Origin of the sequence: Buchnera aphidicola (Artemisaphis artemisicola) (assembly GCF_005082365.1) — a bacterium.
In the GTDB taxonomy this organism is placed as follows: domain Bacteria; phylum Pseudomonadota; class Gammaproteobacteria; order Enterobacterales; family Enterobacteriaceae; genus Buchnera; species Buchnera aphidicola_AR.
On sequence record NZ_CP034900.1, the window covers coordinates 461,371 to 576,713 of the forward strand.

A 115,343-nucleotide genomic window follows, 5' to 3' on the forward strand; every position below is an offset into this window, starting at 1 on the left:
TCCTAAATGGCAATAATTAGAAATAATTTTTTTAACAACTCCAACTGTAATATGAATTTCATTATCAATTTCAGCTTGAGATGAAGAAATAGAATATAATCTTGGAGTTAACGGACGTAGAAAACTAATTAATTGTCCAGAAGATATTTTTGATGGAAAATTATTAATCATATTAATTAAAGGAGTTTTAGTAGCATAATTTTGTAAATTTATATCATTATTTATAATGTCATTTAAAAATTTATTTTTTGCAAAATTAGCATAATTTTTTACAATACTTTTAGTATTAGTAGTTAATTCAAAATTATTTATTAAAGCATTGATAATAGTTGTAGTTTTATTTTTAATTTTAATAATATCAGAGGTGTTAATAGAAAGTGATTTAAGTATATTTTTAACTAAGTTAATATCATTTTTATACCAAACTCCAAGTGCATCTCCAGGTTTATAATTAATATTTAAATTACTAATATCAATCTCAATATGATGTACATCTTTTTTAGAATATCGACCAGTTATTTTTTGATTTGTTAAAATAGTAGCTTTAGCAGGATTTATTTTCGTATAATTAGATTTTACAATTGTAGATGATTCTTCTTTATTAGATATTGAAGATTTAGAAGTTAAATTTTTATTATTAATAGAAATTAATAATTCTTCAGACCATTTATTGTACATTTCTTCATATTCAATATCAGCATCACGTCGATCTAATAAAGAATGAGCACCTAATTCTTCGAATCTTTTATCAAAAATTTTTCCTGCATGACAAAATAAATTATAAGATGTATCTCCCAATCCAAAAATACTATAATATAAATTATTTAATTTTGGAGCTTTATTAGACATTATAAATTTATGAAAAGATAATGCCTCTTCTGGAGGTTCTCCTTCTCCTTGAGTAGAAATAATTAAAATTAATATTTTTTCATCTTTTATTTTTTTAAATTTATAATCACAAGCATTAATTAAACGAACGATTTTATTATTTTTTTTTAAATATTCATAAAGACGTTGAGATAATAACTTAGCATTTCCAGTTTGAGAAGCAGAAATAATAGTTATAATTTGATCTTGATTATCAATTAAATTATTTTTATTAGATAACAAATCAGAATCATGATTAGCAATGTTCCAAAAATAACCTGATAACCAAGCAAATTGAATATTAGAGCAAGTTTTTTCGAGTTTTTTTAAATAATTTAACTGTTCTGAATTTAAAGGAAGTACCAAATCAAGCATATTCTTATTTTTCATTATACTAGAAATCCAAATTTTATTATATTAAATACTAAATATTTTTAATTACATATAATTTATTTTTTTAAAAAAACTTTTCAACATACTAGAAAATTATATTTTTTCTAGATCTATTAATTTTTCTTTTGCATTTTTTATAATAATGTTAGGCAATCCAGATAATGCAGCAACTGATATACCATAACTTTTTTTTGAAATACCAGGTTTAATTTTATATAAAAAAGCTATTTGAGAATCTTTTTCAACTGCAGTAAAATGAAAATTTTTTACAAATTTTTCCATAAATTCTAATTTTGTTAACTCAAGAAAATGAGTAGATAGTAACGTCATTGATTTATTTTGATTAATTAAATATTGTGAACATGACCAAGCTAAAGCAAGTCCTTCATTAGAAGAAGTGCCTCTTCCTAATTCATCAACTAAAACTAAACTATTAGATGTTGCATTATGAAGAATATTAGATATTTCAGTCATTTCCATCATAAATGTTGAATATCCATTACTCAAATCATCTGAAGCACCAATTCTCGTAAAAATTTTATCAATTAAACCAATAGATGCATTTTTTGCAGGCACAAAACTTCCTATCCATGCCATTATGGTGATAAGAGCAACTTGACGCATATAAGTGCTTTTTCCACCCATATTTGGACCTGTTATGATAATCATTCTCTGATTTTTTGATAGATTTATAGAATTAGTTATAAAAGGTGTTTTTAAACATTGTTCTATAACTGGATGACGAGCATCTAATAAAGAAATTTCACATTTTTTAGTCATCATAGGCTGTGTATAGTTTAAAGATACGGCGCGTTCAGATAAATTTACTAATACATCTAATTCTGATAATGCTGAAGCACTATTTTGTAATTTTCCTAAAAAAGGCTCAACAATATTAAAAATTTCTTCATATAATTTTTTTTCTAAGAATAAAGACTGAATTTCTGATTTAAATACTTTTTCTTGGTATTCTTTTAACCAAGATATAGTATAACGTACTGTATTTTTTAAAGTTTGTACTTTAATATAATTTTTTGGAATTAAATGAACATGACGTTTACTTACTTGAATATAATAACCAAGAATTTTATTAAATTTAATTTTAAACGATTCAATCATTAACTTTTTCTTTTCTTGTTGTTCAAAATTATTAATATATTCTTGAGAATTAATTTTAATTAAACGCAATTCATCAAGCTGAGTATTATAATTTGATGCTATTACACCTCCATCTCGAATACATGCAGATGGATTTGAAGAGATAGATTTATTTAACAACAATAGAATTTCTTTAAAATAACCAATAGATAATCGTATTTTTTTAATATGTAGAAAGTTTATTTTTTTTAAAATTACATGTAAATCAGGTAAAATTTTTAGTGTAGAACGCATTCGTATTAAATCATGAGGAGAAGCAGTACGTAAAGCAATTCGAGAATAAATTCTTTCTAAATCATTAACTTGACGAAGAATAGGTTGTAATTTTTTATAAAAAAGCTGAAGATATCTAACGCTTTCATGACGATTTTTAACTATATTAAAATCTTTTAATGGAGAATGCAGCCATCGATTCAACAATCTATAACCCATCGATGTAACTGTTTTGTTTAATATTGAAGATAGAGTATTTTTTTTTTCTCCTATAATATTCTTAGTAATTTCAAGAGTTTTACGTGTACTAGGATTCATTGAAATATTATCTTCTATATAATTATATTTTAATTTTCGAATATTAAGTAATAAAGTCATATGCATTAACTTAACATATTGAAGTAAACAACCAGCTGGACGTATGACAAAATTATCTTTTTCTATACCAAATCCATTTAAACTATGAGTTTTAAATTGTGAAATAAGTAACTTGTAAGATGTTTCTAAATCAAAATCTAATAATGGACGTTTATGAAGACATTTTCTTTTTTCAATTAAAGATATATCAAAAAAATTTTCTGGATAAAGTATTTCTTTCGGATTAATACGCTCAATTTCTGATAATAAAGAACTAGAATTGCAATGTTTAGAAACTCCAAAAAAACCTAATGAAAGATCTAAAATAGCAATTCCAAACTCATTTTTTTCTTTCCAAATAGAACATATAAAACTATCTTCATTATCTTCAAGAAACGCTTCATCTATAACAGTTCCAGGAGTTATTACACGTACTACTTTACGAGAAATTAATTTATTTTTAGAACACGTTTCAGTCATTTGATTACAGATTGCAATAGATTCTCCTAATTTTACAAGTTTTGATAAATAATATTCTGCTCGATGACATGGTACACCAGCCATTGGCACTATCTTATTATTTGAAAATCCTTTTTTTGTTAAAGTAATCTTTAATAGTTCGGAAACATATTCAGCATCTTGATAAAACAATTCATAAAAATCACCTATTTGATAAAATAGTAACGTATTAGGATATTTTAATTTTAAAGATAAATATTGCTTTATTATTGGAGTATGATTGTTCAAATTATTAGTAATATTTATTTTTTTTTGCATAATATCAAATCTATTTGTCTCTTTTAATTAAAATAATTGTTTTTAAGATGTAAAAAATATTGATATAGTATTTTATATATATATATTATAATGTTTAAATATTAATTTTAGTGTTTTTTAATAACTTATCATATATGAAACTAGACGATTAAAATGAATAAAATATTAATTATATTATGCAGTATTTTTTTTTCTTATAATATACTTGCCAATGAATCTAATAATCAAGAATATCTTATAAAAGATAAAAGTATACATAATGTTCCAAAGGTTATGGATTTTTTTTCGTTTTTTTGTCCTTATTGTTATGAATTTAAAAAAAATTATAATATTAAAAATTTAATAAAAAATAATATTAATAAAAATATCAATATTCAAACATATCATGTTGATTTTTTAGGAGGGAAATTAAGTAAAATTTTAACAAAATCTTGGATAATAGCAGAGCAAATCGGAATTGAAGAAAAAATTATTATTCCTATTTTTAAAGGAATTCAAGAAACTCATACCATTAATAATATAAATAATATAAAAAAAATATTTAAACAAGAAGGAAAGGTAAATAAAAAAACATTTAATCGTTTTTGGAATAGTTTAACAATAAAAGTATTAGTTCAAAAAAAAAATAAAGATGTTAAAAAATCTCATTTAAATCATGTTCCAACTATGATTATTAATGGAAAATATATTATTAATTACTCAACAATAGAAAATTCTTTTAAAGATCATTTTGCTGAAAAATGTGTTAAATTAATTAGATTTTTAATTCATAAAAAATAACATAATGACAATTTAAAAAAATATAAATTAATATATTTTATTTTTTATAAGATATAATTGATACTATTTTGGCACGCCTAAAAATTTTAATTTAGATTTAATTAATTTATTGAAAAATTACCAGTATAATAAAGAAAATCATGTATCATATAAAAAATCCTATTATAATAATTGACGGAAGTTTATACTTATATTCATCTTATTATGGTTTTAGCAATGTTAAAAATTTTTTAGGTGAACCATCTGGCGCAATATATGGTATATTGAATATTATCAATAACATTCTAATTAAATATAAAGATTTAAAAAAAATTATTATAATATTTGATTCTTCTAAAAAAACATTTAGAACAAAATTATTTAAAGAATATAAAAAAAATAGACCATCAATGCCTCTTGAATTGTTTGTGCAAATTAAGCCGCTTTTTGAAATACTTAAAAAAATTGGTATTCAAGTATTTAAAATACCTGGAATCGAGGCAGATGATATTATTGGAAGTTTAGCATTTCAATTAGAAAAAAAAGGAGAAACAGTACTAATTATTAGTCATGATAAAGATATGCAACAACTTGTAACAAAAAATATTAACATATTAAATAAAAAAAATAATACTATTATTACTCCTGAAATAATAAAAAAAAAATATGGAATAAAACCTATAGAATTTATTGATTTTTTAGCTTTGATAGGAGATATTTCTGATAATATTCCTGGTGTTCCTAAAGTCGGTATAAAAACTGCATTATCTTTATTAAATAGCTTTTCTAATCTTAACAATATTTATGATAATATTGAAAAAATACCATTTTTACCTATACGCAATGCTAAAAATATTACAATTCAACTTAAAAAAAACAAGGAAATAGCTTTTCTTTCATATCAATTAGCAACTATAAAATTAGATATTCCGATTAATATAACATCAAATCAAATTTTTTCAAAAAAAGATTGCATAAAAAATTTATTAAACTTTTTAAAAAATTATTTTTTAAGAAATTAATACAATTTTAGAAAAAATTTCTTTCATAAAATTTTTTTTTATTATTCTTTTCATCATCAACTATTGTTATTGTTTATTTTTTATAATAGATAAAATTAATTATTTAAAATAGTATATTGATTATACCAATTATTTAATTGAAATTTTAATTTTTTAATGCCAATCTTTTTAAAAGATGAAAACAATTCTATTTCAAAAGAATTTAATAAAAATTGTAATTCCTTAAATGCTTTATTAAATTGTATTTTTTGTTGATATTTTTTCAATTTATCACATTTATTTAACAAAACTAATATAGAAGTATTTCTCTTTTTAGCTATATCAATGATTATATAATCAAGTTTTTTAAAAGGATATCTAATATCCATTAAAAATACAAAACCTTTAATTTGATTTCTTTTTTTTAAATAATCATATGTATTTTTTTGCCATTTTTCTCTTATTAATAAAGGTGCATTTGCATAACCGTATCCTGGAAGATCAACTATTCTAAAATTTGGAACTATTTCAAAAAAATTAATTAGTTGCGTTCGACCAGGAGTTTTACTAGAACGTGATATTTTTTTTTGTTTCGTCAACGTATTAATAACAGTAGATTTACCTGAATTAGAATAACCAATAAATGCAATTTCAATGCCATATTGAATGTCTATATCACTGATATTTACATAACTTTTTAAAAAACTTGTTTTTTTATAATCTAATAATTTCAATGTTTAATCCTGGCTACTAAAATTTCAAAAAATTTATTTTTTTATAAAAAATTTCTAATATAAATTTATTTATCTAAATTTTATAAATTTAAAATTATATTTATATAGTTAAATAAAATAATTTTTGTAAAGTTTTTTATATCTTACTGTAAGATATTATAATCCTCAATAATTAATCTTATCTTGTAATTCTATCTTAAACCAGTCTAAAGTACATCTTTTTGTTCGTGAATATTATTTGAAAAGGAAAAAAAATGCATCATAATATAAGAAATATTGCTATTATAGCGCATGTTGATCATGGAAAAACTACATTACTTGATAAACTATTACAACAATCAGGAACTTTTGAAGAACATGAAGAAAAAACTGAAAGAATTATGGATTCTAACGATTTAGAAAAAGAACGAGGTATTACAATTTTATCTAAAAATACTTCTATAAATTGGAATCAATACAAAATAAACATAGTAGATACTCCTGGACATGCTGATTTTGGTGGTGAAGTAGAACGAGTAATGTCTATGGTAGATTCTGTGTTATTAGTAGTAGATGCATTGGATGGACCAATGCCACAAACACGATTTGTAACTAAAAAAGCATTCAAATATGGTTTGAATCCAATTGTTGTTATTAATAAAATTGATAGAATCAATTCTCGTCCTGATTGGGTAGTAGATCAGATATTTGATCTTTTTGTTAATCTTGATGCAAACGATCAACAACTAGATTTTCCTATTATTTATACTTCCGCTGTTCTTGGAACTTCAGGAATAGATTATCGTAAAATGAAAAATAATATGATTCCATTATATGAATCTATTATTAAATATGTTCCTGCTCCTCATGTAGATCCAAATCAAAAATTTCAAATGCAAATTTCACAACTAGATTATAATAATTATTTAGGAGTAATAGGTATAGGTCGTATTAAACAAGGATCTATAAAAACAAATGATACAGTAACTATCATTAATAGTTCAGGAAATACTCGAAATGGAAAAGTTAATAAAATTTTAAGTTACTCTGGAATAAAAAGAATAGAAATTCATCATGGAAAAGCAGGAGATATTATTGCTATTACAGGTCTTAATAAGTTAAATATTTCTGATACAATTTGTCATCCAGACAATTTAAAACCTCTTCCAATATTAAAAATAGACGAACCTACAGTAAGCATGTTTTTTTCAGTTAATACTTCTCCTTTCTCAGGAAAAGAAGGGAAATTTATAACATCTCGTCAAATATGGGAAAGATTAAAAAAAGAAATTATTCACAATGTTGCATTACAAATAAAAGAAACACAAGATATCAATGTTTTTTCTGTATCCGGACGTGGTGAATTGCATCTATCTATATTGATTGAAAATATGCGTCGTGAAGGTTTTGAATTAGAAGTATCTCGTCCTAAAATAATTTTTCGTGAAAATACAAAAGGAGTACAACAAGAACCTTTTGAAAATGTAATTTTAGATATCGAAGAAAAGCATCAAGGAAATATTATGCAATTTATAGGAATCAGAAAGGGTGAATTACAAAACTTAATTATAGATTCCAAAGGAAGAGTGCGTTTAGAATATATCATATCTAGTAGAGCGTTAATTGGTTTTCGTACTGAGTTTATGAGTCTTACTTCTGGAACAGGACTTTTTTACTCATCTTTCAGTCATTATGATACTGTTCAAAATAGTAATATCGGACAAAGAAAAAATGGAGTTTTAATATCTAATAGTACAGGTATGGCAGTTGGTTTTTCTTTATTTAATTTACAAGAAAGAGGAAAATTATTTATAGGACACAGTGCTCAAGTATATGAAGGACAAATAATAGGCGTACATAATCGTACAAATGACTTAACAGTTAATTGTCTAACAGGAAAAAAACTAACTAATATGAGAGCATCTGGAACTGATGAGGCAATAGTTTTAACGACTCCTATTAATTTGACACTAGAAGAAGCACTAGGATTCATTAACGATGATGAACTTGTAGAAGTGACTCCTAACTCAATACGTTTAAGAAAACGTTATTTAAAAGAAAATGAAAGAAAAAGAGCCAATCGCAATAAATTATAAAAAAATTAAATTAAAAATAAATTTTTAATGTTTAATTTGATTAATTATATAATTCTATTTATGCAATAGAATTATATAAAAAAAAATTTTTAAAAAAATTAACGTTTTAATAAATTAGAAATTAATGTGTTATATTTGTTTCTTTGTTGCAATAAACATAAATGTTCTGCATTAATAATCGTTTTTAAATCATTAACTGCTTGTTTAAAATTGTCATTAATAACAATATAATCATATTCTGAATAATGTTCCATTTCATCTACTGCTTTTTCCATTCTTTTAGCAATAACTATATCACTATCTTGACCTCTTTCTCTTAATCTTTTATAAAGTATATCTTTAGATGGAGGAAGTAAAAAAATACTTTTTGATTCTGGCATTTTATATCTTATTTGCTGAGCTCCCTGCCAATCAATATCAAGAAATACATCAGTTCCAGAAACTAGCATATCTTCAATATACTGACGCGAAGTTCCATAATAATTACTAAAAACTTTTGCGTATTCTAAAAAAGATTCCTGTTTAATCATAATTTGAAATTCTTTTTTTGATATAAAATAATAATGTTTTCCATGTAATTCACCAGGTCTTATGATTCTCGTAGTATGAGAAATAGATACTTGAATGTTATACAAAGTAGTTTTAGATTTTAACAATCCTTGAATTAAACTCGATTTTCCTGTTCCACTTGGAGCAGAAATAATAAAAAGAATACCTTGAGACATGATGTTTTAAAAAAAGTTTTAAATAAAATTTTATAAAAAATATTTTTTTTAAATAAATAGGTTTATTACTAATAAAATTTTATTTTATAAAATTATCTATTTTTTATCAAAAAAATATTTTGAAATCCCTGTATTCTAAATAAATTGTTTGCATTTACAGGTTTATATAACACTGCTTGTATATAAGTATCTCTATTTTTAATATGGACAAAAGATAGTACAATTCCAATTATACACCATTTATTTTCTATTTGAATTTCAATAAAAGAACCTATTTCAAGAAATAAGATACCTTTTCCAATTAAAGAACACAAAAACCGCTTATTTAAATTTTTAAAAAATATTTGTGCTATCATTTCTTGTCCATAATAGCAACCTTTATCAAAACTAATACCTTTAAGCTTATCTAAATTAATTGCTTGTGGAGTAAATTTTTGAGCAGATTCTTTATCAATAATAGGAAAGCCAGATTCTATCTCTAATGACAACCACTGTTTACTTTTATTAAAAAAAATATTTTTATTAATTTCTTTTTTTAAAAATAAAAATTCTGATAATGTTAAAATCAATAAAAACCGTTCTTTTGGTTCTGAATACCATAGTATGGTTTTATTTTTTTCATAAACTATCGAACAATTTTTATTTGGTATTTTAATAAAAAATTTTAATAAAAAATTTCTAGCATCTAATCCTGCTAATCCTATCAAAACAATATCATTTAGTTCAGTAATTCGTACGTTTTCAAAAATAGAATACTTTTTTAATTCTGTTATTTGAATTTTAGAAATGCTTTTTCTCTGAATATAAGCATAACCTTTCTGATATTGAAATAAACGCATTGTACTCCAAACTTTTCCATTTAAATTACAATGTGCGCATAATGCATGATGTTTTTTAGATAATAAATTTATATTAATAGTTAATTGATTTTGAAGATATTTTTTACTATCAGAACCTCTAACATAAACCAAAGACCATTGATCAAGCAATATCATTGTTAATGATAATTCACTTGAAGGATAAATTATATTTTGTAAAGATATAAATGATGACATTTCTTGTTTCCTAAAATACATGTAAAATAACTATATCAAATTAAAAAAATACACCTGTATAATTTAGAATATATAAAATTTTTTTATATTTAAATATAAACATGTTTTAAAATTTATATTTTACTAATAATTTACTTTTTACTAAATAGAAGAATTTAAAAACTATGCTAGAAATAAATACAATTACTAAAAATATTGAAAATTTTAATAAGCGCATAAAAGACCTTAAGAGGTATCTTTGACTATAATCAAAAAAAAATTCGACTCCAAGAAATTAATTTAGAATTATTATCACTTGTAGCATGGAAAAAAAAAACATCTATAAAGAAATTGAATCAAGAAAAATATTTGATCAATTCAATAATTAAGAACATTAACTATATAGAAAAAAAAATCAAGGAAGTGATTATTTTTTTAGAATTAGCAATAGAAACAAAAGATCATATAGTTTTAAAAGATACTTTTATAGAATCTCAAAAAATAGAAAAAAAAATAAAAAAACTTGAATTTTATCGTATGTTTTCAAAAAAAAATGATATCTGTAATTGTTATCTTGATATACAATCTGGATCAGGAGGAACAGAAGCTCAAGATTGGTCTAAAATACTACTTAGAATGTATTTAAAATGGGCTGATAAAAAAAAATTTCAAACAGAAATAATTCATGAATCTATTGGAGAAATAGTTGGAATTAAATCATCTACTGTTAAAATATCTGGACAATATGCTTTTGGATGGTTGAGAACAGAAACAGGTGTACATCGTTTAATTCGAAAAAGTCCTTTTGATTCCGGGAAACGACGTCATACTTCATTTAGTTCTGTTTTTATATATCCAGACATAGATGATAAAATTTACATTAATATAAATTCTTCTGATCTAAGAATTGATGTTTATAGATCCTCAGGAGCTGGAGGTCAACATGTCAATCGAACTGAGTCAGCTGTTCGTATTACTCATTTGCCAACAAGTACTGTTACTCAATGCCAAAGTAATCGTTCTCAACATAAAAACAAAGAACAAGCAATGAAACAAATGAAATCAAAACTATATGAAATACAAAATAGAAAAAAACAAAAAGAAAAACAAAAATTAGAAAAAAATAAATCTAATATTACTTGGGGCAATCAAATACGTTCATATATATTAGATAATTCAAAAATAAAAGATCTTCGTACTGGTATTGAAAAAAATCATATTCAATCAGTTTTAGATGGTGATTTAGACGATTTTATTGAACAAAGTTTAATAATGGGATTATAAGGAATTATAATGTTAGAAATAATAAAAAAAAATAATAATCTTGTTAATAATGAAACTAAAAGAAGAGAAAAAAAACTTTGCAATATGAAAGCAACAGGATTTTCTTTTCCGAATACTTTTAAAAAAACTACTACTACAAAAAAAATTTACAATACATATAAAATGAAAAATAGAGATGAACTTCTTTCTTTAAATATTGAAATTTCTATTGCTGGTAGAATGATACAAAGACGAATTATGGGTAAAGCTTCTTTTTTTACACTTCAAGACATAGAAGGAATGATACAAATATATATACAAGAAAAAAAAATAACATCTGAACTTTATCATAATAATTTTAAAAAATGGGATCTTGGAGACATTATCGGTGTTATAGGAATATTGTTTAAAACTAAAACAGGCGAATTATCTATCTATTGTAATAAGATAGAAATACTAAATAAATCATTAAAACCCTTACCAGATAAATTTCATGGACTTTCTAACCAAGAAATACGTTATCGAAAACGCTATCTAGACTTGATAAGTAACAATAAATTATATGAAATATTTAAAACTCGTTCTAATATTATTATGGCAATTCGAAATTTTATGGTGAAACATAATTTCTTAGAAGTAGAAACACCGATGTTACAAAATACTCCTGGAGGAGCAAGCGCCCGTCCTTTTATTACATATCATAATGAAATTAAATCGCAAATGTATTTAAGAATAGCACCAGAATTATATTTAAAAAAATTAATTGTTGGTGGTTTTGAACGTATTTTTGAACTTAATAGAAATTTTCGTAATGAAGGCATTTCTACTCGTCATAATCCAGAATTTACTATGATGGAAGCATATATTGCATATGCTGACTATAAAGACATGATGAATTTGATAGAAAATATTTTTAAAAACATTACAGTATTTCTTTTCAAAAACAGCCAAATTAAATATCAAAAATATAATTTTGACTTTAGTAAAAAATTTAAAAGATTAACTATGAAAAATGCCATTCTTCAATTCAATTCAACCATTCAACTATCTGATTTAGATAATCTTGATAAAATAAAAAATTTTGCTAATTCTATAGGCATAGAAATAAAAAAACATTGGGGACATGGAAAAATAGAAACTGAAATTTTTGAAAAAACAGTAGAAAAAAATTTAATTCAACCCACATTTATAACTCAATATCCAGTAGAAGTATCTCCTCTAGCAAAACGCAATGATATCAATTCAAAAATCACTGATAGATTTGAATTATTTATTGCTGGATATGAAATAGCAAATGGATTTTCAGAATTAAATGACGTTGAAGATCAAAAAATTAGATTTTTAAATCAAATAAAAATGGAAAAAAAATCAGATAATAAAAACATATTTTATAATCAAGATTATATAGAAGCATTAAAATATGGTTTACCACCAACTGCAGGACTAGGAATAGGAATTGATCGTTTAATTATGATATTAACAAATCAAATTAGCATTCGTGATGTAATTTTATTTCCAACACTCCGACCATGTAATAAACAACTATAATAAAAAATTAAACTTTCTCTTTAAAAATATTCTTCTAAAAAATAACAGGAAAAAAAATGCCACAAGATTTAAATGATCTTAAAAATAATTTTAATATAAATAATATTAAAAAATTAATTAAAAAATATTCTTCTCCTTTTTGGATTTATGATGCTGATACCATTTATAAAAAAATAAAATTATTAAAACAATTTGATGTGATTAGATTCGCTCAGAAATCTTGTTCTAATATTAATATATTGCGTTTAATGAAAAATAAAAATATAAAAATAGATGCAGTTTCATTAGGTGAAATAGAAAGAGCTTTATTATCTGGATTTCAACCAAATACAAATGAAATAATTTTTACTGCAGATATTTTAGATCAAGAAACTTTATTTAAAGTAGTAGATTATAAAATACCAGTTAATGCTGGATCATTAGATATGTTAAAACAATTAGGAAAGATATCTCCAGGTCATCATGTCTGGATAAGAATCAATCCAGGATTTGGATATGGACATAGCAAAAAAACAAATACTGGAGGAGAAAATAGTAAACATGGAATTTGGGATCCTGAACTAGCTATACCAATTATAAAAAAATACAAATTAAAACTAGTAGGTCTACATATGCACATAGGTTCAGGAGTAAATTATATACACCTAAAAAAAGTTTGTCAATCTATGATGAAATATGCGTTTAAATTAAATCAAGAAATATCTTCTATTTCTGCTGGCGGAGGCTTGCCAGTACCTTATACATTCACTGAAAAACCGATTGATATAAAAAAATACTTTAATTTGTGGAATGAAGCAAGAAAAAAAATATCTCAATTTTTAGGAAAAAAAATTGAATTAGAAATTGAACCTGGTAGATTTTTAGTTGCAGAATCAGGTATTTTAATTTCAAAAGTATGGGCTACAAAAAAAACAGGTAATAAAACTTTTATTTTAATAGACGCAGGATTTAACGATTTAATGAGACCGACTATGTATGGAAGCTATCATCATATATCAGTTATTCCTGGAGATAATAGAATAATTAATGAACAAGAAATGACTGATACTGTTGTTGCAGGTCCTTTATGTGAATCAGGAGACATTTTTACACAAGAAGAAGGAGGAACTCTTCAAATTAGAAAATTACCAATTATAAAAATAGGAGATTATTTAATTTTTCATGATACAGGAGCTTACGGAGCTTCAATGTCATCTAATTATAATACTAGACCACTTATTCCAGAAATATTAATAAAAAATAACAATTCTTTTATAATTCGAAGACGTCAAACAATACAAGAAATATTACAATTAGAACTATAATTTTCTAAAAAAATATTATAAAAATTTATAAGAAGGATACCATTTAATATATATGTATATTTTTTTTCCTCATTTAAATCCTATTATTTTTTCTATTGGTCCTATCTCTGCGCATTGGTATGGATTTATGTATTTTATCAGTTTTTTATTTGCTATTTGGTATGGAAAAAAAAGTAATTTTAATAATCAAAAACCATGGTTAAAAAAAAAAATAAACACGTTATTGTACGCTATTTTTTTAGGATCGTGTATCGGAGGCAGAATCGGATATATAATTTTTTATAATTTTAAATATTTCTCTGAAAATATATTACACATATTCTATATATGGAAAGGCGGTATGTCGTTTCATGGAGGATTAATAGGTGCTATCATTACTATGATATACTTTTCATTAAAATATAAAAAAAAAATATTAGAAATATCTGACTTTATAACTCCTTTAGTTCCTTTTGGATTAGGTGCTGGTAGATTAGGAAATTTTATCAACAGCGAACTATGGGGACGCATTGCTCCAAATTTTTCATATGCAATGATCTTTCCTAATTCACAATATCAAGATTTAAAAGCAATAAAAAAATGTCCAGAATTGAAATTATTGTTTGAAAAATATGGAGCATTACCAAGACATCCTTCTCAGTTATACGAATTTTTTTTCGAAGGATTTATTTTATTTTTCATTATTTATTTTTTTCAAAGAAAAAATAGACCAATAGGCAGTATCAGCGGAATATTTTTAATATTTTATGGTATATTTAGAACAATTCTAGAATATTTTAGAGAACCAGATCCTCAATTAGGATTGTTTAACAATATAATAACTATGGGTCAAATACTATCAATTCCAATGATTGTTATTGGATTTATTATTATGTTTAAAGCTTATTATAAATAATTAGATTACTAAGAAAAAATGAAACAATATCTCAAATTAATGAAAAAAATAATTAAAATTGGAAATAAAAAAAAAGATCGCACGGGGACAGGAACTTTATCTATTTTTGGTCACAATATGAAATTTAATTTACAAAAAGGCTTTCCGCTTCTTACGACAAAAAAATGTCATCTTCCTTCTATTATTTATGAACTTTTATGGTTTTTAAAAGGGGATACTAATGTTAAATATTTAAAAGAAAATAAAGTATCTATTTGGAATAATTGGGCTGATGAATCTGGCGATGTTGGTCCAATTTATGGTAAACAGTGGAGAAGTTGGAATACACCAAAAGGTCATACTATCGATCAAATACAAAATACATTAATACAGTTAAAAAAAAATCCTGATTCACGTAGAATTATAGTTTCTAGTTGGAATGTTGCTGAAATAGATCAAATGAAATTACCTCCTTGTCATATACTTTTTCAATTCTATGTTCATAATAAAAAATTAAGCTGTCAACTTTATCAACGTTCTTGTGATGTATTTTTAGGATTACCTTTCAATATAGCTAGTTATTCAATGCTCATTAATATGATTGCTCAACAATGCGATTTAAAAGTTGGAGAATTTTTATGGACTGGTGGTGATGTTCACCTCTATAATAATCATATTGAATTAGCAAAAAAACAAATTTTAAGAACTCCTAGACCACTTCCGAAATTAATAATTCAAAAATCTCAATCATTATTTAAATATTCTTTTGAAGACTTCAAAATTTTTGGATATAACCCTTATCCTTCAATTAAAGGAAAAATATCTATATAATATTTTAACAAATACATGAAATCTAATATTTTATACATTAATTAGGAATATTCTTTATATATATGAAATTTATATACATAAAAACTTGGGGTTGTCAAATGAATGAATATGATTCATCTATGATGATCTCATTATTGCAAAAAAACAATAAATATAAACTCACTAAATTTGCAGAAAATGCTGACATTTTAATATTAAACACTTGTTCTATAAGAGAAAAAGCTCAAGAAAAAGTTTTTCATCAATTAGGAAGATGGAAAAAAATAAAAAATAAAAACTCTAATGTAATTATTGCTTTAGGCGGTTGTGTAGCAACGCAAGAAGGTGAAGAGATTTTTAAAAGAGCTAATTATGTAGATATTATATTTGGAACTCAAACTTTACACAGATTGCCAAAAATGATTGCTGAAGTTGAAAAAAATAGACGATCTTTTATAGATATTAGTTTTCCTAAACTAGAAAAGTTTAACTATTTCTTTGAACCTAATACAAAAGGATATACAGCTGCTATTTCTATTATGGAAGGTTGTAATAAATACTGTTCTTTTTGTGTTGTTCCTTATACAAGAGGAAATGAAATAAGTCGTCCGTGTGACGATGTTTTATTTGAAATATCAAAATTAGCAGAACAAGGTGTACGAGAAATTAATTTATTAGGACAAAATGTTAATGCATATGAAGGACCTACGTTTAATGGAAAAATTTGCTACTTTTCAGAATTAATTAGATTAGTAGCAGAAATAAATGGCATTGATAGAATACGTTTTACTACCAGTAATCCTCTTGAGTTTACTGATGACATTATTGAAGTATACAAAGATACACCAAAATTAGTTAGTTTTCTTCATTTACCTGTACAAAGTGGTTCTAATAAAATACTTAATTTAATGAAACGATCATATACAGTAGAAGAATATCAATTAATTGTTAAAAAACTAATTCTTGCTCGACCTAATATTCAAATTAGTTCTGACTTTATTGTTGGTTTTCCTGGAGAATCTGAAAAAGATTTTCAAGAAACTATGGAATTAATAAAAAAAATTAATTTTGATATGAGTTTTAGTTTTATATACTCCTCTAGACCCGGAACACCTGCTTCTGAATTAAATGATAATATTGATATTCAAGAAAAAAAAGAAAGATTATATCGTTTACAAAATCAAATTAACATACAAACCATGCAATGGAGTCGAAAAATGTTTAAAAGTACACAATCAATTTTAGTGGAAGGTGTATCTAAGCAAAATATCATGGAGTTATACGGCAGAACAGAAAACAATAGAACTGTTACTTTTATAGGATCTCCTAATATGATTGGAAAATTTATTAATGTAAAAATCAACAAAGTTCATACACATTCATTGAAAGGTGAACTAATTTAAATAGTAAAATAATATATGAAAAATATTGTTATAAACCTTCAAATTTGCTGTGAAAATATTCAATATATACCAAAAATATCACATTTTAAAAAATGGATATCCAAAGTTTTGTTTAAAAAAAAAATATTAATATAATAACAATCCGTATTGTAGATGAATCAGAAATTCAAAACTTAAACTATATTTATAGAGGAATAAATAAACCTACAAATATTTTATCATTTTCTATTAATAAGTTTATTGCCAGTAATCAAAAATTATTAGGAGATTTAGTTTTGTGTAAAAATATAATAGAAAAAGAATCTATAAAATATAATAAAATATTACAATCATATTGGGCTCATGTAACTATACACGGAATATTGCATTTATTAGGATACGATCATAAAAATGATAAAGAAGCAAAAGTTATGGAACAAATAGAAAATAAAATCATGATATCATTAAATTATCAAAAACCATATATGTAAAAAATTTTTTAATCTTTTATAAAAAATATTTTAACTAAACCTTTTCTACCATAGAATAATAAAACATATATTTAAGATAGATAATCTAATACTATGAGTGATAATGATTCAGAAAACTGTAACAAAATAAATAAAAAAGGTTTTTTTTCTATTTTATTAAATCAAATTTTTCATGATGAACCTAAAAATAGAGAAGAATTATTAGTATTAATTCGTGATGCAGAACAAAATGAACTTATTGATCAAGATACTTGCGATATGCTAGAAGGCGTTATGCATATTGCTAAGAAAAGAATTAAAGATATCATGATCCCTAGAACACAAATGATAACATTAAAGTTAAATTATAATTTAAACAAATGTCTTGATATTATAATTAAGTCCGCACACTCACGTTTTCCAGTAATGAGTAGCGATAATAATTATGTAGAAGGTTTTTTAATAGCTAAAGATTTATTGCCTTTCATGAAAAATCTAAAAGATATATTTAATATAAAAAATATATTGAGATCAGCAGTTGTAGTACCAGAAAGCAAATATGTCGATCGAATGTTGAAAGAATTTCGTTTGCAACGAAATCATATGGCAATAGTAATAGATGAATTTGGAGCTGTTTCTGGATTAGTTACTATAGAAGATATACTTGAATTAATCGTGGGAGAAATTGAAGATGAATATGATGAAGAAAAATTAAATATTAGAAAACTTCAAAAATATACTTTTTCTGTTCGAGCACTAACTACAATAAAAGAATTTAATGAAACTTTTCATACTAATTTTAGCGACAAAGAAGTAGATACTATAGGTGGATTAGTAATGAAAGAATTTGGTCATTTACCTGGTCGCGGTGAAAACATTCAAATTGATGGATATTCTTTTAAAATATCTATAGCAGATAGTAGAAAAGTAATACAAATACATGTAACAGTTCCGGAAAATAAAATACCTGTTTTAGTAAAAGCATAAAAATAATAACATAATATTATTTTTATTAAATATTTTATTTTAGAGATAAAAAAATGGAAAAAGAATATTCACCAAAAAAAATAGAACTTAATGTGCAAGAATATTGGAAAAAAAATAAAACTTTTCAAGTTTATGAAGATTCTAAAAAAGAAAAATATTATTGTCTTCCTATGCTTCCATATCCTTCTGGAAAATTGCATATGGGTCATGTTAGAAATTATACTATTAGCGATGTTATTGCTAGATATCAAAGAATGTTAGGAAAAAATGTCCTACAACCTATGGGATGGGATGCTTTTGGACTGCCTGCTGAAGAAGCGGCTATAAAAAATAATACTCATCCTTTTAGTTGGACTAAAAAAAATATAAAATATATGAAAAAACAACTACAATCATTAGGTTTTAGCTATGATTGGAGTCGTGAAATAACTACTTGTAAACCGGAATATTATCATTGGGAACAATGGTTTTTTACAGAATTATATAAAAAAAAACTAGTTTATAAAAAAAATAGTATAGTAAATTGGTGTGCTTATGATAAAACTGTTTTAGCAAATGAACAAGTTATTGATGGTTGTTGTTGGAGATGTCAAAATAAAATAATAATGAAAAAATTTCCACAATGGTTTATAAAAATAAGAAATTATGCTGAATCTCTATATCAAGATTTAAAAAAGTTAAATTATTGGCCAGAAAATGTAAAAAATATGCAAAAAAATTGGATTGGAAGAACAAAAGGATTTGAAATTACTTTAAATATTTTTAGTAGAGATCAAACATTAAAAGTATTTTTAGAAAGATTAGACATTATAATGGGTGTTACATATATTTCGATATCTTCTTGTCATAAATTATCTATAAATCTATCTAAACAAAATAAAACAATAAAAAAATTTATACAAAAATATGAATATATCTCACAAGAAGAAAGAGAAAAAGAAAAATACCAAGGTATTAATACTAATCTATTTGTTATTCATCCAATTACTAAAAAACTAATACCTATCTGGATTGCAAATTTTACTATAAAAGAACATGGAACCAATGCAGTATTCTCTGTTCCTGCACACAATGAACATCATTGGAAATTTGCAATCAAAAATAATTTACAAATTAAATATGTTATTTTAAATTCTAATAATAAAAAAACAAATTTATATAATTCTTGGATAAACAAAAAAGGAATATTATTTAATTCTGGAGAATTTAATGGATTAAATTTTCAAAAAAGCACTGAAAAAATAAAAAAAATATTATTAGAAAAAAAAATATTAAAAAATAAGATTCACTATAAATTACAAGATTGGTGTATCTCAAGACAACGCTATTGGGGAGCTCCTATTCCTATGGCCAAATTAAAAAACGGAGAAATTATACCTGTTCCAAAAGAACAATTACCTATACTTTTACCGAATATTGAAAATAATATAAATTTATTAAGAAAATCTATTAATCCTTATTCTGAATGGGCGCAAATTCTTATTAATAAACAAAACGCTATTCGAGAAACAGATACTTTTGATACTTTTATGGAATCATCTTGGTATTATGCTAGATATACTTGTCCAAGTTTTAATACAGGAATGATTGATCCAGTAGCATCAAATTATTGGCTTCCTGTAGATCAATATATTGGAGGAATTGAACATGCAATTATGCATTTAATGTATTTTAGATTTTTTCATAAATTGTTACGTGATTTTAAATTAGTTAATTTTGATGAACCAGTTAAAAATTTATTATGTCAAGGTATGGTTCTTGCCGAAGCTTTTTATAAAATCAATAAAAATTCTCAAAAAAATTGGATTCATTCATCATTAGTTATAACAAAACGAAATTTAAAAGGAGAAATTATTCAATCTTATAACAAAAAAGGAGAAAATTTAGTTTATGCAGGTATGATTAAAATGTCTAAATCAAAAAATAATGGAATTGAACCAGAATTGATGATTAAAAATTATGGTGCAGATACAATTCGTTTATTTATAATGTTTGCAGCTCCTATAGAATCTTCATTAGAATGGAAAGAATCTGGGGTAAAAGGAATACATCGTTTTTTAAAAAAATTATGGTTACTAATATATAATTATATCAATGTATATAATACAGATAAAGATATAGATTTTTCTTGTTTAAATGATCAACAAAATGAACTTCTTTATCAATTGCATAAGACCATAGATAAAGTTTCTGATGATATCGGTCGTCGAAAAACATTTAATACTGCTATTTCTGCAATCATGGAATTAGTAAATCAATTAATAAAAACTCCTGTTCAAGACAAACAAGATAAATCTATTATGAGAGAATCTTTAATTTGCATTATAAAAATGCTATATCCATTTACACCTCATTTTTGTTTTACTACTTGGAAATATTTTTACAAAAATAGTTCTATTGATGATCAAAAATGGCCTATTGCAAAAAATGATATTTTATTAAAGAGATATAAGATTATTGTTGTTCAAATTAACGGAAAAAAAAAATGTACTATAAAAATTTCTAAAAATTTAAAAAAAGAAGAAATATTATTATATATTCAAAATCAAAATATTATTACACAATATTTAAAAAATAGTGATGTAAAAAAGATAATATATGTTCCAAATAAAATAATAAATTTTGTATTATAAATAAAACAATTTTTAAAAGTATTTTATTAATATATGAAAAATATACACTTATACGAGCTTAAACAAAATCTAATTAAAAAATTAAATTTTTTTTATATATTATTAGGAGAGAATTTTATTTTATTAAAAAATAGTCAAGAATTAATATTAAATATTGCATATCAAAAAGGATTTTCAGAAATAGTTACAATAGATATAGAAAAAAATAAAGATTGGGAAAAAGTTATTATATTCTATAAACAAAAAGATTTATTTTTTAAAAAAACTTCTCTAATTGTTAATTTTCTTATTAAAAAATTAGATATTATTTTAATTAAAAATATTAATAAAATATCTTCTTTACTTAATTTAGATGTCTTGATTATATTAAAACTTAATCATTTGTCTGATTTTTTTCAAAACAATCAATTACTCAGAAAATTAAAAAGTTATAACAGCATTATATCTTGTTTTACACCATATAATTTAGATTTTATTAATTGGATAAAATATGAAATTCAAGAAAAAAATATAAATATAGAAGATAAAGGATTATTTTTATTATATAAATATTATGATGGAAATACTTTATTTATATATAATATTTTAAAAATACTTTTAATTACATGGCCTAATACTTATATTACAGAAGACAAAATAAAAAAAATTATTATTGATTTTTTTAATTTTAGTCCGTTACATTGGATTAATGCTATATTTCAAGGTCAAACAAAAAAAGCAATTTATATACTAAATATATTTTGTAAGCAAAAATATAACATTCTTATTTTAATACGAAGTCTACAAAAAGACTTGTTAATATTAATTTATATGAAACGTGAAAAAAAAACAGATATTAATATATTTTTATTAGCTAATAAGATTTGGAAAAAAAGATATAAATTTTTTATAAACGGATTTCAAAAAAATAATTATAATAGTTTATATAAAGCTATTCAAATTCTTGTTAAAATAGAAATAAATATTAAAAAAAAATATAATAATTCTGTTTGGGATCAATTGAAAGAATTAACTTTAATGCTGTCTTAAATGGCATCTTATATATTTATAAAATAAAAATGAAAAAATTATATGCAATATTTGGTGGCAATTTTGATCCTATTCATTATGGTCATCTTTGTATGGCTCAAAATTTAGCAAATGAAATATGTATAGAAAAAATAATATTTCTACCAAATAATAATCCTCCTCATAGAGAAAAAAGCAAAACATCTATAATAGATAGATTAAAAATGATTAAGATGGCTATTAACAATAATGCTTTATTTAAAATAAGTTATTTAGAAACGAAAAAAATTAAATGTTTTTATACTATAGACACTTTGAAAAAAATTAGAAAAATAATAGGTTATTCAAGACCTTTATGTTTTATAATAGGAGAAGATAACTTGCAAAATTTTAATCTCTGGAAAGACTGGGAAAATATTTTATCATATTCACATTTGCTTGTTTGCCCTAGAACTCATAAAAAAAAAGTAACTATAAATTAATAAATTGGATCAATACTCATATAATTAAAGATTATCATTTACTTCATAAAAAATCATGTGGATTAATTTTTTTTTCCAATACAGAAATGATTAATATTTCTTCAAGTAAAATAAGAAAAAATTATTCTCAAGGAAAAAGTTCTTACGGACTTTTACCGTCAAATATTAATACATATATTATATTAAAAAAAATATATCATACAAATCAAGATCCTTAGTTGATTAAAAAAATTTTTTATAATACAAACATATAATAATTTTTTAATATATTTTAACTTATAATAATGAAAAAAAATTTTATTACATTAAATTTAATTGGTCTACGATGTCCTGAACCAATTATGATGATTAGAAAAACAATTCGCAATATGAAAGATAATCAAAAAATATTAGTTTTATCAGATGATCTTTCAACAAAAAGGGACATCCCAAATTTTTGTTTTTTCATGAAACATACACTATTAAAACTTGAAATAAAAATTAAACCATATCGTTTTTTATTAAAAAAAGGATTATAAAATTTATAAAATATTTAATATATACACATAAAATTTAATATATTTTATATTAAAAGATAGTGTATATATTAAAAATATGATATAAAATAATAATTGACAATACATAAAATTATAATTAATCAATTAATATTCTTAACATTCTTCTCAAAGGTTCTGCTGCACCCCATAATAACTGATCTCCAACAGTAAAAGCAGATATATATTTTGATCCTATATTTAATTTTCTTAAACGACCTATTGGGATATTTAACGTATTAGTAACAGAAGACGGTGTTAACTTTAATAAAGTTTCTTCTATGTTATTCGGAATAACATTGACCCATTGATTATGATTGGCGATAATTTCTTGAATGTTATCTAAAGATAATTCTTTTTTTAGTTTAATAGTAAACGATTGACTATGACATCTTAATGAACTAATTCTTACACAAATACCGTCAATTAATACTTTATTTTCTAATAATCCTAAAATTTTATTGGTTTCAGCTTGACCTTTCCATTCTTCTCGACTTTGACCATTGATCATTTTTTTATCAATCCATGGTATTAAACTCCCTGCTAATGGTACAGAAAAATATTTTTTAGGAAAACTAGAACTTCGAGACATTTTAGTTACTTTATTTTCAAGTTCTAAAATTGTTGTACAATCATCAAATAATTCTTTTTTTACACTATTAAATAACATTCCCATTTGTTTTAATAATTCTATTATATAAGAAGCACCTGCACCAGAAGCTGCTTGATAAGTAGAAACAGAAATCCATTCAATTAATTTTTTTTCAAACAAACCACCTAAAGACATCAGCATTAAACTGACAGTACAATTTCCTCCTACAAAAGTTTTAATGCCTTTATTAATAGAATCTTGTATAATATGATAATTAATTGGATCCAATATAATAGTAGAATTTTTTTTCATTCGTAAACATGAAGATGCATCTATCCAATAACCTTTCCAGTTATTTTTTCTTAACTCTGGATAAATCTTATTAGTATAAATACTACCTTGACAAGTAATTATGATATCCATTTCTTGTAATAGATCAATATTATAAGCATTTTTTAAAACATTACATGATATATGATTATTTATAGGACCGTCTTGACCAGATTGAGAGGTTGAAAAAAACACAGGATTAATTTTTGAAAAATCGTTTTCTTCTTCCATTCTTTTCAATAATACTGATCCGACCATTCCTCGCCAACCAATAAATCCAACACGTTTCATCATTAATAAATACACGGATAATTTACAATAAAAATAATATTCTATTAAAATTAATAATATTACTTTTAGTAAACATTTTCCGGCTCCTAAAATAATTACAAAAGATTTTATAATATATATAACATATATTATTTTTGATTAAAAAATTAATTTTTTAAAAATATCAGAATAGAATATTCTATTTGCATTTTTGAAAATATTATAAAATTATAATTTTATATTAAAAAAATTTTTTTATATAATAAATTAATTTATAAAAATTAATAAAATACTTAATCAACTGATTATGTATTAAGAATGCTTTTTATAAAAAATATTTTCAATTTTAAAGGATACAATAAATTAATATGACCGAGATAATTTCTACTACTATATTGTTAATTTTAATTATGGATCCTTTGGGAAATCTTCCAATATTTATGACAATATTAAAACATATAGAACCTAAAAGACGAAGAGTTATCGTGATTAGAGAAATGATTATAGCATTAATTATAATGTTATTGTTCTTGTTTGTTGGAGAAAAAATACTAATTATTTTAAATTTAAAAACTGAAACTGTTTCAATATCTGGAGGTATTATTTTATTCTTAATTGCTATTAAAATGATTTTTCCTTCTGAAAACAACAATAATAATGAAAACATATCTTTAAAAGAAGAACCTTTTTTAGTTCCTTTAGCCATTCCATTAGTTGCGGGACCATCTTTATTAGCAACATTAATGTTATTATCACATCAGTATTCAAACCATATTTCTTATTTAATTGGATCTTTGTTAATAGCATGGTTATTTACTGTTATAATACTATTATTATCAGATTTATTTTTACATTTATTTGGATCTAAAAGTGTTCATGCTTTAGAACGTCTTATGGGATTAATTTTAATCATGCTTTCTACTCAGATGTTTTTAGATGGAATCAGTACATGGTTTAAAAATTAAATTTAAATTTATAAAAATTTATAAAATTAATTAATTATTTTAAAAAGGAATTCTTATGAATATAACAAAAATGACTGATTTAAATATCACAGGAAAAAGAGTTTTAATAAGAAGTGATTTAAACGTACCCATAAAAAATGGAATAATTCAATCTGAAGCTAGAATATTAGCAGCTCTTCCTACTATTCAATTAGCAATTGAAAGAAAGGCAAAAGTCATAATTATGTCTCATTTAGGAAGACCAAAAGAAGGATGTAATACAAAAAAAAATTCTTTATTACCTATATTTGAATATTTAAAAAAGAAATTAAATAACACAAAAATATATTTTGCTAAAGATTATTTAAATAATTTTGAAATAAATGCAGGAGAAGTTGTAATTTTAGAAAATGTTCGTTTTAACATGGGAGAACTAAACAATAGTGATGAATTATCCAAAAAGTATTCTAATCTTTGCGATATATTTGTAATGGATGCATTTGGAAGCGCACATAGAATTCAATCATCTACTTATGGTATTGGTAAATTTGTTAAAATTGCATGTGCTGGACCGCTTTTAATAAATGAAATCAATGCGTTAACAAAAGCACTAGAAAAACCAAAACGTCCTATGGTTGCAATAATAGGAGGTTCAAAAGTATCAACTAAATTTAATGTACTGCATAAATTATCTACAATTGCAGATACAATTATAGTTGGAGGCGGTATAGCAAATACTTTTTTAGCTATAGATCATAAAATAGGCAAATCTTTATATGAATCAAATTTTATATTAGAAGCTAAAAAATTACGTGAACAATTTAATATATTCATTCCAATTGATTCTAGAGTAGGAAAAAATTTTTCTAAAACCGAAAAATCTACAATAAAATTACCTTCTAATATCAAAGAAGACGAAGAAATTATGGATTTTGGAGATCAATCAATTAAAATAGCAGTTGATATTCTTAAAAAATCTAAAACAATTGTATGGAATGGACCAGTAGGAGTATTTGAATTTCCAAATTTTCGAAAAGGTACAGAAATGATTGCAAAAACAATTGCACATAGTCAAGCATTTTCTATAGCTGGAGGAGGAGATACACTATCAGTTATCGATATGTTTAATATAAAAAATAATATATCTTACATTTCTACTGGAGGAGGAGCATTCTTAGAATTTATGGAAGGGAAAAAATTACCTGCAATATATATGTTAGAAGAAAATTTTAAAAAAAATAACTTAATTAACTAATTTTAAAATTAGATAATAAAATAGGAAAAACATTGAATATTTTAAATAAAATAAAACCTGGTGTTATCAATGGTGATGAAGCTCAAATATTATTTAAATTTGCTAAAAAAAAACAATTTGCGATACCAGCAGTAAATTGCATAGGAACTGATTCTATTAATACTGTATTAGAAACTGCTGCTAGAGTAAAATCTCCAGTTATTATACAATTTTCTCATGGAGGAGCTTCTTTTATTGCGGGTTATAAGAAAAGATTTCCAATTCATCAAGAACAAGCAATTCAAGGTGCTATATCTGGAGCTCATCATGTACACTTAGTTGCAAAATATTATAAAATCCCAGTAATACTACATACTGATCATTGTCCTAAAGAAAAATTATCATGGATTGATGGATTATTAAAAATAGGAAAACAGTATTTTTATAAAAATAAAAAACCTCTTTTTACTTCTCATATGATTGATTTATCCAAAGAAAGTTTAGAAGATAATATTGATTTTTGTAAAAAATATTTACAAGAAATGAAACAAATTAACATGATGTTAGAAATAGAATTAGGATGCACAGGAGGCGAAGAAGATGGTGTAGATAATAGCAGAATAGATAAAAAATTACTTTATACACATCCTGAAGATGTGAATTATGCTTACGAAAATCTGAATAAAATTAGTCAAAATTTTAGTATTGCTGCTTCTTTTGGCAATATACATGGTGTATATCGACCAGGTAATGTTGATCTTCAACCTAGTATTTTAAAAAATTCTCAAGAATATGTTAGTATGAAAAATAATTTAGAAAAAAACCCATTAAATTTAGTTTTTCACGGCGGATCAGGTTCTGATTTAAAAGAAATAGAAGAATCTATTAAATATGGTGTTGTTAAAATGAATCTTGATACTGATATGCAATGGGCAACGTGGCAAGGAGTGTTAAAATTTTATAAAAAAAATAAAGACTTTTTACAAAAACAATTAGGAAATAATATCAATAAAAATCATCCTAACAAAAAATATTATGATCCAAGATCATGGATAAGAGAATCGCAAGAATCAATGTCTATAAGATTAGAACAATCATTTAAAGAATTAAATTCTTTCAATATTTTAACAAAATATTTTTATTAAAAAATTTAATCTTATTACGGGGAATAAATAAAAATATTCTCCGAAAAACTATTTTACATTAAGCGTGTTAATTTATAAATACTGACAGATATAAAATATACAGAGATAATAATGGATGAATTAAATGTAGTAAATGATATTAATCATGCAGGAAATTGGCTTGTACGTAATCAAGAATTACTTCTTGGATATATCGTAAATTTAACATCTGCTATTATTATTTTAATTGCAGGAATGTTTATAGCTAAAATAATATCTAATGGTGTTAATCAGATATTGATCACCCGTCATATTGACGCTACTATTGCTGGTTTTCTTTCTACGTTAATAAAATATATTATTATTACCTTTGCATTAATTGCTGCATTAGGTCGACTTGGAGTTCAAACAACATCAATTATTGCCATATTAGGAGCCGCAGGAATGGCTATAGGTTTAGCTCTACAAGGTTCTTTATCTAATTTTGCAGCAGGTGTATTATTAGTTACTCTAAGACCATTAAAAACAGGAGAATATGTTGATTTAGAAAGTGTTTCAGGGACTGTTTTAAATATTCATATTTTTCATACAATACTACGTACTTTAGATGGTAAAATTGTAGTCATACCAAATAATAAAATTATTTCAGGTAATATTATTAATTATTCAAGAGAGCCAGCACGTCGTAATGAATTTATTATAAGTGTATCATATGATAGTGATATTGATTTAGTTATTAAAATTTTAAGAAAAGTAATAGAAAACGAAGAAAGAGTAATAAAAGATAGAGACATCATTATTGGATTAAGCGAACTAGCTCCATCTTCTTTAAATTTTATAGTACGTTGTTGGAGTAATAATCATGATTTAAACGCAGTATACTGGGATTTAATGGCTAAATTCAAAAAAGCATTAGATAAAAATAATATTAATATTCCTTATCCTCAAATAGATGTACATCTTTATAAAAAAAAATAATATTAAAAAATATTCAATAAATTTTTTATACTAATCTATTTATTTAATTAAATATCAGGTGTTTATGTTTACAGTTTATCAATCAAATAAACTCACTTCACTACTATCAAAAGTATGTCAAATAATTGAAAAAAAACCTCTGTCTAATATTTTTGAAAAAGAAATTTTTATTCATGATAATAAAATATTATTTCAATATCTAAATATATTTATTGCCAATAAAATAGGAATTTCTACTAATATAAAATTATACAATCCTCATGATTTTATATGGCAATTATTTAAGAAATTTTTATCTAAAAAAAATTTAAAAAATACATTTAATCATTCTATTATGACTTGGAATATTATGAATATTTTAAATGTAGAAGATTTTTCTGAATGTTGTTATAAAACAAAAAATAACATGAATAATTTTAAATTTTCATTACTAATGGCAAAAATGTTTGAAGAATATATTTTATATTGTCCTCATTGGATTAACTCATGGGAAAATAAAAAAAACATATCAACTATTAATATTCACGAAAAATGGCAAATGAAATTATGGATAAAAATAATAGATCAAAATAGAAAAAATTGTCAAAATAATGATCATTATTCTAATTTATTTTATAATTTTAAAAAATTAATAAAAGAAAAAAAAATAAAAAAAAAAGATTTTCCTCGTCGTTGTTTTATTCTGTCTTCTTTCTCTTTAAATCCTTCTTACATAAAAATTTTTGAAAAAATTAGTCCATATATTAATATTTATTTTTTATATATTACACCGTCTAAAAAAAATAGATTAGAACTATCTGAAAAAAATACATCAAAAAATATATTAATAGAATTATGGGGGCAACATGAAAAACTTTACGATACATATATTATACAATCTAATAAAAAAATAATAAGTTGTTTTAAAAAAAATAATAAAAAAAATTTACTAAATAATATTAAAAATAATTTTTCTTTAAACCAAGCGTGTGAAAATTATAAAATAAAAAAAAAAATATTACATGTTCAAGATGATTCTATTTCTATAAACATTTGTTTGAATAAAAAAAATGAGATCGAAGTATTATATGAAAAATTATTAGAACTATTTTCAAAAAATCCTAAAATCAAACCAAACGATATAGTTGTTACTTGTTTATCAATTGATGATTACATTCCTTATATCAATTTAATATTTAAAGATTTAGATCAAAATAAACAAATTCCTTTTTTTATTTCTAAAAAATTTTCAAAGAAAACAAAAATTATATTATCTACTTTTAACAAATTATTAAATTTACCTAACAGTCGTTTTAAAAATGAAGAAATATTAGAATTACTTAATATTCCTGAAATAGCAAAAAATTTTAATATTTCAGAAGAAGAAATCAATATTTTATCTTGTTGGATAGAAGAAGCAAACATTAGATGGGGAATTGACAAAGTACATAAAGAGAGTTTTTTGTTTCCTAAAAATCATCAAAATACTTGGATGCACGGAATAGATAAATTAATTTTAAGTTACGCTACAAATAATACAAAAAAATTTTGGAAAAACATTGTATCATGCAGTTTTGTTAATGGTTCTAGAGTAAACTTATTAGAAAAGTTTATTAATTTTATAAACATACTTAAAAAGTGGAAAAAAAAGATAGCAAAATCACAAAATCTAATTTATTGGCGTTCATTGTCTAAAAATCTTATTAGTGATATTTTTTATGTTAGTGAAAAAATAGAAGAACCTATTAAGATAATTCAAAAAAATTGGACAAAAATGATTGATGATGGTCTTTTATCTAATTATTCAGATAAAATTTCAATTAATATATTGAAAAAAAAATTTATTTATACATATAACAAATATATAAAAAATCAAAAAATTTTACCAGGTGCAATAAATTTTTGCCATCCTAAGTCTATTTGTTATCTCCCATTTAAAGTTATATGTATTATTGGGTTTGATTATAATAGCACTTTAAATAAAAATAACATGGATGAAGTTAATTTATTAAATCAATATCCATTAATTGGTAATTTAAATATTTATCAGAAATACTCTTATTTATTTCTTCAAAGTATATCTTGTGCTGAAGAATTGTTTTATATTAGTTATGTTGGATTTTCTATAAAAGATCAGAACAAATTATATCCTTCCACTTTAGTTGATCAATTGTTAAATTATATATCATTAAATTTTTACTTAATAGGAAATAAAAATTTACCTTTTAAAGAAAATAAAAAAAAAATAATTAATAATTTATGCATAAAATACAAAAAAGATTACTCGTATAAAAAAATTAACATAAATAATTTTACAAAAAAAAATTTACAGAATAAATCAAAAAAAATAAACGAAAAAATATATAACAAAAGCTTTTTCAATAAAATTGTTTATGCAAAAAATACTTTTAGTAAAATTAATTTAATAGATTTAATAAATTTTTGGAAACATCCTATACGTTATTTTGTTAAAAAAACATTACAAATAGAATTTAATCCTAAAAAAGAACAAGTAATTCCAACAGAACCTTTTTTAGTTAATCAACTAGATAATTTTAAAATAAGAAATATTTTATTAAATAAGATAATACATAATGAACACATAAAAAAATTATATCAATATTTTATGCTTTCTGGAAAGTTACCTTATGGTTTTTTTGGAACATTATTCTGGAAAAAAAATATTCTAGAAATAGAATCTATTGCAAAAAAAGTTATTGAACATAGACATTTTACAAAAGAAAAAAAAGTTAATTTCAAAATACAAAAATATCAAATTAATGGTATTTTGAATGAAGTACAAAGTACTGGTTTGTTACGTTGGAAATCTAATTTAATCAATCATAAAGATCGTATTTCTTTATGGCTAGAACATTTAGTATATTCTATATTAGGAGGCTACGGAGAAAGTAAAATTATAGGCAATAAAAATCAAATATGGTCTTTCTCTCCTTTAAAACCTGATGTTGCATCTAAATATTTTTTAGAATATATTCAAGGATATATTACAGGAATTCAAAAACCTCTTTTATTAATAAAATCAGCTGCATGTTGGCTTGATCATATTTATGATAAAAAAAATTTTTGTATTAAAGATAATAATAATATAAAAATAACAGGATACAAAAAATTAATAGAAACATGGATGGGAAACAACTATATTACAGGAGAAAAAGAAGATTTTTATATTAAAATAATTATTAAAAAATTAGATAAAAAAAATATAAACAAAATTTGTGCAATATCAAAAAAATGGCTATTACCATTACTAAAAAACAAAAAAATAATAAAAAATGAATACTTATAATTTTAAAAAACTTAATATATTTAAAATATGTCTAAATGGAGTTAATTTAATAGAATCGTCTGCTGGAACAGGAAAAACTTTTACAATCGTATTGCTGTATTTACGTTTATTATTAGGTGTAGGAAGAAAAAAACACTACAAAAAAAAACTTTTAGTACAACAAATACTTATAGTGACTTTTACAAATGCAGCAAAAGAAGAATTATATATACGCATTAAAAATGGTATTCAAAATTTATATTTAGCCTGTATTAATAATGCCACTAAAGATCCTATCTTAAAATCATTTTTAAAAGAAATACATAATATAAAAGAAGCTACTGATATTTTATACAATGCACAAAATAATATAAATAACTGTGCTATTTATACAATACATGGTTTTTGTCAAAATATATTAGAATTACACACATTTAATTATAATATTACTTTTAAAGATACAATCATTGAAAATGAAGATGATTTATATTTACAAGCTACACAAGATTTTTGGAGATATTATTTTTATAACTTACCAGAAAATATTTCTAAAATCATTTATCAAGATTATAGTAGTCCGGATTATCTTTTAAAAAAAATAAAAAGACTTTGTTATATCAAATCAGAAAACTTTACAAAAAAGCTTATAAAAAATACGAGATTAATTAAAAATCATGAAAAAAATATCAAAAAAATAAATAATTTTAAAAAAATATGGTTAAAGAATAATAAAAAGTTGTTAATACAAATCAATGAATTAAAAATAAATAAAAAAATATATAATGTATTTAATATATCTAGATGGATTAATAATATTACTATATGGGCAGAATCTGAAACTAAAGATTATATCATGCCAGATTCATTAAGATATTTTTCACAAACTAATATTAAAAAAAATATAAAAAATAATATTATTTTAAATAATATAATTTTTAAAGAAACTGAAAAAATATTAAATAATAATTTTTCATTAAAAAAAATTATAATTCAAGATGCAATTCAAAATATTAACTACTTTTTACTCAAAGAAAAAAAAACGCAATCATTATTAGGATTTAATGATTTATTATCTATTCTTTTAAAAATTATAAAGAAGGAAAAATTTTTACAAAATTTAATAAGAGAAAAATATCCAGCTGCATTTATTGACGAATTTCAAGATACTAATATAGAACAATATAAAATATTTGATTTGTTGTATAAAAAAAACAAAAAAATAGCATTATTTCTTATCGGAGATCCAAAACAAGCAATATATAGTTTTAGAGGAGCAGATATTTTTTCTTATTTATATGCTAAATCTAAAATAAAAAAATGTTACTTTCTAGATACTAATTGGCGTTCTTCACAAAAAATATGTCATGCTATTAATTTTTTATTCTCTCAACATAATAATCCGTTTATATTTCAAAATATTCAATTTCAACCTATTAAACCTTCTTGTCAAAATTTCAATATAGATTTTATAATTAATGGTATTTCACAAATTCCAATTAGTTTTTTTTTACAAGATAAAAAAGAAGTATATATAGATGAATATCAAATATGGATTGCAAAACAATGTGCAAAGGAAATTAGTTATTGGTTGTCTTCTTCAAAATTAGGAAAAACTAAAATTATAACTAAAAAAGGCGAAAAAAATCTAACAGCAAATGATATTGCTGTATTAGTTAGAAACCAAAAAGAAGCTTGTCTTATTCAAAAAGAATTACAAAAACTGAATATAACATCAATATACTCATCTAATAAAACAAGTATATTTCACATCTTTGATGCTCAAGAATTACTCTGGATATTAGAAAGCATTTTAGAACCAGACAATCAAAAACTATTAAAGCAATCTATTTCTACACATATTTTAAAAAATATATCATCTATAATGATAAAAAAATCAACTAATAGACAATCATATTTTTTAATAGAAAAATTATATGAATACTATAATATGTGGGAAAAAATAGGAATTTTTCAGATGATCAAAACTATGATATTAGAATATCAAATAACTTCTAGTATTATAGAAATTCATAAAAATTATGAAAAAAATTTAAATTTTCTTCATTTAGCAGAATTATTAGAAGAACAATTTCAATTTTTTGATAAAAAAACATCTTTAATTTATTGGTTTCAAAAAAAAATAACAAATAAAAATAAACCTACGTGCAATGAATATATTAGATCTATAAACAAATCTGAATCAATTAAAATTATTACTATACATAAATCAAAAGGATTAGAATATCCTATTGTTTGGATACCCTTTAGTGTAGATTTTTATCAATCTAAAGATTTTTTTTACCACGATGAAAAAACTTATAAAATATTTTTTGATAGAGAAGAAAATAAAAAAAGTTTGAAAAAATCAGATGAAGAAAGGCTTGCAGAAGATATACGATTTTTATATGTTGCACTTACAAGATCAATTGTTCATTGTAGTATTGGAATAGCATGTTTATTAAAAAATAAAAAAAATAAAAATTATAGTGATATTCATAAAAGCGCTTTAGGATATATTATACAAAACGGTAAAATTATGAATTATGATAATTTATTTAAGCAATTAAATATATTAAGTGGTAATAAATATATAGAAATTAAACATAATTCTAATAATAAAACATCGTCCATTTATAAAAAAAGTATTTATTTAATATCAAAATCTATTACTTTAAAAAAAAATATAAATAAAATTGACACCATTACAAGTTTTACTCAATTACAAAAAGAAAATAAGTGTTTAATAAAAGAAACTTTTTTAGAAGACTCTTTAAATATAAATAAAAAAAAGAAAAGCAAAAAATTAACAATACATACTTTTCCTCAAGGAAAAAAAACTGGTTTAATGATGCATTATATACTAAAAAATTTATGTTATTTAAAAAATAAAAACACTGATTGGTTTAGTAAAATTTTAGATAAATATGATTTTTCTTTGCAATGGATTCCAGTATTAACATCTTGGATAAAGAATATTATAACAACTTCAATACACAATGAAAAAATTGTTTTATCTAAAATTAATAAAAATAGATTTTTAACAGAGCTTGAATTTTTTCTGCCTATTAAAAATACACTATATAGCAAAGAATTAAATATAATTATGCAATCTTTTGATTTAATATCTAATACCTCTCCAAAATTATTTTTTAATCCAGTAAAAGGAACATTAACAGGATTTATTGATTTAGTTTTTTTTTGGAAAAAAAAATATTATATATTAGATTATAAATCTAATTATCTAGGTATAGATAATAGTTTTTATTCCGATCAAAATATAAAAAAAGAAATGATTAAAAAAAGATATGATTTACAATATCAAATTTATACTATTGCAATACATAAGTATTTGCAAAAAAAAGTAAAAAACTATAATTATCAAAATGATTTTGGAGGTGTTTTTTATATTTTTTTACGTGCTATTAGTGATAATATGAAAAATAATGGAATTTTTTATACCTTTCCTAATTACACATTAATAGAAAAAATTATTTTTTTAATTTCATAACAATATGATTAATTTATTAAAAGAAGCTTTAAAGAAAAAAATTATCAATCCAATTGATTTTTATTTCTCTCAATTAATTGCAAAAAAAAATGCCATTATAATGCTAGTTGCATCATGTATAAGTTATGAAACTAGACATGGTCATATTTTTTTACCAATTGAATATTTTCAAAAACAATATTTTTTTTCTAATTTTAATGAAAAATTTACAAAAAAAATTAGAGTTTTTTTAGAAATTAAAATAGATTGGTTAGATGAATTATTAAAACATCCATCTATTAGTAATGGTGTTATTTTTACGCCTTTAATTTTATCAGATAATAAGATATATCTTTATAAAATGTGGAAAGCTGAAAAAAATATTTTCGATATATTATATAAAAAAAATAAAATTCAAAATATAAATAAAAAAAAATATTGTAAAATATTAAATAATTTATTTCCTAAAAAAGAAGATGATTCTCAAAAAATAGCTGTAGCGTTGACATTAATAAACAAAATAACATTTATTGTTGGATCTCCCGGTACTGGAAAAACTACTACAATTATAAAAATAATAATTGCATTAATAAAACAATCAAAAAAAACGATAAAAATCCAATTATCTGCACCTACAGGAAAAGCAACAACACGATTAACTAATATTATTCAAAACAATATTTTTAATATTTATCTTTCTGATGAAGAAAAAAATTATCTTCCGAACCATGCTGTTACTATACATAAATTATTAGGAATCCAAAAGATATCACAAAAAAGTTTTTTTAATCAAAATAATTTATTAAATTTCGATGTGTTGATAATAGACGAAACTTCTATGATAGATATTTTAATGATGGAAAAAATATTTCTTGCAGTTCCAAAAAATATTAAATTAATTTTTATAGGAGATCATAACCAATTATGTCCTGTAGAATCAGGATCAATACTAAAAAATATTTGTAATTATGCCAATCATGGATATAGTTTAAAAACCATCTCTTTCCTTGAAAAACTAACAGAATATAAATTTTCAAAAAACATAAATATTAACAAAAAAAATTCTATTAGTAACAATATATGTATATTGCAAAAAAACTATAGATTTAGTAAAAATTCAGGAATTTATATATTATCAAATGCAGTAAAAAATAAAAATATAGAAATAATTAAAGAATTATTTAATAATTCAATAAATAACGTTTATTTTGATGAAATTAATTCTGATCAAGAATATAAAAATATGATTGAAAATATTTCTTTAAAATATAAAAAATTCTGGCATGCAATCTATCAAAAAAAAATAAAAGAAATAATAGAAATTTTTCAATATCATCAAGTGTTATGTATATTACGTGACGGTATATTTGGAGTGAATTTTTTAAATAAACAAATAGAAGAGAACATGTATAAAAAAAATATAATAAAATATTTTTTTATCAATAATGAAAGATGGTATATAGGAAAACCTATTATGATTAACAAAAATAGTGAATTTTTAGAGTTATTTAATGGAAATATAGGAATTGCTAATTTTAGCGAAAAAGGCGTGTTTCAAGTATCTTTTTTAAAAGAAAATAAAAAAATTAGAAATATTCCTGTCAGTATTTTAAAAAACTATGAAACCGCTTGGGCAATGACTGTTCATAAAGCACAAGGTTCCGAATTTACCAATACATCTTTAATACTACCTAATTACGAATGTAATCTATTAAATCAAGATATTTTATACACAGGTATAACGAGATCTCGAAAACAAATAAATATTTTTTCTAATAAAAATATTTTTATGAAAACCGTTTTAAAAAACAAAAATACAAAATATTAATATATTTTATTTTATTTTATTTTTTATTCTTAATTATTATATTTTTAAAAAATAATATTCGAAAATAATTTTATTCAATACATTTAATGAATTTAATAAGTTGGTTGCGGGGGCTGGATTTGAACCAACGACCTTCGGGTTATGAGCCCGACGAGCTACCAAACTGCTCCACCCCGCGTCTGAATTAATTAATATAGTACATCTTTATTAAAAAAAATGCAACATTTTTCATAAAAAACTATAATTGAAAAATTAATAAACTTATCATTAAAAATAAATAACTTATTATTTTAAGAAAATAATTAATTCAAAATACTTTCTTACAAATATTAAAAAACATTTCTATTTTTATATTTAAAAAATAAATCTGTTTATAAATCTGTTATAAATTAAAAAAATTTTAAGATTAACAATCTTAAAAAGTCAATAATCAATGATTTTCAAATAAAAATAATAAATAACTACAAAAATTTTAAAACAAGTAGATATTACATCTGAACAGTAAAATCTAGAAAAAACAAAAAATAGCATTTTAAAAATCTAATATATTTAATATCTTGCAATTTTTAAAAAAAATGAGTCTTTACCAAAAAGAAAAGATATATATAATAGAATTATAAATTTAAAATACATTCTTACTTATAGTAATTCTTTGATAAATAATTTTATTATAGAAATTCCAGGAAGCGCTTTTTATAAATTATACACATAATAAACTATTATTTTTTTAGTTATTGCAGTAAAAATGGATAGTCTTAGACAGGAATTAGAAAAATATTTATAAATAGAAGTAATATTACAAAATAATATATCTATGAAAATATTAAGCAGTGGTTTAGAAAATATAGAGAAAAAGAAAAAGAAAATTTATTATAAAAAATAAACTTTTTATATTTTTTAAAAAAAGTGTATTTGAAGCTAGTGTATTTCTATTAATAGCACAAATTTCAGTGACCCTAGATGCTTTTATAATTAAAATAACAGTATAATTTTGTTATAAACTATATTACTTGATAAAAATAGTAAATTTATCAATAAACATAAAACACATATTAGTAATCACATTAAATTCAGGTAGTATAATTAAAAGTTAAAATTTTTTTTATTAAGGAATTCGTTCAAAATTAAGTATGTTATCAAGATGATATTATCACTATAGACATGTTTGAATATTAAAAAAAATAATAACTTTCAACATTAAGTAAATATAAAAAATGAATATAATTCAATCAGGAATTACAGCTGAACATGCTTCAATTGCAATAATCGTTGCACGATTTAATGAATTTATTAATAAAAATCTATTATCAGGAACATTAGATACATTAAAAAGAGTTGGAAAAATAAAAGAAGAAAATATTTTAAAAATATATGTTCCTGGAACATATGAAATATCAGCTGTAGCAAGTTATATTGCAAATTCTAGCAAATATCATGCTATTATTGCAATAGGAACTATTATACAAGGAGAAACTGATCATTTTAAATATCTTGCTAGTGATACTAGCAATAATCTTGCAAAAATTAGTACTCAATACTTTTTGCCTGTTACATTAGGAATATTAACTACAAAAAATATTCAACAAGCCATAGAAAGATCTGGTTCAAAAATGGGCAATAAAGGCTCCGAAGCTGCTTTAGCAGCATTAGAAATGATAAATGTTATGAAAAATCTTAAAGAAATGTTTTAATTTGTTAATTATATTTTATTTAATATCTTTTTAAAAATTATTAAAAATAATAAAATATAATTAATTTTTTGTTTTTATAAATTTTTTAAAATACTTTTCTTGAAGAAAAATATCAAAACAGCAGCAGTCAATTCTATTGATCTTGCTGCAATAAATTTTTTATTAAAAAATATTTATAAAAAATAAAATATTTAAATCTATAATCTTATTAAATTATAGATCATATTTTTACTATTTCTAAAATTTAGAATAATAAATTTATTAAAAACAATAATATAGATTATTTGTATATATTAAAAATTAATTTTTTATTTAAAACAAAAAAATTTTTATAAAATTTTAACTTTTATCTTTAAAAACTAATATTATTTTTAATTTATTCAATTTATTTATCATTATCAATTATTTAATAATATTTATTATAAGTTTTTTATTAAAATACATAATATATGTTGGTTAAAAATGAATGATATATTTTATATGAAAAGAGCTATTGAACTTAGTAAATTAGGAGAATTTACTACTTCTCCTAATCCTAACGTAGGATGTGTGATTGTAAAAAACAATAATATTATTGGAGAAGGCTGGCATATGAAATCAGGAGATCATCATGCCGAAATTAATGCATTAATAATGGCAGGAAACAAAGCAAAAGGAGCTACAGCTTATATAACGCTCGAACCATGTAATTATTTTGGTAAAACTCCTCCTTGCTGTAATGCACTTGTTAAATCTGGGATCAATCATGTTGTAATTTCTAATATAGATCCTAACCCTAAAGTTTCTGGAAATGGCATTTTATATTTAAAAAAACATGGAGTTTCTGTTACCACCGGTTTATTATCTCAAGAATCAATAAAATACAATAAAGGATTCTTTAAAAGAATGAAAACTGGATTGCCATGAATTCAACTAAAGTTAGGCATGTCAATAGATGGCAGAATAGCTATGAAAAATGGAGAAAGTAAGTGGATTACTTCAAAACAGGCACGTCAAGATGTTCAACAATTTAGAGCTAAAAGTTCAGCAATTCTTACTAGTAGTTCTACTATTCTAAAAGATAATTCTTTATTCAGTGTACGATATGAAGAATTTAATAAAGAGACTTCATCTATTTTCCCTAAAAAAATATTTAAACATCCAATAAGAGTTATTATAGATAGTAAAAATCGTATTAAACCATCACATAAAATTATTCAAACTAAAGAAACAATATGGTTATTTAGATTAAAATTAGACACCTGTATATGGCCTGAAAATACAAGTCAAATTATAGTAAAAGAAAAAAACAAAAAAATTAATATTTTATCTGCTTTAAAATTACTAGGAAAATTAGAAATTAACAATCTATGGATTGAAGCAGGTAGCACCTTATCAGGTTTTCTATTAAATTCAAATTTAGTAGATGAACTGATTATATATATAGCCCCTAAAATACTAGGACATGAAGCAAAACCATTATGTATAATTCATAATCAATTCAATTTATTGGATGTACTTAAATTTAATTTTAAAAATGTTTGTCAGATAGGTTCTGATATAAGAATAATCTTGTCTCCTAAAACAACTAAAATTAATATATAATTAAAAGAGATTTTATTTATGAAACCATCTTCTCGACGAAAAGCTCGTGAGTGTGCTTTACAAATGCTTTATTCTTGGGAAATATCTCATAATAATATTCATGAAAGTGCAATTCAATTTTTAAAGGAAAAAAATGAAAAAGATATTGATATTATATACTTTTATGAATTAATTATTGGAATTACATGTGATTGTAAAAATATAGATAACTTAATGAAGCCGTATTTGTTTAGATCATTAAAAGAATTAGGACAAATTGAAAAAGCTATTCTTAGAATCTCATTCTATGAATTAAATCATAGAAAGGATATTCCGTATAAAGTATCTATTAATGAAGGAATTGAATTAGCTAAATTATTTGGCTCTAAAGATAGTCATAAATTTATAAACGGTGTTTTAGATAAAGCAATATTTAAAATGGGATATAACAAAAAAAATACTACTATATAAAATATACTTATAAAACTATAACATTATTTATTTTAGTCATTGTTTTAACCAAGAAAAAATTTGTTTATGAATACCTTCTGAATCTAATTGATAATCATGTCTAATTTCTTCTTGAGTACCTTGTGGAATAAAAATATCTGGTAATCCAATATTTAATACTGGTAAAACAATTTTTTTTATCATAATAAATTCATTTACAGCACTTCCTGCACCACCAGAAATAACACCTTCTTCAAGAGTAACAAAAAACTGATGTTTATAAGATAATTTTAAAATCATATTTTGATCTAATGGTTTAACAAAACGCATATCAACTAATGTTGCATCTAAAATATTAGCTGAAAAAATAGCGTTTTCTAATAAAATACCAAAATTTAAAATAGCTATTTTTTTTCCAACTCTTTTTATCAAAGACTTTCCTAATGGTATTTGAGTCATAGGCATTAATGATGCTCCAGTACCATTACCTTTAGGATATCTTACTACACTAGGACCTTTACTGTACATATAACCAGTATAAAGCATTTGTCGACATTCATTTTCATTACTTGGAGTCATAATAACTATTCCAGGAATACATCTTAAATAAGATAAATCAAAAATTCCTTGATGAGTACATCCGTCATTTCCTACAATTCCTCCTCTATCAATAGCAAATAAAACAGATAATTTTTGCAATGCAATGTCATGTATAAGTTGATCATAAGCCCTTTGTAAAAAAGTAGAATAAATGGAAACAACAGGTTTATAACCACTAATTGCAAAACCTGCCGCGAAAGTAACAGCATGCTGTTCAGCAATAGCAACATCAAAATACTGATCTGGAAAAAGACGGGCAAAATTTGTCATTCCAGAACCTTCGCACATAGCAGGTGTAATAGCTATTAGTTTTTTATCAATTTTTGCTATTTCACAAAGCCAAGAACCAAAAATATCTGTATAACTAGGAGTTTTTGAAACCGATAATTTTTTAGATGGAGATATTGCATGCCATTTGATAGGATCTAATTCTGCTGGAAGATAACCTTTTCCTTTTTTAGTAATAAGATGTAATAAATACGTTCCTTTTTTACTTTTCGTTCGTCGTAACATTTTAATAATAGAAAAAATATTATGACCATCAAATGGCCCTAAATATTTAAAACCTAAATTAGAAAATACTGAATTTAAAGAACAAATATTGTTTTTGACATTTTTACATTTGCTTGAAAATTGTTTTTTAAATAAAAACAATTCGTTTTTATTGTTATTTAAACTTCTTAAAATTTTTAAATGTTGATTTAATGCTCCTACATTATTTGAAATAGACATTTCATTATCATTTAAAATGATTAATAAATTAGACTGAATAAATCCAGCATGATTCATTCCTTCAAATGCTAAACCTGCAGTCATTGCTCCATCTCCAATTACACATATAGTTTGTCTGTTTTTACCTTCTTTTTCAGCTGCAATAGACATACTTAAACCTGCACTAATAGAAGTAGATGAATGACCAACACTTAAAACATCATACTCGCTTTCTTCTCGACTAGGAAAGGGATGTAATCCATTTTTTTTTCTAATACTATTAATTTCTTTACTTCTTCCAGTTAAAATTTTATGAGGATAAGCTTGATGTCCTACATCCCATAATAAATTATCAAAAGGAGTGTTATAAACATAATGCAAAGCTACAGTAATTTCAACTACACCTAATCCAGAAGCAAAATGTCCTTGGGAAATAGTCACTACATCTAATAAATATTGTCTTAATTCAGTACATAATTTTGGAAGCTGATCAATAGGTAAGAGTCTTAAATTTTCTACTGAATTAGCAAAAGATAAAATAGGATATTTTTTTAAGTTAACATTCATTAAGTGCTCATTATTAAAATTTATTTATTAAATTTAATTATAAATTGTGTTAATTTTCTTAATATATTAGTATCAAAATCTTTTTTTTGTAAATTATTTAAAGCTAAAAATGATTTTTTATATAATTGTTGTATTTTTTTTTTTGACTGATCTAAACCCATTATAGATGGATAAGTATTTTTTTGAACAATATTATTACTGTCTTTATTTGAAATTCTTATAATATCATTCTTAATATCTAAAATATCATCTTGAATTTGAAATGCTAAACCAATAGAGATGGAAAAACAGTCTAATGTAGATAATATAGATTCAGATAGATAATTTGAAGAAAAATATGCTAAACGAACAGCAGATCGAATTAAGAAAGCAGTTTTATATAAATTTATCGAATCTAATTCAGATAAAACTACTTCTTTTTTTTCTGATTCTAAATCTAACATTTGACCTATACACATACCTGATGCACCAATAGAACTAGATAATTCAGAAATCATTTTTATACGTTTTGAATCAGATATATCCGGCATAAAACTATCTGATAAAACATTAAATGCAAGACTTTGTAAAGCATCTCCAGCAAGTAAAGCAATATTTTCACCATATTTGACATGACAAGAAATCTTTCCTCTTCTAAACAAATCATTATCCATACATGGTAAATCATCATGAATTAAAGAATAAGAATGAATGCATTCAATTGCTGTCGCAATGACATCTAATGCAATTAAATTTATATTAAAAGTTTTTCCAGTGGCATATACTAAACAAGAACGTAATCTTTTGCTACCTGAAAATATGCTATATTTCATAGCTTTTATAAGATTTGAGTTTTGAAAAGGTAATTTATTTAATGTAAAAAATAGTTTATTATTTATACGATTACTATAAATTTTATATAAACGAACAAAATTCATATGAATAAACCTAAAATAATTATTTATAAAATTATTATAATAAATATTAAATATTTATTAAATTATATTTTACTATAAATTACTTCTTGCAGAAAAAACTAAAAGTCAACCAAATTGAAATAATAACTATTTCAAATAAACAAATTTGCGACATGTTTAAAAAACTAGATAACCAGCCACTCATAATACCACCAAAAAACACACCTAAAAACTGACTAGTAGAATAAACACTCATTACGTTTCCTTTATAGTTACCTGAAGATGTTTTATTTAAATAAGAAGGTAAAAAAATTTCAAGAAAATTAAAACCTATAAAAAAAATTTGTAAAGCAAGTATTAAAAATAAAAAATTATTTTTAGATTTTAATAAAACTACTGCTGAACATAAAATAAAAAAAATACAAATTTCAATAATATTGCATAAAATAAATTTAGATTTGCAATAAAATATAAACAAAAATAAAATCAAAAAAGAAATGAATATAGTATAAAAATATATTTTCCAGTGATTATCAAAAGAAAAATCAGACATTTCTAACTGACTAGGTATAATCATAAAATTAATCATTAATAAAGAGTGTAAAAAAAATATACCTAAATAAGATCTCAAAAACATTTTATTAAAAATCAATTTTAATTTTTTATTGTTAGATAGATTTATATTATTTTTGATTAATGTATTTTTATTAGAAGAAGGGATAATAAAATAAACAATCATTATAGAAATAATAGATAAAAATGAAGATATCCAAAAAATTGAAAAAAAACCGAAATATTGAACAATTAAAGGTCCAGTAATAATAGATATTAAAAAAGAAAAGGCAAAACTTACACCAATAGCAGAAATAGATTTAACATAGTTTTTTTCTTTGATTAAATCAGACAAACATGCCATGCATACACCAGAAATAGCTGCTGCTCCTTGAAAAAATCTACCAATTATTAAACCCCAAATTGAATGAATACTAGCTGCTAGTATATTTCCAATAAACAATATAATAAGAGCTATTAAAATTATTTTTTTTCTATTAAATTTATCTGATAAAATTCCAAATGGAATTTGAAAAATAACTTGAGCGATTCCATATATTCCGATTGATAAACCAATTAAAAAATTATTTGCACCATCTAATAATATCCCATATTTGCTTAAAACAGGAAGGAGCATGAACATTCCTAATGTACGCAATAAAAAAACTACACAAAAACTTAATGTGACTTGTAATTCTAAAAAGTTCATTTTATACTTCTCTATATTCAATTAATTTTTTATGAAGAATATATATTTAAATGAATCATATTTATAAAAAAATAAATATTAAAAATAAGGTATCATATACATATAACAAAATAGAAAAAGATTCAGAAGGCTATTTAAAGAAAACTCAAGATTGGAATGTAACATTAGCAAAAGAAATAGCTAAACAAGAAAATATTAATCTTAGTCCTGATCATTGGAAAATAATTATTTTTGTAAGGAAATTTTATTTTAAATTCAATATAACGCCATCAATGCGAATGTTAATTAAAAGCATTAAAAAAGAAATAAAAGCATCTCAAATTAATAGTATTTACTTATTTAAGCTTTTTCCAAAAGGACCTGCTGAACAAGCTAGTAAAATTGCCGGTATACCTAAACCCGCAAGATGTTTATAAATATTCAAAATAAACATCCATTAATATAAAAAAATTAAAAACAGTTACAACAATAATTGAAAAATAAAATAATTTATCTGTAATTTTTTTATTATTATTACTATCTTTAATATTAGAATATGATAAAAACAACCAAAAACAATTAAAAATAGAAGAAAAAAATAAAAAATGATAACTTAAAAAATTAAACAAAGTTAATGATAAACTAAAAATAATAAAAGCAAAAATATAATAAAAAATATGTTTTTTTGTAATATCAATGCCTTTTACTACAGGAAAAACTGGAATTTTAGCTGTTTCATAATCTTTTATCCTCATAAGAGCAATAGAATAAAAATGAGACATTTGCCAAAATATAAAAATTATAAACAATAATACAGAACATATATCAATATTATTAGAAACCGCTGTATAACCAATAACAGATGGCATAGATCCAGAAAAACTTCCAATTAATGTTGAATAAATTGATTTTCTTTTATACCATAAAGTATATAAAACTACATAAATAAAAAATCCTAAAATTGATAAAATCATTGATAAAAAATTAACTAATATTCCTAATATTAATATTCCTAATATTCCCAAAAAACAAGCAAAAACTAGCACTGATAAAAAAGGAAGTAATTTTTTTGATAAAACTCTTTGATGCGTACGACTCATTTTCTTATCTAAATCACAATCAATTAAATTATTAAAAATACAAGCTGAAGCAATAACACAGGAAACACCTAAAATAGTATAAAAAAACAAAAACCAATTAAAAAAAGTATGTTTTGATGCTAATGCAAAACCTCCTATAATTAAAATTATATTACCAGTAACAATCCCAGGTTTAATAATCTCTAAATAATAACTAAACATAAATTTTATATTATTCATTATGCAGTATGAGTAACATGATGGTTTAAATTATACATAATCCATATAGAACCAAACGTCACAATAAAAATAATTATTATAACAAATAATAAAGCAATAAGATTAAATCGTGTTTTTAAAGAAAAATCTAAATGTAAAAAATATATAAAATGAACTATAATTTGACTAATGGCGCATATTAATATAATTGTATAATTTATATGATTAGAAAAAATTTTTTGTATTGCTAAAAAAAATGGAATTATTGTTAGTATTAAAGATAAAAAAAATCCTAATAAATAAGATTTTATCTCTGTATTATGTGATTTAATAAAATTATACATTAAACCGCTCCACTCAAATAAACAAAGGTAAAAACACAAATCCATATAATATCTAAAAAATGCCAAAACATATTAAAACATAAAATTCGAGTACAAATAGAGTTGGTTAATCCTAATTTTTTAATTTGATAAAAAATAGATAATATAAAAATTAAACCAAAAAGCACATGAATGCCATGGGTACCAACTAAAGTAAAAAAAATAGAAAAAAAAGCATGTTTATCAGGACTACAATCCTTTAATATTAGATCATAAAATTCATTTAATTCCATAAATAAAAAAACAGAACCTAAACAAAAAGTTATTAATAAAAATGAAAAAATCATTTTTATATTTTTTTGATTCATAGCTATAACAATGAAACCACACGATAAAGAACTAATCAATAAAACAAATGTTTCTAATAAAACAAAATACAAATTAAAAATTTTATTACTAATAAAATTAATAGGTATATTAGAAGCAATAATTACATACATAGCAAATAAAACCGCAAAAATAATAGAATCACTCATTAAATATATCCACATGCCAAAAGATTTATTACTATTTAGTAGTGTATCTTTAACATTTTCATTCGATTCATTATCATATAATGATATATTTTTTTTTATGTTTTTTATCATTGTAAACCTTCTTTTTTACAACTTCTTATTGTAATACTTACTTATTAATATTTTTATAACGTTGAGATTCAATTTTTTTTATATCTTCTACTAATATACTATATTCAGTTTCTTCATGAAGACTTGTCCAAAAAAAACTAACAAGAATACTTAAAAAAGATAAAAAACATAACCATGTTATATGCCAAACTGCTGAAAAACCAAATAATAAAGAAAAAAGCGCAATTATAAAACCTAATCCTGTATTTTTAGGCATGTGAATTTCATTATATTCAGTTTCATCTATTATTTTCTTAATATTCTTGTTTTTTTTAGTTTCCCAAAAATGATCTCTATCTATAACTATAGGAATTTTTGCAAAATTATAAAAAGGAGCAGGTGAAGATGTAGACCATTCTAAAGTTCTACCATCCCAAGGATCTCCAGTAATATCTAAGTTATCTTGACGATCTCGTATTGAAACATAAAATTGAATAACTTGACAAATTATTCCTATTCCGATTAAAAAAGCACCGAAAGCTGCTATGGATAATAAAAAATGAAAATTATAATCAATATTTTGACTTAAACGACGAGTCATTCCCATTAATCCTAAAAAATATAACGGTATAAATGCTAGAAAAAATCCTATAATCCAAAACCAAAAAGCACGTTTTCCCCATTTTTCGTTTAAAATAAATCCAAATAATTTTGGAAACCAATAATTGATTCCAGCAAAACATCCAAAAACAACTCCTCCAATTATCACATTATGAAAATGCGCAACTAAAAATAAACTATTATGCAAAATAAAATCAGCTGGAGGCATTGATAATAATACACCTGTCATTCCGCCAATAGAAAAAGTTATCAAAAAACCTAACGTCCATAACATTGAAGAATGAATTAAAACACGACCTTGATACATCGTAAATAACCAATTAAAAATTTTTACTCCAGTAGGAATCGCTATAATCATAGTAGTAATACCAAAAAATGCGTTAACATTAGCTCCTGCACCCATAGTAAAAAAATGATGAAGCCAAACAATAAAAGATAAAATAGTAATAGATAAAGTTGCCCATACTAAAGATACATAACCAAATAAACGTTTTTTAGAAAAAGTTGCTACTACTTCTGAAAATATACCAAATACTGGTAATACTAAAATATATACTTCTGGATGTCCCCAAATCCATATTAAATTAACATACATCATAGCATTACCACCTAAATCATTAGTAAAAAAATGAAAATTAAAATAACGATCTAAAGTCAGTAATACAAGAGTAATAGTTAAAACTGGAAAAGAGATAACAATAAGTATATTAGTACATAAAGAAGTCCAAGTAAAAACTGGCATTTTAAAAAAAGACATGCCAGGAGCTCTCATTTTTAAAATGGTAACTAAAAAATTAATTCCTGTTAGAGTCGTACCAATACCAGATATTTGTAAACTCCAAATCCAATAATCTACTCCAACACCTGGACTATATTTAATGCCTGATAGTGGAGGATAAGCTAACCAACCTGTTTGTGCAAACTCTCCTATTCCTAAAGATAAAGTAAGCAGTACAGCACTACTAACGTTTAACCAAAAACTTAAACTGTTTAAAAAAGGAAATGCCACATCACGAGCACCAATTTGCAAAGGAACAACTAAATTCATTAAACCTATTACAAGTGGCATAGCTACAAAAAAAATCATTATTACACCATGAGCTGTAAATATCTGATCATAATGATGTGGTGGTAAAAATCCCTCATAACCTGCTGATGAAATTACTTGTTGAGTCCTCATTAACACTGCGTCTACAAAACCACGAAAAAGCATGACGAATGCTAATATACAATACATAATAGATATTTTTTTATGATCAACTGTAGTAAACCATTCAGACCATAAATATTGCCATTTTTTATAATAAGTAATAGCAGATATGACAGATAAAAAAATCAGTATAATAATACTATATGTTACCATTATAATTGGTTCATGATAAGGTATAGCATTAAACGTTAATTTTCCAAACATTTTAAATTTCTCCTCTTGAATTATTCTTGGTTAAAAATATTTTAACCTGAAAAATTAAAATGCTTAATAAGAAATTGATTTATAATTTGATCAAATAAATTTTTTTTAACATAAGAAAAATATTCTATTGAATAATTTTCGTTCGGAATAGATATTTTATTAAACATCTTCATCGTGTTTAATTTTTTAGAAGAATTTTTTATTTTTTTTATCCAACTTATAAAAAAAGCATCATCTGAGACAGACGTAGCAGTAAATTTCATATTAGAAAAACCTTTTCCACTATAATTTGATGATATTCCTTGATATTTTCCTGGTTTATTAGCAATTAAATTTAACTTTTCTATCATTCCAGGCATAGCATATATTTGACTTCCGAGAGAAGGAATAAAAAAAGCATTCATAACAGAGTTTGAAGTAATTCTAAAAGAAACAGGTCTATTTACAGGAAACATGATTTCATTAATAGTTGCAATATGATAATCTGGATAAATAAACAACCATTTCCAATCCAATGCAATTACATCAATTTTTATAGGATCGTAGACAGATGAGATTGGTTTTTTAGGTTCTAATTTATGAGTATAAGTCCAAGTTAAAAAAGCCAAACAAGAAATTATTAAAATTGGGATCACCCATACTATTATTTCTAAATTTCTTGAATCAGACCAATTAGGCTTATATATTTCATTAATGTTGGTTGAACGATATTTCAATGAAAAATATACCGTCATAAAAATCACAGGAATAACAATAAACAACATCATTACAAATGATATCAAGATCAATGAAGATTCTTGTATAGCAATAGTTCCACGAGGATTTAATAAGCCACTATCACAGCCAGTAAATATAAAAAATATTAGTGTTAATGATAATATTTTTAAAATACGTTTATAATTTAAAAATGTCATTCAAAAACCTCAAGATAAAATAATTTTTTACTAAAAATTCTTAGTTTAATTTTTTCAATGCATAAAAATATTTTTTACAAAAAAAGTAATATTCGTGAAATAATTGAATTTTTTTTTAAAAATTGATAAAATTTAAAAAAATATCTTTAGATAAAATATTTAAAAATTAAAAAAACAGGAAATAAAATTAATTAATGATCTTAAAAAAAATAAAAAACTATTTAAAATCTCAAATAAAAATTACTTTCATTAAAATTAACAACAATAGTCATTTACATCATAATTTAAAAAAAAGTTTTACACACTTAAGTATAATTATTATTAGTAATGATTTTATTAATCAAAAAACAATTAATAGACATCGTATAATTTTTTCAAAAATATCGCAAATAATAAAAGAAAAAATATATTCAATTACATTACATGCTTATACTGAAAACGAGTGGAAAGCAAGACAATACAAAATAAATGAAAATCCTGAATGTTTCAAAGGCAAATAATATTTTTTTAGTTTTTAGAATAAAGAAAAAAATAAAGTAAATTTAATTAAATAATTATTGAAAAATTTGTATAAAAAAATTATTACTACTAAATTAAATATTACTATTAACTAAATTACTATTAACTAATAGTTCAAATAAAAATATCATCAGAATTTTCAATACTATTAAAAATTTTAAATATACAGATAACAGTAATTGTTCAAGGTAATAAAAATGAAATTTTTTGTAGAAAAAGATCAAAAATTAGGCCATCGTGTAAAAATTAATATTCCAAAAAAAATTGTAAACGATGCTATTTTTAAAGAACTTATAAAAATTAGTAAAAAATCTAATATTAATGGATTTAGAAAAGGTAACATTCCTATTAAAATTATACAAAAAAAATATGGTAATGCTGTTTATTATGATGTATTTAAACAACTAATGCAAAAATTTTTTTTTGAATTTATAGATAATAAAAAAATTAAAGTTATTGGTTCCCCAAGATATTATATGAAGAAAGAAGAAGAATTAGGAACAGAATATTTTGAATATTCTGTAATATATGAAATATATCCAAAATTTTGTATAGAAGATATAAAAAATATACAAGTGAAAAAAATAACAGCAAATATTACAGATGAAGACATTAAAAGAAATATAGAAAAAAATAAAACAAATATAAAAAACCTTTGGAATATAGAAAATAATAAAGCAATTAAATTTTATGATCGCATAACCATTAATTATGATGTTTATGAAAAAAACAAGAATCTAGAAGATTTTAATAAAAAAAATATTAGATTCATTATAGGTCACAATACATTAATACCTCAATTAAATGAAAAATTAATTAATCATTTTGTTAATGATATTATTTTTTTAAAAATAAAATTTCATAAATTTTATCCAGAAGAAAAATTACAAAATAAAGACATAATATTTAAAATAAAAATAGTAAAAATTGAAAAAAAGCAAGAAATAGAATCAGAAGAAAACATTCTTAATAAAAACATAATTTCTGAAGTAAAAATTCAAAATATAAAAAATAATTTTATTTTTCAAATAAATAAAATAACTGAGCAATATTTAGAAGATCAAATTATACAAAAAATCATTAAACAAAATATCATCGTAATACCTCCAATTTTATTTCAAGAAGAAAGAAAAAAAATATACAAACAATATCAAAAAGAGTTTCAAAAAGAAATAAAAAAAAATATTTTGGAACAAAAATATCATATCAATATTGATTTAAAAACCAAAAAAAGACTATCTCTTCAAATTATTATAGATAAAATTATTTCTGATAATAAATTATCTCCAGATGAAAAAAACGTACAATCATTAATTAAAAAATTATCTTTAAATTATAAAAATCCAATAGAAATTATTAATTTATATAATAAAAATCAAAATCTACAAAATACAATCAAAAATATTGATTTAGAAAATCAAGCTATAAATTTATTAAAAAAAAGCATTCAAATTATAAAAAAAAATTATACATTCAATGAATTTATAAATTATAAATGGAAAAATTATGAAGAACTGACGATATAATGAATTCTATGCTATCTTCTAAAATTATAATTTTTTATAGTATATTACTATTTGATGTATTAACTAAAATTAGTTTAGTAAATATTAATAATATATTGTATTGTTATCTAAAAATACTAAATTTTTATCAGGAATTAAAAATGTTATATAATTATAATACAAAAAAATTGTATTCAACACTCATTCCTATGGTTGTAGAACAGCATTCTAGAGGAGAGCGTTCATACGATATATATTCAAGATTATTAAAAGAAAGAATTATTTTCATTACTGGTGCCATTGAAGACAGCATGGCAAATAACATTATAGCTCAAATATTATTTTTAGAAGCAGAAAATCCAGAAAAAGATATATTTTTGTATATTAACTCTCCTGGAGGAATTATTACATCCGGAATGTCTATTTATGACACAATGCAATTTGTTAAACCAGATATTAACACTATTTGTATAGGACAAGCATGTTCAATGGCTGCTTTATTACTGACATCTGGAACTAAAAGAAAAAGATTTTCTTTACCAAATTCAAAAATTATGATTCATCAACCATTAGGTGGATGTCAAGGACAAGCTTCAGACATTGCTATTCATGCACGAGAAATAATGGAAATGAAAAAAAAATTAAATCAATTAATGTCATTTCATACAGGTCAATCTATAAAAAAAATAAACAAAGATACTGAACGCGATTGTTTTTTATCAGCAGATGAATCAATTCAATATGGATTAATTGATTTTATTTTAAAACAACGTCAATAAAAAATAAAACATGAATAAAACAAAATATATATAGAATCTATTTACTCGAAAATATAAAAGTATAAAAAAGAGGTCAAAGTATGACAGATAAGAGTAAAGAAAATTCTCACAAACTTCTTTATTGTTCTTTTTGTGGAAAAAACCAAAAAGAAGTAAAAAAGTTAATAGCTGGTCCAGCAGTATATATATGCGATGAATGCATTAAATTATGTAATGATATTATTACTGAAGAAAACATAAAAAATAAAACAACAGAAACTAAATACAAAATAAATTATTTACCTACACCACATGAAATCAAAAAACATCTTGATCATTATGTAATTGGACAAGATCATACTAAAAAAATTTTATCTGTTGCTGTTTATAATCATTATAAACGTCTTCGTAATTTCACTGAAAACATAGATTCGGTTGAATTAGGAAAAAGTAATATTTTATTAATAGGACCTACTGGCAGTGGAAAAACTTTATTAGCACAAACACTTGCTAAATTCTTAGATGTACCTTTCACTATTACAGATGCAACTACTTTAACAGAAGCAGGTTATGTAGGAGAAGATGTTGAAAATGTAATACAAAAACTTTTACAAACATGCAAATATGATGTAAAAAAAGCAGAATTAGGCATTATTTATATAGATGAAATAGATAAAATAGCAAGAAAATCAGATAATCCCTCAATTACTCGAGATGTTTCTGGAGAAGGAGTTCAACAAGCTTTATTAAAATTAATTGAAGGAACTTTAGCATCTGTTCCTCCTCAAGGCGGACGAAAACATCCGCAACAAGAATTTTTACAAGTAAATACATCAAATATTCTATTTATATGTGCTGGTGCATTTTCAGAATTATCTAAAATAATTTCTAAAAGACTAAATACAGAAACAAAAATTGGTTTTAACGCTTCTGTTAAGAAAAAAAAACAAACTACATCAGAAGACTTATTATTAAAACAAGTAGAACCTAAAGATTTAATAAAATTCGGATTAATTCCTGAATTTATTGGTCGATTGCCAATAATAACTATATTAAATGAATTAACTGAAGAAGCTTTAATTGAAATATTATGTAAACCTAAAAATGCTTTAATTAAACAATATCAAACATTATTTCAATTAGAAAAAATACAATTAGAATTTAATAAAAAATCTATTATAGCTATTGCAAAAAAAGCACTGCATAAAAAAACAGGTGCTAGAGGATTGCGATCAATTATTGAAAGTATATTGCTTGACATTATGTATGAGCTACCATCTATACCTAATATAAAAAGAGTTTTAATTGACGAATTTGTTGTTAATAATCATTCATCGCCAAAAATAATATATGAAAAAACAAATCACACAAAACATCAGATAAATAAAAAAATATTTGATGATCTTAAAAAATAAAAATTTTTACTTTTTATTTTATCAAACGCTTAGTATTAAAAAATAAGTGACTATTCTGAAGTCTTATCTGATAATAGATATAATTATATAATTCTTAGATATTATATCTTATAAAAAGAATAAATATCGGAAATTCAACTAAGAGAGAGCTCTATGAATTCTGAGTGTTCTGAACGCATTAAAATCCCTGTATTACCATTAAGAGATGTAGTCATATATCCTTATATGGTTATTCCATTATTTGTAGGTCGTAAAAAATCAATTCAATGTATTGAAAGCTCTATGAATAATGATAAAAAAATAATGTTAATTGCACAAAAAGAAGCCTCCAAAGATGAGCCTACTACAGATGATTTGTTTAATGTAGGAACTATTAGTTCAATTTTACAAATGTTAAAATTACCAGATGGTACAATAAAAGTATTAATAGAAGGTTTGCAACGTGCTTCTGTTAAAAATCTAATAAATAATGGACAACATTTTATTGCAGATATAGAATTAATTGTTTCTCCTACTCTTTTAGAAAAAGATCAAGAAGTTTTAATTCGCACAACAATTAATCAATTTGAATCTTATATTAAACTTAATAAAAAAATTCCATCGGAAATATTAAACACTCTTAATAATATTAAAAATTCAGAAAAACTAGCTGATATTATTGCCGCACATATGCCATTAAAATTAAACGATAAACAATCTGTTTTAGAAATATATAATATTAATGAAAGATTAGAGTTTTTAATGGCAATAATGGAAACAGAAATAGACTTATTACAAGTAGAGAAAAGAATTAGAAATCGTGTTAAAAAACAAATGGAAAAAAGTCAGAGGGAATATTATTTAAACGAACAAATAAAAGCTATTCAAAAAGAACTAGGTGATATGGATGAAATTCCAGATGAAAATAAAATTTTAAAAAGAAAAATTAAAGCATCAAAAATGCCTAAAGAAGCTAAAGAAAAAACTGAATCAGAATTACAAAAATTAAAAATGATGTCACCTATGTCAGCAGAAGCAACAGTAGTAAGAAGTTATATTGAATGGATGATACAAATACCTTGGTACGTTAAAACAAAAATAAAAAAAGATATTAAAAAAGCGAAGGAAATTCTTGATATAGATCATTTTGGATTAGAAAAAGTTAAAGATAGAATTTTAGAATATTTAGCCGTACAAAGTCGACAAAATAAAGTTAAAGGTCCTATTTTATGTTTAATTGGACCGCCAGGAGTAGGAAAAACTTCTTTAGGAAAATCTATTGCAAGATCTACAGGAAGAAAATATATAAGAATGGCTTTAGGAGGAATAAGAGATGAAGCCGAAATTAGAGGTCATAGAAGAACATATATAGGATCTATGCCTGGAAAATTAATCCAAAAAATGGCAAAGGTAAAAGTTAAAAATCCTTTATTTTTATTAGATGAAATTGATAAAATGTCTTGTGATATAAGAGTAGACCCTGCTTCTGCCTTATTAGAAGTATTAGATCCCGAACAAAATATAGCTTTTAATGATCATTATTTAGAAGTTGACTATGATTTGTCAGATGTAATGTTTGTAGCTACATCTAATTCTATGAATATACCTGCTCCATTATTAGATCGCATGGAAATTATTCGTCTTTCTGGTTATACTGAAAATGAAAAATTAAATATAGCAAAAAAATATTTATATCCAAAACAAGTAGAAAGAAACGCTCTTAAAGAAGATGAATTAATAATTACTGATTGTGCAATAATTAATATTATTCAATATTATACTCGTGAAGCAGGAGTGCGTAATTTAGAGCGTGAAATTTCTAAAATCTGCCGTAAGGTAGTAAAAAATTTACTATTAGATAAATCTTTAAAACAAATTAAAATTAGTCGTAAAAACTTAAAAAATTTTCTAGGAATCAAACGATTTGATTATGGCAGAACTAATAGTATTAATCAAATTGGTCAAGTCATTGGATTGGCATGGACAGAAGTAGGTGGAGAACTTTTAACAATTGAAACAGCTTCAGTTTCTGGAAAAGGAAAACTAATATATACAGGTTCTTTAGGTGAAGTAATGCAAGAATCTATTCAAGCCGCATTAACTGTTGTTAGATCTCAAGCAGATAAATTAGGTATTAAAAAAGATTTTCATGAAAAATATGATATTCATGTGCATGTTCCTGAAGGAGCAACGCCAAAAGATGGTCCAAGTGCAGGTATAGCAATGTGTACTGCAATAGTATCATCATTAACAAAAAACTCTGTAAAATCTAATATTGCAATGACTGGAGAGATTACTTTACGTGGACAAGTTCTGCCAATTGGAGGACTAAAAGAAAAATTATTAGCAGCACACCGTGGAGGAATAAAAAAAGTATTAATTCCATATGAAAATAAACGTGATTTAGAAGAAATACCTCAAAATATTATTACAGGATTAAAAATATATCCGGTAAAAAATATTAAAGAAGTTTTAAAATTAGCATTAGAACAAACTCCATATGTTTTATAACTAAAATAAATAATATCATAAAATTAAAAAATTTGGCTGACAAAAAATTGTCAGCCTTTATATTTAAAAATAGGTAATATTATATAGAATCTTTAAATATTTAGGATTATATCATGATAAAATTTTTAAAAACACAATCAAGTCATATTATAATTAAAATAATTTTAGGAATAGTTATCTTATCTTTAATATTCAGCACTATGAATGGTTATATAAATCAAAATTCTGAAAAATATGTTGCTATAGTAAATGGTGAAAAAATTAGTTTGCAAACATTTAAAAATATGTATGCTTTTGAAAAAGAAAAACAAAAAAAAATTTTAGGAAAAAATTTTTTTAAATTAAGTAAAAATAAAAATTTTATCAATAAAACTTATAATGATATTTTATCTCAATTAATAAATAATGTTTTATTAGAACAATATACTAAAAAAATGCAATTTGAAATCAATGATTATAAAATAAAAGAAATAATACTAAACTCTTCTTTATTTCAAAAAGATCACCAATTCAATAAAGAAAAATATTTAAATTATCTTAATTCTATAAATTTAAGCAATCATGAATATATTAGTATTATTAAAACTAAAATAAATACTGAAAACTTAATAAATACTATTGCAAATAGTAATTTTATTTTAAAAAATGAACAAAAAAATATTTTAGAATTATTATCTCAAAAAAGAATATTTAGAAAATCTATTGTTAATGTTAATTCTGAAATATATAAACAAAACGTAACTGATAAAGAAGCTCAAGATTATTTTAATAAATACAAAAATAATTTTTATATTCCAGAAAAATTTAAAATCAATTATATTCAATTAACACCTAAAAAGTTTAAAACTACTGCTAATGAAGAAGAAATTCACAATTGGTATCTAAAAAATATCAATAAATACTCAACAAAAGAAAAAAGAAAATATAGTATTATTCAAACTAAAACTAGAAGTGAAGCATTGTTAATATTATCTAAATTACATAACAAACCAGAAGATTTTTTTAAAATAGCTAAAGAAAATTCAATAGATCCTATTTCATCTAAAAATAGTGGAAGCATTGGATGGATCACAATAGATTTAATACCAAATGAAATTAAAAATGCTAATTTAAATAAAAAAAATGAAATATCTCATATTATTTCATTTCGTAACAATTTTATAATTGTTAAATTAGATGACATAATTCCTCCTAAACAAAAAAAAATCAATGAAGTACATGATATTATTAAAAAAGAAATAGAAAAAGAAAAATCATTAAACTTATATCATAAATTACAAAATAAAATATCTGATACTATTAAAAATAAATCAAATCAATTTGACATAATTCTTCAAGAAAATAATTTATCTTTTCAAAATACAGATTGGTTTGACAAAAATTCAATTCCTAAAACATTAAACATTCCTATATTAAAAAAGATTATTTTTAATATTCAATCATTAAATAAAGATAGCATACTTAAATCAGATCCGCATTTTGTTACATTAAGAGACAATCAATCGTTTTTAATTAAAATTAAAGATTTTCAAAATAAAAAAATGCAAGTATTTTCAAATGTTAAAAAAAATATTATACAAAAGATAAAGTTTATAAAAGCAACACAAGCAACAAAACAAAAAGCAGAAAAAATTATTTATCAGCTAAAAACAGGAAATACTGATTTATTTAAAAAATCCAATCTTTATTTTAGTAATCCTCAAAGCATATCTCGTTATAATTCAAGTCCTATTACATCAATAATTTTTTCTTTACCACATCCTAAAAAAGGAAAAAAAATATACACTTTATATCAAGATATCAATAAAAATTTTGTAATTATATCACTTGAAAAAATTTATAATAAAAATTTTTCTAAAAATGAAAAAAATATTATCATTGAATATTTAGAAAAAAATAACACTGAAACAATGTTTAATTCTATTCTTGAAAATCTTCGTAAAACATCAATAATTGAATATGAAAAAATAGATGAGATATAAAATTTTTAAAAAACTATTTTTTACTAATATTTTATTATTAGTACAAATAACTTTATATTAATTTAAAAATATCATAAATAAATTATAATAGTTTCATTTTTGTTTTCATGCTTTTCATGTAATAAGAATAATTTAGTTTCCATTGATTAAAGCCTTTGTGTCTAAGAATGCATGAACGACATGTACCACAACCTTTTCCTGGAAAACCATTATAACAAGTAACGGTTTGGTTTAAAATAATATCAGTACTATTCCAATAATCTGATAAAGCCCATATTTCTGCTTTATTTAAATTTATAAGAGGGGTTTTAAAAAAAATATTAGAATTCATTCCAATATTGATAACGTTATTCATATTTTTAATAAATTGATTTTTACAATCAGGATAACCAGAAAAATCAATTTCATTAACACCCAAAACTATTGTATTAATATTATTACTATAAGCATATATAGAAGCTAACGTTAAAAATAAAATATTACGACCAGGAATAAATGTGCTTGGCAAAGAAGTATCTAATGGATGATTGCTATCAATTGAAATTTTTTCTCTAGTCAAGCTGCTAATAGATATATTTTGTAAATATCTAATGTCTAAAACTATATGATCTTTTATTCCTAATTTTTTTGATATAACAAGAGAACAATTAATTTCAGATTTATGTAATTGATTATAGTCAAAAGTTATACAGTGAACTTCTTTACATATATGAGTATAATGTATTAAACAAGTTGTAGAATCTTGTCCACCGCTAAAAATTATCAATGCTTTTTTCATTTTTTTATAAGTTATAAAGTTTTAAAAATATATTTTTCTAAAGAAAAATTAAAGATTTATCAAAAAAAGAAATGATAAGATATAATCTTTAGAAAAAATATAGAGAAAAATATTTTTTATATTAACACATAACATAAAATCATTTTTATTTAAAATATTTACTCAACTATAAAATTATAATGTTGAAGAATATTTATAAATATTTAACCCTTAGGATTGTTTTGTGAAATTGTTTAATCAGTTAAAATGGTTTTTTATACGAGAATGGAAAAGATATTTAGGAGCAATTTTATTGTTAATAATAATTGCTATTTTGCAACTATTTCCACCTAAAATAGTTGGTATACTTATCGATCTAATCATAAAAAAAAATATACATAGCTTACAAATGCTATCTTGGATAGCCACTATTTTATTGGTAGCAACTATAGTGTATATCCTACGTTACTTATGGAGAATTTTATTATTTGGTGCTTCTTATCAATTAGCTACAGAACTTAGAGTAAAATTTTATCGTTATTTTAGTCAACAAAGTGAAAAATTTTTTTTAAAAAACAGAACAGGAGATTTAATAGCTAGAGCAACTAATGATGTTGATCGTGTTGTTTTTGCTGCAGGAGAAGGTGTTTTAACATTAGTAGATTCACTAGTTATGGGTTTTTCCGTTTTAATAGTAATGAGTACTCAAATTAGTTTTTTATTAACCATAATATCTTTAATACCTATGCCTATTATGGCTATTTTAATTAAACAATATGGTAAAAAACTTCATAAGAGTTTTCGTCATGCTCAAAAATCTTTTTCTTTATTAAATAATCAAACACAAGAAATATTAACCAGCATTAGAATGATTAGAGCATTTGGATCAGAAGAATTTCAATTAAAAAAATTTAATGAAATTGTTATTAATGCAGGAGAAAAAAACATGGAAGTGGCTAAAATCGATTCGTATTTTGATCCTGTGATTTATCTATCAGTAGCATTTTCTAATTTACTAGCTGTTATAGGAGGAGGATGGTTAGTTTGGGAAGATCGCATCACAATAGGACAATTAACTAGTTTCATTATGTATCTTGGATTAATGATTTGGCCAATGCTAGCATTAGCATGGATGTTTAATATAGTAGAGAGAGGCAGTGCAGCTTGGGATAGAATATATTCTATTATTAATAAAGATTTATATATTAAAGATGGCAATCAAATTGTTTCGTCTTATTCTAGTATATTAAAAATTAATATTAATGCATTTTATTATCCTAACAATCATGTTCCATCTTTAAAGAATATAAATCTTATTCTTGAACCAGGAAATACTATTGGCATTTGTGGTCCTACAGGATCTGGAAAAACTACTTTGATAAAGCTTGTTCAAAGACAATTTAAATGCAATAAAGAAGAGATAACATATAATTCTATATCATTATCAGAATTAAAAATTGATTCTTGGAGAAGTAAAATTGCAGTAGTAAATCAAAATACTTTTTTATTCTCAGAAAGTATAGCTAATAATATTAGTTTAGGAAAACCTTATGCTTCTCACAAAGAAATTGAAGAAGCTGCAAAATTAGCTGATATACATAAAGATATAATACACTTACCTCAAGGATATAAAACTGAAGTAGGAGAACGTGGTATTATGTTATCAGGTGGCCAAAAACAACGTATTGCAATAGCACGGGCTTTGTTATTAAATACAGAAATATTAATATTAGATGATGCTCTTTCTGCTGTAGATGGTCAAACAGAAAATAATATCTTAAATAATATTGAAAAATGGAAAAAAAATGGACATTCTTTAATTATTATAGCACATCGTTTATCTGCATTAATTAACTCAGATGAAATTATAGTAATAAAAAGTGGTTCAATTATACAAAGAGGTAATCATTTAAAATTAATTCAAGAAAAAAATTGGTATCAATCAATGTATTATTATCAAAAATTAGAAACAGAACTTGAGGATGATTAAAAAATAGGTGAAAAATTTATAAAATGAAGCATTTAATCCAATTTTGGCCAATTTTAAAACGTTTATTAATTTATATAAAACCTTATAAAAAAAAAATAATTTTAGCATTTATTTTTCTTTTAAGCGGATCTATTTCAGAAGTTTTAGGTCCAATGTTAATAAGTTATTTTATCAATAATATCTTATCTAAACATGTATTTCATATAAAAATTATATTAATAATTATTATTTTATATATAATGTTGCAAGTATTATCAGTATTTTTCAACTATTTTCAAAGTATTTTATTTAATAAAATTGCAGTAAAAATAATTAATAAATTACGTCAAGATATTATGTATTCTGCATTACAACAACCTATTAGTGAATTTGATTCTCAACCTATTGGTCAAATGATTTCTAAAGTTACTAATGATACTGAAGCAGTAAAAGAACTATACGACACAGTAGGACCTACTCTTTTTAGAAGTACAACATTAATTTGTATTATATTATTTGCAATGTTCACTCTTGAATGGCGTATGGCGATGGTAGCGTTAATAATTTTACCATTAGTTGCAACATTAATGTTAATTTATCAGTATTATAGCACTCCAATTTTAAGAAAAGTAAGATATTATTTAGCTGATATAAATAACAAATTTAATGAAACTATTAATGGAATAAATGTTATTCAACAATTTCGTCAAGAAAAAAGATTTGAAAAAAATATAAAAGAAAGTAGTGATTTACATTATTTAGAACGTATGAAAGTATTAATATTAGATAGTTTATTATTAAGACCATTACTCAGCTTATTGTCTGCTTTAATACTATGTAGTTTTATTTTTTTATTTAGTTTTTTTCCAGTTGAAACATGTGAAATAGGTACATTATACGCTTTTATTACTTATCTTGGAAGACTCAATGAACCTTTAATTACTATTACTATACAACAATCGATACTACAACAATCAATCGTTGCAGGAGAAAGAGTATTTTCTTTAATTGATTCCCCAAAACATAAATATGGAAAAAACACAAATCCGTTTAAAAGCGGCAAAATTAATATAAAAAATATCAATTTTAACTATAAAAACTCTTCTAAAAATGTATTAAAAAATATAAATATTGATATATCTTCAAAAAACTTTGTTGCTTTTGTAGGACACACTGGAAGTGGAAAAAGTACTTTAGTAAATTTATTAATGGGATATTATCCTATAAAACATGGTCAAATATATTTAGATGATAAATCTATTGATTCAATAAGTCATTATGTGTTAAGACAAAATATATCTATAGTACAACAAGATCCAATAATTCTTTCAGATACTATCTTTGCTAATATTACATTAGGAAGAAAAATATCTGAAGAAAAAGTATGGAAAATATTAGATCAAGTTTATCTTGGATCTTTAGTAAAATCTATGCCAAAAGGTATTTATTCTTTATTAGGAGAAGAAGGAAGTAATTTATCTGTAGGTCAAAAACAATTATTAGCTATTGCTAGAATATTAGTTTCTTATCCAAAAATACTTATATTAGATGAAGCTACTGCTAACATTGATTCTGGAACAGAAAAACTTATTCAAAAAACATTATTATCCATTCAAAAAAAATCTACAATAATAGTTATTGCACATAGACTTTCAACAATTACTCAAGCAGATTTAATAGTAGTTTTAAAAAAGGGGCAAATTGTCGAATTTGGAAAACATAAAAAATTATTAAATAATAAAAGTTATTATTGGAAAATGTATAAATTTCAGTCATCTAAAATTTAGAAGCTTCTGTTAGCTGAATTAGAACACCTGAATTAATTGATATGGCTGCTTTCTTCCGAACCTGACCAAATGTTCAATTTTACAGTGTTTAAGGCTAACAGAAAACTTCATTTTTGAATGTTAATATTATAAATATTTTAAATTTATATTACTGTATCTATTCTATAGATTAAATCTAATATTTACAACTAATTTTTATATAAAATATATATATTTAAAAAAAATTATAAAATAAACAAGAGTGCTTTCATAATACAATGAATATTGATAGGATATTATTTTTACAGAATATTATCAAATTTATATGAATTATGAAATATTAGCTCGAAAATGGCGTCCACAATCTTTTAAAGAAATAATCGGTCAAAAACATATTATCACTGCTATATCTAATGGATTATCTCTTGGTCATATTCATCATACATGGTTGTTTTCGGGAACAAGAGGAATTGGAAAAACAACTATAGCTCGATTACTTGCAAAAAGTTTAAATTGTACAAAAGGCATATCATCTAATCCTTGTAGAAAATGTACTATTTGTCAAGAAATAGAAAAAGGATTATGTTTAGATGTTCTTGAAATAGATGCAGCTTCTAGAACAAAAGTAGAAGATCTAAGAGATATATTAGATAATATTTATTATGCTCCAACCAAAAGTCGTTTTAAAGTTTATTTAATTGACGAAGTACATATGCTTTCTCGTCATAGTTTTAATGCATTACTTAAAACTCTTGAAGAACCTCCTAAACATGTAAAATTTATTTTAGCAACCACTGATATTGAAAAAATTCCTAAAACTATTATTTCTCGTTGTTTATGTTTTAAATTAAAAACACTATCTGAAAACAATATTTTTGATTTATTAAAAGATGTGGTAGACAAAGAATTTGTTTATTCTGATCGAGATTCTTTAGAAAAAATATCTTATTATGCTAAAGGAAGTGTGCGCGATGCTCTTAATTTATTAGAAAATGCAATAAATTTAGGAAATGGTAACATATATATAAAAAATGTAATAGAAATGTTAGGTCTTCCGCCAAGAAAATATGCTTTTTTTTTAACTAGTGCTATTTTAAAAAAAGATTTAAAACAAACGATTTTCCTGTTAAATAAAATAAATAGTCTAGGAGTAGAATGGGAAGAAGTTTTAATAGAAATATTACGTTTTTTATATCATATAACTATATCACAATCTTTTTCAATAGAGTTAGAAAAAAATTTTTCTCAAACATATAAAAATCATATTAATAAAATTGCAAAAAATACTAATAAAAAAAATGTTCGTTTATGTTATCAAATATTATTAAATGGAAGAAAAGAATTAAAATTTTCTCCTAGTCAAAAAATAGGAGTAGAAATGGCTATATTTCGAGCAATTTCAGAAATGTAAGTTAGAATGTTGAATGCTATTTTAGTGATAAAATATTAAAATTTTTTAAAATAAGATTTAAAATTATTAATTACATTTTAAAAAAATATTTTTAATAAGATACTTTAAAAATTAGCAAAAAGAGAATAAAAAATATGTTTACTAAAAATGGTTTAGGTAATTTAATGAAACAAGCACAACAAATGCAAGAAAAAATGACAAAAATTCAAGATGAAATAGCAAAAATGGAAGTTACAGGAGAAGCAGGAGCAGGATTAGTTAAAGTAACCATAAATGGTGCACACAATTGCAGAAGAGTAGAAGTAGATCCAAGTCTCTTGCAAGATGATGATAAAGATATGCTAGAAGATTTAGCAGCTGCTGCGTTTAATGATGCAGCAAGAAGAATATCTGAAGCACAAAAAAAGAAAATGTCTGCTATATCTACAGGAATGCAATTTCCAAGTGGTTTTAACATACCGGTATAAATATAATTTTATATATGACTGAATGCTAATTTTTCATTTTTTTTATATATAAATAATTATAAAAAAGGTTAACTTATGAAACAAAACAAAACACAAGTATATAATTTTCAATCAGAAGTAAAACAATTATTACATTTAATGATTCATTCATTATATTCTAACAAAGAAATTTTTTTAAGAGAATTAATATCAAATTCATCAGATGCAATAGATAAACTAAGATTTTCTTCTATATCATTACCAGAATTATATGAAAATGATACTGATGTAAAAATTCAAATTTCTATCAATAAAGCACAAAAAACATTAATAATTAGTGATAATGGTATTGGAATGACTAAAAAAGATACCATTGATAATCTTGGTACCATTGCTAAATCAGGAACAAAATCATTTTTACAATCTTTAAAAAAAATAAAAGATAAAAAAAATGAATTAATAGGAGAATTTGGAGTTGGTTTTTATTCATCTTTTATTGTATCAGATAAAGTTTCTGTTCGAACTAGATTTGCAGGTAAAAAACCAAATGAAGGAATATTATGGGAATCTTCAGGAGAAGGGGAATATAGTATTACTGATATTATAAAAAAAACTAGAGGTACTGAAATTACATTATTTTTAAAAAAAGAAGAAGAAGAATTTTTAGAAATATGGCGTATTAAAAATATTATTAGTAAATATTCTGATCATATTACAGTTCCAGTATATATACAAAATTACGATGAAAAAAATAAAACATATTTTTGGGAACAAATTAATAAAGCTAAAGCACTTTGGACATTAAATAAATCTTCTATTAATGACAATGAATACAAAGATTTTTATAAACATATTACTAATGATCAAAATGATCCACTTATATGGAGTCATAATCATGTAGAAGGAAATCAAGAATATATTAGTTTATTATATATTCCTGAAAAAGCAGCTTGGGATATATGGAATAGAGATAATAAGCATGGTTTAAAATTATACGTAAAACGTGTTTATATTATGGATAACTCTCAAGAATTTCTTCCTAATTATTTACGTTTTATAAGAGGATTGATAGATTCTAGTGATCTTCCTTTAAATATTTCTCGTGAAATATTACAAGGAAATTCTGTTACAGAAAATTTAAAAAAAGCTCTAATAAAGAGATCCTTAAATATGTTGACTAAACTCGCACAAGAGAATAGTGAAAAATATCAAATTTTTTGGAATCAATTTGGATTAGTTTTAAAAGAAGGACCTGCTGAAGATCAAGAAAATTTAAATAAAATCGCTCATCTTTTGCGTTTTGCATCTCTTAAAAATAATAGCTCTGAACAAAAATTATCTTTAAAAGAATATATTAATAACATGAATCCAAAACAAGATAAAATATATTATATTACTTCAGATAGCCATGAATCAGCTAAAAATAGTCCTCATTTAGAATTATTTAAAAAAAACAATATTGATGTTTTATTGTTATCTGATCGTATTGATGAGTGGATGATGAATTATCTTATTGAATTTGAAGGAAAAAAATTTCAATCTATTAGTAAAGAAGATTTATCATTAAATAAATTAACAGAAGAAAAAAAGATAAAAAATAATGAATTACCTAATGAAATGATTGATTTTTTAAAAAGATCAAAAAAAGCTCTTGGAGATAAAGTTAAAGACGTAAGATTAACATATAGATTAACAGAAACTCCTTGTGTTTTACTAAGTGATTCGAATGAAATGACAACACAAATGGCTAAACTTTTTTCTGCAGCAGGACAATCTGTACCGGAATTAAAATACATTTTTGAAATCAATCCAAATCATGCTTTAATACAGAAAATATGTTCTATACATAATGAAAATGAATTTAATGAATGGATTAAACTATTATTAGATGAAGCTTTACTAGCTGAAAAGGGTAATTTAGAAAATCCGCATAAATTTATTTCTAGAATAAACAAATTATTACTTATATAAAAAAATACGATTACTACTATATCATAGTAGTAATCTTAAAATTAACTAACATGTCAATAAGAAAAAATTATGCGTATTATTTTATTAGGTGCACCTGGAACAGGAAAAGGAACACAAGGGAAATTTATTACAAAAAAATATAACATTCCTCAAATATCTACAGGTGACATGCTGAGAAAAAATATTTATTTAAAAAATAAAATGGGAAAAATTATAAAAAATATTCTTGAAAAGGGCCATCTTGTTTCTGATGAAATTGTATGTAATTTAATACATGATAGAATTAAACAGAAAGATTGTACTAATGGTTTTATACTAGATGGTTTTCCAAGAACTCTAGAACAATATTCTTATTTATCTAAAAATCAAATAAAAATAGATTATGTCTTAGAATTAATTTTACCATATCATTTGATATTAGAACGTATATCAGGAAGACGTATACATGCTCAATCAGGACGTGTATATCATGTAAAATTTAAACCGCCTAAAATTAAAGACAAAGATGATTTAACTCAAGAATCATTAACAATAAGAGAAGATGACAAGGAAGAAAGTATTAAAAAAAGATTAAGAGAATATAAAAAAGAAACCTATCCACTAATTAATTGCTATTTAAATGAAAAAAAAAAATACAATCTAAAATTTTTTCAAATTAATGCTATTAATTCAATATCATGTATACAAAAACAAATAGAAAAGATTTTAAAGAAGTAAATTTTACTTTATTACAATAACAATTTTGCGTTCTACAGGATTTGAACCTGTGACCTACGGCTTAGAAGGCCGTTGCTCTATCCAACTGAGCTAAGAACGCATAAAAATTAGATTAAATCTAACATTAATATAATATATTTTTAAATAAATTGCTATTAATATATTTTAATATATTTAATAAATATATAATATATTTTATATATTTATATATTGTGAAAATTAAATAAAAACGAATCGAGTTAATTAATAATGCCAGCAATAATTATAAATGGTAATGCAATAGCAGAAAAAATCAAACTAAAAATTTTAAAAAAAGTAAATCAAAGAAAAAAAAACGGAAAAAAAACACCTGGATTAGCAATGATTTTAGTTGGAACTGATATTCCTTCAAAAATTTATGTGAACAAAAAAAAAATAGCATGTAAACAAGTTGGATTTTTTTCAGAATGCTGGTATTTTTCTGAAAATGTAAAAGAAATAGAACTTTTAAATCTTATCAAAAAATTAAATAATAATAATAATATAGATGGAATCTTAATACAATTACCTCTTCCTCAACAAATAAATTATTTAAAAATTTTAAGTAGCATTGTTCCTGATAAAGATGTAGATGGTTTTCATCCATATAATACAGGTTCGTTGTGTCAAAGAACACCAAAGTTACGAGCATGCACCCCTAAGGGTATTATTACCATGTTGAAATATAAAAACATAAAAACTCATGGATTACATGCAGTAATGGTAGGAGCATCTAACATTGTAGGAAGACCAATGAGTTTAGAATTATTATTAGCTGGATGTACTACTACTGTTACACATCGATTTACTAAAAATTTAAAAAATCATATTAAAAGAGCTGATTTAGTGATAGTAGCAGTTGGAAAACCAAATTTTTTAAAAGGAGATTGGATTAAAAGTGGTTCTATTATCATAGATGTAGGAATTAATAGATTAGAAGATGGAAAAATAGTAGGTGATGTAGATTTTAAAAATGCTTATTTAAAAGCTTCTTATATAACTCCTGTACCAGGAGGAGTTGGGCCTATGACGGTCGCTACACTATTGCAAAATACTTTAGAAGCTTGTGAAAAATATCATGATATTTAAAAGATTTTTATTTTTTTCTCCATATAGTTTTATTAGATAAATCTTTTAGCACTACATCTAAAGATGCTAATTTTTTTCTTATATTATCTGCTTCTTTCCATAATTTTGATTGTCTTGCTATATTTCTTTTTTCTATTAAAAATTCAATTTCTTTAATTACAGATGAATTTAATAAATTTTTTTGTTGTAAAAATACTTCTGGATCTTGCAATAAAAAGCCTAAACGATTTGCTAAAGATATTAATCTGAAAGCAAACTTACTTGACTTTAATGTATTTCTTTTTTTAAAAAAATTAATTTGACGTGCTATTTTAAAAAAAACTAAAAATACTTCAGGAGTATTAAAATCATTATTTATAGAATCATAAAATTGAAGTTCAAAATTCATACCTTCTTCATCATTACATAATGGCAAAATTTCATATAATGCTTCATATAAGTATTTTAATGATATATATGCTTGATTTAAACTTCCTTTAGAAAAATGAATAGGATGACGATAATGTGTTGAAAGAAAAAAATATCGCAAAACTTCAGCGTCATAATGTTTTAAAAGATCTCTTATAAGATAAGTATTTCCTAAAGATTTAGACATTTTTTGATTATTTGTTATTACCACTCCTGTATGCATCCAGAAATTTATTTTTGATTCTTTATTAAAAGATATAGATTGCGATCTTTCATTCTCGTGATGTGGAAAAATTAAATCAGATCCACCACCATGAATATCTATAGAATTTTTAAAAAAAACATTAGTAATAGCACTGCACTCAATATGCCAACCAGGACGTCCTTTTCCCCATGGAGAATTCCAAGAATGTTCTTTATTACTAGAAATTTTCCAAAGTACAAAATCTAAAGGATTTTTTTTCATATCATTTGATGGAATACGTATTCCAGATTTTAATAATGTTAAAGATTGACGAGATAACTTTCCATAATTATGATCACTATTGACAGAAAAAATAACATCACCTTTATGATTGATATACGCATTTTTACTTTTTATAAGTTTTTGAATAATTTTAATAATATCATCAATATAATCTGTAACACGAGGTTCTTGATCTGGAGGAAGTATACCTAATAAAAAAAAATCTTTATGCATTTCTTTTATCATAGAAGTTGTAAAAACATCAATTTTAGTATTTTGAATTATAGATCTTGAAATAATTTTATCATCAATATCAGTAATATTTCTGATATAGTTCACTTTAAAACCACAAGAACGAAAATAACGAACTATCATATCAAAAATAACAAAAGTACGACCATGACCAATATGACATAAATCGTATACAGTCACACCACATACATATAAATTAATTTTATTTTTTAGGATAGTCTTAAAACTTTCTTTTTTTTTAGTAAACGTATTAAAGATTTTTAACATAACTTAAATCCTATATAAATATTTTTAAAGATAGAAAAATATTTTATTTTCTGTATCATCAATATGATAAAATTATTTTTATTAAAATATTATAAAAAATTTTATTATAAAAAAATTTGGGATTAATAATGAAAACAAAATTACGAGAAATGTTAAAATTCCCTTGTTTTTTTACTTATAAGATCATTGGCTTAGCTCAACCTGAACTTATTGATCAAATAATAAAAGTCATTCAAATCCAGATTCCAGGAGATTATACACCTCAAGTTAAATCGAGTAATAGAGGTAATTATCTTTCTGTTTCAATTACAATATGTGCTAAAAATTTTGAACAAATTGAAGTTTTATATCATGAAATTAGTAAAATTAATATAGTTAGAATGGTTTTATAAAAAAAAGTAATTTTTGAAATATAGTACAGCCCTATTAAAGAGCCGTACTATAAAAAACATATTTATGCTTATATTATAAGAATGAAAAAAGATAAACAACTTTATAAACTAACAACATTAGCAGCAGATGGGCCTTTTGCTCCTTCAGTGATTTCAAATTCAACACTTTGACCTTCTGCTAAAGTTTTAAAACCATTGCTTTGTATAGCTGAAAAATGAACAAATACATCTTTACTTCCATCTTCTGGAGTAATAAAACCGAAACCTTTGGATTCATTAAACCATTTAACATTACCTTTAATCTTGGACATCTATATTACCTTCACATAAAAAAATATACTAAATTAAAAAAACATCAATCAATAATTATTGATTGTTTTATCATAAAAAAATTTAAATTCTAAATAGATTAACATGTAAATTTATTGTTATCTAGAAAGTAATTTACTTTTAAAAAATCTTCATTTAAAATTTTAATAAAAAATATTTTTACATTTTAATACTATACTATTGATAAATTAAAATAGTAATACATTTTTTAAAAAATTTATTTTACATATAAAAAAACCCGAAAAAAATTTCGGGTTTTTTTTGCCTGGATTTTACCTACTCTCACACGGGGAGACCCCGTACTACCATTGGCGTTGAAGCGTTTCACTTCTGAGTTCGGAATGGATTCAGGTGGTACCACTACACTATTTTTACCAGGCATTTTAATAAAAATGTATTATTAAAATATATATTAGCTTAGTAATTAATTCAGTAAAACAAGCTTTGTTAAAATTTATTTTAAAAACACCTCTGGTGTTGTAAGATTAAGCCTCTTGGGTCATTAGTACTAGTTAGCTCAACATATCACTATGCTTACACATCTAGCCTATCAACGTCGTAGTCTTCGACGACCCTTCAGTAAACATTTCTGTTTCAGGGAAGATTCATCTTGGGGCAAGTTTCGTGCTTATATGCGTTCAGCGCTTATCTTTTCCGCATTTAGCTACCGGGCAATGCCATTGGCATGACAACCCGAACACCAGTGATGCGTCCACTTCGGTCCTCTCGTACTAGAAGTAGCCCCCCTCAATCTTCCAACGCCCACGGCAGATAGGGACCGAACTGTCTCACGACGTTCTAAACCCAGCTCGCGTACCACTTTAAATGGCGAACAGCCATACCCTTGGGACCTGCTTCAGCCCCAGGATGTGATGAGCCGACATCGAGGTGCCAAACACCGCCGTCGATATGAACTCTTGGGCGGTATCAGCCTGTTATCCCCGGAGTACCTTTTATCCGTTGAGCGATGGCCCTTCCATTCAGAACCACCGGATCACTAAGACCTGCTTTCGCATCTGCTCGCGTTATCACGCTCACAGTCAAACTGGCTTATGCCTTTGCACTAACCTCACGATGTCCGACCGTGATTAGCCAATCTTCGTGCTCCTCCGTTACTCTTTGGGAGGAGACCGCCCCAGTCAAACTACCCACCAGACACTGTCTCTGTACCGGATTACGGCACTAGGTTAGAACACCAAATTGTAAAGGGTGGTATTTCAAGATTGGCTCCATTAAAACTAGCGTTTTAACTTCAAAGCCTCCCACCTATCCTACACATTAAAATTCAGAATTCAGTGTCAAGCTATAGTAAAGGTTCACGGGGTCTTTCCGTCTTGCCGCGGATATACTGCATCTTCACAGCAATTTCAATTTCACTGAGTCCCAGGTGGAGACAGCCTGGCCATCATTACGCCATTCGTGCAGGTCGGAACTTACCCGACAAGGAATTTCGCTACCTTAGGACCGTTATAGTTACGGCCGCCGTTTACCGGGGCTTCAGTCTAGAGCTTTAAGTATTACCTTTGACTCTTTCGATTAACCTTCCGGCACCGGGCAGGCGTCACACCGTATACTTCCACTTTCGTGTTTGCACAGTGCTGTGTTTTTAATAAACAGTTGCAGCCAGCTGGTATCTTCGACTAGGTTCAGCTATAAGAGTAAATCTTTTCACTTAATTCTAGTGTGCCTTCTCCCGAAGTTACGGCACTATTTTGCCTAGTTCCTTCACCTGGGTTCTCTCAAGCGCCTTAGTATTCTCTACCTAACCACCTGTGTCGGTTTAGGGTACGATTTAAATATTACCTGATGCTTAGAGGCTTTTCTTGGAAGTATGGTATCAGTTACTTTGTCACCTTGATGACTCGTCGTCATGCCTCAGATTAAAGATAACCGGATTTGCCTAGTTATCATACCTACACATTTAAACCAGGATAACCGTCACCTGGATAACTTAACCTTCTTCGTCCCCCCTTCGCAGTAATATTAAGCACAGGAATATTAACCTGTTGTCCATCGACTACGCTTTTCAGCCTCGCCTTAGGGGTCGGCTTACCCTGCCCCGATTAACGTTGGACAGGAAACCTTGGTTTTTCGGCGAGCAGGTTTTTCACCTGCTTTATCGTTACTCATGTCAGCATTCGCACTTCTGATACCTCCAATATACTTTACAATATATCTTCTTTGGCTTACAGAACGCTCCCCTACCCAGTAAAAAAATATTTTTACTGCCGCAGCTTCGGTGCATAGTTTGAGCCCCGTTATATCTTCCGCGCAGGCCGACTTGACCAGTGAGCTATTACGCTTTCTTTAAATGATGGCTGCTTCTAAGCCAACATCCTGGCTGTTTATGCCTTCCCACATCGTTTCCCACTTAACTATGACTTTGGGACCTTAGCTGGCGGTCTGGGTTGTTTCCCTTTCCACAACGAACGTTAGCACCCGCTGTGTGTCTCCCGTGATAACATTCTACGGTATTCGGAGTTTGCATCGGTTTGGTAAGCCGGGATGGCCCCCTATCCGAAACAGTGCTCTACCCCCGAAGATGAATTCACGAGGCGCTACCTAAATAGCTTTCGGGGAGAACCAGCTATCTCCCGGTTTGATTGGCCTTTCACCCCTAGCCATAGGTCATCCGCTGATTTTTCAACATCAGTCGGTTCGGTCCTCCAGTTGGTTTTACCCAACCTTCAACCTGCCCGTGGCTAGATCACCGGGTTTCGGGTCTGTACCCTGAAACTTAACGCCTATTTAGGACTCGGTTTCCCTTCGGCTCCCCTATTCGGTTAACCTTGCTACAGAGTACAAGTCGCTGACCCATTATACAAAAGGTACGCAGTCACAAATTATTAAAAAATATGCTTCCACTGCTTGTACGTACACGGTTTCAGGATCTATTTCACTCCCCTCGCCGGGGTTCTTTTCGCCTTTCCCTTACGGTACTAGTTCACTATCGGTCAGTCAGGAGTATTTAGCCTTGGAGGATGGTCCCCCCATATTCAAACAGGATTTCTCGTGTCCCGCTCTACTTTTCGAACTCACAATATAAATTATTTTGTATACTGGGCTATCACCATGTATCGCTGAATTTTCCAAATCATTCTACTATAATTTATATTGATTATAGTTCTGGGCTGTTCCCTTTTCGCTCGCCACTACTAAGGGAATCTCGGTTGATTTCTTTTCCTCAAGGTACTTAGATGTTTCAGTTCCCTTGGTTTGCTTTATTAACTTATTTAATTCAGTTAATAATGATGTATTAAGTACATCGGGTTTCCCCATTCGGATATCGACGGTTATTACGCTTCATATCAGCTTGCCGACGCTTTTCGCAGATTAGCACGTCCTTCTTCGCCTCTGACTGCCAAGGCATTCACCATGTACGCTTATTTGCTTAATCTTACAACCCACAGGTGTTTTAAAAAATAAGCTATTATTTGCTTGTTTTCCGAATTTTTAAAGAGCTTTTTAAATTTATCTTAAAAGTTATATTGAGAATAACACAAAGTTTTAAATTAGTATATATTTATTTTTTAAAATTTTATCGTCCCCTAGGGGATTTGAACCCCTGTTGCCGCCGTGAAAGGGCGATGTCCTAGACCTCTAGACGAAGGGGACTTTACTACTATATTAAATTTTAATTTAACATTACAATAAATAACAGATCAAAAAAAAAGAGTCAAGTCTTTTCTGTATTAATTTATTAAAAATTTAAAACAAACTGAATTAAAAAATTTTTCAATAAAATACAATCTATACTCTTTCTTGTTTTGATAAAATATTTTTTTCTTTATTCAAAAACTGAATAATATAATCTGTTTCTGGCAATATTTTGTGCCATAAAAGAAAAGAATGAGCAGCTTGAAAAACCAACATTCCTATGCCATTAGAAAAAAAATTAGCCCCTATTTTTATACACCAATCTATAAAAAAAACATTATTTTTTTGATAATTCATATCATAAAAAAAAGTCTTTGGAGAAATTAAAGATAAAGAAATAGCATTTACTTGTTCTTGATTAAAATTTGATGTTGCATTAATAATTAAATCAAAATGTTTAATATCTAATAACGATCTATCGAATATTTTAATATTTCCATATTTTTGAAATTGAATAATTATCTTTTTTGAATTTTCTATAGTTCTATTTAAGATGAAAACTGAACAACCAAAAGATAAAAGAGAAAAAAGAATTCCTTTAACTGCACCACCAGCACCTAATATTAATATTGAATATTTTTTTTTTATAAAATCTAATCTAATAAGATCAGATAATAGTCCAATTCCATCTGTATTATCTCCTAAAAAATGCTTATCATCTATTTTTTGTATTGTATTTACAGATTTAGCAATTTTTGCTCTTTGAGTTAATTCAGTGCAAAATGCATATGCTTCTTGTTTAAAAGGAACTGTAATATTTGCACCTTTACCATTTTTTTGAAAAAAATTATATAAAATAGGATAAAAATCTTTTAATGAAACATTAATAGAAGTATAAGAATGCAAAATACCTGTTTGTTGAGCAAATAAACTATGAATTACAGGAGATTTGCTATAGTGAACAGGATTTCCAAAAAGAGCATAATTATATTTTTGATATTTAAACATTTCGAATTAACTTTCCATTCATTATATTAACAATTTTAGAAGGATATTTTTCATCACCTATTTTACCATTTAACAATGGAAAATTTTTGCCAAAATATTTAAAAACTTCTTCACGCGTGATACAAGGAGTCATATTTGAAATGTTTGCACTAGTAGATATTAAAGCTTTTCCAAAAGTATTGCATAATTTTATTATTTCAATATGAGCACTTATACGAACAGCTATAGTATTAAACTTTCCAGTTAACCAATAAGGCGTATTTGTCTTAGCTGGAAGTAAAAAAGTAAAAGGTCCTGGCCAATGAAGAAAAATTTTATTTTTTTGTTTTTCTGATAAATCATATTCATTAATATACATTTTTATTTGATTAAAATTTGAAGCTACTAGTATAAATCCTTTTTCTACAGTTCTATTTTTTAAATAAAGTAGTTTTTTTACAGCTTCTTCACTAGTTGGATCGCATCCAAGACCAAACATCGATTCCGTAGGATATGCAATTACATTTTTATTATGTAACATTTTTACACAATAAAGTAATGAATCCGAAAAAAAATCTTTATCCATTGATAATTTCTCAAAAAAGTATTTTTTACTAATCCACACAAAATATTTAATGAATTATTTCTTCTCTAAAATTAAACAATAAATTTTCAAGTTTTTGATATACTATCTCGCAACCTGGTAAATTAAATAAAATAATTAATATAATCCATTTTAAATCTTCAAGATTTAATTCATAAATGTCTAATTCCATAATTCTTTCAATAATTATTTCTCTTGTATCTAATGTTAATATCTCTAACTGTTCTAAAAATAATATAAATCCACGACAATCAACATTTAATTTAAAAGATTCTTCCTTGGTATAAATTCTAGTAGAAATTTGATTACATGATAAATTCATTGATGAAATAATATTTTTTTTGTAAGAAGAAAGATTTTTTAACCAACGTAAAGCATTATAAATATCTCTTTTTTTAAACCCTATGTTAGATAAATCATTTTTTAAGTTATCATAATCAACAGATATTTTAGATTCACTATGCGCATAAGTTTCAAATAAATATATTAATATATCAAACATTACATCCTCGATCACATATTAAAAAATTTAAATATTTAGTAATATATTCTATATATAAGTTTATCATGAGTATTATTAATATATAATATGAAAAATATTATAATTGTTATAAAAAATGTTATAAAAGATATAGTCTTGTATTTAAAATAAAATTAGTAAACTTTTAATTATAATAAAAAAGTTTATAATAATATATAAAATTCAACTATTTTCATTTAAAATATATGTCTTTGTTAAAAATACTTCACTATCCTGATAAACGTTTAAGAGTTATTGCTAAACCTGTAAATAATATTAATAATAATATAAAAAATATTGTAAATAATATGCTAGATACCATGTATCAAGAAAATGGCATTGGTCTAGCAGCAACTCAAGTAAATATTCCATTACAAATTATAGTTGTTAGTGCAATGGAAAAAGAAAAAAATAATCTAGTATTAATTAATCCTAAAATTCTAAAAAAAGAAGGAAATATTAGTATTGAAGAAGGATGTTTATCAATTCCTGAATATCGTGCTCTCATACCAAGATTTAATCATATAAAAGTTCAAGCTATTAATTTACATGGAAAAAAAATAGAAATAGAAACAGAATCAATAGTATCTATTTGTATACAACATGAAATAGATCATCTTAAAGGAAAATTATTTATTGATTATCTATCAAAATTAAAACAAGAAAGACTTTACAAAAAATTTAAAAAAGTAGAAAAAAATATTCTATTAAGGAAATAAAAAAAATTTGAAAAAATTAAAAATTATTTTTGCTGGAACAGCCTATTTTTCTGCTGAACATCTAAATACACTCATTTCTTCTTCACATGATGTGGTTGCGGTACTTAGCAAACCAGATAGTTTATCTGGAAGAGGACAAAAAATTATTTTTTCTCCTGTAAAAATAATATCTATAAATAATAATATTCCTATATTTCAACCTGATAATTTAAATGATCAAATTTTTCAAGATAAACTTTTACATATTAATGCAGATATTATGATAGTTGTATCTTATGGAAAAATTATACCAAAAAAAATTTTAAATATGTTTCCTAATGGATGTATCAACATCCATGCTTCACTTCTACCTAGATGGAGAGGAGCCTCTCCTATTCAATCATCGATTCTCAATGGTGACAAAAAAACAGGTATCAGTATTATTGAAATGGATGATACTATTGATACTGGAAATATAATACATTCAATTACATGTAATATATCTTCAAAAGATACAACTCAAAGTTTATCTTTAAAATTAATAAAAATTGGAACGAAAGCATTGTTAGAAGTCTTAGAAAAAATTATTAAAAAAAGTATAGTAAAAAAAAAACAAAATGAAAGAGATGCAACTCTATCAAAAAAAATACACAAAAAAGACGCTTTATTAAACTGGAATTTAAAAGCTGAAGAATTAGAACGTACAATACGAGCTTTTATTCCTTGGCCAGTATGCCATTTTATATTAAAAAACAAAGCTATAAAAATATGGAAGGCAAAAGTTATTCCTTTAAATAAAAAAAATTTTTCTATAGGAGAAATAATTTCTTGTAACCAGAATGGTATTCAAATTAATACACTTTATCAAATATTAAATATCGAAAAAATTCAACTTCCTGGACAAAAAATTATGGATGTTAAAAATGTGCTAACTTCTAAAAAAAATTTATTTAAAATTGGGACTATTATTATATAATATACAAAATTTAAATACATTTTATATAATTTTTAAGAAAAAATAAGCAAACGGTATTAAACCGTTTGCTTAAATAAAGAATAAATATAATTTTATTTAAATAAAAATATTTTTATATTTTATTCTTCTATAATTTCTTCTTTTTTATTTTTTTTTACACGATCAACTAATTCAATATAAGCCATAGGAGCCTTATCTCCAGATCGAAATCCACATTTTAAAATACGCGTATAACCACCCAATCTATTTAAAAAACAAGGGCCTAATTTTTTAAATAATTTGGCAACTATACTATTATCACGAATACGAGAAAATACTAATCGTCTATTAGAAAGGGTATCTTTTTTAGATAACGTAATAATGGGTTCAACAACACGACGTAGTTCTTTCGCTTTAGATAATGTGGTTTTTATAATTTCATGCATAAATAATGAACATGCCATATTTTTTAACATTGCATTAAGATGAGAACGATTACGGCCTAATTGACGACCGATTTTCCTATGACGCATAAATATATTCCTTCTATTAGAATATTAATACACAATATTATACATTATTCATCTAAAATACTCGATGGAGGCCAATTTTCTAATCTCATGCCAAGAGATAAATTCCGAGAAGCTAATATATCTTTAATTTCAGTTAAAGATTTTTTACCTAAATTAGGAGTTTTTAATAATTCTACTTCAGTTCTTTGTACTAAATCACCTATATAATGTATAGATTCTGCTTTAAGACAATTTGCCGAACGAACTGTTAGTTCTAAATCATCTACTGGACGTAATAAAATAGGTTCAAATTCAGGTTTTGATTCTTTAATTTCTAGTTCACGCACATCTCTTAAATCAACAAAAGCTTCTAATTGTTCAGATAAAATAGTTGCTGCTCTTCGAATTGCTTCCTCTGGATCAATGGTTCCATTTGTTTCCATTTCAATAATTAACTTATCTAAATCTGTTCTTTGTTCTACACGAGCTGCTTCTACATTATAAGAAATTCTATCTATAGGACTATAACAAGCATCTACTAATAAACAACCTATAGGTCTTAAATCTTCTTCTATGTGAATTCTAGAAGAAGCGGGCATATAACCTCTACCACGCTGCACTTTAATTTTCATTTTAATAGAAGCATTTTCGTAAGTTAAATGACAAATAACATGTTCTGGTTTAATAATCTCAACATCACTATTATGTATAATATCTCCAGCAGTTACAGAACCAATTCCAGATTTATTTAATGTAAGAAAAACTTCATCTTTACCGTATACTTTTACAGCTAATCCTTTTAGATTTAACAATATTTCTAAAATATCTTCTTGTATTCCTTCTTTAGTACTATACTCATGAAGTACTCCATCAATTTCCACTTCAGTTACTGCGCATCCTGGCATAGAAGAAAGAAGAATTCTGCGAAGTGCATTACCTAACGTATGACCAAAACCTCTTTCTAATGGTTCCAAAGTGACTTTAGTGTGAGTTGCACTAATTTGCTCAATATCAACTAGTCTGGGTTTTAAAAAACCCATGATAGAATTCTGCATATTATCCTCTCTTTAACAGTCAACTTTATTATTTAGAATAAAGTTCAACAATCAAGTATTCATTGATTTCTGCAGATAAATCAGAACGTTCAGGATATCTTTTAAAAACACCTTTCATTGTCGTAACATCAACTTCCAACCAAATAGGCTTTTCTCTTTGCTCAACTAGTTCTAAAGCAGCTTTTATACGTGATTGATTCTTAGATTTATCTCTGATAGAGATTTCATCATTTGGAGATATCCGATATGAAGAAATGTTAACTATTTTTTTATTAACCATAACAGATTTATGATTAATTAATTGTCTTGATTCAGCTCGAGTACAACCAAAACCCATACGATAAACAACATTATCTAATCTAGATTCTAATAATTGTAACAAATTCGCTCCAGTATTACCTTTTAAACGAGCAGCAAGTTTATAATATATCTTAAATTGACGCTCTAAAACACCATATAAGCGACGAACTTTTTGTTTTTCACGCAATTGAACTGCATAATCAGATAATCTGGGTTTTCGAATTCCATGTTGTCCAGGAGGATGTTCTAATTTACATTTTGACTCTATCGCACGAAGCCCTGACTTTAAAAACAAATCAGTACCTTCACGTCTACTGAGTTTTAATTTGGGACCTAAATATTTGGCCATTTTATTCTCCAATAATTCCTAAAAATTACACACGACGTTTTTTAGGAGGACGGCAACCATTATGAGGAATAGGTGTTACATCAGTAATATTAGTAATACGAAATCCAGCTGCATTTAAAGCTCTAATAGTAGACTCCCTTCCTGGACCTGGACCTTTTACCATTACTTCTAAATTTTTTATACCATAATCTTTTACTATTTCAGCGCAACGTTCAGCAGCAACTTGTGCAGCAAAAGGAGTAGACTTACGAGAACCTCTAAAACCAGAACCACCAGAAGTTGCCCAACCTAAAGAATTACCTTGTCTATCAGTAATAGTTACAATAGTATTATTAAAAGATGCATGAATATGAGCTATACCATCTAAAATTTGTTTTTTCGCACGTTTGCGAATTCTAGGAGATACTGAATTCTTTACCATAATTCAAATTACCTATTTATTTTTTTATTGGTTTTCGAGGACCTTTGCATGTTCTAGCATTAGTCTTAGTTCTTTGTCCGTGTACCGGAAGATTTCTACGGTGACGTAGACCGCGATAACAATTTAAATCAATTAAACGTTTGATATTTAATGTTCTTTCTCTTCTTAAATCGCCTTCGGTAACATATTTTGCAACATGTATTCTTAATAATTCAAGTTGCTCTTCATTTAAATCTATAATTTTAGAATGTTCAGAAACATTAGACATTAAACAAATCAATTTAGAACGTTTTTTACCAATCCCATATATTGCAGTTAACGCAATTAAAGTATGCTTATGTTCAGGAATGTTAATACCTGCAATACGTGCCATATTATAAAATCCTATAAATTGATTATAAATTAAAATTAATAAGTACAATTGTAACAACTTCTAATTAATAAAAATCAACCTTGACGTTGCTTATGTTTCGGATCATTTCGACAAATAACTCTTACAACATTATGTCTTTTTATTATTTTGCAATTTCGACAAAGTACTTTCACAGAAGCTTGTACTTTCATAATTTTTTCCTAAATAGCTTTATATAATTTTTAATTAAGATTAGATTTTTTTAATATCGAGTCATATTGACTAGACATAATTAATGTTTGAATTTGAGAAATAAAATCCATAATAACTACAACAACAATTAATAATGAAGTTCCACCAAAATAAAACGGTACATTCATAAAACTTTTCATAAATTCTGGCATTAAACAAATAAATGTAATATATAAAGAACCTACTAACGTAAGTCTTAACATTATTTTACTAATATATTTAGCTGTTTGTTCACCAGGTCTAATACCTGAAATAAAAGCACCTGATTTCTTTAAATTATCTGCAGTTTCACGAGGATTAAAAACTAATCCTGTATAAAAAAAACAAAAAAATATGATTGCAGATATATATATAATCAAATATAAGGGTTGATTAGGTTGAAAAGCAAATAAAAAAGATTTTAACCATTTCCAATTATCACTTACTTTAAACCAGGATATAATCGTTGCAGGAAAAAGAACAATACTAGAAGCAAAAATTGCCGGTATTACACCAGCCATATTAATTTTTAAAGGCAAATGAGTGCTTTGTGCTGAATATATACGTCGACCTTTTTGACGCTGTGCATAATGCACTATAATTTTTCTTTGACCTCGTTCAATAAAAACAACGAGAAAAACAACTAAAAACATAAATATTAAAACAAAAAGAAATAATAAAAAATTTAAATTTCCTTGTCTTGTTTGTTCAATAGTATTTCCGATAGCAGCAGGCAAGCTTGCTATTATTCCTATAAAAATAATAATTGAAATACCATTTCCAATGCCACATTCTGTGATCAACTCACCTAACCACATTAAAAACATAGTACCCGTTACTAAGCTTATTACCGCAATTAAATAAAAATAAAAATTAGCATTAATAATAATGCTATGAGTTCCTACGATGTTAGGAAGATTTGTTGTAATTCCAATAGATTGTAAAACAGCTAATATTAAAGTAACATATCTAGTATACTGATTAATTTTATAACGACCAGATTCCCCTTCTTTTTTTATTTCAGATAAAGCAGGATATACTAAAGTTAATAACTGAATAATAATAGAAGCTGATATATATGGCATAATACCTAGAGCAAAAATAGAAGCACGACTTAAAGCACCTCCAGAAAACATATTGAACATATCAATAATAGTGCCTTTTTGATTATTTAGTATTTTGGATAAAACACTAGTATCAATTCCAGGAATTGGAATAAATGAACCTATACGAAATACAATAAGAGCCATTATCAAAAAGATAATTCTTTGTTTTAATTCGCTAATACCTTTGTTAGTATTATGAAAGTTTAATCCAATTTTATTTACCATTTTTTATCGGTCATTCCTCAATTGTACCACCAAATTTTTCAATCTCAGCACGAGCACCTTTAGTTACATACAATCCTTTAATTATCAAAGATTTTTGTAATTTTCCTGAAAGAATGATTTTTGCATATTTAACATTTTTTTTAATAATATTTTCTTTTTTTAATAGATCAATATTAATAATATTTGTAGATAAATTAGATAAATCTGCTAATCGTACTTCTACTGTAATATTTTTTTTATGAGAATGAAAACCAAATTTTGGCAATCTTCTATATAAAGGCATTTGACCCCCTTCAAAACCACGACGAATACTACTGCCTGATCTAGATTTTTGACCTTTATGTCCTCGTCCTGCAGTTTTTCCAAATCCTGAACCAATACCACGACCTAATCTTTTTCTATTTCTACGAGATCCATTAGCTGGAGAAAGAGTATTTAAGTACATATTTCTATGCCTCTTTAACTTTTAAAATATAAGAAATTTTTTTTATCATACCTTGAATAGATGGTGTATCTGGACGTATTACAGTATGTCCAATATAGCGCAACCCTAATCCAATTAATGTTTTTTTATGTTTAGGTAATCTTCCTATTGCACTTTTGATTTGAGTAATTTTTACATTTTTCATAAAATATAATTTATCCTAATATATCTTTAATACGTTTGTTTCTTTTAGCAGCAATCATCTTCGGGGATTTCATATTGATTAAACCATTCATTGTTGCTCGAACTATATTTATAGGATTAGTAGAACCATAAGTTTTAGCTAGTACATTATGTATTCCTGCTACTTCTAAAACTGCTCTCATAGCTCCTCCTGCAATTATTCCTGTTCCATCAGAAGCAGGTTTCATAAAAACATTCGAACCAGTATGAGAACCTTTTAATGAATGCTGTAAAGTTTTATTAATTAATGGTATAGTAATCATATTGCGTTTAGCTTTTTCCATAGCTTTTTGAATTGCAGCAGGTACTTCACGTGCTTTTCCATAACCAAAACCAACACGACCATCTCCATTTCCAACTACAGTTAATGCTGTAAAAGAGAATATACGACCACCTTTAACAGTTTTAGAAACACGATTTACTGTAATTAATTTTTCTTGTAAATCATTATTATTTTTTTTTTCAATATTAATCATTCTATTATTTTCACCTTAAAACTTTAATCCAACTTCACGTGCAGATTCAGCTAAAACTTGCACACGACCATGATATTTAAAACCAGATCGATCAAAAGAAACATTGGATATTCCTTTCAATAAAGCTCTTTCTGCAATAATTTTTCCTACTTTTGCTGCAGCCTCTTTATTGCCTGTATATTTTAAACCACATTTTATGTTTTTTTCTAAAGTTGAAGCAAATACTAATACTTTAGATTCCGTATAAGAAATAATTTGAGCATAAATGTGACGTGGAGTACGATGTACAACTAGTCGAATAGCATTTAGTTCTTTCAGTTTACAACGTGTTTTCATGGATCGGCGTATGCGAGACATTATTTTGTTTTTATTAGAAAAAATCATTTTATTTTTTCTTAGCCTCTTTTATTCGTATAACTTCATCTGAATATCGAATACCTTTGCCTTTATAAGGTTCTGGTATACGATAAGAACGTAAATTAGCAGCAATTTGTCCAACTAACTGTTTATCTATTCCTTTAATAATAATTTCTGTTGGAGAAGGATTTTCTACATCAATACCTTTAGGCAAATAATATTTAATAATATGAGAATAACCTAAAGACATATTAATAACATTATCTTTCATTATAGATACACGATAACCTACTCCAGATAATTGTAATTTTTTGATAAATTTTTTAGAAACACCTATAATCATAGAATTTACAAGAGCTCTTGAAGTACCAGCTTGAGCCCAACCATCTGAAAAACCTAAACGAGGTGAAAATATTATTTTATTATTTAAATATTCAACTTGAACTGATTGATGAATAGTACGTGAAAGCTCACCATATTCTCCTTTAATTGATATTATTTGAGAATCTAATCGAATATTAATGTTAGAAGGAACAATAATTGGACATTTAGCAACACGAGACATTATTCCTCCATTTAAGACACATAACAAACAATTTCACCGCCAAGACCTACTTGACGAGCCTTACGATCTGTCATAACCCCTTGAGAAGTAGAAATTACTGCTATTCCCAAACCAGCCATAACTTTAGGTAAATTATTCTTTTTTTTATATATTCGTAAACTTGGACGACTAATGCGCTTAATAGTTTCTATAACAGATTTTCCTTCAAAATATTTTAAAAATACTTCTAATTCTAATTTAGAAGTTCCTGTAATTTTAAAATTTTGAATATATCCTTCTTTTTTTAATAATTCTACAATAGATTTTTTTAATTTAGATGAAGGTATTTTTACAGAAAATTTATTAGCTGATTGACCATTCCTAATACGAGTTAACATATCTGATACTGGATCTTGCATGCTCATTTTAAACTCCAAACTAAAAAATTATATTTACCAACTAGATTTTTTTAAACCAGGTATTTCACCTTTCATAGCAGCTTCTCTAACTTTAATTCGACTTAATCCAAACTTTCTTAAAAAAGCATGTGGACGACCTGTTTGACGACATCGATTTCTTTGACGTGAAGGACTAGAATCGCGTGGAAAAGATTGCAATTTAAGAACTGCATTCCAACGTTCATCTTCCGAATAATTCATATTAGAAATAATATTTTTCAATTCAATACGTTGTGTATAAAATTTATTAGCTAATTTTATACGTTTAACTTCTCGTGCTTTCATTGATTGTTTGGCCATTGAATAACCTTTTTATTTGCGAAAAGGAAAATTAAAAGCAGATAACAATAGACGTCCTTCATGATCAGATTTAGCAGTAGTAGTTATAGTTATATCTAATCCGCGAACTTTATCAATTTTATCATAATCAATTTCCGGGAAAATAATCTGTTCACGTATTCCTAAACTATAATTGCCTTGACCATCAAAAGAATTGCTTGATAAACCACGAAAATCACGAATACGAGGAATAGCAATAACTATTAAACGTTCAAAAAAATCCCATTTTTTTTGACCACGCAACGTTACTTTACATCCAATAGGATAACCTTGACGAATTTTAAAACCAGCTAAAGATTTACGAGCTTTAGTAATCAACGGTTTTTGTCCTGATATTGCAGTTAAATCTAAAATAGCATGTTCTAAAACTTTTTTATCAGAAACTGAAGCACCAACGCCCATATTTAAGGTTATTTTATCAATCTTAGGAACTTGCATAATAGAACGATAATTTAATTGAAACATAAGATTTTTTATAACTTTTGATCTATAAAAATTATACAGTGTTGCCATTATATTACTCCAAACTATTTAATCGTTTTTTTATTAGATTTAAAAAAACGAACTTTTTTCCCTTCTTCAAATCTAAAACCAATTCGATCTGGTTTATTTGATTCAGGATTTAAAATAGCAATATTTGATATTTGAATAGGAGCCTCTTTTTCTACAATACCCCCGTTTTTATTTTGAGATGGTACTGGTTTTTGATGTTTTTTAATTAAGTTTAATCCATTAATAATAACTTTATTCGAAGATAAAATGTTTTTAATAGTGCTTTTTTTCCCTTTATCTTTTCCAATCAAAATAATAATTTTATCATTACGACGTAACTTTGCAGCCATTTTTGCTTCCTTTAAAAATTTAAAAACTATAGAACTTCTGGAGCTAATGAAATAATTTTCATAAATTTTTCTGTTCTTAATTCTCGAGTAACAGGACCAAAAATACGAGTGCCAATAGGTTGTTCATTATTATTTAGTACAACACAAGAGTTTCTATCAAAACGAATTACAGAACCATCTGTTCTTCTTACTCCTTTCTTAGTTCTCACTACTACTGCTTTAAGAACATCACCTTTTTTAACTTTTCCTCTAGGTATTGCTTCTTTAATTGTAATCTTAATAATATCTCCAATACCCGCATATCGTCGACGAGAACCACCTAATACTTTAATACACATAGCTGAGCGTGCACCAGAGTTATCAGATACATGTAAAATTGTTTGTTCTTGAATCATATTTTTATAACTCCAATGAGTTTAATAAAATATAAAAATTATTATCTAAAATAATTTTATTATAACATTAGTAATGTTGTATGAACAGAAAACATGAGCAGACCTGAGTTTGTTCATGTTTTTAAAATTTTTTAAAAAATATTTTTTTTAACAATACGCACTAAAATCCAAGATTTTGTTTTAGAAATTGGACGAGATTCACGAATTTCTATTAAATCTCCTACAGTGCATTCATTTTTTTCATCATGAACATGAAGTTTTGTGGTACGTTTAATAAATTTTCCATAAATATTATGTTTTATAAAACGCTCAATTGCAACTACAGCAGACTTTTGCATTTTGTTACTTACAACCCGACCTTGTAAAGTACGAATATTTTCCATTATTTTAATCTTTCCTTCTCTATGAGCAACGTCTTTATTTGAGCAATATTTCTTCTTACTTTACGCAATAAATGAGGAGTTTTTAATTTTCCTGAAACAGACTGCATACGTAAATTAAATTGCTCTCGTAATAATTGTAAAAGTTCTATATTAAGATCTTTTTTACTTTTTTTTCTTAACTCTACTATTGCCGTCATTACATCACCATTTTGGTTACAAAAGTGGTTTTAATTGGCAGTTTAGCTGCTGCTAATTTAAATGCTTCTCGAGATTCTTCTTCACTAACTCCATCTAATTCATAAAGAATTTTTCCAGGTTGTACTAAGGCGACCCAATATTCAACACTCCCTTTTCCTTTTCCCATTCTTACTTCTAATGGTTTTTGAGTTATAGGTTTGTCAGGAAATATACGTATCCACATTTTTCCTTGTCTTTTAATACAACGAGTTATAGCTCTTCTTGCAGATTCAATTTGACGAGCAGTTAAACGACCTCTATCAGTAGCTTTTAAGCCAAAAGTACCAAAATTAATATTAGTACCAGAAGCTAATCCTCTATTTCGACCTTTATGCATTTTTCGAAATTTAGTACGTTTTGGTTGCAACATTATTAGCTTCTCTCTTTTTATTGCTTTCTATTTTTACGGTGTTGCTTTTTCGTCTGAACAGAAGGTTTTTCTAATTTTTCAATTGCTTCCATGCCTCCTAATATTTCTCCCTTAAAAATCCACACCTTTACTCCTATTACACCATAAGTTGTATGTGCTTCTGAAGTACTGTAATCAATATTAGCACGAAGAGTATGAAGAGGAACTCTTCCTTCTCGATACCACTCTCTACGTGCTATTTCTGCGCCTCCTAAACGACCACTTACTTCAACTTTAATGCCTTTAGCACCTTGTCTCATTGCATTTTGAACTGATCTTTTCATAGCACGTCTAAACATAACTCTTCTTTCTAATTGAGAACTAATATTATCTGAAACAAGTTTAGCATCTAATTCAGGTTTGCGAACTTCAGAAATATTAATTTGAACTGGAACTCCGGTAATTTTCGCAATAGAAACTCTTAATTTTTCTACATCTTCTCCTTTTTTTCCAATAACAATACCAGGTCTAGCAGTATAAATAATAACTCGAATACTTTTAGCAGGTCTTTCAATAACAATTCTAGAAATTGATGCTTTTGCTAATTCTTTTTTTAAAAACTCACGAACTTTATAGTCGCTATCTAAATTATTAGCAAAATCTTTAGTATTAGAAAACCAAATAGAATTCCATTTTTTTATTATACCTAATCTCATACCGTTAGGATGTACTTTCTGTCCCATTATTGACTCTCCTTAATATTAATGATCAGATACAATAACAGTAATATGACTAGTACGTTTTAAAATACGATCTGCACGTCCTTTAGCACGAGGCATCATTCTTTTCATAGTTGAACCCTCATTAACAAAGATTTTTTTAATTCTTAGTTGATCTATGTCTGCACCTTGATTATGTTCTGCATTAGCTATAGCGGATTCAAGAACTTTTTTGACTAAAATAGCTGCTTTTTTATTTGTAAAATTTAAAATATTTAACGCTTGAGGAACTTTTTTATTACGAATTAAATCTGCAATTAAACGTACTTTTTGTGCAGAAGAACGAGCTTGACGATGTTGAGCTAAAGTTTCCATTTACTCCTCTTTTTTATTTATTTTATTTAACGTTTTTTTATTTTTTTATCTGCAGCATGTCCTCTATAAGTACGAGTTAAAGCAAATTCACCTAATTTATGTCCTACCATTTCTTCAGTGATAAAAATAGGAATATGATTACGACCATTATGAATTGATATTGTTAAACCTACCATATTTGGGAAAATAGTTGAACGTCTAGACCATGTTTTTATAGGTTTTTTATTATTTGTTTTTACTGATTTGTCTACTTTTTTCAATAAACTTACATCAATAAAAGGACCTTTCTTAAGAGAACGCGGCATAAAATGATCCTCTACAATAATTATTTTTTACGATGACGTAAAATAAATTTTTCAGTACGTTTATTTTTACGAGTTTTTTTTCCTTTAGTCTGAATACCCCATGGTGTAACTGGATGCTTGCCAAAATTTCTTCCTTCACCACCTCCATGCGGATGATCAACAGGATTCATAGCTGTACCGCGTACAGTAGGTCGAACTCCTATCCAACGAGAAGCTCCTGCTTTCCCTAAAACTTTTAACATATGTTCAGAATTTCCAACTTCTCCAATAGTAGCTCGACAATTAGATCTGATTCTTCTCATTTCACCAGAACGTAAACGTAAAGTTGCATATTCTTCGTCAATAGCTACTAATTGAACATAACTTCCTGCAGAACGAGCTATTTGACCGCCTTTTCCCGGTCTCATTTCTACGTTATGAATAAATGTACCTACAGGAATATTTTTAATTAATAAAGAGTTTCCTATTTTTATAGAAGCATTTAAACCAGATACTACAGTATCTCCAATATTTAAATTCTTTGCAGCTAGAATATAATTTCTTGTACCATCTTTATATAATATTAAAGCAATATTAGAAGAACGATTAGGATCGTATTCAATTTTTTCTACAATAGCTTCTATATTATCTTTATTTCTTTTAAAATCTATAATACGATATGCTCTTTTATGTCTACCACCAATATGACGTGTTGTAATTCTACCATTATTATTTCGGCCACCACTTTTGCTATTTTTTCTTACTAAAGATGAAAATGGTTTCCCTTTATATAACTTTGTATTAACAATTTTGATAACGTGGCGACGACCCGGAGATGTCGGTTTGCATTTAACAATTGCCATTGTTTTGTCCTCCGACTACTCTGTATTACCTATGAAATCTAAATTATACCCTTTTTTTACTTTAATATAAGCTTTTTTCCAATCACTTTTTTGAACAATACGATTAGATTGACGCTTTTTTTTACCTTTTATTTTTAATGTTTTCACACTATCAACTTCTACGTTAAATATTTTTTTTACTGCATATTTTATTTCATATTTTGTGGCATTATTTAAAACTTTTAAAACAATAGTATTAAATTTTTCTATAGATATAGATGACTTTTCAGATACATGTGGTGAAAGTAATATTTTAAACAAACGTTCTTCAGCAATCATGAAAGTATTTCCTCTACTTTTTTAATCGCTTCAACAGTAATAATAACATGTTCAAAAGCAATTAAACTAACAGGATCTATAGCATAAACGTCTTTCACATCAACTGAATATAAATTTCTAGATGCTAAAAATAAATTATTATCTACTTTAGTTGAAATAATAAGAACGTTTTTTAAATCCATTTCTTGTAATTTGTTCACTAAAAGTTTAGTTTTAGGTAAATTAAGCGAAAAATCTTTAAAAACTATTAATCTTTTTTGACGTATTAGTTCAGAAAAAATACTTTTTAATGCACCACGATACATTTTTTTATTAACTTTTTGACTGTATTCTTGTGGTTTTGAAGCAAATGTAACACCACCTGAACGCCAAATAGGACTTCTAAAAGATCCTGCACGAGCTCGACCTGTACCTTTTTGACGCCATGGTTTCTTGCCTGATCCAGAAACTTCTGAACGACTTTTTTGTGCTCTCGTACCTTGACGGGTAGATGCTGAATAAGCAATAACGACTTGATGAATTAGAGCTTTATTAAAATCACAACTAAAAATGATTTCAGAAACACTAAGAACACTTTGTATGTCTTTAACTACTAATTCCATTCTTTACTCCTCACTGCTCAAACCTTAATAGCTGGTTTAACGATAAGATCACTACCGGTAGCACCGGGAACAGCGCCTTTAACTAAAAGAAGATTTTTATTTTCATCAACATGAATAACATTTAAATTTTGTATAGTAACTCTATGATTTCCTAACTGTCCTGACATTTTTTTACCTTTAAACACTCTTCCTGGAGTTTGATTTTGACCGATAGAACCAGGTACTCTATGAGATAAAGAGTTTCCATGTGTTGCATCTTGTGTGTGAAAATTCCAACGTTTTACTGTGCCACAAAAACCTTTTCCTTTAGAAATACCTGTAACGTCAACTTTTTTTATATTAATAAAAATATTAATTTTAATACTTTGTCCTAACTTAAAAATTTCATTTTTATTAATTTTAAACTCCCACAAACCACGACCTGGAGTTACACCGGATTTTAAAAAGTGACCTGCTTTTGGTTTCGTTAATCTATTTGATTTTTGTGTGCCAGTTGTTACTTGAATAGCATAATAAAAATCAGTATTTATATTTTTTACTTGTGTAACTCGATTTTCTTGAAGTTCGATTACTGTAACTGGCAATGAAATTCCTTCCTTAGTAAAAATACGAGTCATACCAAGTTTTCTTCCAACTAGACCAATCATTTTCTTAATACCTTAATCTATCTAATTAACCTAAACTAATTTGTACATCTACGCCGGCAGCAAGATCTAAACGCATTAAAGCATCGACAGTTTTTTCAGTAGGTTCTACTATATCAATTAAACGCTTATGAGTGCGAATTTCATATTGATCACGCGCATCCTTATTTACATGTGGAGAAACTAAAATTGTAAAACGTTCTTTACGAGTTGGTAGAGGAATTGGTCCTCTTACTTGTGCACCAGTTCTTTTTGCCGTTTCGACAATTTCTGTAGTTGATTGATCAATTAATCTATGATCAAAAGCTTTTAAACGAATACGAATTCTTTGGTTCTGCATCAGCTCAGAACTCCAATTATTTACACAGTAAAAATTTAATCTGCTCTAAATGAATACATTTAAGAGTAGATCTAATTAAGTGTCACTATATGACTCCTATATCAGGAGTGTTGTAATTTCAAAAATTGTTATATATAATATAACATTTTAAGAAGACATATTAATATTAAAAAAAATTTTTTAAAAAATTATTTTGGAATTATATACTAAAGCAATTAGATTAATCAAGAAAAGAGCATTTTATACTCTTTTCTTAATAAATTCAAATAGATATCAAAACAAAATATTTTTTATATCAAATAACTATATTAAAACTTTTGACACAACACCAGCTCCAACAGTTCGACCGCCTTCGCGTATAGCAAATCGCAATCCATCAGCCATCGCAATAGGATTAATTAAAGTAACAATCATTTTTATATTATCTCCTGGCATTACCATTTCAACGCCTTCTGGTAATTCAATAGAACCTGTTACATCAGTAGTTCTAAAATAAAACTGAGGACGATATCCCTTAAAAAATGGAGTATGGCGCCCACCTTCTTCTTTGGATAAAACATAAACTTCAGACTCAAATGTTGTATGTGGATGAATACTACCTGGTTTTGCTAAAACTTGACCTCTTTCAATTTCATCACGCTTCGTTCCACGAAGCAAAACTCCTACATTTTCTCCAGCACGACCTTCATCTAATAATTTTCTAAACATTTCTACTCCTGTACAAGTAGTTTTAGTTGTTTTTTTAATACCTACAATTTCTACTTCTTCACCAACTTTTATAACACCTTTTTCAACTCTTCCAGTTACTACTGTCCCTCTTCCTGATATAGAAAAAACATCTTCTATTGGCAATAAAAAAGGTTGATCAATTGCTCTTTTTGGTTCAGGAATATAACTGTCTAAAAATTTAGATAAATCAATTATTTTTGATTCCCATTCAGGTTCGCCTTCTAATGCTTTAAGAGCTGAACCTCTAATAATAGGAGTGTCATCTCCAGGAAAATTATATTGTGTTAATAAATCACGAACTTCCATTTCTACTAGTTCAAGTAATTCTTCATCATCTACCATATCACATTTATTAAGAAATACAATAATATAGGGAACACCTACTTGTCTTCCAAGTAAAATATGTTCACGAGTTTGAGGCATTGGTCCATCTGTTGCTGCAACAACTAAAATCGCACCATCCATTTGAGCTGCACCAGTAATCATGTTTTTAATATAATCAGCATGACCTGGACAGTCTACATGAGCGTAATGTCTAAGTTCAGTATCATATTCTACATGAGAAGTGTTAATTGTAATACCTCTTGCTTTTTCTTCTGGTGCATTATCTATTTGATCAAAAGCTCTTGCAGAACCGCCATATTTTTTAGATAAAACAGTAGTAATAGCTGCAGTTAAAGTTGTCTTACCATGATCTACATGACCAATAGTGCCTACATTTATATGAGGTTTTAAACGTTTGAAAATTTCTTTAGACATTTTAATTCCTTAAATTATATATTTCAAAAATAAAGATTATATACAAAATTCTATTTTTCTCTTTTTTGAATAATTTCTTTAGAAACACTATAAGGTGCTTCTACGTATTTTAAAAATTCCATACAATAAGAAGCTCTTCCTTGAGTTTGAGAACGTAAATCAGTAGCATAACCAAACATTTCAGATAAAGGCACACATGCGTTAATAATTTTGCCAACTGATAAATCTTGCATTCCTTCGATAACACCACGTCTGCGATTTAAATCACCTATTACATCCCCCATATAATCATCTGGAGTTTCTACTTCTACTTTCATAATTGGTTCTAATAAAACTGGTTTAGCTTGTTTAAAACCTGCTTTAAATGCTGTAGAAGCTGCTACTTTAAAAGCTAATTCAGATGAATCAACATCATGATAAGAACCAAAATAAAGACGCACTCCAATATCAACTACAGGATAACCAGCTAATGGACCATATTTTAATTGTTCTTGAATTCCTTTATCAACTGCTGAAATATATTCATTAGGTATTATTCCGCCTTTTATGTCATTAATAAATAAGTATCCCTTACCTCCTGGATCTAGCGGAAATAATTCTAGAACAACATGACCGTATTGACCTCTTCCACCTGATTGTTTAATATATTTACCTTCGATATCACTAACTTTATTAAGAATTGTTTCACGATATGCTACTTGAGGAGTTCCAATGTTAGCATCAACACTAAATTCTCGTTTCATACGATCAATGATAATTTCTAAATGTAACTCACCCATACCAGAAATTATCGTTTGATTAGATTCTTGATCAGTTCTCACTCTAAAAGAAGGATCTTCTTTTGCTAATCTTCCTAATGCTAAACCCATTTTTTCTTGATCAATTTTAGTTTTAGGTTCTACTGAAATAGATATAACTGGTTCTGGAAACTCCATTTGTTCTAAAATAATTGGTTCTTTTAAATCACATAACGTATCTCCAGTAGTAACATCTTTCAATCCAATAGCCGCAGCTATATCACCTGCGTGCACTTCTTTTATTTCCTCTCTTTTATTTGCATGCATTTGAACGATTCTGCCAAATCTTTCTCTTTGAGATTTAACAGAATTAAATATAGTATCTCCAGACTTCACTACTCCTGAATAGACTCGAAAGAACGTTAAATTACCTACAAATGGATCATTAGCAATCTTAAAAGCTAAAGCTGAAAAAGGAGCTTGATCATTAGAATTTCGAATAGCTACAGTGTTTTTACCATCATTTAATACACCTTTAATATCTTGAATATCATTAGGAGCAGGTAAATATTCAATAATTGCATCTAATAAAGCTTGAACTCCTTTATTTTTAAATGCTGAACCACAAGTAATAAGCGTTATTTCGTCATTTAAAGCACGTTTTCGCAATGCAAATTTAATTTCATATTCAGATAGTTGAATTCCATTTAAGTATTTGTCTAAAAGATCTTCATTAGATTCTACTGCAGATTCAAGTAATTTTTGATGCCATTTTTCAGATAAGTCTACCATTTCTAATGGAATTTCTTTATAATGAAACGTCAAACCTTGATCAGCGTCTTGCCAATAAATAGCTTTCATTTTAATTAAATCTATTATACCAATAAAAGTATCTTCTGAACCAATTGCTAATTGAAGAGGAACCGGATTAGCGCCTAAACGTGTTTTAATTTGCTTTACTACTTTTAAGAAATTTGCTCCCATACGATCCATTTTATTTATAAATGCTATACGAGGTACTTTGTATTTGTTAGCTTGACGCCATACAGTCTCTGACTGAGGCTGTACACCACCTACTGCACAATACACCATAACAGCACCATCTAATACACGCATTGATCGTTCTACTTCTATAGTAAAATCAACATGTCCTGGTGTATCAATAATATTTATTCTATGAGGTTCAAATTGCTGCGCCATTCCACTCCAAAACGTTGTAGTTGCAGCTGATGTAATAGTTATTCCTCTTTCTTGTTCTTGCTCCATCCAATCCATTGTAGCAGCACCATCATGTACTTCTCCAATTTTGTGATTAACACCAGTATAAAATAAAATTCTTTCAGTAGTAGTTGTTTTTCCTGCATCGATGTGAGCGCTAATGCCAATATTACGATATCGAGAAATAGGTGTTATACGAGACATTATCTTTCTCTTATTTTAAAGTTTTTAAAAATTACTATTTATAATGAGTCTTATTAAGATAATTTCCTTAATATAATTTAAAAATATTTAAATGGTATAATATCACCAACGATAATGAGCGAACGCTTTATTAGCCTCTGCCATTTTATGTACTTCTTCTCTTTTCTTAACTGCTGTTCCTTTGTTTTCTAAAGCATCATACAATTCATTAGATAATCTTAAAGACATTGATTTATCTGTACGTTTTCGAGCAGATTCTACAATCCAACGCATAGCTAAAGCATTCCTTCTAACTGGACGTACTTCAACAGGAACTTGATATGTTGACCCTCCAACTCGACGAGATTTAACTTCGACTGTTGGTCTTACATGTTCTAAAGCCATTTCAAATGCTTCTAATTCTTTTTTATTTGTACGTTTAGATAAATTTTTTAATGCTGTATACACAATAACTTCAGCAATAGATTTTTTACCATCCACCATAAGAATATTAATAAATTTAGCTAATAATTCTGAAGAAAATTTTGGATCCGGTAAAATTTTTCGAATAGTAATAATACGACGACGTGGCATAAAAACTCCATTTCATGGAAATTAAATATATTAAAAATTAAAATTATGATCTGAAATAATTCTTATACTTTTGGTTTTTTTACTCCGTATTTAGAACGACCTTTCTTGCGATTTTTAACACCAGCACAATCTAAAGAGCCTCTTACAATATGATATCGAACTCCAGGAAGATCTTTCACACGACCTCCTCGTATTAAAATAACAGAATGTTCTTGCAAATTATGTCCTTCACCTCCAATATAGGCGGTAACTTCAAAACCATTAGTTAATCTAACACGACATACCTTTCTTAAAGCAGAATTAGGTTTTTTAGGAGTAGTTGTATAAACTCTTGTACACACCCCTCTTTTTTGAGGACTTTTCCCCAAAGCAGGAACATTGCTTTTCATAACTTTTCGTAAACGAGGTTTACGGACCAATTGATTAACTGTGGCCATAAAAACTCCTGTTTTTTAATTGATTTGTTTAGAAAAATATCAACATATAGAAATAAAACAATTTTACTACTATGAATAGTATTCAGATTGGAATATAAACATATATATAACTCAGTATTTCTTACCAAGTCATTTGTTTTTTATGCTTAAGTGTTAATGAAACGAAATGAATATAACTTATTAAAACAAATTTACTAGAAATATTTTGATGTAGTCCTCTCGCATAAACATCTTCTTTTATAAGATACAATTTTACTGAAGACATAATTATCTTTTTTAAAAAAATATTATCTTTTAATGCAATCAATACACCGTCTTGAAGTGCTAAAAAATCGTCGGATGTTTTTAACATGCTTATCAGAAGAGAAATATTTGCTTCAAAAGGAGATTTCATTAAAGTATGCAACATATTTATAGACCTTAAAAATTAATAATTGCATCATAACGATCTAATTTTAAACGTAAAGCATTAGATTCTAATATATCTACATTGAGAATAAAATCTTTTTTATAATTTAAACCTCTTTCAATTAAAGATTTTTTACAACAATAAAAGTATTTAATATCATAAAAAGATAATATAGAAAAACAAGAAGTATAATCACGAGCTAGAATTTTTTCAGATTGATAACTCTTAATTAGTTGCAAGACCCCATCTCCAATAAAAAATAAACCTATTTCCTTAATAATTGATGAAACACTCAAAATAGCGTCTAATCCTTCTCTGCCAGAACTAGTACCATGTGGAGCTTGAGAAAAAATAAAAGCAACTATTTTCATTGAAAATAAATACACCTAATTAAAATTGTATTATACGATCGCATACTTTAATAGAATTAGCTAACTCTAATAATCCTGTCATTTCAAAAAATAAAGCTAAATTACCTTGTTTAATTCGCATATTTATTTTTTGTTCATCTTCTATGACTCCTCTTCTAAAAGCTGCACTACTACAAACATATAATTTTACTTTGTATTTTTTATGTAATTTTTGCCATCCTGCTATTAAATTAAATTCATCAGTAGCTGGTTTAATCATTTTATTGGCATTTGAAACTCCATCTCCATAAAAAAAAATACTATGTAAAACATGATCTGTTTTTACTAAAGATTGACAAAACAACAAAGCAGTACTAGCATTTTGTCTTCCATAAGCAGATCCTGTTACTAATATTGTATAATTCATTTTAAAAATTTTAAACCATGACATATAAAATTGTTTTAACAATACCATAATTCTAAAATAGATTATTATAAGTATTATAAATACACTATAATATGTTGTGTACGTCTAACAATTCTATTTCAAAAATTAAAGTAGAATTTCCTGGAATACCGTTAACTTCATTTTCTCCATATCCTAAATGAGGAGGTATAATTAATTTTATTTTACCACCTTTTTTTATATATTTTAGACCTTCTTGCCAACCTAATATTACATCTGTTAGTTTCAAAGATATAGGTTCGCCTCTTATATAAGAATTATCAAATTCTACTCCATCAATTAATTTTCCTTTATAATGAACAGTAATTTTTGAATTATTAGTTAATTTTTCTCCTTCTCCTTCTTTTTCTATGAGATATAAAAGACCACTGGCTGTTTTTTTTACCCCTTTTATTTTAGAAAAATTTTTCATATACAATTCTCCTTGAATAAAATTTTCTTTTGCATTTTTTTCTAATTGTTTTTTTTTTGCATTATTTAATTTTTCTTCTAAAACTTTTAGAATAGAAGAAATCTCTTCATGGGATAATTTTAAATCTCCAGAAACTGCATCTTCAATACCCTTTAAAAGACTTGATTTATTTAAATTCAAACCGATTTTTGTTTGTTTTTCAAAAGATTTATTGACATAATTTCCCAAAGAAACACCTAAAACATAACTTAATTTTTCATTTTCATTTTCAAATTTAAATGTATTCTTAGTTTCTAAATGAGATTTCAAATAAGTATTAGATAGAGGTATAGAAAAAGATTGTGGAATATATAATATTACTAATAATAATACTATTTTTTTAAGAAGAAAAAAAATCATTTATTACTCCATTAAAATACATAAGATTTTTAAAATTTATATAATTTTTTTGTACATATTATTTTTAATACTTCACTTTTAAAAAGATAAAATTTTAAAATAATTTAAAATAATTTCTATAATTAGAAAAGTTATTTTTAAAATATAAAATTATTAGTTCTAATCTTAAAAAATATTTTTATAAAAAATAGTTAAAATATGAAATGAATTTTAATTTAAAGATAATACTAATTTATAAGATTTTTAAATTTAATTGTTTTTGAACTTTAATGAATATTTTTATATTTATCATCTATAATAATATTGTTAAAAACGATTTTATTTAAAAAATTTTGAAAATCTCATGATTATAACACTATTTTAAACTTAAAATAATAGTATGTGATATATATAACAAAATAGTTTTATTACTCCACTTTATACTAGCATTAGATATTATTAAATATTAACAATATAATATATAATTTTAAAAATTGTTTGATTTTTTTAAATTATATATTTTATATTAATATTTCTATAATAAATATTTCTAAACTAATTTTAAGAAATTCTCTTCTTTTTCATAAAAATTATAAAGATTTTGAATACAAAACTAAAAAAAACAATTTTTTTAGTTTTTAAATTATTTTACTTTTAGATACGTTTTTTATAGAACATAATATGTTGTTTTTTAGTATACCATTTATAAAATATTAGTATTATTATAAGATCAATTAAATTCCTTCAAAGAAAATTAATACGTTCTTTGAATTTTTTTATATTTCTTTTTTATTTTATCAAAAAAAAATAAATTATAAAAAATTCAGATAAACTTATCAAAACTATTTAATATAAATCTTTTTTAATGTTATAAAATTTCTTAAAAAGATTTTTTTGCACAATTTTTGCAAAAATATTTTAAAAAAAACTATAAATTTTTTAAATTTTAAAAAACTATAAATTTTTTAAATAAAATATACATTATATTTTAAAAGAATTAAACTGATTTTATTAAAATATTTAAAATTTCAATCAATGTTTAATAAAAAATTTTAAAAAATTCAATCACCTTAATATGTAGATAAATTATTAATAAAAATAATAAAATATATTGAATTATATTTTATAAATTTTAAAATTTATAATAAGGTAAAAAAATGAAAGAAATCAATCAAATAGGACTTACATTAATTAGCTTTTTTTCATATGCATTTACAGGTGCATTAGTAGTTGTTACTGGAATGATTATGGGGAATATTGCTAATTATTTTAACTTATCTATAGCTCAAATGAGTAATACATTTACCTTTTTAAATGGAGGAATATTAATATCTATTTTTTTAAATTCTTGGTTAATAGAAATTATATCATTAAAAAAACAGATTATATTTGGATTTATACTTACTATTATATCGATAATAGGTATAGTTTTTTTTAAAAATATATTTTTATTTTCAGTTAGCATGTTTATACTAGGATTAGTAAGTGGAATAACTATGTCTATTGGTACATTTATTATCACTAGTCTATATTCAGGTGCAAAAAGAAGCTCTCGTTTATTGTTAACTGATTCTTTTTTTAGTATGTCAGGAATGATATTTCCGATTATTACTGCTACTCTTTTAGAAAAAAAAATTCTTTGGTATTGGATTTATATATGTATAGGATTGGTATATTTAATAATTTTTCTTTTAACAATAAATTTAAATTTTACACAGTTAAAAAATAAAATCAAAAGTATTAATCAAAAAAAAGAAAGATGTAATACTAATATAGTATTACTATCAATTGCTGCATTATTATACATTTTAGGACAATTAGGATTTATTTCTTGGGTGCCACAATATGTTACTGAATATATGCATGTTAATATACAAAAAACTGGTAGTCTAGTAAGTAGTTTTTGGATGTCTTATATGGTTGGAATGTGGTGTTTTAGTTTTGTTATTAAATTTTTCAATTTACATCGTATCTTGATATTTCTTACAAGTATATCTACAATTTTTATGTTTTGTTTTATTCATAGCCAAAATTTTTTACTACAGCAGTGCATGATTATTAGTTTAGGTTTTTTTTCTAGTGCCATTTATACTATTATCATTACATTAGCATCGTTACAAACAAAAAATCCTTGTCCCAAGTTAATAAATTTAATTTTATTATTTGGTACAATAGGAACTTTGCTTACATTTGTTGTAACTAGTCCTATAGTAGAAAAAAAGGGTTTATATGCAAGTTTAATTAGTTCTAACATACTATATAGTATAGTATTTATGTTATCTATATTAATTTATTTAAATACAAAAGATAAAAAAATTACATAAAAAAATTATTTTATTTTAATAAAAATTTAAAAAATTTTTATGTTAAAAATAAACTAGAAGAAAAATTTCTGGTTTATTTAAAAAAATGGAACTAATCCCAACTTATAATATACTTCACTTAAAACTTTTTGAGATTTTAATTGAGCTTGTGTTGCTCCTTCTAATATTATTTTGTTTAAGTAAGATTCATCATTACGATAACAATAATAAGATTGTTGTAATTTAAACAAAAATTTACATAAACAATCTGATACAATATTTTTAAATTCTGAATATAACATACCATCTAATTCTTTTGATAAAACACTAATTTCTTTATTAGTCACAGTAGATAAAATTTCTAATAAATTTGAAATACCTGGTTTTTGTTCTTTATTATAATATATTTTAGCAGGTATTTGTGAATCAGTTACAGCATTTTTTATTTTTAAAATAATAGAATTCATATCATCTAATAAAAAAATAACATTATTTTGATTATTATCAGATTTTGACATCTTTTTGTTAGGTTCTAATAAAGACATAATCTTCGAACCATATTGATTAATCAACGGTTCAGGTAATTCAAAAATATTTCCATATATAGAATTAAAGTAATTAGCTATATCTCGTGTGAGCTCAATATGTTGTTTTTGATCTCTTCCTACTGGAACAAAATTAGTTTGATACAATAAAATATCTGATGCCATTAAAATAGGATAATTAAACAAACCTACACTTGTTTTTTTAATATAATTATTTTTGATATTTCTTTTTGCTTTAAATTGTGTCATACGCAGCAACTCTGAAAATTGACTAAAACAATTTAAAACCCAATTTAATTGAGTATGCTGATAAACATGAGATTGAATAAAAATAATACTTTTTTTGGGATCTACTCCACATGCTAAATAAAAAGATAATGTATCTAATATAGACTTCTTTAAGTCAATATTTTTTTTTTGAACAGTCAATGAATGTAGATCAGCAATGCAATAGAAACAGTCATAATTATTTTGTAATATAGACCAATGACGCATTGTACCTATATAATTACCAATAGTTAAATTTCCAGAAGGTTGTACAGCACTGAATAAGACTGGTTTAGAAACAATCATATTATAATCCTAAATAAAATATTAATGAATAGATCGTGTATGAGCATGCTGCAATTCTTGTCTAATTTTTTTAATAATTAAATCATAATTAGGATGTTTAAATATTCCAGATCCAATGACAAAAACATTAGCTCCTGAAAATGCTATTTCAGCAATATTTTCTAATTTTACTCCTCCATCTACTTCTAAAAGAATGTCAGAACAATGAGCATCGAGAATTTTTCTTACTTGATTTAATTTTTTAAATGTAGAGGGTAAAAAAGACTGATTTCCAAATCCTGGATTTACTGACATTAATAAAATTAAATCTAATTTTTCTAAAATATAATCAAGAAAATTAAGTGATGTAGCTGGATTCAAAGCTAGTCCTACTTTACAACCATATTCTTTGATTAAACTTATCGTACGTTCAATATGCAGAGTTGCTTCTGGATGAAAAGTAATAAAAGTAGCTCCTGCTTTAGCAAATTGAGGAATTAAGTTATCTACAGGATTTATCATCAAATGAACATCAATAGGAACATTAATATTATAATTACGAAGTGATTCTAAAATCATAGGTCCCATAGTTAAATTAGGTACGTAATGATTATCCATAACATCAAAATGTATTAAATCACTTCCTGCATCTATAACTTTTTGAGTTTCTTCTCCTAAACGTGCAAAATCAGCCGATAAAATTGATGGAGCTAAAAAAAAATTTTTCATATATATTTCCTGCATTTTTATATTTTAAAACATTAATTATATAACACTAATAATTCATTAAATTTTATTTTACTATTGATTAAACATTTGTATTTTATAAAATATAAATAAAAATTTTAATATAATAAACGCATGATAAATTATTTGAATTTGATATTAAAAAAAGAATAAATTTTTTTTAAAATAGACTGTATAACAAAATAAACTAATTTTTTATATTTAAAAAAATTAAAATTATTAATAATATTTAAATAAATATCATAAAAAAAACTGAATATCAGAAAATTTATATAATCCTGTTTGTAAAAATATCTCTTTATAACTTTCAAAAGAAACATTAATTTTATCATGAAATTATATCGGCATAATATATTATAAAAATATATATACAAACATAAAGAAATTTATACTTTTTAATAAATATTAATAAATATAGTGTATTTTTAAAATAAAAATCTAATTTATTAGTTTGATTAACAAACATAATTATGCATTATGAAAAAAAGTCTAAAACATGAGTTTTAGCACAATTAATTAATAAGAATACTATTAATATCTTTTAAAATATAACTATTACATTTAGTGTTTAAAAAAAATTGAACTAGTTACTAAAAAGATTTAATTAAAGATTTCTTTTTTACAAGAATTTTAAACATATCATCTAATATGCAATAGATTCTGTTTTCCTAATTGAAAAACAAATTTTTTTAAAAATATTTTATTAATTAATTTAGAATAAAATTGATTTTTTTCAAAATCTAAAATATTTTTTTACTCTCTATAGTTTTATTTTTATATATTTTAAATATATTAATTATAGAAAATTTATTATACTTTATATTATGAATATTATATAATTATAAAACGTATAATTTCTTAATAAATATAATTTCTTATTAAAGAACAAAACTATAAGAGTAAAAAATATGATTAAAATGAAACATTATAAATAATTTTAATATTTTAGATAATGAAAGTTTATTGAGAATCTTTAATTGCAGTTAAAATAATATTCTTATCTATATTGCTATAAATTTCAGCTTTTCCAATAGATAGTGGCAAAACTAGTCTAATTTCTCCTGAAATAACTTTTTTATCTCGCATCATATAAGGAATATATGAAGCAGCTGACATATTTTTCGGTCCTTTTATAGGCAACCCAGTTCTTTTTAATAAAATTAATATTCTTTTAAAATCTGTTTTTTTCAAATATCCTAATAACTCAGCAGTACGCGCAGCCATAACAATTCCTACTGATATTGCTTCACCATGAAGCCAATTACCATAACCAGCATGAACTTCAATGGCATGACCATAAGTATGACCTAAATTTAATAATGCTCTAAAATTATTTTCTCTTTCATCAAGAGAAATCAATTGTGATTTTAATTGACAACATTTTTTAACACAATAAGACATTGCTGAATAATCAAGAGATAGAATTTTTTCAATATTTTTCTCTAACCAGATAAAAAAATTTTCATCAAAAATAATCGCGTATTTAATAATTTCTGCTATACCAGATACTAATTCAGTACGAGGAAGTGTTTTTAAACAATCAATATCGATAATTACAGATGATGGTTGCCAAAAAGTACCGATCATATTTTTACCTAGTAAATGATTAACTGATGTTTTTCCACCAACAGAAGCATCAACTTGAGATAAAAGAGTAGTTGGTATTTGAATAAAACGCACCCCTCTTTGATAAACAGAAGCAGCAAAACCTGTTAAATCTCCTATTACACCTCCACCTAATGCAATTAACGTAGTATCTCGTGAATGTTGCTTTTCTAATAAAGCAGAAATTATTAACTCCATTTCATTTAATGTTTTATACTGTTCTCCATCTGAGAGCACTACTTGATCTATTTTTATTCCAGATTTTCTTAAATGATAAAAAACTTTATCTTTTAAAAGATTAGCTAGTGTTTTATTAGTCACTAGCATTGCTTGATCTCCTGGTTTTAAAGGCCAAAAAATATTGTCTTCTTGAATAATACCTGATCCGATACTAATTGGATAGCTACGTTTTCCTAGAACAACTTTCAACTGTTCCACAATTTTTTGCACTCCATAAATTGTTTTTTCTAATTACTATATTATATTTTTTCTAATAAACTAATAATATGAAAAGCTACAGATTTAGCGCTTTTTTCATCGGTTTGGATTGTGACATCTGCAATTTCTTTATATAGAGGATTTCTTTCACGAGCTAAATTTTCTAATATAGTACGATTAGATGTGGCAGTTTGTAATAAAGGTCTTTTTTTATCTCTCTTAGTACGCGATAATTGTTTTTCAATTGTTGTCTCTAAATAAATTACAATTCCTCTAGCAGATAAAAAATTACGAGTTTCTTTGAATTTAACTGATCCTCCTCCTGTAGCAAGAATAATACCTTGTTTAGTTGTTAATTCATCAATAATTTTTTTTTCTCTTATGCGAAAGCCCATTTCACCTTCTACGTCAAAAACCCAATTTATATCAGCACCAGTACGTTTTTCAATTTCTTGATCTGAGTCAAAAAACTCCATATTTAATTGCTGAGATAATTGACGACCAATAGTACTTTTTCCTGCGCCCATAGGTCCAACTAGAAAGATATTTCGTTTTTCTGCCATATTTTTGTTACTGAGATAATAAGTTAATAATACCAATGCTCAGCATTATTTTGCTGGCAGGACATAAATACATACAATTAATAAATAAATAGAATACAATCAATTATTTTTAAAATACATGAAAATATCTCGCAATTTTTATTTTATAAAATAACAAAAAAATATACACATAAAAATTTTAAAAAATTATTCTACAGTAATAATTAATAAACATTAAAAAATTTATTATTTTTTCATTGATAAGTTTGATCCTTATAATTAATTTTTAAAAGTAATCATACTTATATAAAAAATGAATTAAATTTTTATTTAAAACTTAGAATGTATTATGAATATGAAATTCATTCTATCAGAATGAGAATCGTGTTTTCTAAGTTTCTTTAAAAGAAATATATTTTATAATATAAACTTTTCTAAGTTATATTTGTAACGCATTTTCAAATCATTATTAAATATGATTAATTTAATTAAAAACTTGACGTAAATTTATATTTTAGATTAAAATATTAGATATATTTTAAAATATATTTTTAGTATAGCATATAAAATAAAAATGGTGAGATGTCCGAGAGGCTTAAGGAGCACGCCTGGAAAGCGTGTATATGGAAACGTATCAAGGGTTCGAATCCCTTTCTCACCAAAAAAATTATACTTTTTATTATAAAAATACAACTTTTTTATAAATCTAAAGTAGATTCTAATGCAATCTTAATCATATTGTTAAAACTAGATTCTCTATCTTTAGAAGAAAGATATTTTTTATTGACAATATGATCAGATACTGTGCATATTGATAATGCTTTCGCTCGACATTCAGCAGCCATGGCATATATTCCAGCAGTCTCCATATCAACTCCAATGATATTATATTTCTTTAAAATATAAAGCATCTTTTCATTATCATTATAAAAAGAATCTGTCGTAAAAAAATTTCCAATAGATACTTTAACATTCATTAAATTTGCAATTTTTACTATATGACACATCATATCAAAATCTGCAATAGCAGCAAAATCATGATTATTAAATCTTATTCTATTAACCTTAGAATCAGTAGATGCACCCATGCCAATAACTATGTCTCGCAACTGTATATCATCTCGTACAGCACCACAGGTTCCTATACGAATAATTTTTTTCACATGGTAATTTAGAAATAATTCTCTTACATAAAGAGAAGCTGATGGTATCCCTATTCCATGGCTCATTACTGATACTTTTCTATTTTTATAAAATCCAGAATAAGCCAACATTAAACGAGTACTATTTATTTGAATATAATTATTTAAATATTTTTCAGCAATATATTTTGCTCGTACTGGATCTCCTGGCATAAGTACTATATCTGAAAAATCATTGATTTTACTATCAATATGAGGCGTAGACACTAATTTTTTCCTTTTGAATATAAAAAAATAGAATATTTTAAGAATTGTTAAAGCATACTTTCACCATATAACATATCAGATAATAGAAAATATTTTGCAATAGTTTGACCTATATCAGAAAATGTTTTTCGATGACCTAAGAAACGGTTTTTTATACCTGGAAAATATATTAGAATAGGAATGTTTTCTCGGGTGTGATTTGTTCCTTTCCAAGTTGGATCACATCCATGATCTGCCGTTAAAATTAATAAATCATTTTTTTGAACTAAACTAATTATTTCAGGTAATTTAGAATCAAAAAATTCTAAACCTCTAGCATATCCAGATACATCACGACGATGGCCCCATGTTGAATCAAAATCTACTAAATTAGTAAATATTATAGTATTATCTCTAGCTGATTTCATTTCACGAATTGTTGTGTTACATAACTCATCAAGACCATTAGACTTAATGCTTCTACTGATTCCTACTCCAGCATAAATATCAGAAACTTTACCAATTGCAATGACTTTTCCATTTTTTTCATCTATTAGTTTTTGAATTACTGTTTTAGCAAAAGGCTTAATTGAAAAATCGCGTCTATTACTTGTACGTTGAAAATCACGTTTATCTTTTCCAGTAAATGGTCTAGCAATTACTCTGGCAACGTTATATTTATTTTTATCTAAAATGGAACGAATAGTTTTGCATAATTTATAAAGATTTGATAAACCAAAAAAATTTTCATGACAGGCAACTTGTAAAACAGAATCTGATGAAGTATATAAAATAGGTTTACCTGTCTCAATGTGTTCTTCGCCTAAATTGTAAATAATATCAGTTCCTGATGCATGACAGTTTCCAATGATTCCTTTTAGTTCTGATTTTTTTATAATTTTATTTAATAAATCCAAAGAAATACTGTTGGATTTATCCTTAAAATAAAACCAATTATTTAAAACTGGTACGCCTGTAATTTCCCAGTGTCCTGAAGTAGTATCTTTTCCTGAAGATATCTCACTAGCAAAAGCATAGCTAGCAATAAGCTTGTTATTACCATTGAATCCTATTGGATATGTTCCAGTAGATTCTTTAGCTGCATGTATTAATCCTAATTTTATTAAATTAGGAATATATAAAGAACCTTGTCTTTTTATGTTAGCTTCTCCTAAAAAACACTTTTCTGCTATATGTCCTAATGTATTTGCACCAACATCATTAAATTTATACGCATCAATACTAGAACCAATTCCAAAAGAATCTAAAACAATTAAAAAAACTCGTTTCATTTTTAAAATTCCAAAATTACATATAAAAATATTTTTTAATTTTTAAATTATTGTTCTCGTATTTTATCAAATACAATATCATTGTATTGAACCATAATTACATTTAAATTAGCAATGCTAGGTGCTAAATATATCAATTGATTACAAGCATCATATGCTAAAAAAGAACTATTATTTTTTTTAAAATTATATAAACTATAATTATTTTTAGATCTGATCCAACGAGCGATAGTAATATTGATTTTCTCATACATTGCATTTATATTATATTCTATTCTTAAACGTTCAATAACAACATCAAATTGCAATATTCCAATTGCACCTAAAATTATGTTATTATTTATAATTGGCCGAAATACTTGTATAGCTCCTTCTTCTGATAACTGAATCAAACCTTTCATTAATTGTTTTTGTTTAAGAGGATCAGCTAAATAAATACGTCGAAATATTTCTGGAGCAAAACTAGGTATACCGATAAATTTAATTTCTTCTCCTTGTGTAAAAGTATCTCCTATTTTAATTGTACCATGATTATGAAGTCCTATAACATCACCAGGATAAGCTTCATTTATTAAAATTCTATCACCAGCTAAAAAGGAAAAAGCATCAGAAATAGTTATATATTTTTTTATACGTACATGTTTTAATTTCATTCCTTTTTGATATTGTCCTGAAACAATTCTCATAAAAGCAATTCTATCACGGTGTTTTAAATCCATATTAGCTTGAATTTTAAATATAAATCCTGTAAATTTTTTTTCTTCAGGATGTACTCGTCTTGCATTACTTTGACGATATAATGGAGGAGGAGCCCATTGTGCTAAACTAGATAAAACATGATCGATTCCAAAATTTTTTAATGCACTTCCAAAAAAAATAGGTGTAGCATTTCCTGTCAAAAACTTTTTATTATCAAATTTCGAATATACGTTAGTTATTAATTCTAATTCTTGACGTGTATATTTAGATAAATCTTTTCCAAGATATTGATCTAATAAAATATTAGACAAACTAAAAAAATTTACATCATGCAATAAAATGTTTTTTTTATATAAATAAATAACTTTGTCATAAATATGATAAATACCTTTAAAATTTTTTCCACAACTTATAGGCCAAGTAATTGGAATACAAGATAGTTGCAATTCTTTTTCAATTTCATCTAAAATATCTATTGGTTCACGACTATTACGATCTAGTTTATTAATAAAAGTAATAATTGGAATATTATGAACTCGACTTACTTCTATTAATTTTCTAGTTCTTTCTTCTATGCCTTTTGCCGCATCAATAATGACTAAACAACAATCTACAGCAGTTAGAATACGATATGTGTCTTCTGAAAAATCTTCATGACCTGGTGTATCTAATAAATTCATTAAAATATCTTTATAAGAAAATTGCATGACAGAAGTAGTTACAGAAATACCTCTCTCTCGTTCAATAGTCATCCAATCCGATTTAGCATATTTTCTATTTCCTCTTCCTTTGATTGTTCCAATAGTTCGAATTGCTTTTCCTAAAAATAACATTTTTTCAGTAATAGTAGTTTTTCCCGCATCAGGATGAGAAATGATAGCAAAAGTTCTTCTTTTACTTATTTCTTTTTTATAATTTAAATTAAACATATATACACTTATTTTAAAATACTGAATTTTAATGATTGTTAAAAATTTTATAATAAATCATCATTTATCTAATTAAAAATTACATGCAAATCTATTTTTCAAAAATCTTATTTAAGATTTTTAAATTTATTAAATAAAACAGTAATATAATATAAATTTATTTTAAATAAGCAATGGATTTCATCTAATCAAACATTCAATTGTATCAAATATATATTTAGTGCATTATTTATATCTATATATAAAAAATTTTTAAAATTAAATATATACAAAAAAAATCTATATAAATAAAAATACAGTTTTACATCTAAATATACGTAATATTATTATAAAGATTATTTCCTTATTATTCTTGATAAAGTTAATACACGAAAATTATATAGTTAAAATTTTAAACTTATCTATTAATTATATTAAAAATAATTTTACCAAAACTTAAAAAATCTTTTACTACTAATAGAGTAAATTACTTTATTTAAGATTTAATCCAATTATTTAAAAAAAATGATTATTTTACAATCAACATAATTGAATAATTATGCATTTTTTAAAAAAACAACTAAATCATAAGATAATTATTAAAATAATTTTTTTAATTTTAAATTTTTAATAAAGATAGTACAAAAAAAATTTTTTATTTCAATAAAGCAATTTATATAGACTTAGCAATTACAATTCTATTAAAAATAAATTTATCTTTAGTAATTAATATATAAAAATCTCTATTAGAACTATTTAAAATTCTTTTTTTATTAAATATATAATTAATTTTTAGATATATATAAAATAAGTAATATTCTTTAAAAATAGTATTTTTACAAATAATTATTAAAAATAATATTAATTCTACATGGTATATATTAATGAGAGTTGAAATGAACGGATATGAAGAAGATTTCTTATTTAATAAAAAGTTAGAATAAAGAATAAATTAGAAAGAAAGTTAGTAAAAAAAGTCAATTTAATTTTTTATAATTAAAGAATTTCAACAAAAACAAAGAAAATATTTTTATTTTATTTAGACGTAAATTTCTTATTATAAAAAATAAACATTTATTTAATAAAATTAATAAAAAGAATGTTGTCCATGTAGATGATCTGTTTGATCACAAACTTTTGTAATTTCAGGAAAAGAAGCTAATAATTTTTTTTCAACTGTCTCTTTTAAAGTTAATTCAATCATTGAACATCCGTTGCAACCTCCACTAAATTGTATTATAGCAGTTCCGTTATCATGCAGTTCAATTAAATTTACTTGTCCTCCGTGACTTGATAACTGAGGATTAATTTCTACATTCAGAAAATATTTTATTTTTTCTTCTAATGAAAGATTTTTTTGAGAAATATTAATTTTAGCATATGGTGCTTTCAATGTTAATTGTGAACTAATATTATCTATTACAAGATCAATTTCAGAGTTTTTAAAATAAGAAATTATATCTTTATTAAGATATACAAAAAAACCATTATATTTTAATTTAACATCTGATTCTTCTATCTCATTTTCAGGACAAAACGCAACTCCACATTCTGCAGTAGGTGTGCCTGGATTTACGATAAAAACACGTATTTGAGTACCAATGGGTTCATTTAATAAAAGTTGTTTAAAATGTTTTTGTGCATTTTGAGAAATAGTTATCATAAATTTTATTGTAATAAAAATGTTTTATGTTAATAATATATTACTAATTTATTTAAAAAAAAACAAGAAAATTTATTTTTACATTAATATTTTACATATAATATAATCTTGTATTAAAGAGAAAAAATGAATAATTTTAATTGGGATACTATAGGAACAGGAAATATTAATATAATTTTATTAAATGGATGGGCTGTTGATTCTAAAATATGGTTTTTTATTATTAACAAACTTGATTTTTTTTTAAATTTTATCTAATTGATTTACCTGGTTGTGGAAAAAATAAAAATATACCTTCTATGACAATAGATAATATAATTGAACTATTAAATAATAAAATGCCTAAAAATGCTATCTGGTTAGGGTGGTCAATAGGCGGATTAATTGCAAGTCGTTTTGCATTGCATTATCCTAAGAATATTTTAGCTATAATTAGTGTTGCCTCTTCTCCATGTTTTATAGCAAAAAAAAACTGGCCAGGAATTACAAAATGTACAGTATATCGTTTTTATAAAAATCTAAAAACAAACTACTATGAAACATTACATACGTTTCTAACTTTACAACAAAGAAATCTAATAAATTCAATAGAACTAAAAAAAATAATATATTCTCAAAATAAACCTAGTATAAAATTATTAATAGAAGGTCTAAAAATAATTTGTTCAGTAGATTTACGTTTAGAAATAACTTATATTAAAGTACCGGTACTAAGAATATATGGTGCAATGGATAGCTTGGTTCCTAAAAAAATATCAAGTATACTTGATGATAAATGTCCTGATACTTATTCGGTTATTATAGAAAAAGCTGCTCATACTCCATTTATTTCTCATCAAAAAGAATTTTGTACTATTTTACTAAATTTTAAAAAGTTACTCTTAAAATATTAATCTAAGGCCCCAAAATCTGGGGCTATAATAAACTATATCTATATATTAGTATTTTAAAAAGGAATTTCATCATCAAAATCTATATCTGAAGACGCATTAATTAAATCTTGATTTGATTTGTATGTTTCTGTTTTTTTGTTAAAATCTGATTTTTCTATTTTGTTTGTTTTAATTGAATTATTATCGTTTGTTGTTGTTGTTTGCAAATTGGAATTACGACTACCTAGCATTTGCATAGTACCTCCAATATTTACAATAATTTCAGTAGTATAACGTTCTAAACCGTTTTGATCTTGCCATTTTCTTGTTTGCAATGATCCTTCAATATATACTTGAGAACCTTTACGAAGATATTCACCGGCAATTTCTGCTAACTTACCAAATAACACTATTCGATGCCATTCTGTTTTCTCTTTATTTTCTCCAGTGTTTTTATCTTTCCAATTTTCTGAAGTTGCTAAAGTCATATTCACTACTGCATTACCATTAGGCATATAACGCACTTCAGGATCTTGTCCTAAATGTCCAATAAGAATAACTTTATTAACACCTCTGCTTGCCATAATACAAAACTCCAATTTAAAATTGATATAATACATATTATAACTTTTATTTGAACATGGAAACTATCTTATTTAGTATTATAAATTTTATAAAAATATCATCTTGTTTCGAACAGTTTCTTAGAATCTAGAATAATAAAAATTTATATATTTGTGAGATAATTATGAAAAAAAAATTTTTGTAAGAAAAAATCTTTATTCTATAGATCAATGTTTTTATATTCTAATTTTTAGGCATAAAAAATAAATAATGACTTAAAATAGATTAGTCCTTAGATAGTGTATTATTGAAATATTAATATATAATTTTAAAAAAAATTGACTAAATAACGGTATATGCAATAAATATGGCTAAAAATAAATTATATTTAAACCAAATTAATAGATTAAAAATTCCTCCTCATTCTTTAGAAGCAGAACAGTCAGTATTAGGTGGTTTAATGTTAGATAATGAGCAATGGGATACAGTTGCAGAACATGTTGTTGCTGATGATTTTTTCAGTAAACCTCATCGTTTAATATTTCAAGAAATGCAACAACTTCTAGATCTAGGGCATCCCATTGATCTGATAACTCTATCTGAATCTTTAGAGCAAAAAGGAAAATTAGAAAGTGTAGGTAGATTTTCTTATTTAGCAGAATTATCAAAAAATACTCCTAGTACAGCAAATATTACTGCATATGCTGATATAGTTCGAGAACGTGCAATAGTAAGAGAAATGATATTAGTAGCTAATAAAATAGCTAATGCTGGATACGATACTAAAGGTCGAAAAAGTGAAGAATTATTAGATTATGCAGAATCAAGCGTATTTAAAATTGCAGAAAAGCGTTTTAAAAAAGATTCAGGTCCAAAAAATATTGAACAAATTCTTGATGAAACTATTTCTAGTATTGAAAAATTATTTCTATCTCCTCATGATGGTGTAACCGGAATAAACACAGGATATCAAGATCTAAATAAAAAAACATCAGGATTACAACGATCTGAACTGATTATCATTGCTGCACGACCTTCAATGGGAAAAACAACATTTGCAATGAATTTATGTGAAAATGCCGCGATGCTTTATGATAAACCGGTTCTTATATTTAGTTTAGAAATGCCTGGAGAACAAATTATGATGCGCATGTTAGCATCACTATCTAGAGTTAATCAAGCAAGAATTAGAACAGGACAATTAAATGATGAAGATTGGGCTCGTATGTCTGGAACAATTAATATTTTATTGAAAAAAAAGAATATTTATATTGATGATTCTTCAGCTTTAACTCCTAGCGAAGTACGTTCAAGAGCACGTCGTATTTATCGTGAAAATAATGGATTAACTTTAATTATGGTAGATTATCTACAGTTAATGCGAGTACCTTCTTTATCTGAAAATAGAACTCTTGAAATCGCAGAAATATCTAGAACTTTAAAAGCCTTAGCAAAAGAATTACAAGTTCCCGTAATAGCATTATCACAATTGAATCGATCTTTAGAACAAAGATCTGATAAAAGACCAGTGAATTCAGATTTACGCGAATCAGGTTCTTTAGAACAAGATGCTGATTTAATAATGTTTATATATCGGGATGAAATTTATCATGAAAATAGTGATTTTAAAGGCATAGCAGAGATAATAATAGGTAAACAAAGAAACGGTCCTGTTGGAACAGTATGTTTAACGTTTAACGGACACTGGTCTAGATTTGATAACTATTCTAGCACTAAATATGATTAAATATTAAAAGATTTTTTTCATTATTAAAAAAACAAAATATATACTATAAGTATCAAAAAATATTTTTTTAATTATTTAACAATAAAAAAATTAATCTTTTTAAATAAATTATTTAAATATCAAAATCTATTAAATTTTATAAATTTAAAATTTTTATAAACATGCATTTATAAAAATATTTAAAAAAACAACAAAATAATTAAAATAATATTATTTTAGCTTTAAAAATGTCACTAATTAAAAATATCATCTATTTATAAAACAATTATTAAATTATATTTATAAAACAATTATTAAATTAATTAAGAGAAAATATATGTATAAAAAAAATAATTTGAAACTTGGAATAATAATGGATTCTATTGAATCAATTAACATTAAAAAAGATTCAAGTTTTGCTATTTTACTAGAAGCTCAAAAA

110 protein-coding genes, 4 tRNA genes, 2 rRNA genes, 1 other RNA gene and 2 pseudogenes (2 of these 119 only partly in view) are annotated in these 115,343 nt (G+C 24.8%); 48 read left to right on the forward strand and 71 right to left on the reverse strand.

Annotated features, from left to right (window positions below; all coding sequences use genetic code 11):
- Both D9V59_RS02175 and mutS read right to left on the reverse strand, forming a co-directional pair.
- Positions 1 to 1,257 carry the 5' portion of an assimilatory sulfite reductase (NADPH) flavoprotein subunit gene (locus D9V59_RS02175; RefSeq protein ID WP_158364659.1) on the reverse strand. Its footprint begins 543 nt before the window's first position, so only the first 1,257 of its 1,800 coding nucleotides appear in the window; its start codon is at positions 1,255 to 1,257; the stop codon falls past the left edge of the window.
- Positions 1,258 to 1,353: 96 nt separating this feature from the next.
- A complete protein-coding gene (mutS, locus tag D9V59_RS02180; RefSeq protein WP_158364661.1) occupies positions 1,354 to 3,765 on the reverse strand; it encodes a DNA mismatch repair protein MutS in 2,412 nt (803 codons plus the stop codon).
- 153 nt (positions 3,766 to 3,918) lie between these two features.
- Between mutS and D9V59_RS02185 the strand changes: the two genes are divergently transcribed.
- Both D9V59_RS02185 and D9V59_RS02190 read left to right on the forward strand, forming a co-directional pair.
- The gene (locus tag D9V59_RS02185; protein ID WP_158364663.1) at positions 3,919 to 4,545 is read left to right on the forward strand and encodes a DsbA family protein; all 627 of its coding nucleotides are present in this window, start codon (positions 3,919 to 3,921) and stop codon (positions 4,543 to 4,545) included.
- Between the two features lie 140 nt (positions 4,546 to 4,685).
- A complete protein-coding gene (locus D9V59_RS02190) occupies positions 4,686 to 5,546 on the forward strand; it encodes a 5'-3' exonuclease (RefSeq protein WP_158364665.1) in 861 nt (286 codons plus the stop codon).
- 95 nt (positions 5,547 to 5,641) lie between these two features.
- On the opposite strand, the gene yihA is transcribed toward D9V59_RS02190, so the two are convergent.
- A complete protein-coding gene (gene yihA / locus D9V59_RS02195) occupies positions 5,642 to 6,259 on the reverse strand; it encodes a ribosome biogenesis GTP-binding protein YihA/YsxC (protein WP_158364667.1) in 618 nt (205 codons plus the stop codon).
- Between the two features lie 254 nt (positions 6,260 to 6,513).
- Between yihA and typA the strand changes: the two genes are divergently transcribed.
- Complete coding sequence (gene typA / locus D9V59_RS02200; RefSeq protein ID WP_158364669.1) at positions 6,514 to 8,334, forward strand: translational GTPase TypA; 1,821 nt, start codon at positions 6,514 to 6,516, stop codon at positions 8,332 to 8,334.
- 98 nt (positions 8,335 to 8,432) lie between these two features.
- On the opposite strand, the gene gmk is transcribed toward typA, so the two are convergent.
- Positions 8,433 to 9,059: a guanylate kinase gene (gmk, locus tag D9V59_RS02205; RefSeq protein WP_158364671.1), complete on the reverse strand. Its 627-nt coding sequence runs from the start codon at positions 9,057 to 9,059 to the stop codon at positions 8,433 to 8,435.
- A gap of 92 nt (positions 9,060 to 9,151) precedes the next feature.
- Positions 9,152 to 10,114 carry a tRNA-modifying protein YgfZ gene (ygfZ, locus tag D9V59_RS02210; RefSeq protein ID WP_158364673.1) on the reverse strand — a complete coding sequence of 321 codons (963 nt, stop codon included), beginning with the start codon at positions 10,112 to 10,114 and terminating at the stop codon, positions 9,152 to 9,154.
- 164 nt (positions 10,115 to 10,278) lie between these two features.
- Here ygfZ and prfB point away from each other — a divergent pair.
- The 12 genes and pseudogenes from prfB (at position 10,279) to tusA (ending at position 23,372) form a co-directional block, all read left to right on the forward strand.
- A protein-coding gene (gene prfB / locus D9V59_RS02215; protein WP_187308362.1) for a peptide chain release factor 2 occupies positions 10,279 to 11,377 on the forward strand; the annotation gives its coding sequence in 2 pieces (ribosomal slippage) (positions 10,279 to 10,353 and positions 10,355 to 11,377; 1,098 coding nt in all).
- A 9-nt stretch (positions 11,378 to 11,386) separates the two neighbouring features.
- The gene (gene lysS / locus D9V59_RS02220; RefSeq protein ID WP_158364677.1) at positions 11,387 to 12,904 is read left to right on the forward strand and encodes a lysine--tRNA ligase; all 1,518 of its coding nucleotides are present in this window, start codon (positions 11,387 to 11,389) and stop codon (positions 12,902 to 12,904) included.
- 56 nt (positions 12,905 to 12,960) lie between these two features.
- Entirely contained in the window at positions 12,961 to 14,208 is a 1,248-nt protein-coding gene (lysA, locus tag D9V59_RS02225) for a diaminopimelate decarboxylase (RefSeq protein WP_158364679.1), read from the forward strand.
- Between the two features lie 52 nt (positions 14,209 to 14,260).
- Positions 14,261 to 15,103 carry a prolipoprotein diacylglyceryl transferase gene (lgt, locus tag D9V59_RS02230; RefSeq protein ID WP_158364681.1) on the forward strand — a complete coding sequence of 281 codons (843 nt, stop codon included), beginning with the start codon at positions 14,261 to 14,263 and terminating at the stop codon, positions 15,101 to 15,103.
- Between the two features lie 18 nt (positions 15,104 to 15,121).
- Positions 15,122 to 15,913, forward strand: a complete 792-nt coding sequence (thyA, locus tag D9V59_RS02235) for a thymidylate synthase (protein WP_158364683.1) — start codon at positions 15,122 to 15,124, stop codon at positions 15,911 to 15,913.
- A 62-nt stretch (positions 15,914 to 15,975) separates the two neighbouring features.
- A complete protein-coding gene (gene miaB / locus D9V59_RS02240; protein ID WP_158364685.1) occupies positions 15,976 to 17,295 on the forward strand; it encodes a tRNA (N6-isopentenyl adenosine(37)-C2)-methylthiotransferase MiaB in 1,320 nt (439 codons plus the stop codon).
- 182 nt (positions 17,296 to 17,477) lie between these two features.
- On the forward strand, positions 17,478 to 17,765 hold the full coding sequence (gene ybeY, locus D9V59_RS02245; protein WP_315984424.1) for an rRNA maturation RNase YbeY: 288 nt from the start codon (positions 17,478 to 17,480) through the stop codon (positions 17,763 to 17,765).
- Positions 17,766 to 17,858: 93 nt separating this feature from the next.
- On the forward strand, positions 17,859 to 18,731 hold the full coding sequence (gene corC, locus D9V59_RS02250; protein ID WP_158364689.1) for a CNNM family magnesium/cobalt transport protein CorC: 873 nt from the start codon (positions 17,859 to 17,861) through the stop codon (positions 18,729 to 18,731).
- 53 nt (positions 18,732 to 18,784) lie between these two features.
- Complete coding sequence (leuS, locus tag D9V59_RS02255; RefSeq protein WP_158364691.1) at positions 18,785 to 21,364, forward strand: leucine--tRNA ligase; 2,580 nt, start codon at positions 18,785 to 18,787, stop codon at positions 21,362 to 21,364.
- A gap of 33 nt (positions 21,365 to 21,397) precedes the next feature.
- Positions 21,398 to 22,393 carry a DNA polymerase III subunit delta gene (gene holA, locus D9V59_RS02260; RefSeq protein WP_158364693.1) on the forward strand — a complete coding sequence of 332 codons (996 nt, stop codon included), beginning with the start codon at positions 21,398 to 21,400 and terminating at the stop codon, positions 22,391 to 22,393.
- 29 nt (positions 22,394 to 22,422) lie between these two features.
- Positions 22,423 to 23,072: pseudogene (nadD, locus tag D9V59_RS02265) on the forward strand (nicotinate-nucleotide adenylyltransferase).
- Between the two features lie 66 nt (positions 23,073 to 23,138).
- On the forward strand, positions 23,139 to 23,372 hold the full coding sequence (gene tusA, locus D9V59_RS02270; protein WP_158364695.1) for a sulfurtransferase TusA: 234 nt from the start codon (positions 23,139 to 23,141) through the stop codon (positions 23,370 to 23,372).
- Positions 23,373 to 23,487: 115 nt separating this feature from the next.
- Here tusA and asd read toward each other — a convergent pair whose 3' ends face one another.
- Positions 23,488 to 24,603, reverse strand: a complete 1,116-nt coding sequence (gene asd, locus D9V59_RS02275) for an aspartate-semialdehyde dehydrogenase (protein WP_158364697.1) — start codon at positions 24,601 to 24,603, stop codon at positions 23,488 to 23,490.
- A 344-nt stretch (positions 24,604 to 24,947) separates the two neighbouring features.
- On the opposite strand from asd, the gene D9V59_RS02280 reads away from it, so the two are divergent.
- The 7 genes from D9V59_RS02280 to recD all read left to right on the forward strand — a co-directional run bounded on the left by D9V59_RS02280 (position 24,948) and on the right by recD (position 37,439).
- On the forward strand, positions 24,948 to 25,544 hold the full coding sequence (locus D9V59_RS02280) for a YhgN family NAAT transporter (protein WP_158364699.1): 597 nt from the start codon (positions 24,948 to 24,950) through the stop codon (positions 25,542 to 25,544).
- 55 nt (positions 25,545 to 25,599) lie between these two features.
- The gene (locus D9V59_RS02285) at positions 25,600 to 26,778 is read left to right on the forward strand and encodes a phosphoglycerate kinase (RefSeq protein WP_158364701.1); all 1,179 of its coding nucleotides are present in this window, start codon (positions 25,600 to 25,602) and stop codon (positions 26,776 to 26,778) included.
- Between the two features lie 32 nt (positions 26,779 to 26,810).
- A complete protein-coding gene (gene fbaA, locus D9V59_RS02290) occupies positions 26,811 to 27,902 on the forward strand; it encodes a class II fructose-bisphosphate aldolase (protein ID WP_158364703.1) in 1,092 nt (363 codons plus the stop codon).
- Positions 27,903 to 28,013: 111 nt separating this feature from the next.
- On the forward strand, positions 28,014 to 28,859 hold the full coding sequence (gene mscS / locus D9V59_RS02295; protein ID WP_158364705.1) for a small-conductance mechanosensitive channel MscS: 846 nt from the start codon (positions 28,014 to 28,016) through the stop codon (positions 28,857 to 28,859).
- A 64-nt stretch (positions 28,860 to 28,923) separates the two neighbouring features.
- Positions 28,924 to 32,145 carry an exodeoxyribonuclease V subunit gamma gene (locus tag D9V59_RS02300; RefSeq protein WP_158364707.1) on the forward strand — a complete coding sequence of 1,074 codons (3,222 nt, stop codon included), beginning with the start codon at positions 28,924 to 28,926 and terminating at the stop codon, positions 32,143 to 32,145.
- Positions 32,132 to 35,632: an exodeoxyribonuclease V subunit beta gene (recB, locus tag D9V59_RS02305; protein WP_158364709.1), complete on the forward strand. Its 3,501-nt coding sequence runs from the start codon at positions 32,132 to 32,134 to the stop codon at positions 35,630 to 35,632. The genes D9V59_RS02300 and recB overlap by 14 nt, the downstream gene beginning before the upstream one ends.
- Before the next feature lie 4 nt (positions 35,633 to 35,636).
- Positions 35,637 to 37,439, forward strand: coding sequence for an exodeoxyribonuclease V subunit alpha (gene recD, locus D9V59_RS02310; protein ID WP_158364711.1), 1,803 nt, complete (start codon positions 35,637 to 35,639; stop codon positions 37,437 to 37,439).
- 101 nt (positions 37,440 to 37,540) lie between these two features.
- On the opposite strand, the gene D9V59_RS02315 is transcribed toward recD, so the two are convergent.
- A tRNA-Met gene (locus D9V59_RS02315) sits at positions 37,541 to 37,617 on the reverse strand.
- A 1,036-nt stretch (positions 37,618 to 38,653) separates the two neighbouring features.
- On the opposite strand from D9V59_RS02315, the gene ribE reads away from it, so the two are divergent.
- From ribE to nusB, 3 genes and pseudogenes are all read left to right on the forward strand, one after another.
- The gene (gene ribE, locus D9V59_RS02320; protein WP_158364713.1) at positions 38,654 to 39,130 is read left to right on the forward strand and encodes a 6,7-dimethyl-8-ribityllumazine synthase; all 477 of its coding nucleotides are present in this window, start codon (positions 38,654 to 38,656) and stop codon (positions 39,128 to 39,130) included.
- A gap of 480 nt (positions 39,131 to 39,610) precedes the next feature.
- Positions 39,611 to 40,714: pseudogene (gene ribD, locus D9V59_RS03170) on the forward strand (bifunctional diaminohydroxyphosphoribosylaminopyrimidine deaminase/5-amino-6-(5-phosphoribosylamino)uracil reductase RibD).
- 18 nt (positions 40,715 to 40,732) lie between these two features.
- Positions 40,733 to 41,164, forward strand: a complete 432-nt coding sequence (nusB, locus tag D9V59_RS02335) for a transcription antitermination factor NusB (protein WP_158364717.1) — start codon at positions 40,733 to 40,735, stop codon at positions 41,162 to 41,164.
- Between the two features lie 36 nt (positions 41,165 to 41,200).
- Here nusB and dxs read toward each other — a convergent pair whose 3' ends face one another.
- The 3 genes from dxs to D9V59_RS02350 form a co-directional block, all read right to left on the reverse strand.
- Entirely contained in the window at positions 41,201 to 43,021 is a 1,821-nt protein-coding gene (gene dxs, locus D9V59_RS02340) for a 1-deoxy-D-xylulose-5-phosphate synthase (RefSeq protein ID WP_158364719.1), read from the reverse strand.
- A 20-nt stretch (positions 43,022 to 43,041) separates the two neighbouring features.
- Positions 43,042 to 43,938: a (2E,6E)-farnesyl diphosphate synthase gene (gene ispA / locus D9V59_RS02345; protein ID WP_158364721.1), complete on the reverse strand. Its 897-nt coding sequence runs from the start codon at positions 43,936 to 43,938 to the stop codon at positions 43,042 to 43,044.
- 79 nt (positions 43,939 to 44,017) lie between these two features.
- Complete coding sequence (locus tag D9V59_RS02350) at positions 44,018 to 45,178, reverse strand: MFS transporter (RefSeq protein WP_158364723.1); 1,161 nt, start codon at positions 45,176 to 45,178, stop codon at positions 44,018 to 44,020.
- Positions 45,179 to 45,249: 71 nt separating this feature from the next.
- Between D9V59_RS02350 and D9V59_RS02355 the strand changes: the two genes are divergently transcribed.
- Positions 45,250 to 45,594, forward strand: coding sequence for a TusE/DsrC/DsvC family sulfur relay protein (locus D9V59_RS02355; protein WP_158364998.1), 345 nt, complete (start codon positions 45,250 to 45,252; stop codon positions 45,592 to 45,594).
- On the opposite strand, the gene cyoE is transcribed toward D9V59_RS02355, so the two are convergent.
- The 5 genes from cyoE to cyoA are packed head-to-tail and all read right to left on the reverse strand — an operon-like array spanning position 45,589 to position 50,353.
- Positions 45,589 to 46,458, reverse strand: a complete 870-nt coding sequence (gene cyoE, locus D9V59_RS02360) for a heme o synthase (RefSeq protein WP_158365000.1) — start codon at positions 46,456 to 46,458, stop codon at positions 45,589 to 45,591. The two genes, D9V59_RS02355 and cyoE, sit on opposite strands and share 6 nt — an antisense overlap.
- 17 nt (positions 46,459 to 46,475) lie before the next feature.
- Complete coding sequence (cyoD, locus tag D9V59_RS02365) at positions 46,476 to 46,799, reverse strand: cytochrome o ubiquinol oxidase subunit IV (protein WP_158364725.1); 324 nt, start codon at positions 46,797 to 46,799, stop codon at positions 46,476 to 46,478.
- Positions 46,799 to 47,425, reverse strand: coding sequence for a cytochrome o ubiquinol oxidase subunit III (gene cyoC / locus D9V59_RS02370; RefSeq protein ID WP_158364727.1), 627 nt, complete (start codon positions 47,423 to 47,425; stop codon positions 46,799 to 46,801). The genes cyoD and cyoC overlap by 1 nt, the downstream gene beginning before the upstream one ends.
- 37 nt (positions 47,426 to 47,462) lie before the next feature.
- Positions 47,463 to 49,439: a cytochrome o ubiquinol oxidase subunit I gene (gene cyoB, locus D9V59_RS02375; protein ID WP_158364729.1), complete on the reverse strand. Its 1,977-nt coding sequence runs from the start codon at positions 49,437 to 49,439 to the stop codon at positions 47,463 to 47,465.
- 41 nt (positions 49,440 to 49,480) lie between these two features.
- Positions 49,481 to 50,353: a ubiquinol oxidase subunit II gene (cyoA, locus tag D9V59_RS02380; protein WP_158364731.1), complete on the reverse strand. Its 873-nt coding sequence runs from the start codon at positions 50,351 to 50,353 to the stop codon at positions 49,481 to 49,483.
- 194 nt (positions 50,354 to 50,547) lie between these two features.
- Between cyoA and D9V59_RS02385 the strand changes: the two genes are divergently transcribed.
- The 6 genes from D9V59_RS02385 (at position 50,548) to ppiD (ending at position 59,022) form a co-directional block, all read left to right on the forward strand.
- Positions 50,548 to 50,853, forward strand: coding sequence for a BolA family protein (locus tag D9V59_RS02385; protein ID WP_158364733.1), 306 nt, complete (start codon positions 50,548 to 50,550; stop codon positions 50,851 to 50,853).
- 216 nt (positions 50,854 to 51,069) lie between these two features.
- The gene (gene tig, locus D9V59_RS02390; RefSeq protein ID WP_158364735.1) at positions 51,070 to 52,398 is read left to right on the forward strand and encodes a trigger factor; all 1,329 of its coding nucleotides are present in this window, start codon (positions 51,070 to 51,072) and stop codon (positions 52,396 to 52,398) included.
- A 140-nt stretch (positions 52,399 to 52,538) separates the two neighbouring features.
- Positions 52,539 to 53,156, forward strand: a complete 618-nt coding sequence (gene clpP, locus D9V59_RS02395) for an ATP-dependent Clp endopeptidase proteolytic subunit ClpP (protein WP_158365002.1) — start codon at positions 52,539 to 52,541, stop codon at positions 53,154 to 53,156.
- 80 nt (positions 53,157 to 53,236) lie between these two features.
- Positions 53,237 to 54,550: an ATP-dependent Clp protease ATP-binding subunit ClpX gene (clpX, locus tag D9V59_RS02400; protein ID WP_158364738.1), complete on the forward strand. Its 1,314-nt coding sequence runs from the start codon at positions 53,237 to 53,239 to the stop codon at positions 54,548 to 54,550.
- Between the two features lie 153 nt (positions 54,551 to 54,703).
- Entirely contained in the window at positions 54,704 to 57,040 is a 2,337-nt protein-coding gene (gene lon, locus D9V59_RS02405) for an endopeptidase La (protein ID WP_158364740.1), read from the forward strand.
- Positions 57,041 to 57,153: 113 nt separating this feature from the next.
- Positions 57,154 to 59,022, forward strand: a complete 1,869-nt coding sequence (ppiD, locus tag D9V59_RS02410; RefSeq protein WP_158364742.1) for a peptidylprolyl isomerase — start codon at positions 57,154 to 57,156, stop codon at positions 59,020 to 59,022.
- 82 nt (positions 59,023 to 59,104) lie between these two features.
- Here the strand turns inward: ppiD and queC are convergent, their stop codons facing one another.
- The gene (queC, locus tag D9V59_RS02415; RefSeq protein ID WP_158364744.1) at positions 59,105 to 59,800 is read right to left on the reverse strand and encodes a 7-cyano-7-deazaguanine synthase QueC; all 696 of its coding nucleotides are present in this window, start codon (positions 59,798 to 59,800) and stop codon (positions 59,105 to 59,107) included.
- Positions 59,801 to 60,023: 223 nt separating this feature from the next.
- Here queC and D9V59_RS02420 point away from each other — a divergent pair, with 223 nt between their 5' ends.
- Entirely contained in the window at positions 60,024 to 61,769 is a 1,746-nt protein-coding gene (locus tag D9V59_RS02420) for a SmdA family multidrug ABC transporter permease/ATP-binding protein (RefSeq protein WP_158364746.1), read from the forward strand.
- A gap of 23 nt (positions 61,770 to 61,792) precedes the next feature.
- On the forward strand, positions 61,793 to 63,535 hold the full coding sequence (locus D9V59_RS02425; protein WP_158364748.1) for a SmdB family multidrug efflux ABC transporter permease/ATP-binding protein: 1,743 nt from the start codon (positions 61,793 to 61,795) through the stop codon (positions 63,533 to 63,535).
- Between the two features lie 4 nt (positions 63,536 to 63,539).
- Here D9V59_RS02425 and ffs read toward each other — a convergent pair.
- Positions 63,540 to 63,635, reverse strand: an RNA gene (gene ffs / locus D9V59_RS02430) — signal recognition particle sRNA small type.
- Between the two features lie 204 nt (positions 63,636 to 63,839).
- Here ffs and dnaX point away from each other — a divergent pair.
- The 4 genes from dnaX to adk all read left to right on the forward strand — a co-directional run bounded on the left by dnaX (position 63,840) and on the right by adk (position 68,059).
- Positions 63,840 to 64,925, forward strand: a complete 1,086-nt coding sequence (gene dnaX, locus D9V59_RS02435) for a DNA polymerase III subunit gamma/tau (RefSeq protein ID WP_158364750.1) — start codon at positions 63,840 to 63,842, stop codon at positions 64,923 to 64,925.
- 134 nt (positions 64,926 to 65,059) lie between these two features.
- Positions 65,060 to 65,392, forward strand: a complete 333-nt coding sequence (locus D9V59_RS02440) for a YbaB/EbfC family nucleoid-associated protein (RefSeq protein WP_158364752.1) — start codon at positions 65,060 to 65,062, stop codon at positions 65,390 to 65,392.
- A gap of 75 nt (positions 65,393 to 65,467) precedes the next feature.
- The gene (gene htpG, locus D9V59_RS02445; protein WP_158364754.1) at positions 65,468 to 67,342 is read left to right on the forward strand and encodes a molecular chaperone HtpG; all 1,875 of its coding nucleotides are present in this window, start codon (positions 65,468 to 65,470) and stop codon (positions 67,340 to 67,342) included.
- 69 nt (positions 67,343 to 67,411) lie between these two features.
- On the forward strand, positions 67,412 to 68,059 hold the full coding sequence (adk, locus tag D9V59_RS02450; RefSeq protein ID WP_158364756.1) for an adenylate kinase: 648 nt from the start codon (positions 67,412 to 67,414) through the stop codon (positions 68,057 to 68,059).
- Between the two features lie 26 nt (positions 68,060 to 68,085).
- On the opposite strand, the gene D9V59_RS02455 is transcribed toward adk, so the two are convergent.
- A tRNA-Arg gene (locus tag D9V59_RS02455) sits at positions 68,086 to 68,159 on the reverse strand.
- A gap of 149 nt (positions 68,160 to 68,308) precedes the next feature.
- Between D9V59_RS02455 and folD the strand changes: the two genes are divergently transcribed.
- A complete protein-coding gene (folD, locus tag D9V59_RS02460; protein ID WP_158364758.1) occupies positions 68,309 to 69,166 on the forward strand; it encodes a bifunctional methylenetetrahydrofolate dehydrogenase/methenyltetrahydrofolate cyclohydrolase FolD in 858 nt (285 codons plus the stop codon).
- Positions 69,167 to 69,173: 7 nt separating this feature from the next.
- Here folD and cysS read toward each other — a convergent pair whose 3' ends face one another.
- Positions 69,174 to 70,559: a cysteine--tRNA ligase gene (gene cysS, locus D9V59_RS02465; protein ID WP_158364760.1), complete on the reverse strand. Its 1,386-nt coding sequence runs from the start codon at positions 70,557 to 70,559 to the stop codon at positions 69,174 to 69,176.
- A 128-nt stretch (positions 70,560 to 70,687) separates the two neighbouring features.
- Between cysS and ybeD the strand changes: the two genes are divergently transcribed.
- A complete protein-coding gene (gene ybeD, locus D9V59_RS02470; protein ID WP_158364762.1) occupies positions 70,688 to 70,951 on the forward strand; it encodes a DUF493 family protein YbeD in 264 nt (87 codons plus the stop codon).
- Positions 70,952 to 71,052: 101 nt separating this feature from the next.
- On the opposite strand, the gene cspE is transcribed toward ybeD, so the two are convergent.
- The 7 genes from cspE to D9V59_RS02505 form a co-directional block, all read right to left on the reverse strand.
- On the reverse strand, positions 71,053 to 71,262 hold the full coding sequence (gene cspE, locus D9V59_RS02475; RefSeq protein WP_025369112.1) for a transcription antiterminator/RNA stability regulator CspE: 210 nt from the start codon (positions 71,260 to 71,262) through the stop codon (positions 71,053 to 71,055).
- Between the two features lie 282 nt (positions 71,263 to 71,544).
- A 5S ribosomal RNA gene (rrf, locus tag D9V59_RS02480) occupies positions 71,545 to 71,660 on the reverse strand.
- 102 nt (positions 71,661 to 71,762) lie between these two features.
- Positions 71,763 to 74,678, reverse strand: a 23S ribosomal RNA gene (locus D9V59_RS02485).
- Positions 74,679 to 74,823: 145 nt separating this feature from the next.
- Positions 74,824 to 74,896 (reverse strand) — tRNA-Glu (locus D9V59_RS02490).
- 135 nt (positions 74,897 to 75,031) lie between these two features.
- A complete protein-coding gene (aroE, locus tag D9V59_RS02495; RefSeq protein ID WP_158364764.1) occupies positions 75,032 to 75,886 on the reverse strand; it encodes a shikimate dehydrogenase in 855 nt (284 codons plus the stop codon).
- On the reverse strand, positions 75,879 to 76,406 hold the full coding sequence (locus D9V59_RS02500) for a Sua5/YciO/YrdC/YwlC family protein (RefSeq protein WP_158365004.1): 528 nt from the start codon (positions 76,404 to 76,406) through the stop codon (positions 75,879 to 75,881). The genes aroE and D9V59_RS02500 overlap by 8 nt, the downstream gene beginning before the upstream one ends.
- 91 nt (positions 76,407 to 76,497) lie before the next feature.
- Positions 76,498 to 76,971 carry a DUF494 family protein gene (locus D9V59_RS02505; RefSeq protein ID WP_158364766.1) on the reverse strand — a complete coding sequence of 158 codons (474 nt, stop codon included), beginning with the start codon at positions 76,969 to 76,971 and terminating at the stop codon, positions 76,498 to 76,500.
- Between the two features lie 224 nt (positions 76,972 to 77,195).
- On the opposite strand from D9V59_RS02505, the gene def reads away from it, so the two are divergent.
- Positions 77,196 to 77,708, forward strand: a complete 513-nt coding sequence (gene def / locus D9V59_RS02510; RefSeq protein WP_158364768.1) for a peptide deformylase — start codon at positions 77,196 to 77,198, stop codon at positions 77,706 to 77,708.
- A gap of 7 nt (positions 77,709 to 77,715) precedes the next feature.
- Positions 77,716 to 78,663, forward strand: coding sequence for a methionyl-tRNA formyltransferase (fmt, locus tag D9V59_RS02515; protein ID WP_158364770.1), 948 nt, complete (start codon positions 77,716 to 77,718; stop codon positions 78,661 to 78,663).
- 119 nt (positions 78,664 to 78,782) lie between these two features.
- On the opposite strand, the gene rplQ is transcribed toward fmt, so the two are convergent.
- The 36 genes from rplQ to fkpA all read right to left on the reverse strand — a co-directional run bounded on the left by rplQ (position 78,783) and on the right by fkpA (position 99,078).
- Positions 78,783 to 79,175, reverse strand: coding sequence for a 50S ribosomal protein L17 (rplQ, locus tag D9V59_RS02520; RefSeq protein ID WP_158364772.1), 393 nt, complete (start codon positions 79,173 to 79,175; stop codon positions 78,783 to 78,785).
- A 44-nt stretch (positions 79,176 to 79,219) separates the two neighbouring features.
- A complete protein-coding gene (locus tag D9V59_RS02525; protein ID WP_158364774.1) occupies positions 79,220 to 80,209 on the reverse strand; it encodes a DNA-directed RNA polymerase subunit alpha in 990 nt (329 codons plus the stop codon).
- A 28-nt stretch (positions 80,210 to 80,237) separates the two neighbouring features.
- Positions 80,238 to 80,858, reverse strand: a complete 621-nt coding sequence (rpsD, locus tag D9V59_RS02530) for a 30S ribosomal protein S4 (protein WP_158364776.1) — start codon at positions 80,856 to 80,858, stop codon at positions 80,238 to 80,240.
- Positions 80,859 to 80,883: 25 nt separating this feature from the next.
- The gene (gene rpsK, locus D9V59_RS02535) at positions 80,884 to 81,279 is read right to left on the reverse strand and encodes a 30S ribosomal protein S11 (protein WP_158364778.1); all 396 of its coding nucleotides are present in this window, start codon (positions 81,277 to 81,279) and stop codon (positions 80,884 to 80,886) included.
- A gap of 16 nt (positions 81,280 to 81,295) precedes the next feature.
- Complete coding sequence (rpsM, locus tag D9V59_RS02540) at positions 81,296 to 81,652, reverse strand: 30S ribosomal protein S13 (protein WP_158364780.1); 357 nt, start codon at positions 81,650 to 81,652, stop codon at positions 81,296 to 81,298.
- 74 nt (positions 81,653 to 81,726) lie between these two features.
- Positions 81,727 to 81,843: a 50S ribosomal protein L36 gene (gene rpmJ / locus D9V59_RS02545; protein ID WP_158364782.1), complete on the reverse strand. Its 117-nt coding sequence runs from the start codon at positions 81,841 to 81,843 to the stop codon at positions 81,727 to 81,729.
- Positions 81,844 to 81,873: 30 nt separating this feature from the next.
- A complete protein-coding gene (gene secY / locus D9V59_RS02550) occupies positions 81,874 to 83,193 on the reverse strand; it encodes a preprotein translocase subunit SecY (protein ID WP_158364784.1) in 1,320 nt (439 codons plus the stop codon).
- Between the two features lie 10 nt (positions 83,194 to 83,203).
- The gene (gene rplO, locus D9V59_RS02555) at positions 83,204 to 83,638 is read right to left on the reverse strand and encodes a 50S ribosomal protein L15 (protein ID WP_158364786.1); all 435 of its coding nucleotides are present in this window, start codon (positions 83,636 to 83,638) and stop codon (positions 83,204 to 83,206) included.
- A 4-nt stretch (positions 83,639 to 83,642) separates the two neighbouring features.
- Positions 83,643 to 83,822 carry a 50S ribosomal protein L30 gene (gene rpmD, locus D9V59_RS02560; RefSeq protein WP_158364788.1) on the reverse strand — a complete coding sequence of 60 codons (180 nt, stop codon included), beginning with the start codon at positions 83,820 to 83,822 and terminating at the stop codon, positions 83,643 to 83,645.
- Between the two features lie 10 nt (positions 83,823 to 83,832).
- Complete coding sequence (gene rpsE / locus D9V59_RS02565) at positions 83,833 to 84,336, reverse strand: 30S ribosomal protein S5 (RefSeq protein WP_158364790.1); 504 nt, start codon at positions 84,334 to 84,336, stop codon at positions 83,833 to 83,835.
- Between the two features lie 15 nt (positions 84,337 to 84,351).
- The gene (gene rplR / locus D9V59_RS02570) at positions 84,352 to 84,720 is read right to left on the reverse strand and encodes a 50S ribosomal protein L18 (protein ID WP_158364792.1); all 369 of its coding nucleotides are present in this window, start codon (positions 84,718 to 84,720) and stop codon (positions 84,352 to 84,354) included.
- Position 84,721: 1 nt separating this feature from the next.
- Positions 84,722 to 85,258: a 50S ribosomal protein L6 gene (rplF, locus tag D9V59_RS02575; RefSeq protein ID WP_158364794.1), complete on the reverse strand. Its 537-nt coding sequence runs from the start codon at positions 85,256 to 85,258 to the stop codon at positions 84,722 to 84,724.
- 11 nt (positions 85,259 to 85,269) lie between these two features.
- Positions 85,270 to 85,662 (reverse strand): 30S ribosomal protein S8, encoded by a 393-nt coding sequence (rpsH, locus tag D9V59_RS02580; protein WP_158364796.1) that lies wholly within the window; start codon positions 85,660 to 85,662, stop codon positions 85,270 to 85,272.
- A gap of 27 nt (positions 85,663 to 85,689) precedes the next feature.
- Entirely contained in the window at positions 85,690 to 85,995 is a 306-nt protein-coding gene (gene rpsN / locus D9V59_RS02585; protein ID WP_158364798.1) for a 30S ribosomal protein S14, read from the reverse strand.
- 12 nt (positions 85,996 to 86,007) lie between these two features.
- Positions 86,008 to 86,547 (reverse strand): 50S ribosomal protein L5, encoded by a 540-nt coding sequence (gene rplE, locus D9V59_RS02590; RefSeq protein ID WP_158364800.1) that lies wholly within the window; start codon positions 86,545 to 86,547, stop codon positions 86,008 to 86,010.
- Between the two features lie 14 nt (positions 86,548 to 86,561).
- The gene (gene rplX, locus D9V59_RS02595) at positions 86,562 to 86,876 is read right to left on the reverse strand and encodes a 50S ribosomal protein L24 (RefSeq protein WP_158364802.1); all 315 of its coding nucleotides are present in this window, start codon (positions 86,874 to 86,876) and stop codon (positions 86,562 to 86,564) included.
- A gap of 26 nt (positions 86,877 to 86,902) precedes the next feature.
- A complete protein-coding gene (gene rplN, locus D9V59_RS02600; protein ID WP_158364804.1) occupies positions 86,903 to 87,271 on the reverse strand; it encodes a 50S ribosomal protein L14 in 369 nt (122 codons plus the stop codon).
- A gap of 131 nt (positions 87,272 to 87,402) precedes the next feature.
- Complete coding sequence (rpsQ, locus tag D9V59_RS02605) at positions 87,403 to 87,657, reverse strand: 30S ribosomal protein S17 (protein WP_158364806.1); 255 nt, start codon at positions 87,655 to 87,657, stop codon at positions 87,403 to 87,405.
- Positions 87,654 to 87,851, reverse strand: coding sequence for a 50S ribosomal protein L29 (rpmC, locus tag D9V59_RS02610; RefSeq protein ID WP_158364808.1), 198 nt, complete (start codon positions 87,849 to 87,851; stop codon positions 87,654 to 87,656). The genes rpsQ and rpmC overlap by 4 nt, the downstream gene beginning before the upstream one ends.
- Positions 87,851 to 88,261 carry a 50S ribosomal protein L16 gene (rplP, locus tag D9V59_RS02615; protein WP_158364810.1) on the reverse strand — a complete coding sequence of 137 codons (411 nt, stop codon included), beginning with the start codon at positions 88,259 to 88,261 and terminating at the stop codon, positions 87,851 to 87,853. Before rplP ends, rpmC begins: the two co-directional genes overlap by 1 nt.
- Before the next feature lie 17 nt (positions 88,262 to 88,278).
- Positions 88,279 to 88,983 carry a 30S ribosomal protein S3 gene (gene rpsC / locus D9V59_RS02620; RefSeq protein ID WP_158364812.1) on the reverse strand — a complete coding sequence of 235 codons (705 nt, stop codon included), beginning with the start codon at positions 88,981 to 88,983 and terminating at the stop codon, positions 88,279 to 88,281.
- Between the two features lie 18 nt (positions 88,984 to 89,001).
- Positions 89,002 to 89,334, reverse strand: a complete 333-nt coding sequence (gene rplV, locus D9V59_RS02625) for a 50S ribosomal protein L22 (RefSeq protein WP_158364814.1) — start codon at positions 89,332 to 89,334, stop codon at positions 89,002 to 89,004.
- A gap of 26 nt (positions 89,335 to 89,360) precedes the next feature.
- Entirely contained in the window at positions 89,361 to 89,639 is a 279-nt protein-coding gene (gene rpsS / locus D9V59_RS02630; RefSeq protein ID WP_158364816.1) for a 30S ribosomal protein S19, read from the reverse strand.
- A gap of 20 nt (positions 89,640 to 89,659) precedes the next feature.
- A complete protein-coding gene (gene rplB, locus D9V59_RS02635) occupies positions 89,660 to 90,481 on the reverse strand; it encodes a 50S ribosomal protein L2 (protein WP_158364819.1) in 822 nt (273 codons plus the stop codon).
- Between the two features lie 15 nt (positions 90,482 to 90,496).
- Positions 90,497 to 90,799, reverse strand: coding sequence for a 50S ribosomal protein L23 (rplW, locus tag D9V59_RS02640; RefSeq protein ID WP_158364821.1), 303 nt, complete (start codon positions 90,797 to 90,799; stop codon positions 90,497 to 90,499).
- On the reverse strand, positions 90,796 to 91,401 hold the full coding sequence (rplD, locus tag D9V59_RS02645) for a 50S ribosomal protein L4 (protein ID WP_158364823.1): 606 nt from the start codon (positions 91,399 to 91,401) through the stop codon (positions 90,796 to 90,798). Before rplD ends, rplW begins: the two co-directional genes overlap by 4 nt.
- 17 nt (positions 91,402 to 91,418) lie before the next feature.
- Positions 91,419 to 92,048, reverse strand: coding sequence for a 50S ribosomal protein L3 (gene rplC, locus D9V59_RS02650; protein WP_158364825.1), 630 nt, complete (start codon positions 92,046 to 92,048; stop codon positions 91,419 to 91,421).
- 25 nt (positions 92,049 to 92,073) lie between these two features.
- Positions 92,074 to 92,385 carry a 30S ribosomal protein S10 gene (rpsJ, locus tag D9V59_RS02655; protein WP_009874476.1) on the reverse strand — a complete coding sequence of 104 codons (312 nt, stop codon included), beginning with the start codon at positions 92,383 to 92,385 and terminating at the stop codon, positions 92,074 to 92,076.
- 303 nt (positions 92,386 to 92,688) lie between these two features.
- Positions 92,689 to 93,873, reverse strand: a complete 1,185-nt coding sequence (gene tuf, locus D9V59_RS02660) for an elongation factor Tu (RefSeq protein WP_158364827.1) — start codon at positions 93,871 to 93,873, stop codon at positions 92,689 to 92,691.
- Positions 93,874 to 93,923: 50 nt separating this feature from the next.
- Positions 93,924 to 96,032, reverse strand: a complete 2,109-nt coding sequence (gene fusA, locus D9V59_RS02665; RefSeq protein WP_158364829.1) for an elongation factor G — start codon at positions 96,030 to 96,032, stop codon at positions 93,924 to 93,926.
- Positions 96,033 to 96,134: 102 nt separating this feature from the next.
- On the reverse strand, positions 96,135 to 96,605 hold the full coding sequence (gene rpsG / locus D9V59_RS02670) for a 30S ribosomal protein S7 (protein WP_158364831.1): 471 nt from the start codon (positions 96,603 to 96,605) through the stop codon (positions 96,135 to 96,137).
- A 62-nt stretch (positions 96,606 to 96,667) separates the two neighbouring features.
- Complete coding sequence (rpsL, locus tag D9V59_RS02675) at positions 96,668 to 97,042, reverse strand: 30S ribosomal protein S12 (protein ID WP_158364833.1); 375 nt, start codon at positions 97,040 to 97,042, stop codon at positions 96,668 to 96,670.
- A gap of 121 nt (positions 97,043 to 97,163) precedes the next feature.
- Positions 97,164 to 97,451, reverse strand: coding sequence for a sulfurtransferase complex subunit TusB (gene tusB / locus D9V59_RS02680; RefSeq protein WP_158364835.1), 288 nt, complete (start codon positions 97,449 to 97,451; stop codon positions 97,164 to 97,166).
- Positions 97,452 to 97,462: 11 nt separating this feature from the next.
- Positions 97,463 to 97,822: a sulfurtransferase complex subunit TusC gene (tusC, locus tag D9V59_RS02685; RefSeq protein ID WP_158364837.1), complete on the reverse strand. Its 360-nt coding sequence runs from the start codon at positions 97,820 to 97,822 to the stop codon at positions 97,463 to 97,465.
- 19 nt (positions 97,823 to 97,841) lie between these two features.
- Complete coding sequence (tusD, locus tag D9V59_RS02690) at positions 97,842 to 98,228, reverse strand: sulfurtransferase complex subunit TusD (RefSeq protein ID WP_158364839.1); 387 nt, start codon at positions 98,226 to 98,228, stop codon at positions 97,842 to 97,844.
- An 85-nt stretch (positions 98,229 to 98,313) separates the two neighbouring features.
- Complete coding sequence (gene fkpA, locus D9V59_RS02695; protein WP_158364841.1) at positions 98,314 to 99,078, reverse strand: FKBP-type peptidyl-prolyl cis-trans isomerase; 765 nt, start codon at positions 99,076 to 99,078, stop codon at positions 98,314 to 98,316.
- 1,136 nt (positions 99,079 to 100,214) lie between these two features.
- On the opposite strand from fkpA, the gene tsgA reads away from it, so the two are divergent.
- Entirely contained in the window at positions 100,215 to 101,381 is a 1,167-nt protein-coding gene (gene tsgA / locus D9V59_RS02700; RefSeq protein ID WP_158364843.1) for an MFS transporter TsgA, read from the forward strand.
- Positions 101,382 to 101,458: 77 nt separating this feature from the next.
- On the opposite strand, the gene trpS is transcribed toward tsgA, so the two are convergent.
- The 4 genes from trpS to aroK form a co-directional block, all read right to left on the reverse strand.
- A complete protein-coding gene (trpS, locus tag D9V59_RS02705; protein ID WP_158364845.1) occupies positions 101,459 to 102,478 on the reverse strand; it encodes a tryptophan--tRNA ligase in 1,020 nt (339 codons plus the stop codon).
- A 21-nt stretch (positions 102,479 to 102,499) separates the two neighbouring features.
- Positions 102,500 to 103,186, reverse strand: a complete 687-nt coding sequence (rpe, locus tag D9V59_RS02710; protein WP_158364847.1) for a ribulose-phosphate 3-epimerase — start codon at positions 103,184 to 103,186, stop codon at positions 102,500 to 102,502.
- 978 nt (positions 103,187 to 104,164) lie between these two features.
- Positions 104,165 to 105,247: a 3-dehydroquinate synthase gene (gene aroB, locus D9V59_RS02715; RefSeq protein WP_187308368.1), complete on the reverse strand. Its 1,083-nt coding sequence runs from the start codon at positions 105,245 to 105,247 to the stop codon at positions 104,165 to 104,167.
- A 41-nt stretch (positions 105,248 to 105,288) separates the two neighbouring features.
- Positions 105,289 to 105,810, reverse strand: coding sequence for a shikimate kinase AroK (gene aroK / locus D9V59_RS02720; protein ID WP_158364851.1), 522 nt, complete (start codon positions 105,808 to 105,810; stop codon positions 105,289 to 105,291).
- 555 nt (positions 105,811 to 106,365) lie between these two features.
- Between aroK and D9V59_RS02725 the strand changes: the two genes are divergently transcribed.
- A tRNA-Ser gene (locus D9V59_RS02725) sits at positions 106,366 to 106,450 on the forward strand.
- 37 nt (positions 106,451 to 106,487) lie between these two features.
- Here the strand turns inward: D9V59_RS02725 and deoD are convergent.
- The 4 genes from deoD to D9V59_RS02745 form a co-directional block, all read right to left on the reverse strand.
- Positions 106,488 to 107,198 carry a purine-nucleoside phosphorylase gene (gene deoD, locus D9V59_RS02730; protein WP_158364853.1) on the reverse strand — a complete coding sequence of 237 codons (711 nt, stop codon included), beginning with the start codon at positions 107,196 to 107,198 and terminating at the stop codon, positions 106,488 to 106,490.
- A 47-nt stretch (positions 107,199 to 107,245) separates the two neighbouring features.
- Positions 107,246 to 108,469 (reverse strand): phosphopentomutase, encoded by a 1,224-nt coding sequence (locus tag D9V59_RS02735; protein ID WP_158364855.1) that lies wholly within the window; start codon positions 108,467 to 108,469, stop codon positions 107,246 to 107,248.
- Positions 108,470 to 108,516: 47 nt separating this feature from the next.
- Positions 108,517 to 110,097 carry a peptide chain release factor 3 gene (locus D9V59_RS02740; RefSeq protein WP_158364857.1) on the reverse strand — a complete coding sequence of 527 codons (1,581 nt, stop codon included), beginning with the start codon at positions 110,095 to 110,097 and terminating at the stop codon, positions 108,517 to 108,519.
- A 1,066-nt stretch (positions 110,098 to 111,163) separates the two neighbouring features.
- Positions 111,164 to 111,739, reverse strand: coding sequence for an NfuA family Fe-S biogenesis protein (locus D9V59_RS02745; RefSeq protein WP_158364859.1), 576 nt, complete (start codon positions 111,737 to 111,739; stop codon positions 111,164 to 111,166).
- A 126-nt stretch (positions 111,740 to 111,865) separates the two neighbouring features.
- On the opposite strand from D9V59_RS02745, the gene D9V59_RS03175 reads away from it, so the two are divergent.
- On the forward strand, positions 111,866 to 111,997 hold the full coding sequence (locus tag D9V59_RS03175; protein ID WP_261979383.1) for a hypothetical protein: 132 nt from the start codon (positions 111,866 to 111,868) through the stop codon (positions 111,995 to 111,997).
- Positions 111,998 to 112,038: 41 nt separating this feature from the next.
- Entirely contained in the window at positions 112,039 to 112,632 is a 594-nt protein-coding gene (locus D9V59_RS02750) for an alpha/beta fold hydrolase (RefSeq protein WP_187308364.1), read from the forward strand.
- A 53-nt stretch (positions 112,633 to 112,685) separates the two neighbouring features.
- Here the strand turns inward: D9V59_RS02750 and D9V59_RS02755 are convergent, their stop codons facing one another.
- Positions 112,686 to 113,195 carry a single-stranded DNA-binding protein gene (locus D9V59_RS02755; protein ID WP_158364863.1) on the reverse strand — a complete coding sequence of 170 codons (510 nt, stop codon included), beginning with the start codon at positions 113,193 to 113,195 and terminating at the stop codon, positions 112,686 to 112,688.
- A 347-nt stretch (positions 113,196 to 113,542) separates the two neighbouring features.
- Between D9V59_RS02755 and dnaB the strand changes: the two genes are divergently transcribed.
- Together dnaB and gshB are read left to right on the forward strand one after the other, a co-directional pair.
- A complete protein-coding gene (dnaB, locus tag D9V59_RS02760) occupies positions 113,543 to 114,922 on the forward strand; it encodes a replicative DNA helicase (RefSeq protein ID WP_158364865.1) in 1,380 nt (459 codons plus the stop codon).
- Between the two features lie 316 nt (positions 114,923 to 115,238).
- A protein-coding gene (gene gshB, locus D9V59_RS02765; RefSeq protein ID WP_158364867.1) for a glutathione synthase crosses the window boundary here: on the forward strand, positions 115,239 to 115,343 show its beginning. It continues 858 nt past the right edge of the window; the window shows 105 of its 963 coding nt (coding positions 1-105); it begins with the start codon at positions 115,239 to 115,241; the stop codon falls past the right edge of the window.

Excerpts from the sequence above, each read along its gene's own strand:
- mutS (WP_158364661.1), bottom strand. The coding sequence starts at position 3,765 with ATGCAAAAAAAAATAAATATTACTAATAATTTGAACAATCATACTCCA.
- D9V59_RS02185 (WP_158364663.1), top strand. The coding sequence starts at position 3,919 with ATGAATAAAATATTAATTATATTATGCAGTATTTTTTTTTCTTATAAT.
- D9V59_RS02190 (WP_158364665.1), top strand. The coding sequence starts at position 4,686 with ATGTATCATATAAAAAATCCTATTATAATAATTGACGGAAGTTTATAC.
- typA (WP_158364669.1), top strand. The coding sequence starts at position 6,514 with ATGCATCATAATATAAGAAATATTGCTATTATAGCGCATGTTGATCAT.
- gmk (WP_158364671.1), bottom strand. The coding sequence starts at position 9,059 with ATGTCTCAAGGTATTCTTTTTATTATTTCTGCTCCAAGTGGAACAGGA.
- ygfZ (WP_158364673.1), bottom strand. The coding sequence starts at position 10,114 with ATGTCATCATTTATATCTTTACAAAATATAATTTATCCTTCAAGTGAA.
- lysS (WP_158364677.1), top strand. The coding sequence starts at position 11,387 with ATGTTAGAAATAATAAAAAAAAATAATAATCTTGTTAATAATGAAACT.
- lysA (WP_158364679.1), top strand. The coding sequence starts at position 12,961 with ATGCCACAAGATTTAAATGATCTTAAAAATAATTTTAATATAAATAAT.
- lgt (WP_158364681.1), top strand. The coding sequence starts at position 14,261 with ATGTATATTTTTTTTCCTCATTTAAATCCTATTATTTTTTCTATTGGT.
- thyA (WP_158364683.1), top strand. The coding sequence starts at position 15,122 with ATGAAACAATATCTCAAATTAATGAAAAAAATAATTAAAATTGGAAAT.
- miaB (WP_158364685.1), top strand. The coding sequence starts at position 15,976 with ATGAAATTTATATACATAAAAACTTGGGGTTGTCAAATGAATGAATAT.
- corC (WP_158364689.1), top strand. The coding sequence starts at position 17,859 with ATGAGTGATAATGATTCAGAAAACTGTAACAAAATAAATAAAAAAGGT.
- leuS (WP_158364691.1), top strand. The coding sequence starts at position 18,785 with ATGGAAAAAGAATATTCACCAAAAAAAATAGAACTTAATGTGCAAGAA.
- holA (WP_158364693.1), top strand. The coding sequence starts at position 21,398 with ATGAAAAATATACACTTATACGAGCTTAAACAAAATCTAATTAAAAAA.
- tusA (WP_158364695.1), top strand. The coding sequence starts at position 23,139 with ATGAAAAAAAATTTTATTACATTAAATTTAATTGGTCTACGATGTCCT.
- asd (WP_158364697.1), bottom strand. The coding sequence starts at position 24,603 with ATGATGAAACGTGTTGGATTTATTGGTTGGCGAGGAATGGTCGGATCA.
- D9V59_RS02280 (WP_158364699.1), top strand. The coding sequence starts at position 24,948 with ATGACCGAGATAATTTCTACTACTATATTGTTAATTTTAATTATGGAT.
- D9V59_RS02285 (WP_158364701.1), top strand. The coding sequence starts at position 25,600 with ATGAATATAACAAAAATGACTGATTTAAATATCACAGGAAAAAGAGTT.
- mscS (WP_158364705.1), top strand. The coding sequence starts at position 28,014 with ATGGATGAATTAAATGTAGTAAATGATATTAATCATGCAGGAAATTGG.
- D9V59_RS02300 (WP_158364707.1), top strand. The coding sequence starts at position 28,924 with ATGTTTACAGTTTATCAATCAAATAAACTCACTTCACTACTATCAAAA.
- recB (WP_158364709.1), top strand. The coding sequence starts at position 32,132 with ATGAATACTTATAATTTTAAAAAACTTAATATATTTAAAATATGTCTA.
- recD (WP_158364711.1), top strand. The coding sequence starts at position 35,637 with ATGATTAATTTATTAAAAGAAGCTTTAAAGAAAAAAATTATCAATCCA.
- ribE (WP_158364713.1), top strand. The coding sequence starts at position 38,654 with ATGAATATAATTCAATCAGGAATTACAGCTGAACATGCTTCAATTGCA.
- nusB (WP_158364717.1), top strand. The coding sequence starts at position 40,733 with ATGAAACCATCTTCTCGACGAAAAGCTCGTGAGTGTGCTTTACAAATG.
- dxs (WP_158364719.1), bottom strand. The coding sequence starts at position 43,021 with ATGAATGTTAACTTAAAAAAATATCCTATTTTATCTTTTGCTAATTCA.
- ispA (WP_158364721.1), bottom strand. The coding sequence starts at position 43,938 with ATGAATTTTGTTCGTTTATATAAAATTTATAGTAATCGTATAAATAAT.
- D9V59_RS02350 (WP_158364723.1), bottom strand. The coding sequence starts at position 45,178 with ATGAACTTTTTAGAATTACAAGTCACATTAAGTTTTTGTGTAGTTTTT.
- cyoE (WP_158365000.1), bottom strand. The coding sequence starts at position 46,458 with ATGTTTAGTTATTATTTAGAGATTATTAAACCTGGGATTGTTACTGGT.
- cyoD (WP_158364725.1), bottom strand. The coding sequence starts at position 46,799 with ATGTATAATTTTATTAAATCACATAATACAGAGATAAAATCTTATTTA.
- cyoC (WP_158364727.1), bottom strand. The coding sequence starts at position 47,425 with ATGATAAAAAACATAAAAAAAAATATATCATTATATGATAATGAATCG.
- cyoB (WP_158364729.1), bottom strand. The coding sequence starts at position 49,439 with ATGTTTGGAAAATTAACGTTTAATGCTATACCTTATCATGAACCAATT.
- cyoA (WP_158364731.1), bottom strand. The coding sequence starts at position 50,353 with ATGACATTTTTAAATTATAAACGTATTTTAAAAATATTATCATTAACA.
- D9V59_RS02385 (WP_158364733.1), top strand. The coding sequence starts at position 50,548 with ATGATCTTAAAAAAAATAAAAAACTATTTAAAATCTCAAATAAAAATT.
- tig (WP_158364735.1), top strand. The coding sequence starts at position 51,070 with ATGAAATTTTTTGTAGAAAAAGATCAAAAATTAGGCCATCGTGTAAAA.
- clpP (WP_158365002.1), top strand. The coding sequence starts at position 52,539 with ATGTTATATAATTATAATACAAAAAAATTGTATTCAACACTCATTCCT.
- clpX (WP_158364738.1), top strand. The coding sequence starts at position 53,237 with ATGACAGATAAGAGTAAAGAAAATTCTCACAAACTTCTTTATTGTTCT.
- lon (WP_158364740.1), top strand. The coding sequence starts at position 54,704 with ATGAATTCTGAGTGTTCTGAACGCATTAAAATCCCTGTATTACCATTA.
- ppiD (WP_158364742.1), top strand. The coding sequence starts at position 57,154 with ATGATAAAATTTTTAAAAACACAATCAAGTCATATTATAATTAAAATA.
- queC (WP_158364744.1), bottom strand. The coding sequence starts at position 59,800 with ATGAAAAAAGCATTGATAATTTTTAGCGGTGGACAAGATTCTACAACT.
- D9V59_RS02425 (WP_158364748.1), top strand. The coding sequence starts at position 61,793 with ATGAAGCATTTAATCCAATTTTGGCCAATTTTAAAACGTTTATTAATT.
- dnaX (WP_158364750.1), top strand. The coding sequence starts at position 63,840 with ATGAATTATGAAATATTAGCTCGAAAATGGCGTCCACAATCTTTTAAA.
- D9V59_RS02440 (WP_158364752.1), top strand. The coding sequence starts at position 65,060 with ATGTTTACTAAAAATGGTTTAGGTAATTTAATGAAACAAGCACAACAA.
- htpG (WP_158364754.1), top strand. The coding sequence starts at position 65,468 with ATGAAACAAAACAAAACACAAGTATATAATTTTCAATCAGAAGTAAAA.
- adk (WP_158364756.1), top strand. The coding sequence starts at position 67,412 with ATGCGTATTATTTTATTAGGTGCACCTGGAACAGGAAAAGGAACACAA.
- folD (WP_158364758.1), top strand. The coding sequence starts at position 68,309 with ATGCCAGCAATAATTATAAATGGTAATGCAATAGCAGAAAAAATCAAA.
- cysS (WP_158364760.1), bottom strand. The coding sequence starts at position 70,559 with ATGTTAAAAATCTTTAATACGTTTACTAAAAAAAAAGAAAGTTTTAAG.
- ybeD (WP_158364762.1), top strand. The coding sequence starts at position 70,688 with ATGAAAACAAAATTACGAGAAATGTTAAAATTCCCTTGTTTTTTTACT.
- cspE (WP_025369112.1), bottom strand. The coding sequence starts at position 71,262 with ATGTCCAAGATTAAAGGTAATGTTAAATGGTTTAATGAATCCAAAGGT.
- aroE (WP_158364764.1), bottom strand. The coding sequence starts at position 75,886 with ATGTTTAAATATCAAAAATATAATTATGCTCTTTTTGGAAATCCTGTT.
- D9V59_RS02500 (WP_158365004.1), bottom strand. The coding sequence starts at position 76,406 with ATGTTACATAATAAAAATGTAATTGCATATCCTACGGAATCGATGTTT.
- D9V59_RS02505 (WP_158364766.1), bottom strand. The coding sequence starts at position 76,971 with ATGTTTGATATATTAATATATTTATTTGAAACTTATGCGCATAGTGAA.
- def (WP_158364768.1), top strand. The coding sequence starts at position 77,196 with ATGTCTTTGTTAAAAATACTTCACTATCCTGATAAACGTTTAAGAGTT.
- rplQ (WP_158364772.1), bottom strand. The coding sequence starts at position 79,175 with ATGCGTCATAGGAAAATCGGTCGTCAATTAGGCCGTAATCGTTCTCAT.
- D9V59_RS02525 (WP_158364774.1), bottom strand. The coding sequence starts at position 80,209 with ATGCAGAATTCTATCATGGGTTTTTTAAAACCCAGACTAGTTGATATT.
- rpsD (WP_158364776.1), bottom strand. The coding sequence starts at position 80,858 with ATGGCCAAATATTTAGGTCCCAAATTAAAACTCAGTAGACGTGAAGGT.
- rpsK (WP_158364778.1), bottom strand. The coding sequence starts at position 81,279 with ATGGTAAAGAATTCAGTATCTCCTAGAATTCGCAAACGTGCGAAAAAA.
- rpsM (WP_158364780.1), bottom strand. The coding sequence starts at position 81,652 with ATGGCACGTATTGCAGGTATTAACATTCCTGAACATAAGCATACTTTA.
- rpmJ (WP_158364782.1), bottom strand. The coding sequence starts at position 81,843 with ATGAAAGTACAAGCTTCTGTGAAAGTACTTTGTCGAAATTGCAAAATA.
- secY (WP_158364784.1), bottom strand. The coding sequence starts at position 83,193 with ATGGTAAATAAAATTGGATTAAACTTTCATAATACTAACAAAGGTATT.
- rplO (WP_158364786.1), bottom strand. The coding sequence starts at position 83,638 with ATGTACTTAAATACTCTTTCTCCAGCTAATGGATCTCGTAGAAATAGA.
- rpmD (WP_158364788.1), bottom strand. The coding sequence starts at position 83,822 with ATGAAAAATGTAAAAATTACTCAAATCAAAAGTGCAATAGGAAGATTA.
- rpsE (WP_158364790.1), bottom strand. The coding sequence starts at position 84,336 with ATGATTAATATTGAAAAAAAAAATAATAATGATTTACAAGAAAAATTA.
- rplR (WP_158364792.1), bottom strand. The coding sequence starts at position 84,720 with ATGATTTTTTCTAATAAAAACAAAATAATGTCTCGCATACGCCGATCC.
- rplF (WP_158364794.1), bottom strand. The coding sequence starts at position 85,258 with ATGTCTCGTGTTGCTAAATGTCCAATTATTGTTCCTTCTAACATTAAT.
- rpsH (WP_158364796.1), bottom strand. The coding sequence starts at position 85,662 with ATGAGCATGCAAGATCCAGTATCAGATATGTTAACTCGTATTAGGAAT.
- rpsN (WP_158364798.1), bottom strand. The coding sequence starts at position 85,995 with ATGGCCAAACAATCAATGAAAGCACGAGAAGTTAAACGTATAAAATTA.
- rplE (WP_158364800.1), bottom strand. The coding sequence starts at position 86,547 with ATGGCAACACTGTATAATTTTTATAGATCAAAAGTTATAAAAAATCTT.
- rplX (WP_158364802.1), bottom strand. The coding sequence starts at position 86,876 with ATGGCTGCAAAGTTACGTCGTAATGATAAAATTATTATTTTGATTGGA.
- rplN (WP_158364804.1), bottom strand. The coding sequence starts at position 87,271 with ATGATTCAAGAACAAACAATTTTACATGTATCTGATAACTCTGGTGCA.
- rpmC (WP_158364808.1), bottom strand. The coding sequence starts at position 87,851 with ATGACGGCAATAGTAGAGTTAAGAAAAAAAAGTAAAAAAGATCTTAAT.
- rplP (WP_158364810.1), bottom strand. The coding sequence starts at position 88,261 with ATGTTGCAACCAAAACGTACTAAATTTCGAAAAATGCATAAAGGTCGA.
- rpsC (WP_158364812.1), bottom strand. The coding sequence starts at position 88,983 with ATGGGACAGAAAGTACATCCTAACGGTATGAGATTAGGTATAATAAAA.
- rplV (WP_158364814.1), bottom strand. The coding sequence starts at position 89,334 with ATGGAAACTTTAGCTCAACATCGTCAAGCTCGTTCTTCTGCACAAAAA.
- rpsS (WP_158364816.1), bottom strand. The coding sequence starts at position 89,639 with ATGCCGCGTTCTCTTAAGAAAGGTCCTTTTATTGATGTAAGTTTATTG.
- rplB (WP_158364819.1), bottom strand. The coding sequence starts at position 90,481 with ATGGCAATTGTTAAATGCAAACCGACATCTCCGGGTCGTCGCCACGTT.
- rplW (WP_158364821.1), bottom strand. The coding sequence starts at position 90,799 with ATGATTGCTGAAGAACGTTTGTTTAAAATATTACTTTCACCACATGTA.
- rplD (WP_158364823.1), bottom strand. The coding sequence starts at position 91,401 with ATGGAATTAGTAGTTAAAGACATACAAAGTGTTCTTAGTGTTTCTGAA.
- rplC (WP_158364825.1), bottom strand. The coding sequence starts at position 92,048 with ATGATTGGTCTAGTTGGAAGAAAACTTGGTATGACTCGTATTTTTACT.
- rpsJ (WP_009874476.1), bottom strand. The coding sequence starts at position 92,385 with ATGCAGAACCAAAGAATTCGTATTCGTTTAAAAGCTTTTGATCATAGA.
- tuf (WP_158364827.1), bottom strand. The coding sequence starts at position 93,873 with ATGTCTAAAGAAATTTTCAAACGTTTAAAACCTCATATAAATGTAGGC.
- fusA (WP_158364829.1), bottom strand. The coding sequence starts at position 96,032 with ATGTCTCGTATAACACCTATTTCTCGATATCGTAATATTGGCATTAGC.
- rpsG (WP_158364831.1), bottom strand. The coding sequence starts at position 96,605 with ATGCCACGTCGTCGTATTATTACTATTCGAAAAATTTTACCGGATCCA.
- rpsL (WP_158364833.1), bottom strand. The coding sequence starts at position 97,042 with ATGGCCACAGTTAATCAATTGGTCCGTAAACCTCGTTTACGAAAAGTT.
- tusB (WP_158364835.1), bottom strand. The coding sequence starts at position 97,451 with ATGTTGCATACTTTAATGAAATCTCCTTTTGAAGCAAATATTTCTCTT.
- tusC (WP_158364837.1), bottom strand. The coding sequence starts at position 97,822 with ATGAAAATAGTTGCTTTTATTTTTTCTCAAGCTCCACATGGTACTAGT.
- tusD (WP_158364839.1), bottom strand. The coding sequence starts at position 98,228 with ATGAATTATACAATATTAGTAACAGGATCTGCTTATGGAAGACAAAAT.
- fkpA (WP_158364841.1), bottom strand. The coding sequence starts at position 99,078 with ATGATTTTTTTTCTTCTTAAAAAAATAGTATTATTATTAGTAATATTA.
- tsgA (WP_158364843.1), top strand. The coding sequence starts at position 100,215 with ATGAAAGAAATCAATCAAATAGGACTTACATTAATTAGCTTTTTTTCA.
- trpS (WP_158364845.1), bottom strand. The coding sequence starts at position 102,478 with ATGATTGTTTCTAAACCAGTCTTATTCAGTGCTGTACAACCTTCTGGA.
- rpe (WP_158364847.1), bottom strand. The coding sequence starts at position 103,186 with ATGAAAAATTTTTTTTTAGCTCCATCAATTTTATCGGCTGATTTTGCA.
- aroK (WP_158364851.1), bottom strand. The coding sequence starts at position 105,810 with ATGGCAGAAAAACGAAATATCTTTCTAGTTGGACCTATGGGCGCAGGA.
- D9V59_RS02735 (WP_158364855.1), bottom strand. The coding sequence starts at position 108,469 with ATGAAACGAGTTTTTTTAATTGTTTTAGATTCTTTTGGAATTGGTTCT.
- D9V59_RS02740 (WP_158364857.1), bottom strand. The coding sequence starts at position 110,097 with ATGTTTAATTTAAATTATAAAAAAGAAATAAGTAAAAGAAGAACTTTT.
- D9V59_RS02745 (WP_158364859.1), bottom strand. The coding sequence starts at position 111,739 with ATGATAACTATTTCTCAAAATGCACAAAAACATTTTAAACAACTTTTA.
- D9V59_RS03175 (WP_261979383.1), top strand. The coding sequence starts at position 111,866 with ATGAATAATTTTAATTGGGATACTATAGGAACAGGAAATATTAATATA.
- D9V59_RS02750 (WP_187308364.1), top strand. The coding sequence starts at position 112,039 with ATGACAATAGATAATATAATTGAACTATTAAATAATAAAATGCCTAAA.
- D9V59_RS02755 (WP_158364863.1), bottom strand. The coding sequence starts at position 113,195 with ATGGCAAGCAGAGGTGTTAATAAAGTTATTCTTATTGGACATTTAGGA.
- dnaB (WP_158364865.1), top strand. The coding sequence starts at position 113,543 with ATGGCTAAAAATAAATTATATTTAAACCAAATTAATAGATTAAAAATT.